General features: G+C 67.0%; 99 protein-coding genes and 2 tRNA genes (1 of these 101 running past the window's edge). 40 read left to right on the top strand and 61 right to left on the bottom strand.

The annotated features are described in order from the left end of the window. The 4 genes from SPDO_RS13185 to SPDO_RS13170 all read left to right on the top strand — a co-directional run. Nucleotides 1-404, top strand: the 3' end of a protein-coding gene (locus tag SPDO_RS13185) for a GNAT family N-acetyltransferase (protein ID WP_245829496.1). It extends 487 nt beyond the left edge of the window; only the last 404 of its 891 coding nucleotides appear in the window; the start codon falls outside the window, past its left edge; the stop codon is at nt 402-404. A 66-nt stretch (nt 405-470) separates the two neighbouring features. Further along, nucleotides 471-1202: a DNA repair protein RecO gene (recO, locus tag SPDO_RS13180; protein ID WP_088367969.1), complete on the top strand. Its 732-nt coding sequence runs from the start codon at nt 471-473 to the stop codon at nt 1200-1202. Between the two features lie 104 nt (nt 1203-1306). Then, the gene (leuB, locus tag SPDO_RS13175) at nt 1307-2359 is read left to right on the top strand and encodes a 3-isopropylmalate dehydrogenase (protein WP_088368058.1); all 1053 of its coding nucleotides are present in this window, start codon (nt 1307-1309) and stop codon (nt 2357-2359) included. Further along, nucleotides 2356-3456 (top strand): glycosyltransferase family 2 protein, encoded by a 1101-nt coding sequence (locus SPDO_RS13170; RefSeq protein ID WP_088367968.1) that lies wholly within the window; start codon nt 2356-2358, stop codon nt 3454-3456. Before leuB ends, SPDO_RS13170 begins: the two co-directional genes overlap by 4 nt. Nucleotides 3457-3463: 7 nt before the next feature. Here the strand turns inward: SPDO_RS13170 and SPDO_RS13165 are convergent, their stop codons facing one another. Beyond that, the gene (locus SPDO_RS13165; protein ID WP_245829494.1) at nt 3464-4705 is read right to left on the bottom strand and encodes a glycosyltransferase family 39 protein; all 1242 of its coding nucleotides are present in this window, start codon (nt 4703-4705) and stop codon (nt 3464-3466) included. A 95-nt stretch (nt 4706-4800) separates the two neighbouring features. On the opposite strand from SPDO_RS13165, the gene SPDO_RS13160 reads away from it, so the two are divergent. The 5 genes from SPDO_RS13160 (at nt 4801) to SPDO_RS13140 (ending at nt 9097) form a co-directional block, all read left to right on the top strand. Beyond that, the gene (locus SPDO_RS13160) at nt 4801-6009 is read left to right on the top strand and encodes a trans-sulfuration enzyme family protein (protein WP_088367966.1); all 1209 of its coding nucleotides are present in this window, start codon (nt 4801-4803) and stop codon (nt 6007-6009) included. Beyond that, nucleotides 6006-6404, top strand: a complete 399-nt coding sequence (gene apaG, locus SPDO_RS13155; protein ID WP_088367965.1) for a Co2+/Mg2+ efflux protein ApaG — start codon at nt 6006-6008, stop codon at nt 6402-6404. Before SPDO_RS13160 ends, apaG begins: the two co-directional genes overlap by 4 nt. After that, entirely contained in the window at nt 6401-7192 is a 792-nt protein-coding gene (locus tag SPDO_RS13150; protein ID WP_088367964.1) for a LysR family transcriptional regulator, read from the top strand. Before apaG ends, SPDO_RS13150 begins: the two co-directional genes overlap by 4 nt. A gap of 7 nt (nt 7193-7199) precedes the next feature. Beyond that, nucleotides 7200-7748, top strand: a complete 549-nt coding sequence (locus tag SPDO_RS13145; protein ID WP_088367963.1) for a GNAT family N-acetyltransferase — start codon at nt 7200-7202, stop codon at nt 7746-7748. Between the two features lie 98 nt (nt 7749-7846). Next, nucleotides 7847-9097 carry a chloride channel protein gene (locus tag SPDO_RS13140; protein WP_088368057.1) on the top strand — a complete coding sequence of 417 codons (1251 nt, stop codon included), beginning with the start codon at nt 7847-7849 and terminating at the stop codon, nt 9095-9097. A 3-nt stretch (nt 9098-9100) separates the two neighbouring features. Here SPDO_RS13140 and msrA read toward each other — a convergent pair whose 3' ends face one another. Further along, nucleotides 9101-9754, bottom strand: coding sequence for a peptide-methionine (S)-S-oxide reductase MsrA (gene msrA, locus SPDO_RS13135; RefSeq protein WP_088368056.1), 654 nt, complete (start codon nt 9752-9754; stop codon nt 9101-9103). Between the two features lie 187 nt (nt 9755-9941). Between msrA and SPDO_RS13130 the strand changes: the two genes are divergently transcribed. Further along, nucleotides 9942-10721: an SDR family oxidoreductase gene (locus SPDO_RS13130; RefSeq protein ID WP_088367962.1), complete on the top strand. Its 780-nt coding sequence runs from the start codon at nt 9942-9944 to the stop codon at nt 10719-10721. Nucleotides 10722-11080: 359 nt separating this feature from the next. On the opposite strand, the gene rpoC is transcribed toward SPDO_RS13130, so the two are convergent. The 3 genes from rpoC to SPDO_RS13115 form a co-directional block, all read right to left on the bottom strand. Further along, nucleotides 11081-15376, bottom strand: coding sequence for a DNA-directed RNA polymerase subunit beta' (gene rpoC / locus SPDO_RS13125; protein ID WP_088367961.1), 4296 nt, complete (start codon nt 15374-15376; stop codon nt 11081-11083). 73 nt (nt 15377-15449) lie between these two features. Continuing rightward, nucleotides 15450-19604: a DNA-directed RNA polymerase subunit beta gene (rpoB, locus tag SPDO_RS13120; protein WP_088367960.1), complete on the bottom strand. Its 4155-nt coding sequence runs from the start codon at nt 19602-19604 to the stop codon at nt 15450-15452. Nucleotides 19605-19826: 222 nt separating this feature from the next. Then, nucleotides 19827-21392, bottom strand: coding sequence for a hypothetical protein (locus tag SPDO_RS13115; protein WP_143559657.1), 1566 nt, complete (start codon nt 21390-21392; stop codon nt 19827-19829). Nucleotides 21393-21536: 144 nt separating this feature from the next. Here SPDO_RS13115 and SPDO_RS13110 point away from each other — a divergent pair, with 144 nt between their 5' ends. Both SPDO_RS13110 and SPDO_RS16735 read left to right on the top strand, forming a co-directional pair. Continuing rightward, on the top strand, nt 21537-23459 hold the full coding sequence (locus SPDO_RS13110) for a CocE/NonD family hydrolase (RefSeq protein WP_088367958.1): 1923 nt from the start codon (nt 21537-21539) through the stop codon (nt 23457-23459). A gap of 43 nt (nt 23460-23502) precedes the next feature. Further along, complete coding sequence (locus tag SPDO_RS16735; protein ID WP_143559656.1) at nt 23503-24762, top strand: LPXTG cell wall anchor domain-containing protein; 1260 nt, start codon at nt 23503-23505, stop codon at nt 24760-24762. Here SPDO_RS16735 and SPDO_RS13095 read toward each other — a convergent pair whose 3' ends face one another. The 3 genes from SPDO_RS13095 to rplJ form a co-directional block, all read right to left on the bottom strand. After that, complete coding sequence (locus SPDO_RS13095; RefSeq protein WP_088367955.1) at nt 24763-26235, bottom strand: hypothetical protein; 1473 nt, start codon at nt 26233-26235, stop codon at nt 24763-24765. 256 nt (nt 26236-26491) lie between these two features. Beyond that, the gene (gene rplL / locus SPDO_RS13090) at nt 26492-26869 is read right to left on the bottom strand and encodes a 50S ribosomal protein L7/L12 (protein ID WP_088367954.1); all 378 of its coding nucleotides are present in this window, start codon (nt 26867-26869) and stop codon (nt 26492-26494) included. Between the two features lie 48 nt (nt 26870-26917). Then, nucleotides 26918-27433, bottom strand: a complete 516-nt coding sequence (gene rplJ / locus SPDO_RS13085) for a 50S ribosomal protein L10 (protein WP_088367953.1) — start codon at nt 27431-27433, stop codon at nt 26918-26920. Between the two features lie 400 nt (nt 27434-27833). Here rplJ and SPDO_RS13080 point away from each other — a divergent pair, with 400 nt between their 5' ends. After that, on the top strand, nt 27834-30314 hold the full coding sequence (locus SPDO_RS13080; RefSeq protein ID WP_088368055.1) for a PhoX family protein: 2481 nt from the start codon (nt 27834-27836) through the stop codon (nt 30312-30314). Between the two features lie 207 nt (nt 30315-30521). Here SPDO_RS13080 and SPDO_RS13075 read toward each other — a convergent pair whose 3' ends face one another. The 6 genes from SPDO_RS13075 to putA all read right to left on the bottom strand — a co-directional run bounded on the left by SPDO_RS13075 (nt 30522) and on the right by putA (nt 39969). After that, a complete protein-coding gene (locus SPDO_RS13075; RefSeq protein WP_088368054.1) occupies nt 30522-31694 on the bottom strand; it encodes an alpha-hydroxy-acid oxidizing protein in 1173 nt (390 codons plus the stop codon). Between the two features lie 215 nt (nt 31695-31909). Then, nucleotides 31910-32917: a glycosyltransferase family 4 protein gene (locus SPDO_RS13070; protein ID WP_088367952.1), complete on the bottom strand. Its 1008-nt coding sequence runs from the start codon at nt 32915-32917 to the stop codon at nt 31910-31912. Beyond that, a complete protein-coding gene (locus tag SPDO_RS13065) occupies nt 32917-34512 on the bottom strand; it encodes an alpha-amylase family glycosyl hydrolase (protein ID WP_088368053.1) in 1596 nt (531 codons plus the stop codon). Before SPDO_RS13065 ends, SPDO_RS13070 begins: the two co-directional genes overlap by 1 nt. A 535-nt stretch (nt 34513-35047) precedes the next feature. After that, nucleotides 35048-35740: a 50S ribosomal protein L1 gene (rplA, locus tag SPDO_RS13060; protein WP_088367951.1), complete on the bottom strand. Its 693-nt coding sequence runs from the start codon at nt 35738-35740 to the stop codon at nt 35048-35050. A gap of 4 nt (nt 35741-35744) precedes the next feature. After that, on the bottom strand, nt 35745-36176 hold the full coding sequence (gene rplK / locus SPDO_RS13055; protein ID WP_088367950.1) for a 50S ribosomal protein L11: 432 nt from the start codon (nt 36174-36176) through the stop codon (nt 35745-35747). A 175-nt stretch (nt 36177-36351) separates the two neighbouring features. Beyond that, a complete protein-coding gene (gene putA / locus SPDO_RS13050; RefSeq protein WP_088367949.1) occupies nt 36352-39969 on the bottom strand; it encodes a trifunctional transcriptional regulator/proline dehydrogenase/L-glutamate gamma-semialdehyde dehydrogenase in 3618 nt (1205 codons plus the stop codon). 122 nt (nt 39970-40091) lie between these two features. Here putA and SPDO_RS13045 point away from each other — a divergent pair, with 122 nt between their 5' ends. Then, complete coding sequence (locus SPDO_RS13045; RefSeq protein ID WP_088367948.1) at nt 40092-40565, top strand: Lrp/AsnC family transcriptional regulator; 474 nt, start codon at nt 40092-40094, stop codon at nt 40563-40565. 52 nt (nt 40566-40617) lie between these two features. On the opposite strand, the gene SPDO_RS13040 is transcribed toward SPDO_RS13045, so the two are convergent. Continuing rightward, complete coding sequence (locus tag SPDO_RS13040; protein WP_088367947.1) at nt 40618-40830, bottom strand: hypothetical protein; 213 nt, start codon at nt 40828-40830, stop codon at nt 40618-40620. Between the two features lie 281 nt (nt 40831-41111). Between SPDO_RS13040 and SPDO_RS13035 the strand changes: the two genes are divergently transcribed. Further along, entirely contained in the window at nt 41112-41279 is a 168-nt protein-coding gene (locus SPDO_RS13035) for a BrnA antitoxin family protein (RefSeq protein ID WP_088367946.1), read from the top strand. A gap of 476 nt (nt 41280-41755) precedes the next feature. On the opposite strand, the gene SPDO_RS13030 is transcribed toward SPDO_RS13035, so the two are convergent. Further along, nucleotides 41756-42688 carry a ParA family protein gene (locus SPDO_RS13030; RefSeq protein WP_088367945.1) on the bottom strand — a complete coding sequence of 311 codons (933 nt, stop codon included), beginning with the start codon at nt 42686-42688 and terminating at the stop codon, nt 41756-41758. 62 nt (nt 42689-42750) lie between these two features. Next, a complete protein-coding gene (gene uvrA / locus SPDO_RS13025; protein ID WP_088367944.1) occupies nt 42751-45666 on the bottom strand; it encodes an excinuclease ABC subunit UvrA in 2916 nt (971 codons plus the stop codon). 488 nt (nt 45667-46154) lie between these two features. Here uvrA and SPDO_RS13020 point away from each other — a divergent pair, with 488 nt between their 5' ends. The 3 genes from SPDO_RS13020 to SPDO_RS17260 are packed head-to-tail and all read left to right on the top strand — an operon-like array spanning nt 46155 to nt 46878. Continuing rightward, complete coding sequence (locus SPDO_RS13020; protein ID WP_088367943.1) at nt 46155-46361, top strand: cold-shock protein; 207 nt, start codon at nt 46155-46157, stop codon at nt 46359-46361. 26 nt (nt 46362-46387) lie between these two features. After that, nucleotides 46388-46723: a hypothetical protein gene (locus SPDO_RS13015; protein ID WP_245829492.1), complete on the top strand. Its 336-nt coding sequence runs from the start codon at nt 46388-46390 to the stop codon at nt 46721-46723. 26 nt (nt 46724-46749) lie between these two features. After that, complete coding sequence (locus tag SPDO_RS17260) at nt 46750-46878, top strand: hypothetical protein (protein WP_281252590.1); 129 nt, start codon at nt 46750-46752, stop codon at nt 46876-46878. 43 nt (nt 46879-46921) lie between these two features. Here the strand turns inward: SPDO_RS17260 and SPDO_RS13010 are convergent, their stop codons facing one another. After that, nucleotides 46922-48244 (bottom strand): M20/M25/M40 family metallo-hydrolase, encoded by a 1323-nt coding sequence (locus SPDO_RS13010; protein ID WP_245829491.1) that lies wholly within the window; start codon nt 48242-48244, stop codon nt 46922-46924. 231 nt (nt 48245-48475) lie between these two features. On the opposite strand from SPDO_RS13010, the gene SPDO_RS13005 reads away from it, so the two are divergent. Further along, the gene (locus SPDO_RS13005; RefSeq protein ID WP_088367941.1) at nt 48476-49666 is read left to right on the top strand and encodes a glycosyltransferase 61 family protein; all 1191 of its coding nucleotides are present in this window, start codon (nt 48476-48478) and stop codon (nt 49664-49666) included. On the opposite strand, the gene SPDO_RS13000 is transcribed toward SPDO_RS13005, so the two are convergent. Genes SPDO_RS13000 through SPDO_RS12980 form a run of 5 tightly spaced genes read right to left on the bottom strand, consistent with a single transcriptional unit; the run spans nt 49663 to nt 54838 of the window. Next, entirely contained in the window at nt 49663-51078 is a 1416-nt protein-coding gene (locus SPDO_RS13000; protein WP_088367940.1) for a Coenzyme F420 hydrogenase/dehydrogenase, beta subunit C-terminal domain, read from the bottom strand. The genes SPDO_RS13005 and SPDO_RS13000 overlap by 4 nt on opposite strands. Beyond that, nucleotides 51065-52123, bottom strand: a complete 1059-nt coding sequence (locus tag SPDO_RS12995) for a polysaccharide pyruvyl transferase family protein (protein WP_088367939.1) — start codon at nt 52121-52123, stop codon at nt 51065-51067. Before SPDO_RS12995 ends, SPDO_RS13000 begins: the two co-directional genes overlap by 14 nt. 6 nt (nt 52124-52129) lie before the next feature. After that, complete coding sequence (locus SPDO_RS12990) at nt 52130-53104, bottom strand: Gfo/Idh/MocA family protein (RefSeq protein WP_088367938.1); 975 nt, start codon at nt 53102-53104, stop codon at nt 52130-52132. A gap of 1 nt (nt 53105) precedes the next feature. After that, nucleotides 53106-54032: a glycosyl hydrolase gene (locus SPDO_RS12985; protein WP_088367937.1), complete on the bottom strand. Its 927-nt coding sequence runs from the start codon at nt 54030-54032 to the stop codon at nt 53106-53108. Then, the gene (locus SPDO_RS12980; RefSeq protein WP_088367936.1) at nt 54029-54838 is read right to left on the bottom strand and encodes a TIGR04290 family methyltransferase; all 810 of its coding nucleotides are present in this window, start codon (nt 54836-54838) and stop codon (nt 54029-54031) included. The genes SPDO_RS12985 and SPDO_RS12980 overlap by 4 nt, the downstream gene beginning before the upstream one ends. Nucleotides 54839-55020: 182 nt before the next feature. On the opposite strand from SPDO_RS12980, the gene SPDO_RS12975 reads away from it, so the two are divergent. Next, complete coding sequence (locus tag SPDO_RS12975) at nt 55021-55950, top strand: glycosyltransferase family 9 protein (protein ID WP_245829489.1); 930 nt, start codon at nt 55021-55023, stop codon at nt 55948-55950. Next, a complete protein-coding gene (locus SPDO_RS12970; protein WP_088367935.1) occupies nt 55907-56311 on the top strand; it encodes a DUF6165 family protein in 405 nt (134 codons plus the stop codon). The genes SPDO_RS12975 and SPDO_RS12970 overlap by 44 nt, the downstream gene beginning before the upstream one ends. Nucleotides 56312-56317: 6 nt before the next feature. Here the strand turns inward: SPDO_RS12970 and SPDO_RS12965 are convergent, their stop codons facing one another. The 9 genes from SPDO_RS12965 to cyoA all read right to left on the bottom strand — a co-directional run bounded on the left by SPDO_RS12965 (nt 56318) and on the right by cyoA (nt 66213). Further along, a complete protein-coding gene (locus tag SPDO_RS12965; RefSeq protein WP_088367934.1) occupies nt 56318-57622 on the bottom strand; it encodes a cation:proton antiporter in 1305 nt (434 codons plus the stop codon). A 272-nt stretch (nt 57623-57894) separates the two neighbouring features. Further along, nucleotides 57895-59385 (bottom strand): sensor domain-containing diguanylate cyclase, encoded by a 1491-nt coding sequence (locus SPDO_RS12960; RefSeq protein ID WP_088367933.1) that lies wholly within the window; start codon nt 59383-59385, stop codon nt 57895-57897. Between the two features lie 61 nt (nt 59386-59446). Then, nucleotides 59447-59983: a response regulator transcription factor gene (locus SPDO_RS12955; protein WP_088367932.1), complete on the bottom strand. Its 537-nt coding sequence runs from the start codon at nt 59981-59983 to the stop codon at nt 59447-59449. A gap of 26 nt (nt 59984-60009) precedes the next feature. Beyond that, a complete protein-coding gene (locus SPDO_RS12950; protein WP_245829487.1) occupies nt 60010-61317 on the bottom strand; it encodes an ATP-binding protein in 1308 nt (435 codons plus the stop codon). After that, nucleotides 61314-62009, bottom strand: coding sequence for an SURF1 family protein (locus SPDO_RS12945; RefSeq protein ID WP_088367930.1), 696 nt, complete (start codon nt 62007-62009; stop codon nt 61314-61316). The genes SPDO_RS12950 and SPDO_RS12945 overlap by 4 nt, the downstream gene beginning before the upstream one ends. Next, nucleotides 62009-62401: a cytochrome o ubiquinol oxidase subunit IV gene (gene cyoD / locus SPDO_RS12940; RefSeq protein WP_088367929.1), complete on the bottom strand. Its 393-nt coding sequence runs from the start codon at nt 62399-62401 to the stop codon at nt 62009-62011. Before cyoD ends, SPDO_RS12945 begins: the two co-directional genes overlap by 1 nt. Beyond that, a complete protein-coding gene (gene cyoC / locus SPDO_RS12935) occupies nt 62398-63033 on the bottom strand; it encodes a cytochrome o ubiquinol oxidase subunit III (RefSeq protein WP_088367928.1) in 636 nt (211 codons plus the stop codon). Before cyoC ends, cyoD begins: the two co-directional genes overlap by 4 nt. Nucleotide 63034: 1 nt before the next feature. Beyond that, nucleotides 63035-65023 (bottom strand): cytochrome o ubiquinol oxidase subunit I, encoded by a 1989-nt coding sequence (gene cyoB, locus SPDO_RS12930; RefSeq protein ID WP_088367927.1) that lies wholly within the window; start codon nt 65021-65023, stop codon nt 63035-63037. A gap of 17 nt (nt 65024-65040) precedes the next feature. Next, nucleotides 65041-66213 (bottom strand): ubiquinol oxidase subunit II, encoded by a 1173-nt coding sequence (gene cyoA / locus SPDO_RS12925; protein ID WP_088367926.1) that lies wholly within the window; start codon nt 66211-66213, stop codon nt 65041-65043. A gap of 151 nt (nt 66214-66364) precedes the next feature. On the opposite strand from cyoA, the gene SPDO_RS12920 reads away from it, so the two are divergent. Then, complete coding sequence (locus SPDO_RS12920; RefSeq protein ID WP_088367925.1) at nt 66365-67696, top strand: MFS transporter; 1332 nt, start codon at nt 66365-66367, stop codon at nt 67694-67696. 35 nt (nt 67697-67731) lie between these two features. Here SPDO_RS12920 and trhO read toward each other — a convergent pair whose 3' ends face one another. The 3 genes from trhO to SPDO_RS12905 form a co-directional block, all read right to left on the bottom strand. Next, nucleotides 67732-68664 (bottom strand): oxygen-dependent tRNA uridine(34) hydroxylase TrhO, encoded by a 933-nt coding sequence (gene trhO / locus SPDO_RS12915; protein ID WP_088367924.1) that lies wholly within the window; start codon nt 68662-68664, stop codon nt 67732-67734. Between the two features lie 65 nt (nt 68665-68729). After that, a tRNA-Leu gene (locus tag SPDO_RS12910) sits at nt 68730-68816 on the bottom strand. A gap of 128 nt (nt 68817-68944) precedes the next feature. Beyond that, the gene (locus tag SPDO_RS12905) at nt 68945-69736 is read right to left on the bottom strand and encodes a zinc-ribbon domain-containing protein (protein WP_088367923.1); all 792 of its coding nucleotides are present in this window, start codon (nt 69734-69736) and stop codon (nt 68945-68947) included. A 154-nt stretch (nt 69737-69890) separates the two neighbouring features. Here SPDO_RS12905 and ftsE point away from each other — a divergent pair, with 154 nt between their 5' ends. Genes ftsE through SPDO_RS12885 form a run of 4 tightly spaced genes read left to right on the top strand, consistent with a single transcriptional unit; the run spans nt 69891 to nt 72734 of the window. Beyond that, a complete protein-coding gene (gene ftsE / locus SPDO_RS12900; protein WP_088367922.1) occupies nt 69891-70598 on the top strand; it encodes a cell division ATP-binding protein FtsE in 708 nt (235 codons plus the stop codon). Beyond that, nucleotides 70595-71491 carry a cell division protein FtsX gene (locus tag SPDO_RS12895; protein WP_088367921.1) on the top strand — a complete coding sequence of 299 codons (897 nt, stop codon included), beginning with the start codon at nt 70595-70597 and terminating at the stop codon, nt 71489-71491. Before ftsE ends, SPDO_RS12895 begins: the two co-directional genes overlap by 4 nt. Further along, entirely contained in the window at nt 71488-72021 is a 534-nt protein-coding gene (locus SPDO_RS12890) for a YdcF family protein (RefSeq protein WP_088367920.1), read from the top strand. The genes SPDO_RS12895 and SPDO_RS12890 overlap by 4 nt, the downstream gene beginning before the upstream one ends. After that, the gene (locus SPDO_RS12885) at nt 72003-72734 is read left to right on the top strand and encodes a lysophospholipid acyltransferase family protein (RefSeq protein WP_342746678.1); all 732 of its coding nucleotides are present in this window, start codon (nt 72003-72005) and stop codon (nt 72732-72734) included. Before SPDO_RS12890 ends, SPDO_RS12885 begins: the two co-directional genes overlap by 19 nt. Before the next feature lie 19 nt (nt 72735-72753). Here SPDO_RS12885 and SPDO_RS12880 read toward each other — a convergent pair whose 3' ends face one another. Together SPDO_RS12880 and hisC are read right to left on the bottom strand one after the other, a co-directional pair. After that, entirely contained in the window at nt 72754-73662 is a 909-nt protein-coding gene (locus SPDO_RS12880) for a prephenate/arogenate dehydrogenase family protein (RefSeq protein ID WP_088367919.1), read from the bottom strand. A gap of 143 nt (nt 73663-73805) precedes the next feature. After that, entirely contained in the window at nt 73806-74903 is a 1098-nt protein-coding gene (gene hisC, locus SPDO_RS12875) for a histidinol-phosphate transaminase (protein ID WP_088368050.1), read from the bottom strand. A gap of 101 nt (nt 74904-75004) precedes the next feature. Between hisC and metX the strand changes: the two genes are divergently transcribed. Genes metX through SPDO_RS12860 form a run of 3 tightly spaced genes read left to right on the top strand, consistent with a single transcriptional unit; the run spans nt 75005 to nt 77138 of the window. Beyond that, complete coding sequence (gene metX, locus SPDO_RS12870; protein ID WP_088367918.1) at nt 75005-76123, top strand: homoserine O-acetyltransferase MetX; 1119 nt, start codon at nt 75005-75007, stop codon at nt 76121-76123. Then, complete coding sequence (metW, locus tag SPDO_RS12865; RefSeq protein ID WP_088367917.1) at nt 76120-76740, top strand: methionine biosynthesis protein MetW; 621 nt, start codon at nt 76120-76122, stop codon at nt 76738-76740. The genes metX and metW overlap by 4 nt, the downstream gene beginning before the upstream one ends. 2 nt (nt 76741-76742) lie before the next feature. Next, nucleotides 76743-77138 carry a response regulator gene (locus tag SPDO_RS12860; RefSeq protein ID WP_088367916.1) on the top strand — a complete coding sequence of 132 codons (396 nt, stop codon included), beginning with the start codon at nt 76743-76745 and terminating at the stop codon, nt 77136-77138. Here SPDO_RS12860 and SPDO_RS12855 read toward each other — a convergent pair. The 6 genes from SPDO_RS12855 to SPDO_RS12830 all read right to left on the bottom strand — a co-directional run bounded on the left by SPDO_RS12855 (nt 77113) and on the right by SPDO_RS12830 (nt 83275). Further along, entirely contained in the window at nt 77113-78669 is a 1557-nt protein-coding gene (locus SPDO_RS12855) for a sensor histidine kinase (protein WP_088367915.1), read from the bottom strand. The genes SPDO_RS12860 and SPDO_RS12855 overlap by 26 nt on opposite strands. Nucleotides 78670-78866: 197 nt before the next feature. Next, entirely contained in the window at nt 78867-79412 is a 546-nt protein-coding gene (ssb, locus tag SPDO_RS12850) for a single-stranded DNA-binding protein (protein ID WP_088367914.1), read from the bottom strand. Between the two features lie 9 nt (nt 79413-79421). After that, a complete protein-coding gene (gene feoB, locus SPDO_RS12845) occupies nt 79422-81278 on the bottom strand; it encodes a ferrous iron transporter B (RefSeq protein WP_088367913.1) in 1857 nt (618 codons plus the stop codon). A gap of 1 nt (nt 81279) precedes the next feature. Then, nucleotides 81280-81537 (bottom strand): FeoA family protein, encoded by a 258-nt coding sequence (locus SPDO_RS12840; protein ID WP_088367912.1) that lies wholly within the window; start codon nt 81535-81537, stop codon nt 81280-81282. An 80-nt stretch (nt 81538-81617) separates the two neighbouring features. Next, nucleotides 81618-82277 (bottom strand): COQ9 family protein, encoded by a 660-nt coding sequence (locus SPDO_RS12835; RefSeq protein ID WP_088367911.1) that lies wholly within the window; start codon nt 82275-82277, stop codon nt 81618-81620. A gap of 83 nt (nt 82278-82360) precedes the next feature. Further along, nucleotides 82361-83275 carry a DMT family transporter gene (locus SPDO_RS12830; RefSeq protein ID WP_088367910.1) on the bottom strand — a complete coding sequence of 305 codons (915 nt, stop codon included), beginning with the start codon at nt 83273-83275 and terminating at the stop codon, nt 82361-82363. 63 nt (nt 83276-83338) lie between these two features. On the opposite strand from SPDO_RS12830, the gene SPDO_RS12825 reads away from it, so the two are divergent. After that, nucleotides 83339-84418 carry an alkene reductase gene (locus SPDO_RS12825; RefSeq protein WP_088367909.1) on the top strand — a complete coding sequence of 360 codons (1080 nt, stop codon included), beginning with the start codon at nt 83339-83341 and terminating at the stop codon, nt 84416-84418. An 82-nt stretch (nt 84419-84500) separates the two neighbouring features. Here the strand turns inward: SPDO_RS12825 and SPDO_RS16965 are convergent, their stop codons facing one another. Genes SPDO_RS16965 through SPDO_RS12790 form a run of 7 tightly spaced genes read right to left on the bottom strand, consistent with a single transcriptional unit; the run spans nt 84501 to nt 92241 of the window. After that, nucleotides 84501-84668, bottom strand: a complete 168-nt coding sequence (locus tag SPDO_RS16965; RefSeq protein ID WP_169716264.1) for a hypothetical protein — start codon at nt 84666-84668, stop codon at nt 84501-84503. Nucleotides 84669-84680: 12 nt separating this feature from the next. After that, nucleotides 84681-86765 carry a bifunctional glycosyltransferase/UDP-glucuronate decarboxylase gene (locus SPDO_RS17320; protein ID WP_342746677.1) on the bottom strand — a complete coding sequence of 695 codons (2085 nt, stop codon included), beginning with the start codon at nt 86763-86765 and terminating at the stop codon, nt 84681-84683. Continuing rightward, nucleotides 86762-87850, bottom strand: a complete 1089-nt coding sequence (locus tag SPDO_RS12810; protein ID WP_088367908.1) for a CgeB family protein — start codon at nt 87848-87850, stop codon at nt 86762-86764. Before SPDO_RS12810 ends, SPDO_RS17320 begins: the two co-directional genes overlap by 4 nt. Further along, nucleotides 87847-88959 (bottom strand): CgeB family protein, encoded by a 1113-nt coding sequence (locus SPDO_RS12805; protein ID WP_088367907.1) that lies wholly within the window; start codon nt 88957-88959, stop codon nt 87847-87849. Before SPDO_RS12805 ends, SPDO_RS12810 begins: the two co-directional genes overlap by 4 nt. Next, nucleotides 88956-90059: a glycosyltransferase family 4 protein gene (locus SPDO_RS12800; RefSeq protein WP_088367906.1), complete on the bottom strand. Its 1104-nt coding sequence runs from the start codon at nt 90057-90059 to the stop codon at nt 88956-88958. Before SPDO_RS12800 ends, SPDO_RS12805 begins: the two co-directional genes overlap by 4 nt. Further along, nucleotides 90059-91126 (bottom strand): SDR family NAD(P)-dependent oxidoreductase, encoded by a 1068-nt coding sequence (locus tag SPDO_RS12795; RefSeq protein WP_088367905.1) that lies wholly within the window; start codon nt 91124-91126, stop codon nt 90059-90061. The genes SPDO_RS12800 and SPDO_RS12795 overlap by 1 nt, the downstream gene beginning before the upstream one ends. Continuing rightward, entirely contained in the window at nt 91123-92241 is a 1119-nt protein-coding gene (locus tag SPDO_RS12790) for an NAD-dependent epimerase/dehydratase family protein (protein ID WP_088367904.1), read from the bottom strand. Before SPDO_RS12790 ends, SPDO_RS12795 begins: the two co-directional genes overlap by 4 nt. A 206-nt stretch (nt 92242-92447) precedes the next feature. Here SPDO_RS12790 and SPDO_RS12785 point away from each other — a divergent pair, with 206 nt between their 5' ends. Then, on the top strand, nt 92448-93038 hold the full coding sequence (locus tag SPDO_RS12785; RefSeq protein ID WP_088367903.1) for a histidine phosphatase family protein: 591 nt from the start codon (nt 92448-92450) through the stop codon (nt 93036-93038). 7 nt (nt 93039-93045) lie between these two features. Here the strand turns inward: SPDO_RS12785 and SPDO_RS12780 are convergent, their stop codons facing one another. After that, entirely contained in the window at nt 93046-93564 is a 519-nt protein-coding gene (locus tag SPDO_RS12780; protein WP_088367902.1) for a DUF1003 domain-containing protein, read from the bottom strand. Nucleotides 93565-93638: 74 nt separating this feature from the next. Here SPDO_RS12780 and SPDO_RS12775 point away from each other — a divergent pair, with 74 nt between their 5' ends. Next, entirely contained in the window at nt 93639-94616 is a 978-nt protein-coding gene (locus tag SPDO_RS12775) for an MDR/zinc-dependent alcohol dehydrogenase-like family protein (RefSeq protein ID WP_342746676.1), read from the top strand. Nucleotides 94617-95083: 467 nt separating this feature from the next. After that, nucleotides 95084-96460 (top strand): chromosomal replication initiator protein DnaA, encoded by a 1377-nt coding sequence (gene dnaA, locus SPDO_RS12770; protein ID WP_245829485.1) that lies wholly within the window; start codon nt 95084-95086, stop codon nt 96458-96460. A 41-nt stretch (nt 96461-96501) separates the two neighbouring features. On the opposite strand, the gene SPDO_RS12765 is transcribed toward dnaA, so the two are convergent. Continuing rightward, nucleotides 96502-99894, bottom strand: coding sequence for a glycosyltransferase family 2 protein (locus SPDO_RS12765; protein ID WP_158212197.1), 3393 nt, complete (start codon nt 99892-99894; stop codon nt 96502-96504). Between SPDO_RS12765 and SPDO_RS12760 the strand changes: the two genes are divergently transcribed. The 3 genes from SPDO_RS12760 to SPDO_RS12750 all read left to right on the top strand — a co-directional run bounded on the left by SPDO_RS12760 (nt 99823) and on the right by SPDO_RS12750 (nt 105460). Continuing rightward, nucleotides 99823-101166: a hypothetical protein gene (locus SPDO_RS12760; RefSeq protein ID WP_158212196.1), complete on the top strand. Its 1344-nt coding sequence runs from the start codon at nt 99823-99825 to the stop codon at nt 101164-101166. The two genes, SPDO_RS12765 and SPDO_RS12760, sit on opposite strands and share 72 nt — an antisense overlap. A gap of 155 nt (nt 101167-101321) precedes the next feature. Beyond that, on the top strand, nt 101322-104243 hold the full coding sequence (locus SPDO_RS12755; protein ID WP_088367897.1) for a glycosyltransferase: 2922 nt from the start codon (nt 101322-101324) through the stop codon (nt 104241-104243). A gap of 41 nt (nt 104244-104284) precedes the next feature. Beyond that, complete coding sequence (locus SPDO_RS12750; protein WP_143559655.1) at nt 104285-105460, top strand: hypothetical protein; 1176 nt, start codon at nt 104285-104287, stop codon at nt 105458-105460. Nucleotides 105461-105584: 124 nt separating this feature from the next. Here SPDO_RS12750 and ychF read toward each other — a convergent pair whose 3' ends face one another. The 4 genes from ychF to obgE all read right to left on the bottom strand — a co-directional run bounded on the left by ychF (nt 105585) and on the right by obgE (nt 108671). Beyond that, the gene (ychF, locus tag SPDO_RS12745; protein WP_088367895.1) at nt 105585-106685 is read right to left on the bottom strand and encodes a redox-regulated ATPase YchF; all 1101 of its coding nucleotides are present in this window, start codon (nt 106683-106685) and stop codon (nt 105585-105587) included. Nucleotides 106686-106748: 63 nt separating this feature from the next. Further along, nucleotides 106749-107333: a TIGR02466 family protein gene (locus SPDO_RS12740; protein ID WP_088367894.1), complete on the bottom strand. Its 585-nt coding sequence runs from the start codon at nt 107331-107333 to the stop codon at nt 106749-106751. A 55-nt stretch (nt 107334-107388) separates the two neighbouring features. Then, complete coding sequence (locus tag SPDO_RS12735; RefSeq protein WP_088367893.1) at nt 107389-107637, bottom strand: hypothetical protein; 249 nt, start codon at nt 107635-107637, stop codon at nt 107389-107391. Then, the gene (gene obgE, locus SPDO_RS12730; RefSeq protein WP_088367892.1) at nt 107622-108671 is read right to left on the bottom strand and encodes a GTPase ObgE; all 1050 of its coding nucleotides are present in this window, start codon (nt 108669-108671) and stop codon (nt 107622-107624) included. Before obgE ends, SPDO_RS12735 begins: the two co-directional genes overlap by 16 nt. 149 nt (nt 108672-108820) lie before the next feature. Between obgE and SPDO_RS12725 the strand changes: the two genes are divergently transcribed. Then, on the top strand, nt 108821-109087 hold the full coding sequence (locus SPDO_RS12725; protein ID WP_088367891.1) for a DUF1294 domain-containing protein: 267 nt from the start codon (nt 108821-108823) through the stop codon (nt 109085-109087). A 7-nt stretch (nt 109088-109094) separates the two neighbouring features. On the opposite strand, the gene SPDO_RS12720 is transcribed toward SPDO_RS12725, so the two are convergent. From SPDO_RS12720 to hspQ, 5 genes are all read right to left on the bottom strand, one after another. Continuing rightward, nucleotides 109095-109649, bottom strand: coding sequence for a TetR/AcrR family transcriptional regulator (locus tag SPDO_RS12720; protein WP_425441957.1), 555 nt, complete (start codon nt 109647-109649; stop codon nt 109095-109097). 138 nt (nt 109650-109787) lie between these two features. Continuing rightward, nucleotides 109788-110348, bottom strand: coding sequence for a GNAT family N-acetyltransferase (locus SPDO_RS12715; RefSeq protein ID WP_211280083.1), 561 nt, complete (start codon nt 110346-110348; stop codon nt 109788-109790). A 183-nt stretch (nt 110349-110531) separates the two neighbouring features. Then, complete coding sequence (gene rpmA, locus SPDO_RS12710; protein WP_088367889.1) at nt 110532-110801, bottom strand: 50S ribosomal protein L27; 270 nt, start codon at nt 110799-110801, stop codon at nt 110532-110534. Nucleotides 110802-110826: 25 nt separating this feature from the next. Continuing rightward, nucleotides 110827-111132 carry a 50S ribosomal protein L21 gene (gene rplU / locus SPDO_RS12705; RefSeq protein WP_088367888.1) on the bottom strand — a complete coding sequence of 102 codons (306 nt, stop codon included), beginning with the start codon at nt 111130-111132 and terminating at the stop codon, nt 110827-110829. A 141-nt stretch (nt 111133-111273) separates the two neighbouring features. Beyond that, nucleotides 111274-111651, bottom strand: coding sequence for a heat shock protein HspQ (gene hspQ / locus SPDO_RS12700; protein WP_088367887.1), 378 nt, complete (start codon nt 111649-111651; stop codon nt 111274-111276). Between the two features lie 121 nt (nt 111652-111772). On the opposite strand from hspQ, the gene SPDO_RS12695 reads away from it, so the two are divergent. From SPDO_RS12695 to SPDO_RS12685, 3 genes are all read left to right on the top strand, one after another. Then, nucleotides 111773-111862: transfer RNA gene (locus SPDO_RS12695), tRNA-Ser, on the top strand. 163 nt (nt 111863-112025) lie between these two features. Then, nucleotides 112026-113288, top strand: coding sequence for a tyrosine-type recombinase/integrase (locus SPDO_RS12690; protein WP_245829483.1), 1263 nt, complete (start codon nt 112026-112028; stop codon nt 113286-113288). Nucleotides 113289-113313: 25 nt separating this feature from the next. Further along, nucleotides 113314-114183: a helix-turn-helix domain-containing protein gene (locus SPDO_RS12685; RefSeq protein WP_088367886.1), complete on the top strand. Its 870-nt coding sequence runs from the start codon at nt 113314-113316 to the stop codon at nt 114181-114183. Nucleotides 114184-114533 lie beyond the last annotated feature (350 nt).

Genomic DNA, 114533 nt, shown 5'->3' with positions numbered 1-114533 from the left:
CGGCGCGCGACGCGGTGCGGGCGTGGCTGCTGTATGTCGGCGAGGCACCGGCGGCGTATCTGTGGTGCGGGGCGGATGGCGACACGTTGCGCTACGATTATGTCGGGCATGACCCGGCGTTCGCTGCGCTGTCGCCGGGCAGCGTGCTGATGGAGGCGGCGCTGGTCGACCTGTTCGACGATCGCTTCGCACGCTTCGACTTTACCGAGGGCGAGGGGCAGCACAAACGGCTGATGTCGACCGGCGGGATCGACTGCCGCGATCTGTTGCTGCTGCGCCCCACGCTGGCGAACCGCGGCGCGGTGGCGCTGGTGCGCGGGTTCGATGCGGCGCTGGCGGTGGCCAAGCGGGCGGCGGCGCTGCCGGCGTTGCAGCAGGTGGCCAAGCGGGTGCGGCGCGCCTGAGCGGCGGCGTGCGCGGGCCGCTTGCGTAGGCTGTAACAATAGCGGCCGGGGCGGTAGTGATAGCCGATGCATCTCGCCGCCCCCGCCATCATTCTGGCCGTTCGCGCGCATGGCGAACATGGCGCGGTGGTGCGCGGGCTGACCCCGGATCATGGCGTGCAGGCGGGCTATGTGCGCGGCGGGCGATCGCGCGCGCTGCGTCCCGTGTTGCAGCCGGCGAACATGGTGCTGGGCGAATGGCGGGCGCGGACGGAGGACCAGCTGCCCGCGCTGACCGTCGAGCTGGTGCATAGTCGCGCGCCGCTGCATGCCGAGCCGCTGCCGGCGGCGGCGCTGGAGTGGTTGACGGCGCTGACCGGCGCGGCCTTGCCCGAGGGGCAGCCCTATCCGCAGATCCATGCCGCGCTCGCCGCCATGCTGGACGCGGTGGAGGCGGCGCCGGCGGCGCGCGGGTGGGCAGGGGCGATGGCGCGTTATGAGCTGCTGCTGCTGGGGCAGCTTGGCTTTGGGCTGGATCTCGACCGCTGCGTGGTGACGGGATCGGGCGCGGACATCGCCTTTGTCAGCCCCAAGAGCGGCGGCGCGGTGAGCCGCGCGGCGGCGGTCGGCTATGAGGACCGGCTGTTGCCGCTGCCCGCTTTTCTGCGCAAAGGGGGCGAGCCGGACTGGGCCGACGTGTTTGCCGGACTGGCGATCACCGGGCGGTTTCTGGCGCGCAACGTGCTGGTCGATCGGCGCGCCGATGCGCTGGCGGCGCGCGAGCGGCTGGTCGATCGGCTGAAGAGAGCGGTTGCGTGACCGGCGGCGCGGCGGCAAGGCTGCACCTCGCAAAGCCGCCGTGCCGGCCCGCGACATGACGGGCAGGTGCGGCTTGTCGGTAAGCTCACAGCCTGATGGTGACCATGGCGCATTCTTCCCTCATCGCGATCCTGCCGGGCGACGGCATCGGGCCTGAAGTGACGGCGGAGGCGCGCCGGGTGCTCGAGGCGCTGGGCCTCGACCTCGCCTTCGAGGAAGCGCCGGTGGGCGGCGCGGCCTATCACCAGACGGGCAATCCGCTGCCCGAGGCGACGCTGGACCTTGCAAAGCGGGCGGATGCGATCCTGTTCGGCTCGGTCGGCGAGCCGTCGTGCGATGCGCTGGCGCGGCATCTTCGGCCCGAGCAGGCGATCCTGGGGCTGCGCAAGGAGCTGGCGCTGTTCGCCAACCTGCGCCCGGCCAAGCTGTTCGCGGGGCTGGAGGATGCCTCCGCGCTGCGGCCCGAAGTGGCGCGGGCGATCGACCTCCTCATCGTGCGCGAGCTGAACGGCGATGTGTATTTCGGTGAAAAGGGGATGCGGACCACGGACGCCGGGCTGCGCCAGGGTTATGACCTGATGAGCTATGACGAGGGCGAGGTGCGGCGCATCGCGATCGCCGGGTTCGCGGCGGCGCAGCGGCGGCGCGGCAAGCTGTGCTCGGTCGACAAGGCCAATGTGCTCGAAACCTCGCAGCTGTGGCGCGACGTGGTGATCGAGGTGGCGGCGGATTACCCGGACGTCGCGCTGAGCCACATGTATGTCGACAATGCCGCGATGCAGCTGGTGCGCGATCCGGGGCAGTTCGACGTGATCGTGACGGGCAATCTGTTCGGTGACATCTTGTCGGATCAGGCGTCGATGTGCGTGGGCTCGATCGGGCTGTTGCCGTCCGCCTCGCTCGATGAGGGCGGCAAGGGGCTGTACGAGCCGATCCATGGCTCGGCGCCCGACATTGCCGGGCAGGGGAAGGCGAACCCGTGCGCCGCGATCCTGTCGGCGGCGCTGATGCTGCGCCATTCGCTGGGACAGCCGGCGGCGGCGGACCGGATTGAGGCGGCGGTGGCGAGCGCGCTGGCGGCGGGGCACCGCACCGCTGATCTGGGCGGCACCTGCTCGACCAAGGCGATGGGGGACGCGGTGCTAGCGGCCTTGTGAGCGCGCCGCTCCAGCTTGCGATCATCATTCCGACGTTCAACGAGCGGGCGCACGTGCCGCTGTTGGTCGCGCGGCTGGCGACGGCGCTGGGCGACACGCGCTGGGAAGCGATCTTCGTCGACGACAACAGCCCGGACGGCACGGCGGAGGCGGTGCGGGCGATCGGGCGGGGTGATCCGCGCATCCGGGTGATCCAGCGGATCGGGCGGCGTGGCCTCGCGACCGCGTGCATCGAGGGGATGTGCGCCACCGCGGCGCCGCTGGTGGCGGTGATCGACGGCGACCTGCAGCATGACGAGACGATCCTGCCGGCGATGCTGGCGGCGCTGGAGGGCGACCCGGCGCTCGACATCGTGGTCGGCTCGCGCTTCGTGGAGGGGGGCGGCACGGGCGAATGGGACCGCGACCGGGTGGCGAAATCGGCGCTCGCGACGCGGCTGTCGCAGCGGGTGCTGCGCGTCGGGCTGAGCGATCCGATGAGCGGGTTCTTCATGATCCGCACCGAGGTGTTCCGCAGCCTGGTGCCGCAGCTGTCGGGGATCGGCTTCAAGATCCTGCTCGACATCATGGCGGCGGCCGAGCGCCCGCTGCGATTCGTGGAGCTGCCCTATGTGTTCCGCACTCGCGAGCTGGGCGAGTCGAAGCTCGATCATGTGGTGGCGCTGGAATATCTGATCGCGCTGTACGATCGGCGGTTCGGCCGGGTGGTGCCGGTGCGTTTCGCGATGTTTTCCGCGATCGGCATCGTCGGGGTGGTGATCCACATGGCGGTCCTGGCACTGATCCACCTGAAGCTGGGCGCGGCGTTTCTCGCGGGCCAAGTTGTCGGCACGCTGGCGGCGATGACGTTCAATTTTTTCCTGAACAATACGCTGACCTATCGCGACCGGCGGCTGCGCGGATGGCGGCAGATGCTGGACGGGTGGGTATCGTTCTGCCTGGTCTGCTCGGTGGGGGCAGTGGCCAATGTCGGGGTGGCGGCGTTCCTCTACGACTTCCGCTATGGCGCCTGGGCGGGATCGGCGCTCGCGGGCGTGCTGATCGGCGCGGTGTGGAATTATGCGCTGTCGTCGCGCTTCACCTGGGGGCGGTATTGAGCGCTGGTCAGACCCAGGTGCTGAACCACGTCCAGTAGCGGAAGGCGCCGCCGTCGGGAAGGGGCGCGGCGGAGAGGACGGGCAGGAAGTAGATCGCCAGCGCCAGGGCGGCGGCAACGAAGGCGAGGTCGATGTGGCGCCAGCGGCTGCGCCAGTGATCGAGCATGAGGGCGAGCGGCACGGCCAGGAAGACGCTCGACGGGAAGTAGTAATAATAAAAGCCAAGCGATTTGGGGATCACCGCCCAGATCGCGAGACTGCCGGTCCACAGCCAGGCGGCGGCGAACAGGCGGGGCGACCCGTTGCGCACCCAGCCGATCCAGCAGGCCGCGACGGCGACGAGCCCGCCCCACATGATCAGCGGATTGCCGATCAGCAGGATGCCGCGCTGCGTGCCGTCGACCGGCTCGTAGAGGTACCAGATCGGGCGGATCAGCAGCGGCCACGTCCACCAGTTCGACTGATAGGCGTGCGCGGGCAGCACCTGAGTCTGGCGTTCAAACATGTCGAACTGGAAGGGGATCAGCCGGGCGAGCGTCAGCGGCTCGACCTGGTAGAAGAAGGCCGGTGCAAAGGTGGCGAAATAGGCCAGCAGCGAGACGATGCCGAGCACCGCCAGCGCCAGCCAGACCGGCAGGCCGGGGAAGCGGCGCGGATCGGCGCGCTTGAACAGAATAAAGGCCGCGGCGGCGAAGGCCACGTAAGGCGCGGCGAGCCATTTGCAGCCGACCGCCAGCCCCAGGAGGACAGCGGCGGCGATCCAGCGCCACCAGCCGCCGCGCCGCAGCGTCCAGGCCATCATCGCGATCGCGCTCGACAGGAACGCGAGCATGAAGCCGTCGAGCATGGCGATGCGCGCCTGCACGTAGAGCGTGAAGCCGAGCAACGTCAGCGCGGCGGCGACGAGGCTCGGCCGGCGCCTGCAGGTGACGAGCCAGGTCGTGGCGAAGATCGCGACGCAGGTGACGCTGCCCGCCAGCGTCGACATGACGCGCCAGCCGAACGGCGTGTCGCCGAACAGGAGCATGCCGAATGCGATCAGCGACTTGCCGAGCAAGGGATGTTCGATGTTGGCCGGGCCGGTGAGCGCGATCAGCGTGCGTGCGGCGGGCACGTAATGCACCTCGTCAAAGACGAAGATCGACGGCACCGATAGGCGGAAGAGAAACAACGCCTCCGCCAGCGCGAACAGGAGAAGGGCGAGCGGCAGCGGGCGGCGCAGCATGGCTGGAGTGCTTAGCGCCGTCACGGCGCGTGGGATAGCCGCTGCGACGAGCGGGCACGCGCCGATCGGGTGGGAGGATTGCCTTGAAAGCTGGCGGGGATTGGCCGAAAGCGGGCGCCATGAAACGGCGTACCGGACAAGACCGCTCGATCACCGACACCTGGCGCCCCGCCACCCGCGCAATCCGCGGCGGCACCGCGCGCACCGAATATGGCGAAACGTCCGAAGCGATCTTCGTCACCTCCGGCTATTCCTATGATTGTGCGGGTGACGCGGCGGCGCGCTTTGCCGGCGAGCAGGAGGGGATGACCTATTCCCGGCTGCAGAACCCGACGGTGGAGATGCTGGAGCATCGCATCGCGATCCTGGAGGGAGCCGAGGCGTGCCGCACCATGGCGACCGGCATGGCGGCGATGACGTCGGTGCTGCTGAGCCAGTTGCAGGCGGGCGACCATGTGGTCGGCGGGCGCGCGGCGTTCGGATCGTGCCGCTGGCTGCTCGACAACCTGCTGCCCAAGTTCGGCATCGCGACCACGGTGGTCGATGCGCGCGACCCGCAGGCGTTTGCCGATGCGGTGCGGCCCGAAACCAAGGTGTTCTTTTTCGAAACCCCGGCCAATCCGACGATGGACGTGGTGGACCTGAAGGCAGTGTGCGGCATCGCGCGCGAGCGCGGCATCACCAGCGTGGTCGACAATGCCTTTGCCACCCCGGCGCTGCAGCGGCCGATGGAGTTCGGCGCGGACGTGACCGCCTATTCCGCGACCAAGATGATGGACGGGCAGGGCCGCGTGCTGGCGGGTGCGGTGTGCGGCACCAAGGATTTCATCGAGAACACGCTGCTGCCGTTCACCCGCAACACCGGGCCGACGCTGTCGCCGTTCAACGCCTGGGTGGTGCTGAAGGGGCTGGAGACGCTGGACCTGCGCATCCGCCGCCAGTCGGAAAACGCCGTGAAGGTCGCGAGCTTTCTCGAAGGGCGCGTGCCGACGGTGCTGTATCCCGGCCTGCCGAGCCACCCGCAGCATGATCTCGCCATGTCGCAGATGGAGGCCGCGGGGCCGATCTTCGCCATCCTGCTGGATGGGGGCCGCAGCCAGGCACACGGGCTGCTCGATGGATTGTCGCTGATCGATATTTCGAACAACATCGGCGACGCCCGGTCGCTGATGACGCATCCTGCGTCGACGACGCACAATTCGGTGGCGCCGGACAAGCGCGCGGAGATGGGCGTAACGGAAGGCATGCTGCGCCTCAACGTCGGGCTGGAAGATCCGCAGGATCTGATCGACGACCTCGATCAGGCGCTGCGCCAGGTCGGCCTGTGAAGGCGTTCTTTCCCTCGTCAGCGACGACGCGGGAGGTGACCGTGCGCGTGTCGGTGAGCTATCTCGCCGAGCAATCGGAGCCGGGGCGTGGGCGCTGGTTCTGGGCCTATCACATCCGCATCGAGAATGACGGGCCGCAGCCGGTGCAGCTGCTGACGCGGCATTGGGTGATCACCGACGGGCGCGGCGCGCGCCATTCGGTCGAGGGCGAGGGCGTGGTGGGCGAGCAGCCGCTGATCGAGCCGGGCGCGAGCTATGACTACGTCTCGGGCTGCCCGCTGGCGACGCCCAGCGGATCGATGCAGGGCAGCTATCGCATGATCGGCGCGGATGGCGCGCAGTTCGACGTCGTCATTCCGACCTTTGCGCTGGTGGCGCCGGCGGTGGCGGGATGAAGCGGACCCACCTGCCGCTCAACGGCCTGCGCGTGCTCGACGCCGCGGCGCGCCACCTGTCCTTTACCCGCGCCGCGGACGAGCTGGCGGTGACGCCGGCGGCGGTCGGCCAGCAGATCCGCGCGCTGGAGGACACGCTGGGCGTGGTGCTGTTCCGCCGCACCACCAAGGGGCTGGAGCTGACGCCGGAGGGTGAGGCTGGCCTGGCTGCGCTACGCAACGGCTTCCTGCAATTCGAGGAAGCGGTGCGCGCGATGCAGGCGGGGCAATCGTCCAAATCGCTGACCATCGCCGCGCCGCGCGACCTGACCGAAAAGTGGCTGCTGCCGCGGCTGGCCGAAATCGCGCAGGCGGACGGTGATCTGCGCTTCGTGCTGGTCGCCGCTGATACGCCGCCCGATTTCACCGAGGCGAACCTCGACCTTGCGATCACCTGGGGCGATGGCCCCGGCGTTCACGAGGGCGAGGCGCTCGAGAGCGACGGCATGGTGACGGTGGAGCGTGTCGGCGGCGGATCGGCGGCGGTGATCGCCTGGCCCGGATGCGGCAGCGAGGATGGTGCGGCGCTGATCCGCGTGGGCGATGCGGGGCTGGCGCTGGATGCCGCCGCGCAGGGGCTGGGTCGCGCGACCGTGCCCGAATTGCTGGCGGCGCGCGATCTGGCCGCCGGGCGCGTGGCGGCGCTGGGTGAGCCGGCGCCGTCCCGGCTCGGCTATTGGCTGATCGCGCCCTTGCCGCAATGGCGGCAGCAAAAGGTGCAGGCGCTGGTCGAGGCGCTGGCGGGTTGAGCCGCGCATGAAGGCTGGTCCGTTCGAGAGCGCGCGGCTGTTGATCCGCGCGCCGACGCCCGACGACGCGCCCGCCCTGTACGAGGCGTATCGCGATCCCGGCGTGATGCGCTTCTGGTCGAGCCCGCCGCATGGCTCGGTGGCGGAAACGGTCGACTATGTGACGCCGCATGCCGGGGACCAGTGGCGCCAGTGGGTGATCGTGGAGAAGGCGAGCAATGCCGCGATCGGCACGCTGGCGGCGGGCGAGCGGCGGCGCGGGGTGATGGAGATCGGCTATCTGCTGTCCGCCGCCGCGTCTGGTCGTGGCTATGCCCGCGAGGCGGTGAGCGCGCTGATCGACCTGTTGTTTGCCGAGGGCGCGCGGCGGATCTTTGCCGATACCGATCCCGACAATGTCCGCTCGATCGCGCTGCTGACCGAGCTGGGCTTTCAGCGCGAGGGGCTGCTGCGTGCCGAGTGGGAGACGCATATCGGGGTGCGCGACAGCATCATCTGGGGGTTGCTGCGCGACGAATGGCCGGCGTGCCCACAAAAAGCTGGCGAAACGGGGTGATGCGCGCGGCGCGTTCGCGGTAGACGGGCGGGGTGACTGACACGCCGACTGCCCCGCGAGCGCCCCGACCCTGGACCCCGAGACGCGTGCGCGCGCTGATGCGATCGCGCGGGCCGACCTCCATTCTGTTTCGCCGGCGCGTGGCGGTGATCACCGGCGCGGTGGTGATCGGCATCGTCGCGGTGCTGTTCGCCAAGGCATCCGACGAGATGGGCGAATTGTTCGCGCATTTCGCCGCGCGCTGGCGCTGGGTGCCGCTGGTGACGACCCCGCTTGGCTTCATGGCGCTGGTGTGGGTCACGCGGCGCTGGGTGCCGCTGGCGCGCGGATCGGGCATTCCGCAGGTGATGGCCGCGCGCGACGATCCGGCGGGCGCGGTGAAGGGGCTGATCTCGGTCCGCACCGTCGTTGCCAAGGTGCTGCTGACGATGGGCGCGGTGCTGTGCGGCGCGAGCGTCGGGCGCGAGGGGCCGACCGTGCAGCTCGCCGCGGCGGTGATGAACCTGAGCCACCGCATGACGCGCGTGGCGCTGCGCGGCACGGTGGTGATCGCGGGCGGCGCGGCGGGCGTGGCGGCGGCGTTCAACACGCCGCTGGCGGGCGTGCTGTTCGCGATCGAGGAACTGGCGGCGGCCTATGAGCAGCGCATGACGCTGATGGTGCTGTCGTCGATCGTGATCGCGGGCATGGTGGCGCAGACGCTGGCGGGCGATTACGTCTATTTCGGATCGGTCGGCGCCTATCTGCCGATCGCCAGCGCGATGATCGTGGTGCCGGTGGCGGGGATCGCCGGCGGGCTGGCGGGCGGGCTGTTCTCGCGCGGGGTGCTGGCGCTGGCCACCGGGGGCAGCGCGCTGACGCGGTGGAGCAAGGCGAACCCGGTGCTGTTCGCCGGTGGCTGCGGCGTGGTGGTCGCGGCGCTCGGCGTGGCGACGGGGCTGACCTGGGGCACCGGCTATGGCGCGGCGCAGGCGATGATCACCGGGGCGGACGCGCCCTTGTGGTTCGGACCCGCAAAGTTCCTGGCGACGCTGGCGACGGCGGTGGCGGGGCTGCCCGGCGGCATCTTCGCGCCGAGCCTCGCGGTGGGCGCGGGCGTCGGCAATCTGCTGCGCGAGCTGTTCCCCGGCGACCAGGCGCAGGCGGTGGTGATCCTGGGCATGGTGGCCTATTTCACCGGCGTCGTCCGCGCACCGCTGACCGCGGTGATCATTCTGGCCGAGACGACCGCGAGCCGCGGGCTGATGCTGCCGATGTTCGCCGCCGCCTTCCTTGCCGATGGCGCGAGCAAGATGGTGTGCCGCGAGAAGCTGTACCACGGCCTCTCGCGCACGTTCATGACGCGCTAGGCATCAGCGCGCGAGAGTGGGGAAGCCGGCCTTGAACGCCGCCACCTTTGGTTTGTCCCAGCGCACGATATAGGGGTGCGTGGGATTGCGGTTGAAGAAATCCTGGTGCTCCGCCTCGGCCGGGAAAAAGCGGCCCTGCTCGATCTTGGTCGCGATCGGGCGCGGGAAGGCGCCGGCGCGGCTGATCTGCGCGATATAGGCGCGCGCGGCGGCGGCCTGCTGCGCATTCTGCGGGAAAATCGCCGAGCGATAGCTGGGGCCTGAATCCGGGCCCTGGCGGTTCACCTGCGTCGGATCGTGGGCGACCGAGAAATAGACCCGCAGCAAGGTGGCGTAGCTGACGACGCGGGGATCGTAGGTGATGCGGATCGCCTCCGCATGGCGCGTGCGCTCGGTGCTGACCGCGCCGTAATTGGCGGTGTCGGCGGTGCCGCCGGCATAGCCCGAGATGACGTTGCGCACGCCCTTCACGTGCTCGAACACCGCCTCCATGCCCCAGAAGCAGCCGCCGGCGAGCACGGCGTGCTGGAGGCCGGGCGCGGCGGGCACGTCCTGTGCGGCGCGGGGCAGAGGCACGGCGCGCTCGGCGGTGGCCTGGCCGCAGCCGGCGAGGACAAGGAGGGCGGCGGGGGCGATCAGGGGAAGGTGCTTGATCATGCGCCAGATATGGGGATGACGCGGGCGAAGCGCCAGATCGTGCCCGGTTGCAGGCGCCGGGTCATTGCCGTAGCATGCCCGCATTCTCGGGAGTTTTGCGACGTGATCCAGGGTCACCGCTGAGGCGGCAACAGGTTGAAGCGGGCGGCAGCGGCCGACGTTTTGCGACTCTGGTTTCGAGAAGATCATGCAACGATTGAAGAACAAGACGTGCGTCGTCACCGGCGCGGCGCGTGGCATCGGCCGCGCGATTGCAGCGCGCTTTCATGAGGAGGGCGCCACCGTCATCGCGACCGATGTCGACCGCGTCGGCGGCGAAGCGTCGGCGGCGGCGATTGGCTGCCGGTTTGAGCCGCTCGACGTGCGCGAGGAGGCGGACTGGGCGCGGCTGGCGCTGGTGGTACCCACCGCCGACGTGGTGGTGAACAATGCCGGGGTCACCGGCTTCGAGGCGGGCATGGTGGCGCACGACCCGGAACATGCCAGCCTTGCCGATTGGCGCGCGGTGCACCGGGTCAATTCGGACGGCACGTTCCTCGGCTGCCGCTATGCCATCGCCGCGATGAAGGGCGCGGGGACGGGCTCGATCATCAACATGTCGTCGCGATCGGGAATGGTGGGGATACCGGGCGCGGCGGCCTATGCCGCGTCAAAGGCGGCGATCCGCAACCACAGCAAGACGGTGGCGCTGTATTGCGCGCAGCAGGGCTGGCAGATCAGGTGCAACTCGATCCATCCCGCCGCAATCCTGACCCCGATGTGGGAGGCGATGCTGGGCGACGGGCCTGATCGGGACGCGCGGATGCGGGCGCTGGTGGCGGACACGCCGTTGCAGCGCTTCGGCTTGCCCGAGGAGGTGGCGGCGGTGGCGGTGATGCTGGCGTCCGACGAGGCGCGCTATGTGACGGGCACCGAGGTGACGATCGACGGCGGGTTGCTGGCGGGGTCTGCGGCGGCGCCGGGGTGAGCGGCAGGCTGCAAGGGGGAGTTTGGCGTCGCGCCGGTCGGGTAGCGATCGGCGCTTCGCAGCGCCCGCCCGCCAATCTTCTTCCGCGACTGGCGGTGCTGCCTGCGTCTTGGGGGCGGACCAAGGCGGCTAATTTACCCCCCGGCCGTGCTGCCGTTGTTTCGCTCGTTTCAGAACGCCTATTTTGCGGACGGGTGGATGCCGGGACGCACCCGGCGTGACGGCGGGGGCTTGAGGCAACGCCCTGTGCGCCTTGCGATGTTCGTCATGTCGGGGCGCCTTTGCGGTCCGTTACGCCAAACAAAAAGCCCCGCCGGTTTGCGCCGGCGGGGCTCGTTGTTTTCAGCGAGGCCGAACGATCAATCGTTCAGGTAATCGCCCGCGGCGGCGTCGCTGCCGTCGCCCGACACCTCGACGGCGGCCAGCGGGTCGCTGCCGGTGCCGCCGGAGTCGCGCGCCGAACGGGCCAGTTCCGCCTCATGCTCTTCGGCCGCGCTGTTCGGAGCGATGATCATCGCCTCGGCCAGCTTCTTCTGCTGGGCACGCAGCGCCACGTCGCGCGAGGTAGCCGCGACGCGCAGGCGGTTCATGCCGGCGCCGGTGCCTGCCGGGATGAGCCGGCCGACGATGACGTTTTCCTTCAGGCCCATCAGCGTGTCCTGCTTGCCCTGGACCGCCGCCTCGGTGAGGACGCGGGTGGTCTCCTGGAACGACGCGGCCGAGATGAACGACCGGGTCTGCAGCGACGCCTTGGTGATGCCAAGCAGGATCGGCTTGCCCTGGGCGGGCGCCTCGTTCTTGCCGAGCTTCGCGTTGACCTCGTCCATTTCCGCACGATCCACCTGCTCGCCGGGGAGCAGGGTGGTGTCGCCGGCTTCGGTGATCTCGACCTTCTGCAGCATCTGACGAACGATCGTCTCGATGTGCTTGTCGTTGATCTTCACGCCCTGGAGTCGATAGACTTCCTGGATTTCCGACACGAGATATTCCGCCAGCGGCTCGATGCCGAGCACTTCCAGAATGTCGTGCGGATCTGGGCTGCCGCCGATCAGGTTGTCGCCACGCTTGACGTAGTCGCCTTCCTGAACGTCGATCACCTTCGACTTCGGGATGAGGTATTCCACCACCTCGCCGCCGTCCTCGGGCTGGATGCCGATCTTGCGCTTCGCCTTATAGTCCTTGCCGAACACCACGCGGCCGGAGACCTTGGCGATGATCGCATTTTCCTTCGGCTTGCGCGCTTCGAACAGCTCCGCGACGCGCGGCAGACCGCCGGTGATGTCGCGGGTCTTGGCGGACTCGCGGGCAACACGGGCGACCACGTCACCGGCATAGACGGTGGCATTGTCGTCGACCGAGAGCACCGCACCCGGCGCCAGCATGTAGCGGGCAGCCTCACCCGAGCCCTCGTCGAGCAGGGTGATGCGCGGACGCAGATCCTCCTTGGTACGCGCAGCCGCACGATATTCGGTGACGACGCGCTGGGCGATGCCCGTCGCTTCGTCGACCTGCTCAGTCAGCGTCTTGCCCTCGATGAGGTCCTGGTACTTCACGGTGCCGCCGGTTTCCGTGATCACCGGCATGGTGAACGGATCCCATTCGGCGATGCGATCGCCCGCGCTGATGATGTGCCCATCGTCGCACAGCACGTTCGCGCCGTACGGGATCTTGTGCACCGCCAGCTCGCGGCCATCCATGTCGACGATCGCGATCTCGCCCGAACGGCTGAGCACCACGCGGCGACCACGCTGGTCGACGATGATGCGCAGGTCGCGATACTCGACCGTGCCGTCGACCGGCGCCTCGAGGTTCGACTGCTCGTTGAGCTGCGCCGCGCCGCCGATGTGGAAGGTACGCATCGTCAGCTGCGTGCCCGGCTCACCGATCGACTGCGCCGCGATGACGCCGACCGCCTCGCCGATGTTCACCGGCGTACCGCGGGCGAGGTCACGCCCGTAGCACTTGCCGCAGACGCCGATCTTGCTTTCGCAGACCAGCGGCGAGCGGATCTTGACGGCCTGTACGCCGGTCGCCTCGATGCGCGCCACCATCGGCTCGTCGAGCAGGGTGCCGATCGGGATCAGCACCTCGTTCGACTTCGCATCGACGATGTCCTCCGCCGTGGTGCGGCCGAGGATACGCTCGCCGAGCGACGCGATGACCGAGCCGCCCTGAACGATCGCCTTCATCTCCAGCGCACGCTCGGTACCGCAATCGTCCTCGACGATGACGCAATCCTGCGACACGTCGACGAGACGGCGGGTGAGGTAGCCCGAGTTCGCGGTCTTCAACGCCGTATCCGCCAGGCCCTTACGCGCGCCGTGGGTGGAGTTGAAGTATTCAAGGACGGTCAGACCTTCCTTGAAGTTCGAGATGATCGGCGTTTCGATGATCTCGCCCGACGGCTTGGCCATCAGGCCGCGCATGCCGGCAAGCTGCTTGATCTGCGCCTGCGAACCACGGGCACCCGAGTGGGCCATCATGTAGATCGAGTTGATCGGCTTCTCACGGCCGGCCATCTCGCCGTCGTTCTCGTCGTAATGACGAACGGCCTTGATCTCGTTCATCATCGAGTTCGCCACCTGGTCGCCGCAGCGGCTCCAGGCGTCGATCACCTTGTTGTACTTCTCCTGCTGCGTGATCAGGCCGTCCTGATACTGCTGCTCGAAGTCCTTCACCTGCTCGCGGGTTTCGTCGACCAGCTTGTCCTTGTCCGGCGCGACAAGCATGTCGTCCTTGCCGAACGAGATGCCGGCACGGAACGCGTGGCGGAAGCCGAGCGACATGATCGCGTCGGCGAACAGCACCGTCTCCTTCTGACCGGTGTGACGATACACCTCGTCGATGACGTCGGTGACGTCCTTCTTGGTCAGCAGGCGGTTGACGGTTTCGAACGGCACGCGGTGCGACTTGGGCAGCGTCTCACCAAGGAGCATGCGGCCCGGGGTCGTCTCGTAGCGCTTCAGGTACTGATTGCCGTCCTCGTCGGTCTGCGGAACGCGGCTGACGATCTTGGTGTGCAGCGTCACCGCGCCGGCGAACAGCGCCTGGTGCACCTCCTCCATGTCGGCGAGCATCATGCCTTCGCCCGGCTCGTTCTGCTTCTCCATCGAGAGATAGTAGAGACCGAGCACCATGTCCTGCGACGGCACGATGATCGGCTTGCCGTTGGCGGGCGACAGGATGTTGTTGGTCGACATCATCAGGACGCGCGCTTCCAGCTGCGCCTCGAGGCTCAGCGGAACGTGCACGGCCATCTGGTCACCGTCGAAGTCGGCGTTGAAGGCCGAGCAGACCAGCGGGTGAAGCTGGATCGCCTTGCCCTCGATCAGCACGGGCTCGAACGCCTGGATGCCGAGACGGTGGAGCGTCGGTGCGCGGTTGAGCATCACCGGATGCTCGCGGATCACCTCGTCCAGGATGTCCCAGACTTCCTTGCGCTCCTTCTCGACCCACTTCTTGGCCTGCTTCAGGGTCATCGAGAGACCCTTGGCGTCGAGGCGGGCGTAGATGAACGGCTTGAACAGCTCGAGCGCCATCTTCTTGGGCAGGCCGCACTGGTGCAGCTTGAGCTCCGGACCGGTCACGATGACCGAACGGCCCGAATAGTCGACGCGCTTGCCGAGCAGGTTCTGACGGAAGCGGCCCTGCTTGCCCTTCAGCATGTCGGACAGCGATTTCAGCGGACGCTTGTTAGCGCCCGTGATCGTGCGGCCGCGACGGCCGTTGTCGAACAAAGCGTCGACCGCTTCCTGCAACATGCGCTTTTCGTTGCGGACGATGATGTCCGGCGCACGCAGCTCCATCAGCCGCTTCAGGCGGTTGTTGCGGTTGATCACGCGGCGGTACAGGTCGTTCAGGTCCGACGTCGCGAAGCGGCCACCGTCGAGCGGCACCAGCGGGCGCAGCTCGGGCGGGATGACCGGGACGACCTCGAGGATCATCCACTCCGGACGGTTGCCCGATTCCAGGAAGGACTCGACGACCTTCAGACGCTTGATGATCTTCTTGGGCTTCAGCTCCGACTTGGTCGTCGCCAGCTCTTCGAGCAGCGCGACCTTCTCGCCTTCGAGATCGAGGCTTTCGAGCATGATGCGCACGGCCTCGGCGCCGATGCCGGCGGAGAAGGCGTCCTCACCGTACTCGTCCTGCGCCTCGAGGAGCTCGTCCTCGGTGAGCAGCTGGAACTTTTCGAGCGGGGTCAGGCCCGGCTCGATCACGATATACGCCTCGAAGTACAGCACGCGCTCGAGCTGCTTCAGCTGCATGTCGAGCAGCAGGCCGATGCGCGACGGCAGCGACTTCAGGAACCAGATGTGCGCGACCGGGGCGGCGAGCTCGATGTGGCCCATGCGCTCGCGGCGGACCTTCGAGACGGTGACCTCGACGCCGCACTTCTCGCAGACGATGCCCTTGTACTTCATGCGCTTGTACTTGCCGCACAGGCATTCGTAGTCCTTGATCGGACCGAAGATGCGCGCGCAGAACAGGCCGTCACGCTCGGGCTTGAACGTGCGATAGTTGATCGTCTCGGGCTTCTTGATCTCGCCGAACGACCAGGACCGGATTCGGTCAGGCGAGGCGATGCCGATCTGGATCTGGTCGAAAGTCTCCGGCTTGGCGACCGGGTTCGCGAAATTGGTAAGTTCGTTCATGTTTCTACCTCTTCCCCCTCCCGCGCGGGCGGGAGGGGCTAGGGGAGGGAAGGTCGATCGTCAGCGTGGGCGCTTACTCGGCCGCCTCGGCGAGGTCGCCGTCGTCGGCTTCCTCGTGGCTCTTCAGCTCGACGTTGAGGCCCAGCGAGCGCATTTCCTTGACGAGCACGTTGAAGCTCTCCGGGATGCCGGCCTCGAACGTGTCGTCGCCCTTGACGATCGCCTCATAGACCTTGGTGCGGCCGACCACGTCGTCGGACTTCACCGTCAGCATTTCCTGCAAGGTGTACGCAGCACCATATGCCTGCAGCGCCCAGACCTCCATTTCGCCGAAGCGCTGGCCGCCGAACTGCGCCTTGCCGCCCAGCGGCTGCTGAGTGACGAGCGAGTACGGGCCGATCGAACGCGCGTGGATCTTGTCGTCCACAAGGTGGTGCAGCTTGAGCATATAGATGATGCCCACCGTCACCTTGCGGTCGAACTGATCGCCGGTGCGCCCGTCGAACAGGTCCGACTGACCCGACGGGTCGAAGCCCGCCAATGCCAGCATATCGGCCACGTCCTGCTCCACCGCACCGTCGAACACCGGGGTGCCCATCGGAATGCCGGGCTTCAGGTTGTTCGCCAGTTCGATGATGCCCTGTGCGTCGCGCGCCTCGATCTCGTCGGCATAATGCTCGCCGTAGATCGTCTTGAGGCGATCCTTAACCGCTTCGGGCATCGCACCCGCCGCAGCGTCAGGGTTGGCCTCGCGCCAGTCTTCGAGCTGCTGCGCCACCTGCTGGCCGAGGCCGCGGGCGGCCCAGCCGAGGTGCGTTTCGAAGATCTGACCGACGTTCATGCGCGACGGCACGCCCAGCGGGTTCAGCACGAGATCGACCGGCGTACCGTCGGCGAGGAACGGCATGTCCTCGACCGGCAGGATGCGGGAGATGACGCCCTTGTTGCCGTGACGGCCGGCCATCTTGTCGCCCGGCTGCAGCTTGCGCTTCACCGCAACGAAGACCTTGACCATCTTCAGCACGCCCGGCGGCAGCTCGTCGCCACGCTCCAGCTTCTCGCGACGGTCCTCGAACTTCTCCTTGATGAGCTTCGCGGCCTCGTCATACTGCGCCTTCACCGCTTCCAGATCCGACTGGACCTGATCGTCGGCGACGGCGAACTTCCACCATTCGTGGCGGTCGACGCTGTCGAGCGTGTCCTGATCGATCACAGCGCCCTTCTTCGGGCCGCCCTTCGGCACCGCCGTGGCGGTCTGGCCGACCAGCATCTCGCGCAGGCGGCTCCAGGTCGCCCGGTTGAGGATCGTGCGCTCGTCGTCCGAGTCCTTCTTCAGGCGCTCGATCTCCTCGCGCTCGATCGCCATCGCGCGCTCGTCCTTGTCGATGCCGTGACGATTGAAGACGCGCACGTCGACGATCGTACCGGCAACGCCCGGCGGCAGGCGGAGCGAGGTGTCGCGCACGTCGCTGGCCTTTTCACCGAAGATGGCGCGCAGGAGCTTTTCTTCCGGCGTCATCGGCGACTCGCCCTTCGGCGTGATCTTGCCGACGAGGATGTCGCCCGGCTCGACCTCGGCACCGACGTACACGATGCCCGCCTCGTCGAGGTTGCGCAGTGCTTCCTCGCCGACGTTCGGGATGTCGCGCGTGATGTCCTCCGGCCCGAGCTTCGTGTCGCGGGCCATCACCTCGAACTCGTCGATGTGGATCGACGTGAACACGTCGTCCTTCACGATCCGCTCGGAGATGAGGATCGAGTCCTCGTAGTTGTAGCCGTTCCAGGGCATGAACGCGACGAGCGCGTTGCGGCCCAGCGCCAGCTCGCCGAACTCGGTCGACGGGCCGTCGGCGAGGATGTCACCGGCGTTGACCACGTCGCCCACCTTCACCAGCGGACGCTGGTTGATGCAGGTCGACTGGTTGGAGCGCTGGAACTTCATCAGCGTGTAGATGTCCACGCCCGACTTGCCCGCATCGACCTGACCGGTCGCGCGGATCACGATGCGGCTGGCATCGACCTGGTCGACGATGCCGGCGCGACGTGCCGAGATCGCGGCGCCCGAATCGCGCGCCACGGTCTCTTCCATGCCGGTGCCGACGAACGGCGCTTCCGCCTTCACCAGCGGCACGGCCTGACGCTGCATGTTCGAGCCCATGAGCGCGCGGTTCGCGTCGTCGTTCTCAAGGAACGGGATCAGCGAGGCGGCGACGGACACGAGCTGCTTGGGCGACACGTCCATCAGCGTGATGTTGTCGGGCAGCGCCATCAGGAACTCGCCGGCCTGGCGGGCGGAGATCAGTTCCTCGGTGAAGCGGCCGTCGGCGTCGAGCTCGGCGTTCGCCTGCGCGACCGTGTGCTTCTGCTCTTCCATCGCGGAGAGGTACACGACCTCGCCCGTCACCTTGCGGTCGACCACGCGGCGGTATGGCGTCTCGATGAAGCCGTACTTGTTGACGCGTGCAAAGGTCGACAGCGAGTTGATCAGACCGATGTTCGGGCCTTCCGGCGTTTCGATCGGGCAGATGCGGCCATAGTGCGTCGGGTGAACGTCGCGGACTTCGAAGCCCGCACGCTCACGCGTCAGACCGCCCGGCCCGAGCGCCGAGACGCGACGCTTGTGCGTCACTTCGGAGAGCGGGTTGGTCTGGTCCATGAACTGCGACAGCTGCGACGAGCCGAAGAATTCGCGGACGGCAGCCACGGCCGGCTTCGCGTTGATCAGGTCGTTCGGCATGACGGTCGAGACGTCGACCGAACTCATGCGCTCCTTCACCGCGCGCTCCATGCGCAGCAGGCCGACGCGATACTGATTCTCGAGCAGCTCGCCCACCGAACGCACGCGGCGATTGCCGAGATTGTCGATGTCGTCGATCTCGCCCTTGCCGTCCTTCAGGTCGACCAGGGTCTTCACGACGGCAAGGATGTCCTCGGTGCGCAGCGTCGTCACCGTGTCCTCGGCGTCGAGGTCGAGGCGCATGTTGAGCTTGACGCGGCCGACGGCCGACAGGTCGTAGCGGTCCGGATCGAAGAACAGGCCGGCGAACAGCGACTCTGCGGTTTCGAGCGTCGGCGGTTCGCCGGGGCGCATGACGCGATAGATGTCGCTGAGGGCCTGCTCGCGCTCCTCGGCCTTGTCGGCCTTCAGCGTGTTGCGGATCCAGGCGCCGGTCGACACGTGATCGATGTCGAGCAGCTCGATCCGATCGATGCCGGCCTTGTCGAGCTTTTCGAGGTTTTCGGGGCCGATCTCGTCACCGGCCTCGACGTAGATCTCGCCGGTGCCCTCGTTGATGAGGTCATAGGCCGAATAGCGGCCGTAGATTTCCTCGGTCGGGATGAGGAGGTCGGTGAGGCCGTCCTTGGCCGCCTTGTTGGCAGCGCGCGGCGTTACCTTGGTGCCCGCGGGGAACACCACTTCGCCCGAGTTCGCATCGACGAGGTCGAAGGTCGGCTTCGCGCCGCGCCAGTTTTCAGCCGCGAACGGAATGCGCCAGCCACCCTCGCCGCGGACATAGGTCACGCGGTTGTAGAAGTGGTTGAGGATTTCCTCGCTGTTGAGGCCAAGCGCGTACAGCAGCGCGGTGACCGGCAGCTTGCGCTTGCGGTCGATACGGACGTTGACGATGTCCTTAGCGTCGAACTCGAAGTCGAGCCACGAGCCGCGATACGGGATCACGCGGGCGGCAAAGAGATACTTGCCCGACGCGTGGGTCTTGCCGCGGTCATGGTCGAAGAGGACGCCCGGCGAGCGGTGCATCTGGCTGACGATCACGCGCTCGGTGCCGTTGATGAAGAACGTGCCGTTCTCCGTCATCAGCGGCATGTCGCCCATGTAGACGTCCTGCTCCTTGATATCGAGCACCGAGCGGGTTTCCGTATCGGGATCCACCTCGAACACGATCAGGCGAAGCGTCACGCGCATCGGCGCGGCATAGGTGATGCCACGCTGACGGCATTCCTCGACGTCGAACTTCGGCGGTTCGAGCTCGTAATTCACGAAGTCGAGCTCCGCCGTGCCGGCGAAGTCGCGGATCGGGAACACGCTGCGCAGCGTCTTCTCGAGGCCCGAGACATAGCCGATCGACGGATCGGACCGCAGGAACTGTTCGTAGCTTTCGCGCTGCACCTCGATGAGGTTCGGCATCTGCACCACTTCGTGGATGTTGCCGAAGACCTTGCGGATGCGGCGCTTTGCGGTGCCGCCTTCGATCGCCTTGGTTGCCATATAAGCTTACCTGCCTTGGTAAAAATTCGTCCGGGCGCAGGGACAAGACACGAAAAGGCCGCGCGTCAGCTTCCCTTCGGGAACGACGGCAGCCTTTGGGCGTCTTATGAAACCGCTAGCTTCAATCCGTTCGACACGGTGCGCGACGCCATGTCTTTTCCCGAAGCTGGTGGTGGAAAGCGCGATATAGGCATAGGGGCGATCAGCGTCAACCAGCGCACCTCATGTCGTCGGCAGCCGGTAGAGCACGCTGTTGCCGTCGCGGTACACGGGCCGATGGCCGCGCCACGGATCGGTGCCGTGGGTTTGTAGAACCCACAGATATTGCCACTGCCCCGATGCGAGCGCGTCACGCCGCTGGGCTAGAGGGTCGGGCAGGCGACCGTTGCAATCGAAGCCGTCGACCATTTGCGAGGGATCGTTGGCGTATCGCGGATCGAGCGGATAGCGGACCTTCAGCATCGCGGCGCCGGGCAGCAGCCATTGCGTGTTCACCAGCGCCTGTCGCCGACCGATCGCGAGGCTGGCGAGATGGACGTAGGCGGTGGATTGCCAGGGCGTGTGGCAGCGGTCCTGCAACACCACGGCGAAGACGTGGGCGCCGCGCGGCAGGCGATCGATGGCGGTGAGGTGCGCGGCGTAATCGCGGTCGAGCCGGTGCCAGTCACGCGCGATCATCAGCGTGCGGATGCCGAACAGCGCAAGGGCGAGCGTGACGAAGGCGGCGAGGCTGCGGTGGTGCTTCGAGGCAGCGCCGCTACTGGCCGCCTGCCACCGGAGCGACAGCAGCGCCGCGATCACTGCCGCCGGGGCCAGCCGCTCATCCGCGCCCCAGCTGCCGAACAGGACGGTCGGCATGATCATCACCGCGAGGGCCAGCAGCAGGGCGCCGGCGAACAGCCGCCAGTCGATCGCCTGCCGCCGCCATGTCGCAAGGCAGGCCAGCGCGAGCAGCGCAGGGGTGGCGAGATCGATCCACTTCGCCTCGCCGCGCAGCACGACGACCCAGTTCATCGCCTTGCGCACCAGCAGATCGTCACCCCAGGCGACCAGCGCGCCGCCATCGCCGCGCCATGCCAGCGTCAGCACCACAGGGGGTGCCAGCGCAAGCCCGCGCAGCAGCGCATCGCGCAGCGTCGGCCCGAGTGCGTCCGAGCGCCGCTGCCACAAACGATCCAGTTCGAATCCGCCGACCAGCAGCACCAGCACGCCCCAGCCGACCGCGTGCGCGAGCCAGGTCAGCAGCGCGGCGAGCGCCAACGGCGGCATGACGCGCCACGCCGGCGCTTCGCGCCAGCGGACCCAGGCGGCGAAGGCGAAGAGGGCGAAGGCGAGCGACAGGCAGTAGTTGACGAAGCCGAACATCAGCGGGTTCGCCATCGCGAAGCAGGCGGCGGCGAGCGCACCGGGCTGCACGCGACCGTGCAGCGTGCGGCTGACCGTCGCCATGGCGAGAATGGTGAGCGGCGCGATGATCGCCGCGCCGAGCCACGCTGCGCGCTCCGCGCCCAACCAGCCGAAGGCGGCGACGAAAAGGTCAACGCCGAGATTGCCGATCACGCGCCAGTCGAAGGAGTAATAAGCGGCCAGCAATGGCGATCGCCCGTGGTCCAGCATCACGGCATAGCGCCCGGTGTGGCCGGGCAGGTCGGTCATGGAGGGGATGCGCGCCGCGAGGAACGGGATGATCGCGACAAGCGCCATGCCGGTAATCGCCCAGGCGAGGCGCGGTGGCGCGTGTGCCGGAGCGGCGTCTGCCAGGCGGCCAGAGGTGGAATCGTAAACCATCTGGACCGGCAGTCCACGCCTTCGCCGGGCGGGCGTCAAGCAGTTGATCGTTGGCGGACAAGGCGCCTATGCGGCGTCTTCCACCTTGTTCGTCCCGGCGCGGGACGGACGGGCACACAATCGGTCGAAGAGGGCGTCACGATCATGAAGTTCTTGCTGCTGCTTGCCGGCGCCACGCTGGCGCTGACCCCCGCCCTCGCGCAGCAGGCGCCAACGCCCGCCGGGGATGTGCCCGCAGACTTCGCCTATCCGATCACGGCGCGCGATTACGTGCGGCGCGAGGTGATGATTCCGATGCGCGACGGCACCAAGCTGTTCACCGTCATCATCATCCCCAAGGGCGCGACCAACGCGCCGATCCTGCTGACGCGCACGCCCTATAATGCCAAGGGACGCGCCAACCGCGTCGAGAACAGCCCCAACATGGCGTCGCTGCTGCCGCAGGCGGACGAGCCGTTCGTGCGCGCCGGATACATCCGTGTGTTTCAGGACATTCGCGGCAAATACGGCTCGGAAGGCGATTATGTCGTCACCCGCCCGGTGGTCGGCCCGCTGAACCCGACCAAGGTGGATCACACCACCGACGCCTATGACACGATCGACTGGCTGGTGAACAAGGCGAACCTGCCCGAAACCAACGGCCGCGTCGGCATGCTGGGCTCGTCCTACGAGGGGCTGACGGTGGTGATGGCGCTGCTGAACCCGCACTCGGCGCTGAAGGTCGCGGCGCCCGAAAGCCCGATGATCGACGGCTGGATGGGCGACGACTGGTTCCATTACGGCGCGTTTCGCCTCGCGAACATCGCCTGGCTGGGCAAGCAGACCGGCTTCAAGGGCGCCGGATCCGAGCGCGTGTCGGGGATCTACGACGATTACGAGCAGTTCCGCCGCGTTGGCTCGGCCGGCGCCTGGGCCGAGCAGTCGGGCTATGCCAACCTGCCGTACTGGCAGCGTATGGTGAAGCACCCGGCCTATGATGGTTTCTGGCAGGGTCAGGCGCTCGACAAGCTGATCGCGGCCAACCCGTCCAACGTGCCGACCATGTGGGAACAGGGGCTGTTCGACCAGGAGGACATGTATGGCGCGATCCACACCTGGGAAGCGCTGAAGGAGAAGGGGAAGGCGGGCAGCAACTTCCTGGTGATGGGGCCGTGGCGGCACAGCCAGGCGAATTACGACGGATCCTCGCTGGGCGACTTCAAGTGGAACGGCGACACCGCGACCCAGTGGCGCGAGGAATATCTGTTCCCGTTCTTCGACCAGTATCTGCGCGACGATCGCCCCGCCTTCACCCCGCCGCAGGCGCTGATCTACAACACCGGCGCCAATCACTGGGACAAACTGGGGCAATGGCCGCTGGCGTGCGAGACGGGCTGTGCCGCGCCGCTGCGACCGGTCTATCTGGCGGCGGACGGCGGGCTGGCGTTCGAGAAGGGCGCGGTCGGGGGTGACAGCTATGTCTCCGACCCGGCCAAGCCGGTGCCGCACCTGCCGCGCCCGGTGAACTTCGGCGACGGGCGCTGGGGCGCGTGGCTGGTGTCCGACCAGCGGTCGGTCGACGGCCGGACCGACGTGATGACGTACCAGACCGCGCCGCTGACGCAGGCGATGCGTGTGTCGGGTGCGCCGTTCGCCGACATCTATGCCAAGACGACCGGCACCGACGGCGATTTCGTGGTCAAGGTGATCGACGTCTATCCCGACGATTACCCCAACGAGCCGAAAAAGGGCGGTTATCAGCTGGCGATCAGCCAGGACATCTTCCGCGGCCGCTATCGCGACAGCTTCGAAAACCCTTCGCCGATCCCGGCGAACAAGGTGCAGCGCTATCGTTTCCGTCTGCCGACGGTGAACCATGTGTTCCAGCCGGGCCACCGCATGATGGTGCAGGTGCAATCCACTCAATTCCCGCTCTACGACCGCAATCCGCAGAAGTACGTGTCCAACATCTTCCTGGCGAAGCCGGAGGATTACCAGAAGGCGACGGTGACGCTGGTGCGTGGCGGCGCGCAGGCAAGCGCCGTGTGGCTGCCGGTGGTGGCGACCGATCAGCCGCAGGCGCAGTGATCCGTTGTTTCGCATTCAGGTTGGCGACGGTAGCGCGGCGGGTATGTCACGGGTGAAGATGATGCGGTGGGCGGCCGGCGGGGCGGCGCTTTGCCTGGCCGGGATGGCGAGTGCGCAGGTGCAGGCGCCGACGACGATCCCGGGGCTGGAGGATTACAGCCTGCCGGATGCGACCCCGCGCGCGCTGCCGACGCCGGCCGCCACGCCAACGCCGGTTGCGACGCCGACACCTGCCGCGAGGCCGACGCCGGCGGCGCCGCCGGTGTTGCCGTCGCGCAACGTGGCGCCGCGGCCGACGCCTACACCGACGGCCAGCCCGCGTGCTGAACCTCGCACGCCGACACCGCGGCCGACACCCGCGCCGAGCCCGACGGCCACGCCAACCCCGGCGCCGCGCAGCACGGCGGTGCCGACGGCTGCGCCAACGGGTGTGTCGCGTGAGGACGGCGCGGCTACGTCGGGCCCTGCGGCGGAAGCCGGGCCGGCGGGGGCGGTACTGGATGTAGGGGCGGCGGAAATGGCGCCTCGCTCGGCTGCCGTGGTCGATCGACCGGCTGGGGAGCGCAACTGGCTTTGGCCGGTGCTGATCGGTCTCCTCGTCCTTGCAGCGATCGGCTGGTTCCTGTGGCGGCGGCGATCGGACCGGCTGCAGGCGCTGCCGGCGCCGGTGGAGGAGATGCCTCGCTCGCCTGAGCCGATCACACCCGCGCCCGAGACGGCAGAAGCCGTGCAGGCCGCACCGCCTGCACCGGCGCCGGTGGTGACGCGGCCGAGCGCACCGGCTGACGCCCCGCAATTCCTCAACCGGGCGGCCCATGCGCCGGCGGCCAGCATCGCGCTCGACGTTCCGGTGGTGAGCCGCGCGGGGCTGAACATGGTGACCGCCACGGCGGATGTGACGGTGGTCGTGCGCAATACCTCCGACGTGGTTGCCCGCGGCGTGCTGGTGGACGTGCGGCTGACCAGCGCGCAGCCTGGCCAGGATGCGGCGATCGCTGCATTGTTTGCCGCGCAGGGGCGGCCGGCGGTGCCGGCGTTCGACCTGGCGCCTGGCGAGACGAAACGGGTGCGCGCGCTGGCCACGGTGCCGCGCGACTCGCTGACGGTTCTGCAGGCCGGGGGGCGCCCGATGTTCGTGCCGGTGGTGGCGATCCGCGCGGTTCACGCCGGCGGGCAGACAACCAGCGTTCATGCGCTGGGAATCGAGCGGCCGGGGCAGGCGAAGCTGGGGCCGATCTGGCTCGACCAGCCAAGCCGCATGTTCGACACGGTGGGCGTGAGGCCGCACAACGGGCAGTGGTGATCAGCGGCTTGGGCGCGGTTTCCACAGGGTGACGTGGCCGACGCGGGTTGCCGGGCGATAGGCGCGCATCGCCTGTGCGAGCGGCGGATGGCTGGCGATCCAGCGCACGCCGGGAGTCTCGTCGACCAGAATGATGTCCGGGCGCTGCCGGGTGATATCGGCCGCGAGCATCGCAGCGTCGGCCTGCTCGGCGGCCTCATATCGGCGTCGCGCGGCCGCGGGGAGCGCAGCGTCGGCCAGTTGCTGCCGGGCGTTGCCGGTTACCCACAAACTGCCGCGCCGACCGACCCAGCGCCCGTCGACCCAGCGGGTGAGCGGGTGGCCGAGCGCGAAATCGAACGAGATGCCGATCAGGCGTGGCTGCGGCGGGCCGACCCGCACGACCGCATCGCGCAGCGCGCCGGGCTGCGGCACACGGTCATAGGCATAGGTGCCGCCGAGCGCGAGCAGCAACGCACACAGGCTGCCAAAGGCGCGCGCGTGACCGGGACGGCCAAGCTCCAGCGTGATTGCGACCAGCGCGGCGGCAACGGCGGGATAGCCGTGATTGAGATAGCCTTTGCCCTGCACCAGCCCGGCGGCGGCGAAGCCGGCGGCGGCGAGCAGCGCGACGACCGCGGCCTCGGACGGGCGGCCGCGCGATAGCCATAGAGTCAGGATTGCGGCGACGGCGGGGATCATCACCATCGGGCCGGCAAGCAGGTTCGACCAACTGTCGCGCCCCGGCAGATACACCAGGCGCAGCAGCGGCAGCATGCGGGCGGTGTAATCGGGAAAGGCGAGCTGCACGACGAGCAGATAGGCAGTGCAGAGCAGCGCGGCCGCGACCCATTCGGGGGTTTGCACCGCGGCGAGGCTGCGCTGCCGGATGATCAGCCATAGCGCCGGCAGGATCAGCGCGAGTGCGAGATGCGGCTTGATGGCGATCATGATCCCGGCGGCGAGCCCGGCGGACCAGCTGTCGGCACGCCGCACGGTCGATCGGCGTGACCGCGCGACCAGCAGGGCGAGCATCGGCAGGCCGGCGATCAGCGCGACATGCTCGCGCTGTGCGAACAGGTCTGCCGGAAGGACGAGGAGGAAGAAGGCGCAAGCGGCGGCGATGTACGGCGTGCTGCGCGTGGGCGGCAGCGCCAGGAGCCGCGCGGCATGGTGGAGCGACAGCAGGGCGAGTCCGGTGACCAGGGCGACCGTTACAATCTCCGGTTTGAGGCCGAGAAGCGCGCCGATCGCGACCGGTGGCACGTAGAGCAGCACGGAGGCGGGCGGATTGACCTCCTCGATGTCGCGATACAGGCGCGCGCCGCCGAGCATCCGTTCCGCAGTGGTGATGAGCCAGGAGACGTCGCAATCGAGCGCGGTGAGCGCCTGCTGCAGCAAGGCGGCCACGACGATCGCCACCATGGGCCACCAGCGTTGCAGCGCGGCGGGGAGCGACAGGGGGCGAGGGGCGGGAAGGGCGCCGGTGATCACCGGCCAGGTGCTAAACGAGGACTGGTTGCGGCGGGGTTACCGGGGCGGGGGCTGGTGTGCGTGCGGGCTTGTGCGTGGGCGCAGCAGCGGGTTTGCCGGGCAAAGAAAAAGGCGGCGCCCGCAAGGGGTGCCGCCTTTTTCTTTGGCTTGGCCGTCACGGGAGCAAGTCCCGTGACGTCGATCGTGAGCAGGGGCCCACGCCGGCCGGCCTTGTGCGAGGTGCGGGTTGCGATGCAGCCCGCGCCTGCTCAGCGGCTTACTTGAGCTCGACGGTCGCGCCAGCTTCTTCCAGCTGCTTCTTGACCTTCTCGGCCTCGTCCTTCGACACGCCTTCCTTGATCGGCTTCGGCGCGCCCTCGACGAGAGCCTTCGCTTCGGTCAGGCCCAGGCCGGTGATCGCGCGGACTTCCTTGATGACGTTGATCTTCTTGCCACCGTCGCCGGTGAGGATCACGTCGAACTCGGTCTTCTCTTCAGCGGCCGGAGCGGCTGCACCGCCGCCAGCTGCCGGCGCTGCTGCAACCGCTGCTGCGGCCGAGACGCCCCACTTCTCTTCGAGCATCTTCGAGAGCTCAGCCGCCTCGAGGACGGTCAGTTCGGACAGCTGGTCAACCAGCGCGTTCAGGTCTGCCATGATAAACTTCCTTCAAATCGATCGAATGAAACCAGAGGCCGCTGAAATTCAGGCGGCTTCCTTTTCCGAGTAAGCTGCAAGCACGCGCGCGATCTGCGCGGCGGGCGCCTGGGTGATGGTCGCGATCTTGGTGGCCGGAGCCACGATGAGACCGACGATCTTCGCCCGGAGCTCGTCCAGCGACGGCATCGTCGCAAGCGCCTGAACGCCTGCCACGTCGAGCTTCGTCGCACCCATGCCGCCACCAACGATCTCGAACTTGTCGGTCGTCTTGGCGAAATCCACGGCCACCTTGGCAGCCGCGACGGGGTCGACCGAAGTCGCGAGACCGACCGGGCCGGTGAACATGTCACCCAGCTCGTGATAGTCGGTGCCGTCGAGCGCGATCTTGGCAAGCTTGTTCTTCGAGACCTTGAACACGGCGCCGGCCTCGCGCATCTTCGTCCTCAGCTGCGTCGACTGGGCGACGGTGAGGCCGAGGTTGCGGGTGACGACCACCACGCCGACCTCGGAGAAGGTCTGCTTGAGTTCGGCGACGGCTGCGGCCTTTTGAGCACGATCCATGCCATTCTCCACACTTTGACCGCATCCCGAAGGCTGCGGCCGGTTACGATCCGTCCGCACCAAGTGGCGCGAACGGTTGTCCAGCGATGGGGAATGGGAAGCGTCGCACGGCCAAGGGGATCAACCCCGGGGCGTGCGGCAGACCGGAGCACGCGGGGCGCGCTGCGGCAAAATCCTGTCCCCGTCTCGGCGGGGCATTAAGGGCACCAGGCCCACCCGCTGTCTCGGACGGCGCCGCACGCCCGAAGGTGTACGGCAAGCGCGGCTCCATAGCGGGTTCTGCGGGCCGATCAAGTGTCTTCAAACCCTCATCAAACCGCAACCGGGGTGACATCGCCTCGCAATGGGCGCGTCATTCCGGCCCGCCACACGGGGCACACACGCCAGCCCCGGGGGGATCATGACCGATTCGACTTTCCTTTACGACGACGGTGACGTCGACACGAACCGCAGCGCCAACGGTCACCTGAACGACCTGATCGCGAGCCGTTATTCGCGGCGCCAGACGCTGCGCGGCGGGCTGAGCGCGATGACCACGGCGGTGTTCGGCGGCGTGCTGCTGGCCGGCTGCGACGATGACGACCTGTTGCAGCGCGAGAGCGTGTCGGTGTCGGCCGGGCAGGCGGCGACCACCAGCGCGGGCCGGACGGTGACGTTGCAGGGCACGGCGAGCAGCACGGCGCGCACCGTCAGCTGGACGCAGGTGAGCGGCCCGACGGTGACGCTGAACAACGCGAACACCAACACCGCGACCTTCACGGCGCCGGCCGTCAGCGCATCGACGCCGCTGGTGTTCCGTTTCACCGGCACGACCGGCATCGGCGATGCCTCGACCGCGGAGACGACCGTCACCGTGACGCCGGCGACGCTCGACTTCACCGCGGTAGCCAAGAACCGCAACGACCTGGTGACCGTGCCGGCGGGCTATCTGGTGACGGTGCTGTATCGCCTGGGCGATCCGATCAGCGCCAACACCCCCGCTTATGCCAATGACGGGTCGGACGCGAACTTCGCCATGCGCGCGGGCGACCACCATGACGGGATGAGCTTCTTCGGCCTTGCCGCCAGCGGCGCGACGCCCGATGCCTCGGCCAGCACGCGCGGCGTGCTGGTGATGAACCACGAGAATATTACGGAGAATTACCTCCATCCGCGCGGCCAGACGACCACCGGCGGCGTCCGCCCCGAGGCCGAGGCGATCAAGGAGATCGAGGCGCACGGCGTATCGGTGATCGAGGTGACGCGCGGTGCCTCCGCGTGGAGCTACGTCCAGGCGTCGGCGCTGAACCGCCGCATCACGCCCAACACGCCGATGGCGTTCAGCGGCCCGGCAAAGGGCAGCGCGATGCTGCGCACCGTTTATTCCAAAGACGGGACGCAAGGGCGCGGCACGATCAACAATTGCGCCAATGGCGCGATGCCGTGGGGCACCTATGCCACCGCGGAGGAGAATTGGGCGGGCTATTTCCGGCGCAATCGCGGCGATGCGGCGGGGCGCACCGCGGCGGGGCAGGCGAAGGAGAACACCAGCCTGTCGCGCTATGGCATCAGCGAGGGCCGGACGGGCAATTACGGCTGGACGACCGTGACCCCGGCGGATTCGAGCAGCACCATCTTCAGCAAGTGGAATGCGACGGCGGCAGCCGATGCGGCGGCCGATGGCTCCGCCGATTTCCGCCACGAGCCGTTCCAATACGGCTGGATCGTCGAGATCGACCCGTACAATCCACAGTCGACGCCGCGCAAGCGCACGGCGCTCGGCCGCATGAACCATGAAGGCGTGTCGGCGGGCCGGATGATCGCGGGCGTCAAACCCGCTTTCTACATGGGCGACGATTCGCAGAACGAATATATCTACAAGTTCGTGTCCAACACCGGCTGGTCGGCGGCGGACGGCACTGCCGCCGATCGCCTGGCGGTGGGCGACAAATATCTCGACGCCGGCACGCTGTATGTGGCGAAGTTCAATGCCGACGGCAGCGGCCAGTGGCTGCCGCTGGTGTTCGGCAGCGGGCCGCTGACGAGCGGCAACGCGACCTATCCGTTCGCGGATCAGGCCGACGTGCTGATCAACGCGCGCATCGCCGGCGACCTCCTCGGCGCGACGCCGATGGACCGGCCGGAGTGGACCGCGGTGAACCCGGCGAATGGCGAGATGTATTGCACGCTCACCAACAATTCGTCGCGCTCCGTCTCGCGCACCGATGCGGCGAACCCGCGCTCGTACGTCGATCCGCGCACCGACGGACGGAGCAACAGCGTCGGCAATGTGAACGGCCACGTCATCCGCCTGCGCGAGAATGGCGACACGACCGAAGCGACGGCGTTCACCTGGGACGTTTATGCCTTTGGCGCTGGCAGCGACTTGAACAAGGACAACATCAACCTGTCGGGGTTGGACGACAGCAACGATTTCTCATCGCCCGACGGGCTGTGGTTCAGCCTGCCGTCGAACGTCGCGGGGCAGGGCGCCAACCCGGTGATGTGGCTGCAGACCGACGATGGTGCCTATACCGACGTCACCAACTGCATGATGCTGGCCGCCATTCCCGGGCGCGTCGGCGACGGCGGCACGAAGACGGTGAACAATTCGACTCCGGCGGGGACCAGCACGGCGACGACGCGGGTCGGCAAGGCGCCGGGCGCGACGCTGAAGCGCTTCCTGGTTGGGCCGAAGGAGTGCGAGATCACCGGCATCACCTCGACGCCGGACGGCAAGGCGCTGTTCGTCAACATCCAGCATCCCGGCGAGAATGGCGGGCCGGACAATATCACGTCGAGCTGGCCGGCATCGCAGACGGGCACGCCCGCATCGCCGAGCCGGCCGCGCTCGGCGACGATCGTGATTACGCGCCAGGACGGTGGCCTGGTCGGGATCTGATCGGTCCAGCTTAGCGAACGGGGGTCCCTCTCCTTGGGGAGAGGGACCCTTTTTGCTGGGCGATGCACCTGCCGGAGCGGCATCTGGGCGCCAGGGTCCATCGTGCAGCGCAGGTTGTGGCTGGTTGGCGCGCTCCGCGCTCGCGGATGGTTGGATCCCGGCTCAAGGCCGGGATGACGAAGTTGGTTGGGGTGGGTGTTTGCCCTGCTATCGGTCCGTGCGGGTCGCGCCGGCTTCGCGGACGGCGGCCAGCGTCGGCCAGCCGTTGACGGCCATCAGGAGGTCTGCCTCGGCGAGGATGCAGCGCAGGATGTGCGCGCAGCCGGCCGCGCCGCCCAGCGCCAGGCCGTAGCTGTAGGGGCGGCCGATACCGACCATGTCGGCGCCAAGCGCGATCGCCTTTACCACATCGGTGCCCGAGCGGATGCCGCTATCGAACAGCAGCGGCACGCGGCCGGCGACCGCTTCGGCCACGGCGGGCAGCATGTCGATCGCGGCGATGCCGCCGTTGGCCTGCCGTCCGCCATGGTTGGACACATAGATGCCGTCCGCGCCGGTATCGATCGCGCGGCGCGCGTCGTCGGGGTGGCAGATGCCCTTCAGCACGATCGGCAGCTTCGTGATCGACTTCAGCCACGCCATGTCGTCCCACGTCAGCACCTTGCCGAAGGTCGCGCCCCAGGTGCCGATGGCGGTGCGCAGATCCTCCTCGGGCGCCTTGCCGCCGAGCATCTGGCGGAAGCGCGGATCGCTGAAATAGTTCTGGAGCACGTGGCCGCGCAGCTGCGGGAAATTGGACGGGTTGAGATCGCGTGGGCGCCAGCCGGTGACCCAGGTGTCGAGCGTGACCACGATCGCCTTGTAGCCGGCCTTTTCCGCACGGCTGACGAGGCTTTCGGCCAGTTCCTTGTCCCGCGGCGTGTAGAGCTGGAAGAAGGCGGGCGTGTCGCCGCACGCGGCGTGTACGTCCTCGAGCGGATCGTTGGACAGGGTGGAGGCGGTCAGCGGCACGCCGGTCAGCGCGGATGCCTGCGCCGCGGCAATGTCGCCATGCTGGTCCTGCGACATCATGCCGGTGACGCCGATCGGTGCCATGAAGACGGGGGAGGGCAGGTCGAGGCCGAAGAGTTCGGTCGACAGATCACGGTGCGTCGCGTCCACCATCATCCGCGGCACCATGCCCCAGTGGCGGAAGGCACGGGCGTTTTCGTCCTGCGTCCACTCGTCGCCGCAGCCGCCCTGCACATAGGTGAGGACGTGTGGGGGCAGCGCGGACTGGGCGCGCTTTTCCAGCGTGGCGAAGTCCACCGGGTAGGTGGGGACAACGCCGGAAAGGCCGGCGCCGTAGATCTGGGTCTGGAGGTCGCCGTAATGCGGCATGGGTTCGCTCTCCTGTTTATATGCAGTGTCGCGGGAGCGCTCGTCCTTGTCCACCGCGCTCGTGAAATGGTGCTTGCCCCACCCGTGTCGTCATCTCGGCTTTATGGTGCCGCGCATGCTGTGGCTGAATTCAGAAGCGACAGCGCCTGTGGAACGTTGGATCCCGGATCAAGTCCGGGATGACGAAGGAGCGGGGGCGGGCAGTCTGCGTCGGCTCAGCCGATCAGGCGCTCGTACAGCTTGATGTAATCGTCGGCCATGCGTTCGACGCTGAACCGCTCGGCAACGCGCTGGCGGCATTTGGCGCGGTCGATCTCTTCCACGCGCGCGATCGCTTCGACCGCTTCGTCGATCGTGTCGACGAGGAAGCCGGTGACGCCGTGGTCGATCAGCTCGGGCATCGAGCCGCGGTTGAAGGCGATCACCGGGGTGCCGCACGCCATCGCCTCGACCACCGACAGCCCGAACGGCTCGTCGAAGCCGATGAGGTGGAGCAGCGCGCGCGCCTGGCCGAGCGCCTGGACCCGCGCATCGCCGCCGACCACGCCGCGGTAGATCACGCGGTCGCCATCGATGTGCGGCGCTACCTCGCGCTCGTGATAGCCATGGTCCTGCACCAGACCTGCCATCACCAGCCGGCGCCCGGCACGCTGCGCGGCGGCGATGGCGTCGGCGGGCCCCTTGTCCGGATGGATGCGGCCGAAGAACAGGAGGTCGTCGCTGCCGACCGGATCGAAGGCGAAGTCGCCCAGCGGGATACCGTGGTGGATCGTCGCGGCATAGGTGAGCGCCGCGTGGCGGTCGGCGTCGCTGATCGAGACGTAATGCGTGTTGTCGTCGTAGCGCTGGTACACCGGCACGATCCGTTCGGACGAAAAGCCGTGGATCGTCGTCAGCATCGGCGTGTCGATCAGGCGCGACCAGGCGAGCGGCATGAAATCGGCCTGATTGTGGATGAGGTCGAACTCGCCGGCGCGCTCGATGCAATGCGCGATATGCAGCGCCTCCCACACCTTGGCGTCGAGATGCGGCGGCTCGGAATAGCCGCGCGGGGCGACGCCCTCCAGCTTGCCAGCGGTGTGCGAGTTCTGTGTGGCGAAGAGCGTGACGTCGACGCCGCGCGCGACCAGCGCCTCGGTAAGGAGGCTCGTCACCAATTCCCACGGACCGTAGCCGGTCGGCGGCGTCGGCCAGGAGATGGACGAGAGCATGGCGATGCGCATCAGGGGGTCAGCTCCACGACAAATCCTTCATCGGCATTGATCGTGCCGTCGTAGCGCTCGCGTGTGCCCGTTGCGACGATGATGCGGCCCGCGTCTGTGCCGTCGGGCAGCGTCACGCGGCGCGGCTGGCTGCCGAGGTTCAGCACGACCAGCAACCGCTCCTCGCCATAGCGGCGTTCATAGGCAAGTACATCTGACGCGGCATCGTGCATCGCCAGCGTGCCGAGCGAGAGCGCAGGGCGTTTGCGTCGAGCGGCGAGCAGGCGGCGGTGGAGCGCCAGCATGGATTGCGGGTCAGCATGCTGCGCGGCGACGTTGCGGGTGCGCCAGTCGGCGTGGAGCGGCAGCCACGGCTCGCCGAACGAGAAGCCGGCGTTGGGCGAAGCGTCCCACGCCATCGGTGTGCGTGAGCGATCGCGGCCGAGGCCCATGCCGGGTTGGCGCAGATCCTGCGGGTCGCGGATGCGATCAGGCGGGATGTCGACGGTGCCGATGCCGATCTCGTCCCCCTGGTAGAGCGTCGGGGTGCCGTGCAGCGTGAGGAGCAGCATGGCGGCGACGCGGGCCTGGCGCTCGCCGACGCGCGCAGCGATGCGCGGCGCATCGTGGCTGCCGATCACCCAGTTCGGCCAGCCGTGAGCGGGAATGGCGGCGTCGTACTCCGCGATCAGGCGGGCGAGCGTGTCGCGATCCCAGGGGTTCTCGATCAGCTCGAAATTGAAGGGCAGGTGGACGCCCGGCTCGGCCGCGCTGCCGTACCAGCGCATCAGGCGGTCGCGGGGGAGGAAGATCTCGCCGACCAGCAAGGTCTCGCCGTAGCTATCGGCGAGTTGGCGCATCGCGCGGGTGAAGGCGTGCGCCTCGGGCTGGTCGGTCGAATGATGCTGGAGGACGCGCAGCTTCCCGGCCATTCCCTCGCGCCAGTCGGGATTCTCTGGATTGTCGGGCAGCCCTTCAGCTTTCACGATGTGCCACAGCACGTCGATGCGGAAGCCGTCGACGCCGCGATCGAGCCAGAAGCGCATGACATCGGTCATCGCCGCCGCGACCGCAGGATTGCGCCAGTTGAGGTCGGCTTGCTCCCTTAGGAAGGTGTGGAGATAATATTGGCCGGTCTTTGGATCGAGCTCCCATGCGGGGCCGCCCATGTCGCTGATCCAGTTGTTGGGCGGGCCGCCGCCGGGTGCCGGATCGCGCCAGATGTACCAATCGCGCCTCGGATTGTCGCGCGACGAGCGGCTCTCGACGAACCATGGGTGCTGCGTGGACGAGTGGTTGGGGACGAAATCGAGCAGCAGCTTCAGGCCTCGGGCATGGACCGCGGCGAGCAGGCGGTCGAAGGCGGCGAGATCGCCGAACATCGGCTCGACGCCTGTGTAATCGGCCACGTCATAGCCGAAGTCGGCCATCGGTGACGGGAAGATGGGGGACAGCCAGATCGCATCGACGCCGAGGCTGGCGACGTGATTGAGATACGCCTCGATCCCGGCAAGGTCGCCGATGCCGTCGCCGTCGCTGTCCGCAAAGGAGCGCGGGTAGATCTGATAGATGACGCCGCGCTTCCACCAGGGGGCGGCGAGGGTGCCCTCGCTCATGGCGGTCGTAACGCCGGGGGAACGGATGGGTTCACGCTGATCGGTTGCCAGCTTCGTCATGCCGGGCTTGTCCCGGCATCCAGCGGCCGGCGCATCCTACGCGATTGGGTGCGCGGAAGCCTGAACCCCGGCACAGGGCTGGGGTGACGCGGTGTTGGTGAGCGGCGCGTTGTCGCGCTTATGCCGGTTGTATGGCCGGCGGAGGATGACTTCCGGGACGGTGTCGTTGTGTAGTGTCAAAAGGGTATATGACGGTTCACGCAATGCGCCGTCATCCCGGCCTTGAGCCGGGATCCATCCCTCCGCGTCCGCTGTCGCTTGTTCTTCGGAACGCATCGCTCGCGGCGACATGGATCCCGGATCAAGTCCGGGATGACGGGGTGGTTGGGGCTACCTTGGATTGACTTCATTGCCGTTGGTGCTTGTTGGCGCGGGCAACGAGCGGTGGCTTGGCGGGCAGGCTCGTTTGGCAAGCGGGCAACAAAAAAGGCCGGGGTTGCCCCCGGCCTTTTTTGTTTATCGGATCGTCGTGCGATCAGGCCGAGGCGACTTCCGTCACGTCGATCTTGATGCCGGCACCCATGGTGCTGGAGATCGCGACCTTGCGGACGTACTTGCCCTTGGCGCCCGACGGCTTGGCCTTGACCACCGCATCGACCAGCGCGTCGAAGTTCGCGCGCAGGTCTTCGGCTGGGAAGCTCGCCTTGCCGATGCCGGAGTGGATGATGCCGGCCTTTTCGACGCGGTACTCGACCTGACCGCCCTTGGCGGCCTTGACCGCTTCGGCGACGTTCATCGTCACGGTGCCGAGCTTCGGGTTCGGCATCAGGCCCTTCGGACCCAGAACCTTACCGAGACGGCCGACGATGCCCATCATGTCCGGGGTCGCGATGCAGCGATCGAAGTCGATCTTGCCGCCCTGGATGGTTTCCATCAGGTCTTCCGCACCGACCACGTCGGCACCGGCCTCGCGAGCCTCGTCAGCCTTCGCGCCCTTGGCGAACACGCCGACGCGCACGGTCTTGCCGGTGCCCTTGGGCAGGGTGACGACGCCGCGGACCATCTGGTCGGCGTGACGCGGATCGACGCCGAGGTTCAGCGCGACTTCGATCGTCTCGTCGAACTTGGAGGTCGCACCCGACTTCGCAAGGTTGATCGCCTCGTCCACGCCGTGCAGCTTCTCGCCGTCGATCGTGATCGCCTTCTGCTTCTTCGTGAGCTTCGCCATGGGATTAGCCCTCCACAACCTGGAGGCCCATCGCGCGTGCGGAGCCTTCGATGATCTTCGTTGCTGCGTCGATGTCGTTCGCGTTCAGGTCCTTCATCTTGGCCTGTGCGATCTCGGCGAGCTGCGAGCGCTTGATGGTTCCCGCGCTGGTCTTGCCCGGCTCCTTCGAGCCCGACTTCAGGTTCAGCGCCTTCTTGATGAGGAAGGTCGCCGGCGGCGTCTTCGTCTCGAAGCTGAACGAGCGGTCGGCGTAGACGGTGATGATCGTGGGGAGGGGCGAACCCTTCTCCATGTCACCGGTCTGCGCGTTGAACGCCTTGCAGAATTCCATGATGTTCACGCCGCGCTGACCCAGCGCCGGGCCGATCGGCGGCGACGGGTTGGCGGCGCCGGCTGGCACCTGCAGCTTGATATAGCCTGTGATCTTCTTCGCCATGTCACTCTCTTTAAGTTTAGCGGTGATGACGGGCGCGTTGCCGCACCCTCCCGCAAGCGTTCCAGCAATGTGGTCTGGAAGCCGGCGCGCTTAGCGGATGTGGCGGGGGAAAGCTAGGGGTGTTTGTAGCCCGCTTGTCACCCCGGCGCCAGGCCAGGGTGACGGGAAGGGGTGGTCAGGTCATCGCCATGAGGCTGGCGTTGCCGCCGGCCGCGGTGGTGTTGATCGAGGTGGAGACTTCCTCGACCAGCCATTCGAGGCGATAGTCGTTGGCCTGGGTCAGCACGATCGGGCCGTCGAGCGCGGCGATGCGTTGCTGCATGTCGCGTACGCGAGCGGCATCGCCTTGGATCAGCGCGCCGGCATAAGGGCCGTCGCTCGCCCAATCCGTGCTCCAGCGGACGCGCGCCGCAGCCGATGCGGGCAGGTCCGTCCGCATAGCGGCGTCCACCACCAGGTCGTTGCCCGTCGAAAGGCCGGCGGCGAGCTGTGCCATCAGACCTTCGCGGGTTTCGGGCAGCAGCAGGATGCGACCGCGCGGGTGGAGGGCGTAGAGGTTGCGCTCGCCGACCGGGCCGTTGAGCTCCGTTTCGGTGCCGAGCGGTGAGGATGCGGCCACGTCGCGAACTTGGGCTGCGCCCGCCGCGTCGTCCTGCTGGTCGAGCCACAGCGCCAGATCGCGGGCGGCGGGGTCGGCGACGGTGGCGCCGATCGCCGGGTCGGTCGATGCGCCGCGGACCAGCCGGCCGAGATAGAGCGGGCCGCCTGCCTTCGGCCCAGTGCCGGACAGGCCGCGGCCGCCGAACGGCTGCACGCCCACCACCGCGCCGATGACGTTGCGATTGACGTAGATGTTGCCGACCTGAACCCGCGAGGTGACGTGCGCGACCGTTTCGTCCAGCCGGGTGTGGAGGCCGAAGGTCAGGCCGTAGCCGGTGGCGTTGATGCGGTCGATCAGCGCGTCGAGGCCGCCGCGCTTGTAGCGGATGACGTGGAGCACCGGGCCGAACACCTCGCGCTTCAGATCGGCGAGATCCTTCAGCTCGATGATGGTCGGCGCGACAAAGGTGCCGTGCGCGGCGGCATCGGTGAGGGGCAGCGCGTCGACCTTGGCCCCCGTGGCGCGCATGGCGGCGATGTGATGCTCGATCCCGGCCTGCGCCTCGGCCGAGATGACGGGGCCGATATCGACCGTGAGCTGATCGGTGCGGCCGACGCGCAGTTCCTGCAACGCGCCGCGCAGCATGGCGAGGATGCGGTCGGCCACCTCCTCCTGGAGGCACAGCACGCGCAGGGCCGAGCAGCGCTGGCCGGCGCTGTCGAAGGCGGAGGCGATGACGTCCGCCACCACCTGTTCGGCCAGCGCGCTCGAATCGACGATCATCGCATTCTGTCCGCCGGTTTCCGCGATCAGCGGGATCGGCGTGCCGTCTTCGGACAGGCGGGTGGCGAGTTCGCGCTGGATGAGGCGCGCGACCTCGGTGGAGCCGGTGAACATCACGCCCGCGGTTTCGGGGGCGGCGACCAGCGCGGCGCCGATGCGGCCGTCGCCGAGGATCAACTGGAGCGCGTCGGCGGGCACGCCGGCCTCGTGGAGGATCGCGACGCCCTGCGCGGCGATCAGCGGGGTCTCCTCGGCCGGCTTGGCCAGCACGGTGTTGCCGGCGACGAGCGCGGCGGCGACCTGGCCGGTGAAGATCGCGAGCGGGAAATTCCACGGGCTGATGCAGGTGACCGGCCCAAGCGGGCGGTGCGCAGAGCCGAAGCCGCGGCGCGCCTCTTCGGCGTAATAGCGCAGGAAGTCGATCGCCTCGCGCACTTCGCCGATGGCGTTGGCGGCCGACTTGCCGGCTTCGCAGATCACGAGGCCGATCAACTCGGCCATGCGTGCCTGCATCGCGTCGGCGGCGCGCTCCAGGATGGCGGCGCGATCGGCCACCGGCACGGCGGCCCAGGCGGCGCCTGCCGCGGCAGCGGTGCGGGCGGCGGCGGCGGCCTGCTGCGGCGTCATCTCCACCACCGTGCCGACGGTGTCGCGATGGTCGGCGGGATTGAGCACCGGACGCGCGGTGCCCTCCCCATCGGCGGGGGCGGCGCGCCATTGCGCGTGGGCGCCGGCCTGCATCGTTTCGCCCAGCGCGGCGAGCGTCCGCTCGTCGGCGAGGTCGAGCCCGGCCGAGTTGGTGCGGCGCGGGTAGAGATCGGCGGGCAGGTCAATCGCGGCGTGCTTCTGCCCCGGCGCGTCCGCTGCCCGCACCAGCGCGACGGGATCGGCGGTGAGATCGGCGATCGAGACCTCCGGATCGGCGATCCGGTTCACGAAGGAGGAGTTGGCGCCGTTTTCGAGCAGGCGGCGGACGAGATAGGCGAGCAACGTCTCGTGCGTGCCGACGGGCGCGTAGATGCGGCACGGGCGGCCGAGCTTATCCGGGCCGACGACCTCGTCATATAGCGGCTCGCCCATGCCGTGGAGGCACTGGAACTCGTAATCGCCGATGGTGAAGGCCGGACCGGCGAGCGCCAGGATCGTCGCGAGCGACTGCGCATTGTGCGTCGCGAATTGCGGAAACACCGCGTCGCGGTTCGCCAGCAGGCGGCGGGCGCAGGCAAGGTACGACACGTCGGTGTGGATCTTGCGGGTGTAGACGGGGAAATCCGCCTGGCCATCGACCTGCGCGCGCTTGATCTCGGCGTCCCAATAGGCGCCCTTGACTAGGCGGACCATGATGCGCCGGTCGCTGCGGCGGGCGAGATCGACGATCCAGTCGATCACGAACGGGCAGCGCTTGCCATAGGCCTGTATGACGAAGCCAAGGCCGTTCCAGCCGGCGAGCGCGGGATCGAACGACAGGCTTTCCAAGAGGTCGAGCGACAGCTCTAGGCGGTCGGCCTCTTCGGCGTCGATGTTGAAGCCGATGTCATAGCCCTTGGCGATGATCGCGAGCGCACGGACCTTGGCGAGCAGCTCGTCCATCACCCGGTCGGCCTGCGCGCGGCTGTAGCGCGGGTGGAGCGCGGACAGCTTGATCGAGATGCCGGGGCCGGCATAGACGCCGCGGCCCGCCGATGCCTTGCCGATGGCGTGCACGGCGGTCTCGTAATCGCGATAATAGCGCTCGGCATCGGCGGCGGTGGTCGCGGCCTCGCCCAGCATGTCGTAGCTGTAGCTGAAGCCGCGGGCCTCCAGCGGGCGAGCGCGCTTCAGCGCCTCGCCGATCGTCTCGCCGGTGACGAACTGTTCGCCCATCATGCGCATCGCCATGTCGACGCCGCGGCGGATCACCGGCTCGCCCGCGCGCGCGATCAGCCGGGTGAGCGCAGCGGACAGGCCGCGATCGTTGACGCTGCTGGTCAGCTTGCCCGTCACCACCAGCCCCCAGGTGGCGGCGTTGACGAACAAGGAGCGGCCGTCGCCCATGTGGCTGCGCCAGTCGCCGCCGGCGATCTTGTCGCGGATCAGCGCATCGCGGGTGGCGTCGTCGGGGATGCGCAGCAGCGCCTCCGCAAGGCACATCAGCGCCACGCCCTCCTGGCTGGAGAGGGCATATTCCTGAACCAAGCCCTCGACGCCCGACCCCTTGTGCTTGGCACGCAGCGCGGTGATGAGCTGGGTGGCGATGCGCAGCGCCTCCGCCTTCACGCCTTCCGACATCTCCGCCTCATCGAGCAGCGGGGCGAGCGCCTCTGGCTCGGGGCGGCGGGTGGCGGCGGTGATGGCAGCGCGCAGCGGCGTGGCGGGGCGGACCGGGGGAGCGAAACGGGCGAAAAGCGGCGGCATGACGGCGTCGGACATGGCAGTGTTTCCGGGGGAAGAAGCGATGCCATCTTCTTAGCATGGCGGCCGCGGTCGATCCGACTTATGATGACGGGGCGGGCAGACCGTTTGGCCTAATCACCTAAGTCGCGGGAGACGAAATGGACGGCGGTTCATTGCACGAGGAGGAGATCGACCCGTTCGACCGGCGCATCATCGCGGCGTTGCGGGCGGAGGGGCGGCTGTCGGTCACCGAACTGGCGAGCCGGGTGGGATTGTCCAAGACGCCGTGCCAGGTGCGGCTGAAGCGGCTGATCGACCGGCGCATCATTCGCGGCTTTCGCGCGGTGATCGACCCCGTGCGGCTGGGGCAGGGGCATGTCGCGTTCACCGAGGTGAAGCTGTCCGACACGCGTGAGGCGGCGCTGGAGGCATTCGGGCGCGCGGTGCTGGCGATCCCGGAGGTGGAGGAATGCCACATGATCGCCAGCAGCTTCGATTATCTGCTGAAGGTCCGGACCAGCGACATCCGCAGCTATCGCGCGGTGCTGGGCGAGCGGATCTCGGTGCTGCCGCATGTCGCCAGCACGTCCACCTTTGTCGCCATGGAGACGATCAAGGACGCCGACGACTGAGCGTCAGCGTGGCGGACGGGCTGGCTGGTTTCTTTCGGGAAGCTGCTGTGCGCTACCAGCCGCGCTGGAGCCGCTGGCGATCGCGCGCGATCTCGCGGAACAGGCGGTCGGTCGCGGCGAGATTGGCGGCGACATCGGGCGGCGTTTCGGTGCGCTTGCCGATGAGGCCGCGGTCGACCAGCGACTGCCAATGGCGCACCGCCTCGGCATGCGCATCGGTGATCGGGCCATCGGTGAAGATGGGGAGGGGGAGCGGATGCGGCATTGGTTTCGTCCTCGCAGATGGTTGCTGGACGGGGGAGTTATACCGAAACGGGGGTTGTAGGACAGCGGCGCGCGCCGCGAGGGCGTAGCGCAGCTACGCACGAGCGCACCGGCGCGCGCCCGGCCAGCGGCGCCCAAGCGCCGACTGACGACGCGGCTTTGCCGCGGCGGGGCTGGTTACGACCTCGGTGCTGCCGTCATTCCCGCGAAGGCGGGAATCCATAAACGCCAGCGCTCACGATCGCCGGGGTTCGGAGGTTATGGATCCCCGCCTGCGCGGGGATGACGAACGGGGTGGGGCGGCGGTCGCTCTGCTCCTCGCGGCCGCCCGCCGCTGCGCGGCAGGTGATGCTGCGGCTCGATCCCGACGTGATCGAAAAGTTTCGCGAGGGCGGGCCGGGGTGGCAGGCGCGGATGAACGAGGCGCTGCAGAAGGCGGTGGGTTTGTGACGGTTAGGACCGCCTAACTTTGCCACTTTCTTCTGCATTGTTCGATATCACATTCAGCGACTGTTCGTGCGCGGCAGCGGCTCTGACGGCGTCCACAACGTCGGCCGCAGGGAGACGTCTCAATCGAGACTCAGGGACCCCAAACCTTGCTCGGGCAAGCGCTATCAAGGTCGACTTTGTTGTCCTGTCGTTCGACACGATTGCCTCAACTTCATCTAAAGAAACCTTGCTGTAGCTCTCTATCTTTACAGCAGGCGTCCTTCTCTTCTTCCCATAAGTCTGCCGATGCAAACTAGAAACCGGTGTAGAGCCAAGTTTGTTCAGGAAGTCAGCCAGATGAGCAAACGCATCTGCGGTATTGTCATTACCTAGGTGTCCGGTCGAATATAGATGGGAGAGTCGACGAACAATGCGAGATAAGTCGCTCGCTGTAACAACTGAGTCCTGCGACTTCTCACTGAGGTTTAGCTCTTCGTTCATAGCGCATCAATCCTGGCCTTCACGGCCTCTGTAAGATCGCGGTAGGCGGTGTGAATGCCCCTGTTCCCGATATTCTGAGTTCCGGCCCAGTCATAAACCGGAACGCCGGCGGACAAAGTTTGTGAAACACCCGTGCCATTAGGTATGTACGGCTCAAGCAGATCGGCGCCCCAGCGTCTCTGCAGAGAGTTTAGATGCTGTGTATGATCATCAGTATAGCCAGAAAAGCCGCCCGACGATTGTATTCTCGTAACTACAACTCCAGCAAGCTTCGTTTCGGCAACGAACATGCTTCTGGCGTCACCAAATGACGCTATCGCATTCATCTTAGCGTCGATACCGGTCCTTACCATTTGTGCCAAGTGCGGCGCGCCACGTTCCATAACGGCTTCCGGGACCACCGGAATTATGTATCCGTGGCTGGCGGCAATTGCATTCTGAGAAACAATCTTGGTTGCTGGCGGGCAGTCGAAGATTATGTAATCGTAGTCCTCGTCGATTCTATTTTCCTCTAGCCAACGGCACATGAGGGTGCGCTTGTTCCATTCAGATTGAATGGCATTTCCACGATGTGTTGCTGTTAATTCAATCTCAATGTCATCCAGTTGTAAGCTTGCAGGCACGACATGTAGATTTTGGTAATGACTGCCAGCCAAGCTCGCCTGATAAATTATCTCCCGACCTGGAAGCGTCGCGCCTTCCGATACAAAGGAGCGAAATACTTTGTCTACAACATTCCGGGTTTGAACGACACGGTCCCATCCGTTGGCCTTCAAACACAGAATGGACAGACTACTCTGGTGATCCATATCAACAGCTAGAACCCGCGCAGGCTTGTGATATCGAGCTAGGCCGGCCGCTAATTCGAACGAGAAAGTAGTCTTGCCGACGCCGCCCTTGAAGTTGATAACGCTGACCCGCTTCGCCAATGGAACCTCCCGCTCACCGCCTGGTAGCCACTCCTAAACGCCGCGGTGAGAAAACGCGAGCCTCACTCCGCCGCCACAGCCTCCCGCTTCCCCAACAACGGCGCGAGATACTTTCCCGTAAAGCTCCGCGGTTCCGCCGCCACAACCTCCGGCGTGCCTTCGGCGACGATCTCGCCGCCCTTGACGCCGCCTTCGGGCCCCAGGTCCAGCACCCAGTCAGCGGTCTTGATGACGTCGAGGTTGTGCTCGATCACCACCACGGTGTTGCCCTGCTCGACGAGCGCGTGGAGCACTTCGAGCAATTTGCGGACGTCCTCGAAGTGGAGGCCGGTGGTCGGCTCGTCGAGGATGTAGAGCGTGTTGCCGGTGGCGCGGCGGGCGAGTTCCTTGGCGAGCTTCACGCGCTGCGCCTCGCCGCCCGAGAGCGTCGTCGCCTGCTGGCCGACCTTGACGTAGCCGAGGCCCACCTCGACCAGCATCGCCATCTTGTCGCGGATCGGGGGGACGGCCTTGAAGAACTCCGCGGCGTCCTCGACCGTCATGTCGAGCACGTCGGCGATCGAGTGGCCCTTGAACTTCACCTCCAGCGTTTCGCGATTGTAGCGCGCGCCGTGGCACACGTCGCAGGTCACGTAGACGTCGGGGAGGAAGTGCATCTCGATTTTGAGCAGGCCGTCGCCCTGGCACGCCTCGCACCGGCCGCCCTTGACGTTGAACGAGAAGCGGCCGGGCTTGTAGCCGCGCGCCTGCGCCTCCGGCAGGCCGGCGAACCAGTCGCGGATCTGGGTGAAGGCGCCCGTATATGTCGCCGGGTTCGAGCGCGGGGTGCGGCCGATCGGCGACTGATCGATGTCGATGACCTTGTCGAGATGCTGGAGCCCGGTGACCTTGTCGTGCTTGCCGGCGAGGATGCGCGCGCCGTTAAGGTGACGCGCGGCGGCGGCGTAGAGCGTGTCGATGGTGAAGCTGGACTTGCCCGAGCCGGAGACGCCGGTGATGCAGGTGAAGGTGCCGAGCGGGATCGAGGCGGTGACGCCGGTCAGGTTGTTGGCGGTGGCGTTGTGCACCGTCAGCTTCTTGCCCGAGCCCTTGCGACGCTTGGCGGGCACGGGGACCTCGCGGGTGCCGTTCAGGTAATCGGCGGTGACGGAGGTCTTGGACTTGAGCAGTTGCTTGAGCGTGCCCTGCGCCACGATGCTTCCGCCGTGGACGCCGGCGCCGGGGCCCATGTCGATGACATAGTCGGCGGTGCGGATCGCATCCTCGTCATGCTCCACGACGAGCACGGTGTTGCCGAGATCGCGCAGGCGGCGCAGCGTGGCGAGCAGCATGTCGTTGTCGCGCTGGTGGAGACCGATCGAGGGTTCGTCGAGCACGTAGAGGACGCCCGACAGGCCGCTGCCGATCTGGCTGGCAAGGCGGATGCGCTGGCTCTCGCCGCCTGACAGGGTGCCGGACGTGCGGTCGAGGTTCAGGTAATCGAGGCCGACGTTGTTGAGGAAGCCGAGCCGCTCGACGATCTCCTTCAGGATGCGCTCGGCGATGGCGCGCTGCTGATCGTTGAGGTGCGCCGGCAGGTCGGTGAAGAAGGCGAGCGCGTCGACCACCGAGAGGTGGGTGGCGTGGCTGATGTCCTGCATCGCGACCTTGACCGCCAGCGCCTCGGGCTTCAGCCGCGCGCCGCCGCAGACCTCGCAGGGTTGCGACGACTGGTACTTGCCGAGCTCCTCCTTCATCCAGGCGCTCTCGGTCTGGAGCATGCGGCGATTGAGGTTGCCGATGACGCCCTCGAACGGCTTCTTGACGTCGTAGCTCTTCTTGCCGTCGATGAAGGTGAGGGTGACAGGCTTGCCGCGGGTGCCGTGGAGGATGATCTGACGGATCTCCTCGGGCAGGTCGGACCAGGGGGTGTCGAGGCTGAAGCCGAATTCGCGCGCGAGGGAGCCGAGCACCTGCATGTAATAGGGTGAGGGCGGGTTGGATTTCGCCCAGGGGACGACGGCGCCCTTCTTGATCGTGAGCGCGTGATTGGGGACGACGAGGTCCTCGTCAAAGATCAGCTTTTCACCCAGGCCGTCGCAGGTCGGGCAGGCGCCCTGGGGGGCGTTGAACGAGAACAGGCGCGGTTCGATCTCCGCGATGGTGAAGCCGCTCACCGGGCAGGCGAACTTTTCGGAAAAGACGATGCGGTTGGCGGGGACGCCGGCGTTCTTCATCTGGCCGCCCGAGGCGGCCTCGTCCTCGCGGCCGGGCACGACGCCGTCGGCGAGATCGACATAGGCGAGGCCCTCGGCGAGCTTCAGCGCGGTCTCGAAACTGTCGGCGAGGCGGGTCGCAATGTCGGGGTTCACCGCGAGGCGATCGACCACGACCTCGATGTCATGCTTGTACTTCTTGTCGAGCGCGGGGGCCTCGTCGATCTCGTGGATCTCGCCGTCGATGCGCACCCGGGTGAAGCCGGCCTTCTGCCACTCGGCGAGTTCCTTGCGATATTCGCCCTTGCGGCCGCGCACCACGGGGGCGAGCAAGTACAGCCGCGTGCCCTCGGGCAGCGCCATGACGCGATCGACCATCTGGCTGACCGTCTGCGCCGCGATCGGCAGGCCGGTGACGGGCGAATAGGGCACGCCGACGCGCGCCCAGAGGAGGCGCATATAGTCGTAGATCTCGGTCACCGTCGCGACGGTCGAGCGCGGGTTGCGGCTGGTGGTCTTCTGCTCGATCGAGATGGCCGGCGACAGCCCCTCGATGTGATCGACGTCGGGCTTCTGCATCAGCTCGAGGAACTGGCGGGCGTAGGCGGACAGGCTCTCGACGTAGCGGCGTTGCCCCTCGGCATAGATGGTGTCGAAGGCGAGAGAGGACTTGCCCGAGCCGGAGAGGCCGGTGATCACCGTCAGCGTATCGCGGGGGATATCGACGCTTACGTCCTTGAGATTGTGCTCGCGCGCGCCGCGGACGGAGATGTGAGTCAGCATGCGTTTAGTTCTACTTCCGTTCCGGTCGGGAGGATAGACCGGAGATGTAGGAAGCGGGCGGCGGCGTTGCGAGTGGGTCCGCCAAGACGGGCACGCCGAACGGGTTTGCGCAAAAGTTCTCCTGCGGCGGAAGAGCGGTAATGCCACGCGGCGCGTCGCGCCCGCTCTGCCTCAACCCGCGCCTCGCGTTGGACACCGGAAAAATAAAGCGGAGTATTTTTTCGCGGATAACGGTGCAATAGTTTTGCCGAGGAGGCCGAAATTAATGATGTTTCGGTAAATACAGGGTCGTACACGCGGCTGAAAAACTTAAATTCACTAGCTCTTACAATTACCGATTGCCGCGCCTATATTGCTGGGGCTGACGTCGCGTGCGACGGATATTTTGTTCGCTCCAGGGCGACTTCCTGTCCCTTTCTAGTCGAGAAGAAGCCGGGATGCGCCGTTTCTTGGCGTATGCCCGTCACCCATGGGACGAGGAACTCACCATGATCACCGGAACCGTCAAATTCTTTAACCCTGACAAGGGCTTCGGCTTCATTGCACCGGAAACGGGCGGCGCGGACGCGTTTGTCCATATCTCTGCGGTGGAGCGGGCTGGCATGCAGACGCTCGATAAGGACCAGCGCGTGTCGTACGAGCTGGAAACCGATCGGCGCGGCAAGACGTCGGCTATCAATCTTCAGGCTGCCTGAAACCAACCGAACCGGCGGGCACCTGCATGATGCTCGCCGGTTTGGCGCCTGTTCCTGCCAATGACGCAGCGTGCGGCCCCCGGGCGCGCGCCGACCCGGAGATGCCCATGTCCACGCCGCAGCCCAACGCCCAGTCCGTGCCCCTGTCCAGGGCCATCAACATCGCCGCCGACGAGAACGATGTCATCGCCACCTGTGCGAAGCGCAACGTGCCGATCAGCGCGATCGAGACGCTGCATTCGGGCGGTACCCGCGTGGTGATGAACAACATCACCGACACCCAGATCATCGCCAAAGTATACGGGCGCAAGGTGATCACGAGCGCGGTGAAACGAACGCCTTCACGCTTGATGCGCGGATAGTCATTACTCGGTCAGGAGAAGGCGCGATGGCCAAGAGCCAGAGAAAATCGAACAAGGAAGTGCGCAAGCCGAAGGCGGAAAAGCCGCCCAAGGCGAATGCCTCCAACCCCTCGACCAAGCCCAAGCCGGTCGAGATGGTAACGCTGAACAGCTGAACAGCCGGGGGCGGCAGCGACATCGCTGCCGCCCCCGTTCGCGTTACATGCCCGCCGTCGCGAGGATTGTGGCAAGCGCGAGGCGCTTCACCTTGAGGTTGCCGGGCTTCTCGACCGAGATCCATTCGTCGAGCGAGTGGCCGCGGCCACCATCGGCGACGCGCGAGATGGTGATGGCGGGAATGCCGAGGCTGATCGGGATGTTGGCGTCGGTCGAGGCCGAGCCCAACTCGATCGGCAGCCCTTCGTTGGCATAAGCGGCGGTGGCATATTGGATGATCGCGGCATCGCGCGGCGTCTGGCCGGCAGGGCGGTCGCCGATCACCTTGGGATCTACGGTGATCTTGCCGTCTCTCGTCGAGCGCGCGGCATTCTCCGCGGCGGCGGCGCGTTGCAGGATCGCGAGCAGGTTCTTTTCCAGCGTGGCGAGCGCCTCGGGGCTTTCGGAGCGCATGTCGACCTCCATCCACACCTCGCGCGGGATGGCGTTTACGGAGGTGCCGCCGCCGACCACGCTGGCGCTGAAGGTCGTCTTGGGATCGGCGGGCACCGTGACCTTGTAGAGATCGACCACCGCCTGCGACAGTGCGGCCATCGGATTGACGATGCCGAACGCGCCGTAGCTGTGGCCGCCCGGGCCGGTGAAGGTGACGCGATACCGCTTCGACCCCGCGCCACCGACGACGATGCCGTCGGTGCCGCCGCCGTCGAGCGAGAAGAAGGCGGTGGCGCGATCCTTGTACTTGCCCTTGGTGAACAGGTGGCGGACGCCGCGCAGATCGCCCAGTCCTTCCTCGCCCACCGTGCCGACGAAGAGAATGTCGGTATCGGTGCGGATGTTGGCGGCGTTCATCGCCTCGATCAGCGACAGCTGCGTGGCGAGGCCGGCGGTGTCGTCACCAACGCCGGGGGCGAAGAGCTTGTCGCCCTCGCGGCGGACCTTCACCGGCGTGCCTTCCGGGAACACCGTGTCCATGTGCGCGGAGACGACCACCAGGCCCTTGGACTTTCCCGTCCCCTTGCGCAGGCCGAGGACGTTGCCCTCTTCGTCGATTTCGACATCGGAAAGCCCGGCGGCGGCGAACAGATCGCGGTAGGCGCTGGCGCGGGCGGCTTCCTTGAACGGGGGGGATGGGATCTCGGTCAGCGTGATGATGGTCTGCACCCAGCGATCGTGCCCGGCATCGAGCGCAGCGACGGCCTTGGCATAAGCGGGCGCGGTGGTGATGCGCTTGATCGTGGCGGTGGCGGCGGGGTTGGCAGCGGCGGGCGCGGTGCTGGCGGCGGTTTGGGCGGCAACGGCAAGCGGCGCGGTGGACACGAGCATCAGGGCAAGGCTGGCGGCACGAAGGGTGAGGCGGGGCATAGGTTCCTTTCCTGATAGGTGGCCGCGCGGCGCGGTGGGCGCGAACACGAACAGCTGCGGCTACCGTGACAGGCAGCATGTGTGCGTCAAGCGGCATGGGAGTGGGGGGCTCGCTTACCTTGTAGGGCGGGCATAGCCGTGGGCTATGCGGATGGCGCCAGCTTGCGGAGCGGCGGGATCGGCTTTAGCGCCTGACATTGCGTCGCCTGCTGCGGCGAGAGGGGAGGAACGGTGACGGCTGGCGGTCCTGTTTCGCGCACGATCCGCTGGGCGCACGTGCAGGCCGCCGAGCGACCGGGCGGCGTGTTTCATGGTGGGCCGGTGCTGGGCGACGACGCCGACAGCCTGAAGCTGCGGCACAATCGCGCTGGGCAGGTAGTGGATCATTTCGCGCCTGCGCTACGCGATCCCGTCACACTGGCGGGCTCCTATGCCTATCTCGGGCGATCGTTCGGCCATTTCGGCCACATCATGTCGGAAATGATCCACCGCATCCTGCCGACGCGCGAGGTGGCAAAGCGGCCGCAATGGCTGATCCTTCAACAACGCGGCAGCCCGACGCGCTTTGGGGCATTGGCGCCCGCTGCGCAGGCGATGCTGCGCCTGCTGGGGGTGAATGAGGACAATTGCACGGTGATCGCGGAGGATGCGATCGTCGAGGAATTGCTGATCGTCGAGGCGGGCACCGAATTGGGAAGCGCGCCCAAGGACTGGTACCTTGATCTGCTGACCCGGCGTGGGCCGGGCACCCGGCCGCTGAACGGTGACTTCCCGAAAAAGGTGTATGTTTCGCGCGGAGGACTGGAAGACAAATCCGGGCTGCTGGGCGAGAAGGTGCTGGAAGCCATGCTGTCCGAGGCGGGCTTTCATATCATGCACAGCGAGAAGCTGCCGCTGCTGCGTCAATTCGCCATGTACCGCGCCGCCGAGGTGCTGCTGTTTGCCGAAGGGTCGGCGTGTCACGGCGTGGAATTGTTCGGCCGCGACACGTTGCGCCACACGGTTCTGATGAACCGGCGACCGAAGGCGGCAACCACGTTCGATCGTGTGCTGGCGCCACGATCAGAACGGTTCGACCATTTCACCGGCAATCCGTTCTTGGGCACGGCCGTGTTCAACGGACGCGGCGATCCACGCGCCGATCGCGGTGTGTCGGCGATGGCCTTGCATGACCTGTCGGCGTTTCTCGACGAGGTGGGCGTGGCGCGCATCGCGCGGGTGCCGGCGCTTGACTATCTCACGGCGGCGCATGCGGACCTGAAGCTCTATACCGACCGCGCCACCGCCCTGACGCGGCGGGTGCAGCCCGAGCTGTTGCCACGGCAACTGGAGTTGGTCGAGCGGCTGGAAGACGTGTTCACCGCGACGGTTCAGGCTGGCGCGCGGATCGGGGCGGTGCCGCGAAGCCAGGCGGCGGCTTAGCCCTCCACACCATCGAGGCGGGCGAGCCAGCGGCCGAGGCGGCCGCGTTTGTAGGCCAGCGCCTGGTAGATGTAGAGGCTGGCGCGGGCCCAGCGGGTGTAGAGCGCGGGCCAACGCAAGCGGTTCGCGGCCCAGGCCATGCGGTGGCTCCACCAGGCGATGGCGGCGCGGGTGCGGTAGATAGCGCGGCGGCGCGGGGGGTGGCCGGTGGCGCGCGGGGCGACGCGCTTCACGGGGGTGACGCGGCGCTTTTGCCAGGTGAGGCGGTAGGCGAGGCCGTCGCGGCGCTGGCGGAAGCCGGCGGCCTGCGTGTTCGCGATGAAGTCCGCGTCGACGGCCTTCAGGTCGAGGCGGCCGTTGTCGATCGCGGCGGCGATGCTGGCGGCGATCTCGGGCGAGCGGACGACGACGACGTTGGTGCCGCGGCCGTCGGAGGAATAGGGCTCCACCCACGCGTCGCCGAACGAAACGTCGGCGCATTCGGCGACCACGTCGTCGCAGGCATCACAGGCGGAGTTCTGAAAGAAGCCGGCGCCCCAGTCGCCGTCGGCGAGGTGGAACCAGTCCTGCCAGCGCGCGGTGCCGTCGGAGAGGGTCAGGTGTGCGGTGTACCAGTTGGCGGGGCGGTCTGGGTCCTTGCGGCGGTATTCGACCGCGCGCACGTCCTGGCGCGGCACGTCCAACTGCCAGGCGAAGCTGTCGACGAATTGCGCGCTTTTCATGTGACCGCAGAACAGGCCGAGGAGGTGGGTGATGCGCTCGCGCAGGACCGGGTCCTGTTCGCGCAGCAGGCTGACCGCCTTGATGAAGCAGGGGATACCGACGATCGCGTAGCGGCCGGGGGTGGCGCGGATCTCGGCCAGCACCTCCGCCAGGTCGACCGGGTAGTAGCGCGAGCGGGCGCCTTCGAGGATCTCCCCCTCGGTGCGCGAGATGCGATAGTGGAACAGGCGGTCGCCGGTGGCGGGGATAACGTGCGCGACGCCGTCGATCTTGCCCGACGCAAGCAGGTCCGCGGCGACCCAGCTGACCATGCCGCCGCTGCTGCCGCGCTCGCGGAACGGGGCCTGTTCGGCGTGGCCGACGTAGTTCGCCTCGTAGCGGCCGAGGCGCGCGTCGTGGTGCGGCGCGTGCGGGAAGCGGGCGAGGGCGAGCTGGTCCTCGTTGCGCGCGGTGGGTGAGAAGGGGCAGGTGGCGGCGAAGGTCGTGGCGGCCTGATCCGACGGCAGCGCGTGCGGCGCGTCGGTTTCCGGCACAGGGCCGTCATGACGATAATCGGCCAGCGTCGCGTCGCTTGGCTTGCGCTGGCCGTATCTGTCCCACGCCATGCCCTTGGTCGCGCAGCCGCCGCAGCCGATGCACAGGCCGGAGGCGGCGATGTCGGCCGGGGTCAGCGCGTCAGGCGAGGGCATGGTCGAGGAAGCGGGTGGAGGCGGCGCGTTCGGTCGCGAGACGATCGGAGAGGTCGCCCGGCAGCGTGGCGAGCAGGTGCGCAAAGGCGTCGTCGCTGGTGCCCTCTTCGACCAGATGATCCTCCAGCCCGAGCGCGCGGGTGAGGTCCCGCACCTTGTTGCGGCGATAGGGGGAGGCGGCGCAGGCGAAGGGGCGTGCGTGGCGGATCGCGAAGACGCAGCCGTGGAAGAAGTTGGTCGCGACGGCATGCGCGCCGGCGATCAGCGCGGAGAAATCGGCGGGGCCGATGTCGATGCGCAGCTCGTCGGCGATGGGGCTGGGGTAGCCGATGCTGACGAGGCGGGTGCCGGTGGCGTCCGCCCAGCGGCGCAGCTGCGCGGTGTACCATTCGGGGAAGCTGTGGCCGTAGATCACGGCATAGCGGCTGCCGGCGACCGGCGCGCCGCCCGGAATCACGTCCGAGAATTGCAGGCAAGGATCGAGGACGAGCGGCGGATCGATCGCGGGGGCGAGCATCGCGCGGCTGTTCTCGTCGCGCACCGATACCGCGTGGAAGCGGCGCAGGCGGTCGAGCCAGGGCGTGTCGATGCCGTCGGTCGCGTCATGGTTGCCGAAGCTGGCGGCGTAGGAAACGAGCCGGTCGGCGTTGCAGTGATCGCCGAAGAAGACGGAGGCGCCGCCGTACCAAGGGTGGCGAAAATTCCACACCTCGTCGCTGCCGACCACGATCGTGTCGTAATGCGGCATCTGCCCCGGATCCTCCAGCGGGAAGGCGGGGGAGAGCGGCAGCGCGTCGGTGGCGGCGATCAGCGCGCGGGTCTTGCGGCCGAGCGCGGCGAAGTGGCGCAGATCGGTGCGGACGGGGAGCGTCGGCTGGAACGCGTTGCGCGCCTCCCGCCATTCCACCCGGCGCGAGCGGTGATCGAGGATTTCGGCATCGAGGCCGCGTGCGCGCAACCCCTCCACCATGCAGCGCGCCTGCCAGTAGGAGCCGAAATTGACCGAACGATGAAACGTGAGGACGCCGACCTTGCGTGAAGTCATTGCGGGTCAGCGGCCATAGATGCGGTCAAGCACCTGAGCGGAGCGGGCATAATGATCGGCAGCTTCGTCATAGCGGTAGCTGCGGGCGAGCAGGGCCGCCCAGTCGGCGGCGGCGCGGCCGCCCCAATCGTCCGCGCCCTGGGTCAGGCGGGTGGCGTGCGTGCCGGTGAAGTGATCGGCGGTGAAATCGTAGAAGCTGCCGCCAACGTTGCGCAGCGCCGCGCCGCCTTGCGTGCCGTAGAAGTCGGCGGCGATCACCGCATCCTGCCCGGCGTGAAGGCGCCACGAACAGGCGAGGCGCACGTTGGTGCCGCCGGCCTGGAAGCTGGCGGTGGCGTAATCCTCGACCGAGCCGGGGTGGAGCGGCTGACCCCCGGCATAGAGCGCGGCGTGCGCGTCCGACACCTGCGGGAAGCCAAGTGTCCAGAGCGCGAGGTCGACCAGGTGGACGCCAAGGTCCACGACGCAGCCGCCGCCCGACTGTTCGGGATCGTAGAACCACGGCTTGTCAGGACCATAAGCATTATGAAAGGTGAGATCGACGGCGAAGATGTCGCCGAGCGCGCCGTCACGGATCAGGCCGGCGATCGCCTCCATCCCCGCGGTGTGCCGATAGGACAGGTCGACACCGAGCAGCCGGTCGGCCGTACGCGCGGCGGCGATCACCGCGTCCACCTCCGCCGCGGTGCGGCCGAGCGGCTTCTGGCAGAACACCGCCTTGCCCGCCTCCAGCGCGCGGATCGACTGATCGGCGTGGAGCGCGCTGGGCGTGGCGATGACCACGCCGTCGAGATCGAGCGCGAGCATCGCGTCGAACGAATCCACCACCTGCGCGGTGGGGGCGACGACCAGCGCCTCGTCCACGCATTGCTGCGAGGGATCGCACACCGCCGCCGCGTCGATCGCGCCGGTGGCGACCATTGCGGCCATGCGGTGACGACCGATCCAGCCGGTGCCGAGAAAACCGATACGGGGCTTCATGTCAGGCCGTGGTGGCGAGCGTGCGCGGGGTGGCGGAAGCGGGGGCGTAGCGGTCGATCATCTCCGCGCAGAAATCGGCAAACATCTGCGGATCGCGTGCCGGGCTGGTGTGGTGCGGCTGCACGCCGAGATGCTCGGGCGTGAAGCAGAAGGTGACGGTGAGGTCGAAATCGGCCAGCGCCTCCATCTGGCGATCGAACCAGTCGAGCGCGTTGGGGCGGAAGCGATCGGCCCAGGAGAGCCCGGTGCGCAGCTTGCGCGTGCCGAGCCGCTTCAGCCAGCCGACCGCCTCGTCGAGGCGCGGGTCCTCGAAATGGAACCATTGCATCAGGCCCATGTCGGCGGCGTGGCGCGCATAAACGTCGAGCGATGGCTTTGGCGTCCCGTCCTCGCGGATCAGGCCCATGTAGAAATGGCGATAATAGCTGGACCCTTCCGCCTCGCGGTGGCGGGTGGTGGCGCCCCACGCCTGCGGCAGGTCGAACAGCGAATACCAGAAGATGTTGGGCACGCGGCCGACCAGCAGCTCGGCGGTCTTCTCGACGCCGAACACCTGCACCTCCTCGGCGCCGAAGGAGCCGACGCCCACTTCGGTGACCCAGATCGGCTTGTCGGGCACCACGGCCTCGATCTCGGCGATCTTGGCGGGCCAGTCATGGATCGACCACAGGTTCCAGTCGAGCGGGAAGCCGTGCACGGCGACCACGTCGACCGCATCAAGCGCGCCGTGCGAGCGCATGCGGTTCACCCACAAAGGATCGATCGGCGACATGCCGCCGAGCACGCGCGTGACGTTGGGATTGATGGCGTGGATCGAATTGCCGGCGCGGATGACGTGATCGGCATAGTTCGACCAATCGGGGTCGATTTCGGGATCCCAGTGCGATTTGTTGTTCGGCTCGTTCCAGATCATCGCCGCTTCGATCACGAATTCACCCCCTTGGACGGATAGACTGCGGCGGGACCATAGTCGCCGAACGGCACGGGCGCGACCCGGCAGAAATAAACATCGCCATCGGCGCGATCCTCGACCGAAAAGCCCGCCGCGCGCAGCATCGCCATGCTGGCGGCGGTGTTGGGCGCCCACCAATTGGTCCAGTCGCCCGAGAACTTGCGTTCGATGAAGTGCATCTTGGGATAGCCGGGCGAATCAAAATAGGCCGGCGGCTGATAGGTGCCCGGCTCGAAGAACGGGTGGTCCTCCGGCACGTCGTCCACCTCGCGCGCGCCCTGCTGCATCGTCTGGAACAGCATGGCGTCGCCCGCGACATGTTCGCGGATGAGATCAAGCGCGAGCAGCGGATGGCGCAGGTGATAGAGGACACCCATGAAGATCACGAGGTCGAACCGCTCGCCAAGCTGCGCCACGTCGTAGACCGACAGGTTGCGGAACTCGACCCCGGTGAAGCCGAGCGCCTGGGTCGCGAGGCGACCCTGTTCCAGATAGCGATCGTCGCTGTCGATGCCGACCACGCGGGACGCACCGCGGCGCAGCGCCTCCACCGAATAGAAGCCGGCGTTGCAGCCGATGTCGAGCACCGACTTGCCGGTGAGATCGGCGGGAAAGATCTGCGAAAAGCGGGCGAACTTGTCGGCGGGATAGTTGCCGAGGAAGTGATCGGGCGCGGTTGGCGTGCCGTTCAGATCGATATTGTGGAACCAGGGCGCCAATTCGGCGATCCGGGTACTTAGCTCGCGACCCGACAGGTCGATTGGTTGTGCGTCTGCCGGCATCTAGCCCCCTGATGTCGGACCGCGTGCCGCGGCGCCTTTTGATGATGGTGCGTCGCCCAGGCCGCAGCACGGGTGATTTACGGAGGCGTAACGGTCGAATGAGGAAGCGGTTCCAGACAGTTACCGGTCAAGGAGCGGATCGTTGTGGAACCGATATGGCTTCGGGTCATTGAGCTTTGTTGATGGACGACCGGCATCAGCAATGGACCCAGGCGATGCGGCGCGGGGCCTATGACGTGGCCTGGGGCATGTCGGCGGAGGATTTGGCGGCGCGCGATCCGGCGACCCGCGACGATCCGGCGCTGCCGTATCACCAGCGCTGGGTGTGGGACGGGCGTGGGTTCGACGGCGTGGACGTGCTGGTGCGCTGTTACCACGGGCTGGGCGACACGATCCAATATGCGCGCCACCTGCCGGCGCTGGCGCAGCGTGCCCGCAGCGTGACGGTGGAGGCGCAGCCGAGCCTGTGCGCGCTGCTCGCCACGATCGACGCGCCGCTCCGCGTGGTGCCGTTCGACCAGGCCGCGCCGCTGAAGCCGGCGGATTGCGACGTCGAGATCACCGAACTGCCCTTTGCGCTGCGCGCGCGGCCGGAGGAGACGCGCTTTCCCTATCTGCGCAGCACGCCCGCCGCGTTGCCGAAAGGCACGATCGGGCTGTGCCATCTGGGCGGTGACTGGGATGCGGCGCGGTCGCTTTCCCCGGAGCTGCTGGCGCCGATCGCGGCGGCGCATCGCTGCGTGACATTGGTGGCGGCGCCGAGCGCGCTGCCGGTGCTCAATGCCGGGGGGTGCCCGTTCGCGATGAACGCGACGGCGGCGCTGGTGGCGGGGTGCGACCTTGTCATTACGGTGGACACGATGATCGCGCATCTGGCGGGCGCGCTGGGACGGCCGACGTGGCTGCTGCTGAAGGCGGAGCCGGACTGGCGCTGGAACCCGGCGGCGCGCACCACGCCCTGGTATCCCGACATGCGGCTGTTCGTGCAGCGCACGCCCGGCGACTGGGCCGGCGTGGTTGCCGAGGTGGCGCGCGACCTTGCAACTCTCCCCAACGAAAGGCCTGTTCATGGCAAGCATCGCGACCCCGTCGGTTCCCGTGTCCTGGGGTGAGTTGCTCGACAAGATCACCATCCTCGAGATCAAGCGCGAGCGGATCACGCGCGCGGCGGCGCGCGACAATGTGCAGCGCGAATACCGCCTACTGCGCGGGATCGCGGCGGAGGTGCTGACCCGTAGCGGCATCGCGCCGCTGGTCGCGGCGCTGAAGCGCGTCAACGAGACACTGTGGGAGATCGAGGACGCGATCCGCGAGGAGGAGGCCAAGCGGCAGTTCGGGGCGGAGTTCGTCCGGCTGGCGCGCGCGGTGTATCAGCGCAACGACGAACGCGCGGCGTTGAAGCGGGAGATCAACGTGGCGCTGGAATCGGAGCTGGTAGAGGAAAAGAGCTACGCGAGCTGCGTCGCGGCTTGAGGGGGCTCAATGCTCTGCCGCCGGGCCTTGCAACCCGGGCGGCGCGACGCCCGCGCGATCAGGGTCGCGGCCGTGCTGCCGATCAAGGAGGCGCATTGCCGGCGTGACGGTAAGGCCATGTAGCAGGATCGAGAACAGAACGGTGATGCCGACGATGCCCCACAGGCGGTCGGCCTCGGCCAGTTCCATGCGATTGAGCGCGAAGGCGAGGTAATAGAAGGAGCCGACGCCGCGGATCCCGAAGAACGCGATGGTGAGTTTTTCGGAACGGTCCGCCGGAAAGCCGATCAGCGCGACGAGGCCGGTGAGCGGGCGCACGACCAGGATCAGGATTGCGGCGGCGAGCACGTCGACCCAGTGGAGCGCGGCGAGCAGGCCGTCCGCCAGCGCGCCACCGAACAGCAGCAGCACCACCATCATCGCGATCCGCTCTACCTGCTCGGTCAGGGCATGCATCTGATGGTTGAATTCATGGTCGCGGTGCGAGCGGCGTAGCGCGAGCGCAGTGACGAAGACCGAGAGGAAGCCATAAGCGTGGACGATCTCGGTCACGCCATAGGAGACAAAGGTGGCGGCGACCGCGATCAGGCCGTCGCCGGTGGCGGCGAGCCTCGTTTCGACGGGGACGTGGAACGTCAGCCAGCCGAACGCCTTGCCGACCAGCCAGCCGGCGGCGATGCCGACGCCGATCTCCCACAAGACGTTTTCGAGCACCCAATCCTTTGCCCAGGATCCCCCGGCGACGGCCACCGTGCCGAGTACGATGGCAAGGTGGACGAACGGAAAGGCCAGGCCGTCGTTCAGCCCCGCCTCCGACGTCAGGCCGAACCGCACCTCATCCTCATCGTTCGATTTGGGCGGGCCGACCTGCACGTCGGCGGCGAGCACGGGATCGGTGGGGGCAAGGCATGCGCCCAGTAGCAGGGCCGCGACCCAGCCGAGGCCCAGCCACCAGCCACCGAGCAGGGTGATGATGACGATCCCGAGCGGCATGGTGATCGCCAGAAGGCGCCACGTGACGCTCCAATGTCGCCACTCGAAAATGCGATCGAGCTTCAGCCCGCCACCCATGAGCGCGATGATGACGACGAACTCGGTCATCCGCTCGGTAAGGTTCGGGTAGAGCGCGGGCAGCGGCTTCCACCAGATGCCGGGCACCGAGAAAAGCGCCGCGCCGATCGCGATGCAGATGATCGGGAGCGACAGCGGCAGCTTGCGCAGCGCGAGCGGCAGCCACGCGACCAGCGCCACCAGAACGCCCGCACCCGTTAGCCAAAGGATGTACGGATCGGGTGCGGCAAAGGGAAACATCCACGATGAAACGTTTCAGACCTGAATTGTTGCGATCCCTGTCGTGACGCCGCATGCCGAGCCGGCGGAGGAGATGAGGTTGGCGTGCGGACGAAGTTGAGCACATGTTTCCGCAAGCAGCGCTTCCCCGACGAAGCGACCGCGCGGGCGGCTGCCGACCGGTCTCGCGTGGTGCTGCGTTGCTATCGCTGCGATCGGTGTCGGCACTATCACCTGACGAGCAGGACGAAGGGGAAGTGGACGCCGCGCGCAGGGTGAGCCCCAATGCGCGTTCAGGCGTGAGCGCTCGCCGTCGCCGCCTTGTGAGGAACCAGGACGGCGTCGTTACCGGCGATCGCGCCGGTGCCGCGGTTCGCGCGTTTGGCGGTGTACAGCGCCTCGTCCGCTGCCTTCATCAGCGCCGGACGATCGGCGTGACGGGCCGTGCGGGTGCACGCGCCGATCGTTGCAGAAACGGTAATACCGACGTGCGGGTCGGCGCCCTCTCCGTAGACGGTGTGGCGTAAATCGGTGAGCAATTGCGTGATGCCGTCTGCCAGCCGCTCGGTCGCATGGCTGCCGCGCAGCATCACGACGAACTCGTCACCGCCGAGCCGCGCCGCAAGATAGTCGCCGAGATGATCGGCAGCGCCCAGCTTGGCGGCCATGGCGCGCAGCACCTCGTCACCGGCGGGGTGGCCTAGCCGATCGTTGACCTCCTTGAAGCGATCAAGATCGATGATCGCGATAGCCAGGGCGGTATCCTCGGCCGAAGCGCTGGCGAGCGCCTCGTCAAGCGTCTCGTTGAACGCGCGGCGGCTGGCGAGGCCGGTGAGTTCGTCGGTCAGCGCGAATTCGCGCAGGCGTCGCTCGATCTTGTAGCGTTCGGTGATGTCCTGGATGACGCCGATGACGGCGACGATCTTGTCTGCGCGAACCTCGGCCTCGCCCATCAGCCGGACACGGCGCATGATGCCCTGTGCGTTGACGAGATCGGCCTCCAGATCCCAGGATTGGCCGGTCGCGGCGCAGGCATCGAGCGCGGTGCGGAGCATCTCGCGATCGGTGGGCGGATAGTGCAGCAACGCCTGCTCCAGATCGGGCTTGTCGCCGACCGCCAGTTGATGAATGGCATAGGTCTGCGCCGACCAATGCGTGTCATTGGTTGCGAGGTCGAGCTGCCACGAACCAATGCGCGCCATCCGCTCGGCCTGTTGCAGGATGCGCTGCGCCCGCTCGCTTTCGATCAGCGCTTCCTGCCGCGATAGTGCGAGCTTCAGGCTTTCGGTGCGGGCGCGGCGCGCATCCAGAAGGCCCTCGATCACACCCGCAAGGCCTTCCAAAAGCTCCAGTTTGTCGGGCGTGAGGTCGAGCAAGCGATCATCGGCAATACACAAGGTGCCGATGGGATAACGGGCGCCGCCCTGAGCCTGGCTGTGGCGCAACGGAACCCCGGCGTATGACCGCACAAAGGGCTCGCCTGTGACCACCGGACTCCAAGCGACACGCGGATCGGCATGCGTATCGGGGATCACGAGCATCGCATCGGCCATGATCGCGTGTTGGCAGATCGAAACCTCACGCGCGGTCTCCGGCACATCAAGCCCACAGCGTGCCTTGAACCACTGACGATCGGCATCGACGAGCGAAACGTAAGCCATGCGTGAATCGAAGATGTGGCGTGCGGCTTGGACAATCGCGTCGAACTCCGCTTCGGGCGGCGTGTCCATCACCTGCAGCGATCGCAAGGCCGCCAGGCGTTCCTCTTCGTGCAATGGGAACATGGCCTCACCATGCCCCTCAACGTGTTAGCCAGTCGTTAACGATGGTGACCCGCACGCTACGTCATCGCAGCGGCTTCTTCTCCAGCTTCCGCGCGAGCGTGCGGCGATGCATGCCGAGTCGCCGGGCTGTTTCGGAAATGTTGAAGCCCGTTTCCGCGAGCGTCTCGTTGATCCGTTCCCACTCCAGCGTCTTGATCGACGTGGTGCGCCCCTCGATCGGAACGTCGGCGTCGCCCTCGGCCGCCTTGTTGAAGGCAGCCTCGATATCGTCGGTGTTAGATGGTTTGGCGAGATAATGGCACGCACCTAGCTTGATCGCCTCCACGGCGGTGGCGATGCTGGCAAAGCCGGTCAGCACCACGATCAGCATGTCGGGATCGAAGGCGTGGAGCCGCTCGACGCACGAGAGGCCGGAGGCGTTGCCGAGCTTCAGGTCGACCACCGCATAGCCCGGGCGGGCCTCCTCCAGCATCGCTTCCATCTCCGCCGGGCCGTGCACCATCCACACACGATAGCCGCGCCGTTCGAAGGAGCGGTGCAGCGTGCGCGCAAAGGTCTGGTCATCCTCCACGATCAGGATCCGGCGGTCGTCGCTCATTTCGCTCTCCGGCACGTTGTTCTGCCCTAACGCCTGGGCTTTGCGAGCGGGAGCACCAGCCGTACGTCCGCGCCGCCGCCGGGACGGTTCATCGCCTCCAGCCGGCCGCCCAGCCGGCGCGCGACGTTGCTGGCGAGGAACAGGCCGACACCGTGCCCGGCACCCTTGCCCGAATGGTAGAGCTTGCCGACCGACGCGAGCTGGCTTTCGGTGAAGCCGCGGCCCTGATCGGTGACGGCGATGGTGAGTTCGTCGCGGTCGCAGGTGGCGGCGAGCGCGACACCGGTGGGGGAAGCCTCAGCGGCATTGTCGAGGAGATTCCACACCGCCTGGCGGAGCGACGGACCTGCCACCACCGCGGCATCGCCCAGGCCATGAAGGTCGACCGAGAGCGGGCCGCTGGCCAGGGTGGCGCGCCATTCCTCGACGATGTCGTGAAGGAAGGCATGGGCGGGGACGCTCTGCATCGCCTCGCCGCGTGGCTCGCCGGCGGAATGGAGAATGTCGGTGACGATCGCCTTGCAGCGTTCGACCTCCGCCTGCATCTCCGCGAGCTCGCCGGCGAGCTCGGGATCCTCGGCGATCTTGGGCAGGCGGCGCCAGTCGCTGAGGATGACCGCCAGCGAGGCGAGCGGGGTGCCGAGTTCGTGCGCCGCGCCGCTGGCGAACAGGCCGATGCGCACGATGCCGTCCTCCTCGGCCGCACGCTGGCGCAGATCGGCCAGAAAGGCGTCGCGCGCGCGCAGGTTTCGGCTGATACGCGTGACGAACATGGCCACCAGCGTGCCGCTGAGCAAAAAGGAGAGCCAGGCACCAAGCGCGTTGAGCTCGCCGACGAACGGCGCAATGCTGGGCGGATAGTCGAGCGGGCGGCTGTCCGCGGCAAGGCCGGCGTAGCAGACGGCCGTGAGCACCACGAGCACCCACACCGACCAGGTTTCGAGCAGGATCGCGCTCAGCACCACCTGGATGAGGAACAGCGATACGAAGGGATTGGTCGCGCCGCCGCTGAGCGACAGCTGCGCCGTGAGCGAGCCGACGTCGAACAGGAGGCCGAGCATCAGCTCCACGTTGGTGACGCGGCCGCGGGTGACGAGCAGAAAGCTGACGATGTTGGCGAACGCCTGCAGCGCGATGATCACCATCATCGGGAACAGCGGCAGGTCGATGCCGAGCGCGAACTGTACCACCAGAATGGTGATCAACTGCCCGGCGACCGCCATCCAGCGCAGCTGCAACAGCTGGCGCATGTTCTGCGCGGCGGTGGAATCGTGCGATGAGCCGGCCTGCGCGGCGGAGCGGCGGGTGAGCGCGAGCAGCGGCGAATCCATCATCGCCGTCTCTTATCATTGCGTAGCACCACCACCGCGCCGCCGAGGCTGAGCAGCGCGAGGCCGAACCAGGTAATGGCGTACATAAGGTGATTGTTGCGGAAGGCGATCACCGTCAGGCCGCCGATCGGATAGCCCCCGGGATTGGACGTGGCGTCCGCGTCGATGAAGAAGGGGGCGACGCGGCCGAGGTCGCGCGCCTTGGCGATGGCAGCGACGTCGCGGGAGAACCAGCGGTTCGCGGCCGGATCGTTGCTGCGCAGAAAGGCGCCGCCGGGTTCGCTGTTGCGGAGGAGGCCGGTGATGGTGACGGGAGCGTCGGGCAGCGACGCGCGGCGGGTTGCGCGGTTGCGGCGCTCATCGGGCACGAAGCCGCGGTTGACGAGGATGAGTGGCTGGCCGTCGCCGCGCGCCAGCGGGGTCAGCACCCACCAGCCGGGGCCGTGGATGGTGACGGCCTGTACCAGCGTTTCGCGATCGTTGAGCAAGCGCCCGGTGACGCGCACGCGGCGATATTCGAGATCGCCGTTCCAATCGGCTGGTGCAGGAAGGGGAGACGGGGCGGCGTCCACCCGCGCCTCCACCCTGGCGATCAGATCGAGTTTCCAGGCCCGGCGCTGGACCTGCCAGATGCCCAGCGCCGTGAAGAGCGCCGCCAGCGTCAGGCAGACGCCGACGAACGCGTAGCGCCGCATCACATGCCCATGCCGTCCATCGGCATCATGTTGCTGTTGAGATGGAACATGATCCACAGCGACCCCGCGATGACGATCGCGATGATGATGACGGTGAAGATAAAGGCGAGCATGGTCCAGCCGCCCTCCGCCTTCGGATTGAGGTGGAGGAAGAAATAGGTGTGGACGATGATCTGCACGAAGGCGAGCGCGACCACGATGATCGCCGTCGCCTGCACGCTGGCGATCGCGCCCGACATGACGAGCCAGAACGGGATCGCCGTCAGCACCGCCGACAGGAGAAAGCCCATCACATAGCCGCGGCGTGAGCCATGGCCGTGGCCGCCATCGGGTGGCGGCGCGCCGTCATGGCCCCCGGCATGATCGCGTGTGTGTGCGTGGGGGGCGCTCATCGCAGCACTCCGAGCAGATAGACAAAGGTGAAGACGCCGATCCAGACGACATCCAGCAAGTGCCAGAACATGCTGAGGCACATCAGGCGACGGCGGTTTTCCATGACGAGGCCGCGCTGGCCGAGCTGGACCAGCATGACGCAGATCCAGATGAGCCCGCTGAACACGTGCAGGCCGTGCGTGCCGACCAGCGTGAAGAAGCCGGACAGGAAGCCGCTGCGCATCGGCGTGGCGCCTTCGTGGATCAGCTCGGTGAACTCATAGAGCTCGATGCCGATGAACGCCGCGCCGAACAGGCCGGTGATGGCGAGCCACAATTGCGTGCTGCGGACCTGGCCCTGCTCCATCGCGATCATCGCCATGCCGCAGGTGATCGAGGAGATCAGCAGCATCGCCGTGTTCAGCGCCACCAGCTTCAGATCGAAGATCTGCGACGGGGCGGGGCCGCCGGCATAGCTGGTGCTGAGCACGCCATAGGTGGCGAACAGCGTCGCGAAGATGAGCGCGTCGCTCATCAGGTAGATCCAGAAGCCGAGCGTCGTGCCGCCGGCGCTGTGATCGTGCTCGTCCGCTTCGGTCTGGTAGAAGACCGGCGGCGCGCCGTCCTCGGCGGTGGGGGAAAGGGTGGTCATGTCAGGCTCCCGCCAGCGCGTGCTTGCGTTCCGTCTCGGCCACGTCCTCGGCCGGGATATGGTAATCGCGGTTGTAGTTGAAGGTGTGGAAGATGCCGTAGCCGATCATCGCCACGAAGCTGAGCCCGGCCAGCCACCAGATGTACCATACCATCGCGAAGCCCAGCACCGCGGCCAGCCCCGACAGGATCACGCCCGTGCCGGTGTTGCGCGGCATGTGGATCGGCAGGAAGCCGCTGTCGGGCACCTTGGAGCCGCGCTCCTTCATGTCGTGCCAGGCGTCGAGATCGTGGACCACCGGCGTGAAGGCGAAGTTGTACGCCGGCGGGGGCGAGCTGGTCGCCCATTCGAGCGTGCGGCCGTTCCACGGATCGTCGCCGACGCGCAGCTTGTCGCGATTGATGATGCTGACCACGATCTGGATGATGAAGGCAGCGATGCCGACCGCGATGATCGCGACGCCGATCGCGGCGATCACGAACAGCGGCTGGAGCGTCGCATCGTCGAGGTGGCGCAGGCGGCGCGTGACGCCCATCAAACCCGCGACGTACATCGGCGTCCACGCGACCCAGTAACCGATCACCCAGCCCCAGAAGTGGATGCGGCCCCAGAACGGATCGAGCTTGAAGCCGAAAGCCTTGGGGAACCAGTAATCGATGCCGGCGAACAGGCCGAACACCACGCCGCCGATGATGACGTTATGGAAATGGGCCACCAGGAACAGCGAGTTGTGCAGCACGAAATCGGCCGGCGGGATGGCGAGCATGACGCCCGTCATGCCGCCCACCACGAAGGTGAGGAGGAAGGCAACGACCCACTGCATCGGCAGCTCGAACCGGATCTGGCCGCGGTACATGGTGAACAGCCAGTTGAAGATCTTCGCGCCTGTCGGGATCGAGATCACCATGGTGGCGATGCCGAAGAACGAATTGACGCTGGCGCCCGAGCCCATGGTGAAGAAGTGGTGCAGCCACACCAGGAACGACAGGATGGTGATAACCACCGTGGCGTAGACCATCGACGAATAGCCGAACAGGCGCTTGCCGGTGAAGGTCGAGGTGATTTCCGAATACACGCCGAAGATCGGCAGGATCAGGACGTACACCTCCGGGTGGCCCCAGATCCACACGAGGTTCCAATACATCATCGGGTTGCCGCCGAGATCATTGGTGAAGAAGTTGAAGCCGAGATAGCGATCCAGCATCAGCATGGTGAAGGCGGCGGTGAGGATCGGAAAGATCGCGATCACCAGTACGTTGCTGCACAAGGCCGTCCAGCAGAACACCGGCAGCTTCATCATCGTCATGCCCGGCGCACGCATCTTGATGATCGTGACGACCATGTTGATGCCCGACAATGTCGTGCCGATGCCGGCGATCTGCAGCGCCCAGAGGTAGTAATCCGGCCCGGTATCGGGGCTGTTCTGGAGATTGGAAACCGGCACATAGTTCAGCCAGCCCGCGCGGCTGAACTCGCCGACGAACAAGGACACCATCACTAGCAGCGCCCCCGCCACCGTCAGCCAGAAGCTGAAGTTGTTCAGAAAGGGGAACGCCACGTCACGTGCGCCGATCTGCAGCGGCATGACGTAGTTGATGAGGCCGACCACCAACGGAATGGCGACGAAGAAGATCATGATTGTGCCGTGCGCGGTGAAGATCTGATCGTAATGGTGCGCGTTCAAATACCCCTCGTTCGCGCCGAAGGAGAGGGCCTGCTGCGTGCGCATCATTACCGCATCGGCAAAGCCGCGCAGCAGCATGATGATGCCGAGGATGATGTACATGATGCCGATCTTCTTGTGATCGACGCTGGTGAACCATTCGGTCCACAAATAGCCCCAGAGCTTGTACTTCGTGATCGCGCCGACGATGGCGAGGCCGAGCACGACCACGCCGGCGAAGGTGACGAGCAGGATCGGCTCGTGGATCGGAAAGGATTCAAAGCTGAGGCGACCGAAGATCGTCTTCAGGACGGTTTCGTTGAACATCGGATGGCTCCGGGGGCTCAGCCGTGCGCCGCGCGGGGCTGACCCGGCGTCGCTGGCTGAGAAAGGAACGTAAGGTCGCGGTTCCGGGGCGAGCCGGGGTCGGTGCTGCCCGGTGCGCCCGGCAGGCGCGGCTTGGAGTTATGCGGCACGGGCGTGATCTCGTCCGTATCCTTCATCAGCCCGCCCTCCGGCTTTCCGCGCGGGATCGATTGGCGCCCCGCGGGCATGCCTTCGCCCGCCTGCATCGGATTGGGCTCGCCACCACCGCCGGCCGCATTGTCGCGTGCCATGATCTCGCTCATGCACGGGGTGTTCGGGGTGACGCAGCGTTCGTAGATGCGCTGGAACAAGGCCGGCGCCACCGAGCCGAAGTGCATCACGGGAACCTGCTCGCTGGGCTTTTCCAACTTGAGGTAATTGGCGGTGTCGAGCGCCGCGCCGCGGCCCTTCACCTCGCCCACCCAGCGGGTGAAGGCGGCATCGTCCAGCCCGCGCAGCTTGAAGCGCATGTAGGAGAAGCCGGCGCCCGAATAATTGGCGGACATGCCCTCATAGTCGCCCTGGCGATTGAGCACGGCATGCAGCGTGCTGCGCATGCCGGGCATGGTATAGACCATGCCGGCCATGGTGGGCGCGTAGAAGGTGTTCATCATGTTGGTCGACGTCATGTCGAAGCGGACCTGCCGATCGACCGGCAGCGCCAATTCGTTGACCGTCGCGATCCCGAACTCGGGATAGATGAACAGCCACTTCCAATCGAGCGAGACGACCTGCACCAGCAGCGGCTTCTGCTTGGGATCGACCGCCTTGGTCGCCGAGATGCGGTTCAGGGGGCGGAAAGGATCAAGCAGGTGCGTGCTCGACCAAGTGAGCGCGCCCAGCGCGATGATGATAAGGAGCGGCGCCGACCAGATGATCAGCTCCAGCGAGGTGGAGTGATCGAAATGGGGATCGTAGGTCGCCTCCTTGTTGCCTGCGCGATAGCGCCAGGCGAACACCACCGTCAGGATCATCACCGGAAGGATGATGAGCAGCATCAACCCGACCGAAGCGTAGATCAGGTTGCGTTGCTGAAGCGCGATGTCACCCGCCGGGTCGAGCACGGCGCCTTGGCAACCGGCGACGCACAGCAGGAGCGGGATCAGGGCCAAACGGGCAAGCCGTGTCAGCGGGGCGGGATGGGTGGGCATATGACACGCTCCTAGGCCGAGTCCGCCCGTCGCTACATTGGACAATTTGTCCAATCCCGTCACTGGCGTACCTCCGGCAGAGGAGTGTAGTAATGAACCCCGACGCGGGCCAACCATTAATGCACGGCGGATCGCCGCGGGAGCATGACGAATGACTGCATCCACCACTGCGCCCGACTCGACGTCGCTGGAACGCGACGCGCGGCTGGTCAATGCGCGCGAGAAGGAAATCGCACCTGGTGAGATCGCGATCGGCGTGATTATCGGGCGGACAAGCGAGTTCTTCGACTTCTTCGTTTACGCGATCGCCTCCGTGCTGGTCTTTCCCAAGCTCGTCTTTCCCTATGTCGATGCGCTGACGGGCACGCTGTATTCCTTTGCGATCTTCGCGTTGGCGTTCCTCGCTCGGCCGTTCGGCACCTTGCTGTTCATGTGGGTGGACCGGGTGCACGGCCGCGGCACCAAGCTGACCATCTCGCTGTTCCTGCTGGGCGGCTCCACCATGGCGCTGGCGCTGCTGCCGAGCTACGCGCAGGTCGGCACGCTGTCGGCGGTGTTGCTGGCGCTGTTCCGCATCGGTCAGGGCGTGGCGCTGGGCGGCGCGTGGGACGGGCTGCCGTCGCTGCTGTCGCTCAACGCACCTGAGGAGAAGCGCGGCTGGTATGCGATGATCCCGCAGCTTGGCGCGCCGCTGGGGCTGCTGCTGGCATCGTGTCTGTTCGCTTATTTCCTTGCGATCCTCAGCCCGGAGGACTTCCTCAGCTGGGGCTGGCGCTACCCGTTCTTTGTGGTGCTGGCGATCAACGTCGTGGCGCTGTTCGCGCGACTGCGCCTCGTCGCGACGCCAGAGTTCGAGCGGCTGTTCGAGAGCCGCGAGCTTCAGCCGTCGCCGGCGTTCGCCACCATGTTTCGCGAGCGGCGCACCATCGTGCTGGGCGCGTTCGCGCCACTGGCGAGCTTTGCGCTGTTCCACCTCGTCACCGTGTTTCCGCTGTCGTTCGTGACGCTGTTTGCGGAGGAGGAGCCGGTGCGCTTCCTCGGTATCGAGGCGCTGGGCGCGGTGATCGGGGTGCTGGCGATCCTGGCGTCGGGCGTGATCGCCGACCGGGTGGGGCGGCGCGCGGTGCTGGGCGTCTCGGCCGTGTTGATCGCGGTCTACAGCGGCTTTGCGCCGCGCCTGCTAGGCGCAGGACAGGTGGGCGAGGCAATCTATATGCTGGGCGGCTTTGCGCTGCTGGGCCTTGCCTTTGGCCAGTCATCGGGCGCGGTGAACAGCAATTTTCCGCCGGAAAGCCGCTACACCGGCGCGGCGATCGTCGCCAATGCCGCCTGGGTGATCGGCGCTGGCTTCGCGCCGCTTGTGGCGCTGTTCCTGGCGAGCCGCTTCGGCCTGTGGTCGGTCGGATTGTACCTGCTGTCGGGCGCGATCTGCACGCTGGGCGCGCTGGCGATCAACAAGGAATTCGCGCGCCGCGCGGCATGAGGCCCGGTGATGGCTGACGCGGCGAGAGTGCTGCGTCAGTCCTTGTCCATCTTCGCGCCGACGTGGCGGGTGCCGCGCTTGCGGGCGAGCGCTTCCTGACGGTGGCGTTCGGCAAGGCGGGCGCGCTTGTCTGCATCGAGATCGGCGTGGCAGGCAGGACAGCTGACGCCTTCTTCGTACAAGGGTGACTGCCGCGCCTCCGGGCCGACCGGACGGCGGCAGGCGCGGCACAGGACGTGGGTGCCGGGCGCGAGATCGGGGGTGACGGCGACGCGCTCGTCGAACACGAAGCATTCGCCCTGCCACGTGCTGTCGGCAGCGGACGTCTTTTCCAGATAGTTCAGAATACCGCCATGGAGGTGATAGACCTCCTCGATCCCCTCGGCCTTTAGAAAGGCGGTAGACTTTTCGCAGCGGATGCCGCCGGTGCAGAACATCGCCACCTTTTTCTTGCCCGCGAGCAGCTGATCCCGGTTGGCGCGGAACCAGTCGGGGAAGTCGCGGAAGCTTTTGGTTTCGGGATCGATCGCGCCGGGGAAGGTGCCGATCGCCACTTCGTAATCGTTGCGCGTGTCGATCAGCAACGTATCGGGCCGCGCGATCAGATCGTTCCAGTCCTCGGGCGCGACATAGGTGCCGGCGTCGGCGAGCGGATCGAGATCGGGTTGGCCCATGGTCACGATCTCACGCTTCAGGCGGATCTTGAGCCGGTGGAAGGGTTCCCCGGCGGCCCAGGCGTATTTGACCTCCAGCGCCGCGCAGCCTGGCAGGGTGCGCAGGTGCGCGATCACCGCCTCGATGCCGGCGGGCGGGCCGGCGATCGTGCCGTTCAGCCCCTCATGCGCGAGCAGCAGCGTGCCCTGAACGCAGTGGGTGCGACACAATTCCTCGATCGGTGCGCGCAGAGCGGCCGGATCCTCGAAGCGGGTGAACTGATAAAGTGCCGCGGTGCGGAAAGGCTGGGTCATGAGGAGCCATCAGGGGACGGGAGGGGCGCTCTTTCGAGCGTTGGTAGCCCCCGCCGTTCATTCACTGGTGCGGTCGAGAAGACTCGAACTTCCACGTCCTTTCGGACACAACGACCTCAACGTTGCGCGTCTACCAATTCCGCCACGACCGCACGTGATGTCCGCCGGGCTGGGCCGGCGGTTGGCAGGAGCGCGCCCCTAGCAAGGGTTCCCGGGGCTGGCAATGGGCTTTGCCGGATTACGATGAAAAGATTGCATCGACCGGGGTTACGCGAAGGCCTTACTCGCCGTCCTCGCCGACGAAACTCAGCTCCAGCTTCTTGGAGCTGGCGGGCACGTCGAGCTTGGCCGAGTTGAAGTCGATCGCGCTTTTCGGCGCCAGCGTGCGCTGCTGCGGGATGATCGTCCAGGTGAAGACGATGCGATTCTGCGCGTCGCGCAGATCGGCGCGGATGTCGGGCACGCGCTGGCGATCGTTGGACGGGTTCAGCACCTTGCCGCTGACGGCGAACAATTCGCTGCCGTTGCTGATCTCGCGCCGCTCGATCGGATTGTCGATCAGCCGTAGCGGCGTTTCCTCGGGGCCGATGGCAAGGCCGAACTGGGTCGCGAGGCCGGGTGCGCTGGTCCACAGGATTGCGGCGACGGCAACCAGCATCAGCACCGCAGCGAGCACGGCGGCGAGCGTCCAGCGGCGCGCCGGATTGCTGCGGGGGCGGCGGTGGCCAGTCGTTGGCGTGCTGTCCGCGGCAGTCGTCGGGGCAGCCGCCTGAGAAGATATGGCAGGCGGAACTGCGCTTGGCACGCCGAGCGGCGGTACGATGGGTGGGGCGACGCCCAATGGCGGTGCGGCGGCCGGGGCGATCGGCGGCGCTGCCGCGTCGGGGGGTTCTGGTGTTGCCGGCGGCGGTGTCTCAGGCGGGGCGGCGGCAATCGCCTCTGCGGCGCGCGCATCGGGCTCCTGATGCCAGCTGTGGCGGCAATTGGCGCAGCGCACCGTGCGCCCCTCCGCGCCGATCGCGGTGTCGGGCACCAGATAACGGGTGCTGCATTCGGGACATTGCAGGATCATCGCGCGACGCTACCGGCGGGGAACGGGAGGGCTGAAGCCATCGCGAATCTAAACACGTGCCTTGCGCTTCATGCAAGCGGAGGTTGAAGGATTACGCCGCATCGTGCGATGGCGGCGCCAAGGCATTGGTGTGTAAAGGACGAACGGCGCCGAAATGGCGAATATCGTGCAGTTCGAGAATGTGGGGCTGCGCTACGGCAACGGGCCGGAGACGCTGTCCGACATCAGTTTCGCATTGGCGCCGGGCTCCTTTTATTTTCTCACCGGGGCGAGCGGCGCGGGCAAAACGTCGCTGCTGCGCCTCCTGTATCTCAATCAGCGACCGAGCCGGGGGATCATCCGCCTGTTCGGCGAGGATGCGGTGACGATGCCGCGCAGTCGTTTGCCCGGCTTTCGCCGGCGGATCGGCGTCGTCTTTCAGGATTTCCGGCTCGTTCCGCATTTGTCGGCAGCGGACAACGTGGCGCTGCCGCTCCGCATTGCAGGGATGCCGGAGGCCGAGATCGCCGAGCCCGTGAGCGAAATGCTTGCCTGGGTAGGGCTGGCCGAACAGGCTGATGCAAAGCCCGAAACGCTGTCGGGTGGGGAGCAGCAGCGCGTCGCGATCGCGCGGGCCGTGATCGCCCGGCCGGAAATGCTGGTGGCGGACGAGCCGACCGGCAACGTCGATCCGGAGATGGCCGAGCGATTGCTGCTGCTGTTCGATTCGCTCAACCGGCTGGGCACCACGGTGGTGGTGGCGACGCACGACATCCACCTGATGCAGCAAGTGCCGGGCGCGCAGATGATGCGGCTGGTGAAGGGTAAGTTGCAGGATCCCACCGGCACCTTGCGCCATCCGCCCGCGCGCGAGCCCGCATGAGCCGCGCCGCAAGCCCGAAAGCCGAGCGTACGAGGCGCGTGCTGGACGAGGCGCGCGGCGTGCGCGCGATGGTGTGGATCATCGCCATCATGCTGTTCCTGACGGTGCTGGGCGCGGCGCTGGGGCTGGCGACGCGCAATGCGGCGAGTGCGCTGGAGGGCGAGTTGACCGGGCGTGCCACAGTGCAGATCGTCGCGACCGATCCGGCCCGGCAGGCGGCGCAGGCGACCGAGGCACTGGCGATGCTGCGTGGCTTGCCGGAGGTTCGCGCCGTGCAGGCAGTCGATCGGGAGGAGCTGGCCGCGCTGCTGAAACCGTGGATGGGCACGGACGGCGCAGATCCCGATCTGCCGGTGCCTGCAATGATCGACCTTGATCTCGCGACGGAAAGCCCAGCTGCACTGGCGCGGGTGCGCAGCGCACTCAGGCAGGTGGCGCCCGACGCGCGGGTGGATGCGCAGGAGGCGTGGATGGCGCCGGTTGCCGACTTCCTCGATCTGGTGGTGCTGATCGCGGCGGTGCTGGTGCTGCTGCTCGCCGCGGCGACGGCGGCGGTGGTGGTGCTGGCGGCGCGCGCCGGGCTTGATGCGCATCGCCACACGATCGAAGTCATGCACATGCTCGGCTCGACCGACGTTCAAGTGGCGCGCCTGTTCCAGCGGCGCATCGCGCGCGATGCGGCGATCGGCGCGGCGATCGGCAGCCTGGCGGCAATCGGCATGTTGCTGCTGGTCAATGCGCAGGCGGCCGAGCTTGGCTCACAGCTGCTGGGGCAGGCGAGCCTGGGGCCGTCGGGCTGGGCGGCGCTGGCGATGTTGCCGATCGCATTCGTGCTGCTGGCGGCGCTGGCCGCGCGCTTCACCATCACGCGGGCGCTGGAGACGGTGCTGTGATTTCGCGCCTTCTTGGGCTGCTGCTGGTGGCCTGGAGCCTCGGCTTTGCGGCGTTCATGATGACGCTGGCGCAGCCGGCCGATCCGCAGCTGACCACCGATGCCATCGTGGTGCCGACCGGCGGGCCGGGGCGCATTCCGCGCGGGCTGAGGCTGATCGAGCAGGGACGCGCGAAGCGGATGCTGGTAACCGGCGTCGCGACGGGGCTGCGCAAGAGCGATCTGGCGGACGCGAACGGGCATGCGGCGGCGATCGAATGCTGCGTCGACCTCGGGCGTGAGGCGGTGGATACCCGCTCCAATGCCGAGGAGACGGCGCGCTGGATGGCCGACCATGGCTACCGATCGGTGCGGCTCGTTACCTCCGACTGGCATATGGCGCGGGCGCGGATGGAGCTGGGGGCGGAGCTGCCGGCGACCATCACGATCAAGCGCGACGGCGTGCCGGGCGATCAGCGGCTCGGCCGGCTGGTTAATGAATACAACAAGCTGATCCTGCGGTGGATCGCTTTGTGGGTCGGACTGGACTGATGATGAACTGGGTGCGCACGATCATCTATCAGATCGTCTTTTATACCGGGTCGGTGTTCATCGTGCTGGGCGTGGCGCTGGTGGCGCCGTTCGGCCAACGCGTCTTGATCCACCATGCGCACCGCTGGGCGCGGCTGCAACGCTGGGCGGCGAAGCACATCCTGGGCATCACCACGCGCATCGAGGGGCACTTGCCCGAAGGCCAGTATCTGTTCGTATCCAAGCACCAGGCGATGTACGAGACGACCGAATTGCAGCTGATCCTAGGCGGCCCGGCGATGGTGCTGAAAAAGGAGCTGGCCCGTATCCCCATGTGGGGCTGGGCGACGCGGCTGTACGGATCGATGGCGGTTGATCGCGAGGCATCGGCCAAGGCGCTGCGCCAGCTGATGAGTGAGGGCGCGGCATTGCGCGAACAGGGCCGGTCGGTGGTCGTCTATCCCGAGGGAACGCGCGTGCCGCCGGGCGAGACGCCGCCGCTGCGATCGGGCTTTGCCGGGCTTTACAAGGCGGTGGGGCTGCCGGTGGTGCCGATCGCGGTGGATAGCGGGCGCTTTCTGCCCAAGAAAGGGCCCAAGCGGCCCGGCGTCGTCACCTTCCGGATCGGCGAGGTGATCCCGGCGGGACTGCCGCGGCGCGAAGCGGAGCAGCGCGTGTGGGAGGCGATCAACGCGCTGGAGTTGGAGGGGCGTGTGGGGCAGGCGGCGGGCTGATCCGTGCCATCCTTCACGATCAATCGTGCTTGCGGCCGAAATCCGCCGCGGCGTCATCCTGGCCCTGATCGACGATCGATCGGCGGATCGTGCGGGTGCGCGAGAACAGGTCGTGGAGCGTGTCGCCATCGTCCCAGCGGATCGCGCGCTGAAGGTGCGACAGATCCTCGCTGAAACGTTGCAGCATCTCCAGCACCGCTTCCTTGTTGGCGAGGAAGACATCGCGCCACATCGTCGGGTCTGATGCCGCGATGCGGGTGAAGTCGCGGAAGCCACCGGCGGAGAATTTGATCACTTCGGACTGGGTGACCTCCGCCAGATCGTTAGCAGTGCCGACGATCGTATAGGCGATGAGGTGCGGCAGGTGGCTGGTCACCGCCAACACGCGATCATGGTGATCAGGCGCCATGATCTCCACCATGCTGCCAAGCCGACGCCAGAATTCGGCGACCCGCTCCGTGGCGACGGGATCGCCGTCGGGCAACGGGGTGACGATGCACCAGCGGCGGTTGAAGAGGCTGGCGAAACCCGCCTCGGGGCCGCTCTGTTCGGTGCCGGCGACGGGGTGCGCGGGGACGATCGTGGCGCCGGGCAGCGCGGCGGTGAGCGCGCGAATGACCTCCGCCTTGCAGCTGCCGACATCACTGACCACCGCCTCGATCGGCAGATCGGCGGCCATCTCGGCTGCAACCGCGCCCATTGCGCCCACGGGAACGCACAGGATCACCAGCTCCGCGTCGGTCACCGCCGCGCCGAGCGTATCGGTGACGTCATCGACGATGCCGAGCGCGTCGGCGCGGACGCGGACATCGGCGTCGGCATCATGGCCGGTGAGGCGGACGGTCGGCATTTGCTGCCGAACCGCACGCGCGACGGAGGAGCCGATCAGGCCGAGGCCGATGATGGAGACGCGAGAAAAGGGCAGCACTTGCGATCTCCGTTTCCGTGTCATCGTCATGCCGGGCTGGTCCCGACATCCACTTGGCCGCGGACCTCAAGGCCGAGGAGTGTGCGGATCCCTGGACCCTGGCACAAGGCCGGAGTGACGTTAATTGATGTTGCGTCGAGCGCTCAGTGAGCGCCCGTCAATTGCCTGAGTGCCGCGATCACGCCCTTTGTCTCATCCTCGGTGCCGATGGTGATGCGCAGGCCATGGGGCAGGCCCTGGCCGGGCAGCCAGCGGACGATATAGCCGGCATCCATCAGCCCCTTATACGCGGCCTCGGCGGTCAGATCACCTTCGAATACCACGAGCACGAAGTTGGCCTGGCTCGGAATCGCGCGCAGGCCCGCATTGCCGAGTTTGGCAATCTCGTCCCCGAACCACGCGCGCCATTTGGCATTGTGCGCGGCAGTGTGGGCGACGAACTCGGTATCGCCGAGCGCCGCAACCGCCGCCGCCGTGCCGGCGATGGTGATCGAGAAAGGCAGGCGGATGCGGTGCATCGCCTCGATGATCGCGGGCGCGCCATAGCCCCAGCCGATCCGCTCCGCAGCGAGGCCGTACATTTTCGAGAAGGTGCGCGTGACGAGGACGTTCGACGCCCTGGCCGCGAGCGCCATGCCGCCATCATCATCGCCGCCGTCGATATATTCGGCATAAGCATGATCGAGCACGAGCAGGATGTCGTCGCGCAGGCCGGCGTGCAGCCGCTCGATCTGCTCACGCGGCGCATAGGTGCCGGTGGGGTTGTTGGGATTGGCGACGAAGACGATGCGCGTGCGATCGGTAACGGCGGCGAGGATTGCGTCGACGTCGGTGGCATAATCCTTGTCAGGGGCGATCACCGGAGTGGCGCCGACGCGGCGGATGGCGATCGGGTACACCGCGAAGCCGTAATTCACGTATATCGCTTCGTCGCCCGGACCGGCAAAGGCGCCAGCGGCGAGGTGCAGCACCTCGTCCGAGCCGTTGCCGTAGATGATGCGCGCGGGATCGAGGCCGTGCTTGGCGGCGAGCGCATCGCGAAGCTCGTTCGCACTGGCATCCGGGTAGCGCTCCAGGCTGGTCGCGGCGCCGGCGAATGCTTCGCGCGCCTTGGGGCTCGTGCCGAGCGGGTTTTCGTTGGAGGACAGCTTGGCGACCTTGCGGCCGTCATCGGTCGTCGATCGCCCGGGCACATAGGGGGCGATCTGCATGATCCAGGGTTTGGGAACAGGTCCAGTCATGGCGCGGCGCATAGCGGGCGGGGGTGGGGGATGGCAACGGCGCAGCGCCGCTCGGCCCCGCGGCGCTTTCCCCGTCCGACGTACAATGCTAGCGCGCCCGCATGTCCGCCGACGACCAGCGTTTCGGTCTCCAGCGCCACGTGACCCTGCCCGGCCCGCTGCCGCTAGACGGCGGGGGGCGGCTTGCGCCGGTCGAGATCGCCTATGAAACCTATGGCACGCTTGCGCCCGATCGCGGCAATGCCGTTCTGATCTGCCACGCGCTGACGATGGATCAGCATGTCGCGGGCGCCAATCCGCGCACCGGCAAGCCGGGCTGGTGGACGCAGATGGTAGGGCCGGGGCGGCCGGTGGATACCGACCATTTCTTTGTGGTGTGCGCCAATGTGATCGGCAGCTGCATGGGATCGTCCGGCCCGGCGACGATGGATCCGGCGACCGGCAAGCCGTTTGGCATGATCTTTCCGGTGATCACGATCCGCGACATGGTGCGCGCCCAGGCGTTGCTGCTCGATCATCTGGGGGTCGATCGGCTGAAGGCAGTGATCGGCGGATCAATGGGCGGGATGCAGGCGCTGAGCTGGCCCGCGACCTTTCCCGACCGGGTGGAAGCAGTGGTGGTGATCGCGTCGGCGGCGCGCCATTCGGCGCAGAATATCGCCTTTCACGAGGTTGGACGGCAGGCGGTGATGGCCGATCCCCACTGGCGTGGCGGCGACTATTACGGGCATGAGGTGCCAGCAGCGGGCCTCGCCGTAGCGCGCATGGCGGCGCACATCACCTATCTGTCCGAAGCCGGGCTGACACAGAAGTTCGGGCGGAAGTTGCAGGCTCGAGACGCCAAGACGTTCGGCTTTGACGCCGATTTCCAGGTGGAGAGCTATCTGCGCTATCAGGGGATCGCGTTCGTCGATCGCTTCGATGCCAACAGCTACCTCTATATCACACGTGCGATGGATTATTTCGATTTGGCCGAGGAGCATGGCGGGCTGCTCGCCAGTGCCTTTCGCCAGACGCGCGCGCGGTTCGCGCTGATCAGTTTCGACACCGATTGGCTGTATCCGACCCGCGAGTCGCGCAGCATCGTGCAGGCGCTGAACGCGGCGGGCGCGCCGGTGAGCTTTGTCGAGCTGTCGAGCCCTTATGGCCATGACGCATTTTTGCTCGATTCGCCCGAGATGAACCGGGTGGTGGCCGGGTTCCTGGGAACCGCATCATGACCTTGCGGGCGGATCTGGCGATCATCGCGAACCACGTGGCGGCGGGCAGCCGGGTGCTGGACGTGGGTTGCGGTGACGGCGCGCTGATGGCGGCGCTGCGCGATGCCAAGCAGGCGGACGCGCGCGGGCTGGAGATTGATCCGCGCAACGTGGCGGCGGCGGTGGGACGCGGGCTGAGCGTCATCCAGGGCGATGCCGACATCGATCTGGCCGGTTATCCCGATGCGAGCTTCGATTACGCGATCCTCAGCCAGACGCTGCAGACCTGCCGGGCGCCCGACGCGGTGCTCGGCCAATTGCTGCGGATCGGGCGGCGCGCGTTCGTCAGCTTTCCCAATTTCGCGCACTGGCGCGTGCGGCTATCGCTGCTGTGGGGCGGGCGGATGCCGGTCACGCGGCTGCTGCCCGAGCGCTGGTATGATACGCCCAACATCCACCATCTGACGGTTGATGATTTCCGCGCGCACCTGAGATCGCGCGGTATCGCGGTGGAGGGCGCGTGGTTTCTTTCAGGCGACCAACAAACACGCTCGGCCGCTGCAAACTTCCTTGCGGAACACGCAATCTTCCTTTTGCGGGGAACCGACGCAGCATCATCTGTGTTGCATCGCGACTGACCATGACAAAGACCGCGCTCATCATTGAAGACGAGATTTTCGTCGCACTCGATCTCGAGCGGATCCTGGTGGACGGTGGCTATCAGGTCGCGGCCATCGCCGCGGACAGCGATCAGGCGCTCGCCGCCGCGCCGGGGTGCTCGTTCGCTTTCGTCGACATCAACCTGCGCGACGGCGCGACCGGGCCAAAGATCGCCGAGCGGATCGCGCGCGATTATGGCGTGAAAGTGGTGTTCGTGACCGCCAATCCGGCTCAGATCGGGGTGCCGACGGATGCGCTAGGCTATGTCCGCAAGCCGTTCAACGACCGGTCGATCCTCGCCGCCGCGGCGCTTGCCACCGGGAACGCAGAGGCCGCGGTGGACGACGATGTTATTCGGATCGGCTTGCCCGGCTGAACGACGCCGTCGGGATGTCGAGGGCAAGTTCCAGTCCTGCGGGACGCCAGTGGCGACGGATCGCGCCACCCAATTGCCGCACTGCGCTAAGCTCGATTAGCTGACTGCCGAAACCGGTCGTCTGCGCGATAGCCGGATCGATCGGCGGTCCACCATTCTCCTGCCAGATGATGTGCGACTGCTCTGCCTCGCGACCGATATGAACGGTGATGTGACCGTCGGGCGTGGACAGCGCGCCATATTTGCTCGCGTTGGTGGCCAACTCGTGAAACAGCAAGGCGAGCGGCGTGGCGGCGCGATCATCGATATGGATATCCGCCCCGGTAACCGTCACGCGCTCGCCGGGAAGCGCCTGGTACGGGGCAAGCAGCTCCTCGATCAGCCCGCGCAGGCTGTCCTGATGCGCCGACGGACGTGAACTGGGGCTGTGCGGACGCACGAAATCATGCGCACGGCCAAGCGCCGCAATGCGTGCGCGCAGATCGGCCACAAGAGGCGCCAGCGGGGGGTGAGCGCGCGCGGCGAACTGGATGAGACCGCCGATAACGGCGAATATGTTCTTGATGCGGTGCGACAGTTCCTGGCTGATGACCTCGCGTTCTTCGAGCGCCAGCTTCTGCTCGTGAATGTCCGTGCAGGTTCCGAACCAGCGGGTGATATTTCCCTCACCGTCGCGGATCGGGAGGGCGCGGCCGAGCACCCAGCGATAGGTGCCGTCGAAATGACGCAGTCGATATTCGATCTGATACGGGTCACCAGTGGCGAGGCTTTGGCGCCACACGTCCCAGGCACGTTCCTGATCCTCGGCGTGGAACATGTTGTTCCAACCCTCGCCGTCCGTGGTGCCAGCCGGCGCGCCGGTAAAATCGTACCAGCGGGCGTTGTAATAATCATGGAAGCCGTCCGGCAGCGTCGACCAGACCATCTGGGGCATCGTGTCGGCCAACGTGCGAAAGCGTAGCTCGCTTTCCGCCAGCGCCGCGCGCGTTTGCGCCGTTTTGCGGCGCTGCTCGCCCTGTTCTCGCGCAACGCGGCGGGATTCGAGCCGTGCCATGGCAGTAGTGGCGAGTATCTCCAGCCCGCGAGCCTGAAATGGCGTCAGGCCATCGCGCGGCGTGTCGTCCAGCACGCAGATGGCACCCAGCGGCACGCCTTCGCGGGTCGAGAGCGGCGCCCCCGCGTAGAAGCGGATGTGCGGCGCGCCGACGACAAGCGGATTGTCGGCGAAGCGTTGGTCCTGCGTCGCGTCGTGCACCTCCATCGGGCGCGAACCGTGCATGGCGTAAGCGCAGAAGGACTGTGAGCGCGGAGTCCTTTCGAGATCGGTACCCGTGCGCGCCAGGAATACCTGTTCTTCGGGTTCCACCACGCTTAGCAACGCGGTGGGTGCGTTGCACAGCTCGGCGGCGAAGGTGACGAGATCTTCCAGCAAGCCGTCATCGCGCGCGCCGCCGAGATCGTACAGCGCCATTACTTGCTCGCGCGCACCCTCGTCGAGAACGGGAGGAGCAAGAGACGTAAGAGCAGACATGGGCTTTGATCGCTAACTGGCTTGGTTGTTGGGCGGCTTAGGCTTGCTCCAGGTTAACCGGAGCCTCGCATCAACCACTCACTGCGCAAATCTTTCCCCCTTGCGATTTCATGGGCGAGTTTTGACAACGGCGCTGTACCGCAGGAGGCGGTCCGCACCCCACAGCTGTGGGGCGGGGCGCAGTATTTTCGCTGATCCTAGAACGGAACGTCGTCGTCCAGATCATCGGCGAAGCCGCCACGCGACTGACCGAAACCGCCGCCCTTGTTGCCACCACCGCTGCCACCCCGGCTGCCGCCGCCGAAGCTGCCACCGCCCCCGAAATCGTCACCGCCGCCGAAATCGTCACGACCGCCATCGCGGACGCCGCCGCCAGCGCCGGCGCCGCCACCCGGGCCATCAAGCATGGTCAGGACGCTGTTGAAGCCTTGCAGCACGACCTCGGTCGAGTAGCGATCCTGGCCGTTCTGATCCTGCCATTTGCGGGTCTGCAGCTGGCCCTCGATATAGACCTTCGACCCCTTACGCAGGAACCGCTCGGCCACGTTCGCCAAGCCTTCGTTGAAGATCGCCACCGAATGCCATTCGGTCTTTTCCTTGCGCTCGCCCGAATTGCGATCCTTCCAGCTTTCGCTGGTTGCGATGCGCAGGTTCACCACCTTGCCGCCGTTCTGGAACGAGCGCGATTCGGGATCGCGCCCGAGATTGCCGACGAGAATAACCTTGTTAACGCTGCCTGCCATTGGGGCCCCTTAGAGGCCCGCGGCGACCGCGAGCCAGTATGTGATTCCAGCCATGATGTAAGCGGCGGCGAACAGATAGCCAACCATGAACAGCGGCCATTTCCACCCGTTCGTCTCGCGCCGGGTAACCGCAATGGTGGAGATGCATTGCGGCGCGAAGACGAACCACATGAGGAAGGCGAGCGCCGTCGGCAGCGACCAGCGGCGCTGAAGATTTTCCACTATGGTACGTGCACCGGCGGCATCCTCGGCATCGTCGACGGCATAAACGGTGCCGATCGCCGAGACGGCCACCTCGCGCGCCGCCATGGCGGGGAGCAGCGCCAGCGCGATATCGTGGTTGAAGCCGATCGGCTTGACGACCACCTCGATTCCGCTGGCGATCCGGCCGGCGATCGAATGATCGACCTGGCTTTGCCCATCCGGCGCGCGCGGGAAGCTGAGCAATGCCCAAAGGATGACGGTGGTGAGCGCGATGATCGTGCCGGCACGCTTCACGAAGATCCAGGCGCGGCTCCACAGGCCGATGGCAATGTCGGCGAGCCGCGGCATCTGGTAACGCGGCATCTCCATCATGAAACCGGACGAATGGCCCTTGGTCACCGTCTGCCGCAGCACCAGTGCCGCGACAAAGGCGCCAACGATGCCAGCAAGGTACAGGCCGAGCAGCACCAACCCTTGCAGGCCGACACCGGGCGCGACAGCGCGATCAGGAATAAAGGCGCCGATGATGATGGTGTACACCGGGAGGCGCGCCGAACAGGTCATGAGCGGCGCGATGAGGATAGTGGTGAGGCGATCCTTTTCGTCGCTGATCGTGCGCGTCGCCATGATGCCGGGCACCGCACAGGCGAAGCTGGACAGTAAAGGAATGAAGGCGCGGCCCGATAGGCCGACGCCGGCCATCATCCGGTCCATCAGAAAGGCGGCGCGGACCATATAGCCCGACGCTTCGAGCACGAGGATGAAGGCAAACAGGATCAGGATCTGCGGCAAGAACACGAGCACGGCGCCGACACCGGCGATCAAGCCGTCGGTGATCATGGAGCGCAGCAGGGTGTCCGGCATCATGGCCCGTACGCCCTCGTCGAGCGCGGCAAAGCCGCCCTCGATCCAGCCGATCGGCGCTTCCGACCAGCTAAAGACCGCCTGGAACATCACGAACATCAGCGCGACCAGCAGGATCGGGCCAGCCAACGGATGGAGCGCGACGGCATCGAGTGCGTTGTTCCAGCGGCGGGACGGCGTTTCGGTGACGATCGCCGCATGGGAGATTTCGCGCGCGCGGCGCTGAAGCTGGCCGAGCGGTGCCTCGACCGGCGGTTCGGCGCGCGGCGTGGCTGTGCCGCTTGTCTCCACGGCGGTGGTGAGGGCAGCGCGCAGCACGGCCAGACCGCGCTTGCGCACGGCAACCGTCGGAACCACAGGCACGCCCAGTTCACGCGACAGCGCCTCGGCCGAAAGGGTGAGGCCGTCACGCTCGGCCAGATCGACCATGTTGAGCGCGACAACCACCGGCAGCCCGAGCGCGATCAACTGAAGCGCGAAGCGGAGATGAAGATCGAGATTGGCGGCGTCCACCACCACGATGAGGGCATCGGGTCGACGCTCGCCAAGCTGGCGGCCGAACAGAACGTCGCGCGTCACCTGCTCATCGGGCGACGAGGGATCGAGGCTGTACGTACCGGGCAGATCGACCAGCTCTACCGGGCGACCGTCGTCCAGCGCCAGGCGACCGGAGTGCCGCTCCACGGTGACGCCGGGATAATTGCCGACCTTTTGGCGCGCGCCGGTGAGCGCGTTGAACAAGGCCGATTTGCCGGCATTCGGATTGCCGACCAGCGCTACCAGCGGGAGGACGCTCATGTCAGTCCGTCGTGACCGTAATCGCGGCGGCGACGTTACGCCGCAGCGCCACCGTCATACGACCGATGCGACAGGCGACGGGACCGCGGAACAAGGTGGCGCGATGCAGCAGTTCGACGTGCATCCCCTCCTCAAAGCCGAATTCTCGCAGCCGCCGCGCTTCGGGCGGGGCCAACAGCTCCCAGGCGATGGTCGCAATCGTTGCGCGCCGACGCAGCGGGAGCGATTCGAGCGGGAGAGGGGCGGGAGCAAGCACAATTGCCTAGTAACGGCATTGCGAACGATTATCAATTCCAGACGCGCACCAGCGATCGGTTCGCACGCGATCCCGCCTGTTGGTCAGATGACGGGGTAGCGCAGCCGTCCGACGAAGCGCGACAGGCTGGGGCGGCGCAGACTGCGGCGCGAGATGTTTGCCTTCGCCTTTTCGATCCGCATGATGCCGTCGATCCGGCGCGAGAGAAAGGCGCTGGTGTCGCCATGGCCCTCGCTTTCGTCGTCAAGGAAGACGGTGATGGTGGAGCCATAGACGGCGAACAACATCGCCCGCTTCGTGTAGTGATTATAGTCGGTCGCGGTATCGCCCGCCGCTCGCCACATCGCGTCCACGCTCCGCCAGCCGAGCCGCGCGGCAGTGGCGATGTTCTGCGGCAAGGCGAGGATGGCAAGCGCCCGGCGCAGCGCCTCGCGGTGCGGTGCGGTGGCGTCGAGGCGCGCCTCGACAAGGGCGGTGATGCGTTGGCGGATCTTCATGGCCGCAAGCGCGTCGTCCGGGAGCATCGCCACCATCGCCGCGTCCACGCTGGCGAACCAGGCATCGATCATGTCGACCGCTCCGCCGGGAAAGGCGAGCGCCGCGACGTCCTTGTCGACGCCGTTCATGTCCGCCGCCATGTCGCGGGCGGCGGCACTCCAGCCGTCAAAGGCGGCATTCTCTGCGATGGCAGGCGCCAGAAGAACGCGAATCTCGTCGAGCGTGAGGTCTGCGGTGTCGGTCATGCCTTTCATATAGGCGCGATCGGGATGGGATTGCCACCACGCGCGGCCTTCCTGCGTCGATGCAGCGCGCCGGGGCGGCCCGGTCAGGCGGGGGCAATCACGCGGCGTTCGGGCGCGATGCGCACGAGCACGAGTGCCGCCGCGACGAGCGCGGCGCCGACGAGATCGGCGGTGCCCAGCATCTCGCCATAGGCCAGCCAGCCGACCGTTGCGGCGACCACCGGCTGGGTCAGCAGCGCCAGCCCGATGAGGAGCGGCGTGAAGCGCCCCAGCGCGTAGATCATCAATCCCTGGCCGATCACCTGGCTGCACAAGGCGAGGCCGAGCAGCGGCGTCCAATGTGCGGGCCAGATCCGCTCGCCGAGCAGCGCGGCGGCGAACAGAAGCGGCAATATGGAAGCCGCGGACGAGAGGCTGAGAGCGGGCAGCGGCGCCATGCGGGCGCGGGCGCGCGCCATCATGATGAAATAGCCGGCGTACAGGATGCCGGCGAGAAGGCAGAGCAGGTCGCCGACGAGGTTTTGCGGGTCGAGCTGATAGGAGCGCCCCATCAGCAGCGCGGCACCGGCTGCTGCGAGCGCCAGCGCCAGCCCCTGCAGCCGAGTCGGCCAGGCGCGCGCGACGAGAAAGCCGTAGAGCGGGAAAACGAAGCTGGCGGCATTGCCGAACAAGGTCGCGTTCGCGAGCTTCGTATGGAGGATGCCGACGTGCCAGCTGGCGAGATCACCGGCGAACAGGAGCCCGGATGCCGCCAGCACCCAGCCCAGCCCGCGCGCACTGGTGATAGGGCGTCCGCCCGTTATCGCGGCAAGGGCAAGCAATAGCGGCGTGGCAAGCGCGATGCGCCAGAAGCCTGCAGCAACCGGCCCCACATCGGCCAACCGGACGAACACCGGCCCGAAGGCAAGCGCCACGTTGCCGCCAAGCAAGGCGGCAAAGGCCAGGACGCCGCCGCTTGGGCGCGCCGTAGCTTTTCTTGGGGGCGGTGCCTCGTGCATGCTGCCCCGTAACCGCCTATTTCGGGCCTGTCCCGTTACAAATAAACGGAAGGGGAGATTGAAATGCCAAGCCTGTTCGACCCGATTGAATTGGGGGCCATTCGCGCTGCCAACCGCGTGTTCATGGCACCGCTAACCCGCATGCGCGCCGATGGCGATCACGTGCCGACCGCAATGATGGTCGATTATTATCGCCAGCGCGCGAGCGCCGGCCTGATCATATCGGAAGCGACCGGCATCAGCCGGCAGGGGCTTGGCTGGCCGTTTACGCCGGGCCTCTACACCGATGCGCAGGTCGAGGCGTGGAAGCCGGTGACGGAGGCGGTGCACGAGGCGGGCGGCAAGATCATGGCGCAGCTTTGGCATCAGGGGCGTCTGGCGCGGCCCGATGTGAACAAGCTTCAGCCGCTTTCGGCCTCCGCCACGCGGGCTAGCTATCACGACCCCGACAAGAACCCTTATGGCGAGGCGCGCGCCGCCACCGTGGCCGAGATCAAGGAAGCGGTGGAGCAATATGCGCAGGCGGCACGCAACGCGCTGGCAGCCGGGTTCGACGGGGTGCAACTGCACGGTGCGAATGGCTATCTGATCGACCAGTTCCTGCGCGACAAGACTAACCTGCGCGACGACGATTACGGCGGCTCGCCGGAGAACCGCATCCGCTTCATGAAGGAAGCGGTAGAAGCGGTGATCGCGGTGGCGGGTGCCGAGCGGACCTCGATCCGCCTGTCGCCGAACGGTGAGACGCAGGGCGCGGATGACAGCAATCCCGAAGCGGTGTTCGTGCCCGCCGCGAAGCTGCTGGACGAGCTTGGCATCGCCTTCCTCGAGCTGCGCGAACTGTCGCCGGACGGCACCTATGGCGCGACGGACGTGCCCAAGCTGAGTCCCAAGATCCGCAAGGTCTTCTCACGGCCGCTGGTGCTCAATCAGGACTACACGCTGGAAAAGGCGCAAGCCGATCTTGATTCTGGTGTTGCCGACGCCATCGCTTTTGGTCGCCCGTATATCGGCAATCCCGACCTCATGGAGCGACTTCGCGACGGTGTGCCGCTGTCGCAGGACAATCCAAAGACGTGGTATTCAAAGGGTCCGGAGGGCTACACCGACTATCCGCCGCATCAGAAGCAGGTGGCGGCCTGAGTCATGCGCGCCGCCCTGCTGACGCGCGGGGCGGCGACTTCGGCTACCATATTGGGCTTCGTGCGACTGGGCCGGTCAGTGCTCAGTCGTTGTGAGTCAGCGAGGTCTTGCGTTCGACAGCTTGTTCGTTCGGCTGCCCCTTGTCCAGCGTGTCTGACGGGCGGCGAGCGTCACCTTCCTTCTGATGCTCGGTCGAGATGTTCGAGCGCGTAGTATCGGTGGTGCCGTTCTTGTCCGCGTCATTGACCATGGCCGCTCTCCTTTATTCAGCGGCAACCGACAGGAGCGGCATTCGATCCATCTGGCGCAGCTCCTCGGCGAACCAGGTGCACGTGCGCGAAAGGCCATCTTCCAGCGGGACCAGCGGCGCCCAGCCGAGCACCTGCTGCGCGCGCGTGATGTCAGGCTTGCGGCGGCGGGGATCGTCGACGGGAAGCGGCTGATAATCGACCAGGCATTTGGCGCCGGTCATCTCCACGATTCGGGTGGCGAGATCGCCGACGGTCAGCTCGTTGGGATTGCCGAGGTTCACCGGCGACGCGCCGACCGTGTCGCTGTCCATCAAACCGATCAAGCCGGCGACCAGATCGCTGACGTAGCAGAAGCTGCGCGTCTGGCTGCCGTCGCCGTACACCGTCATCGTGTCGCCCGAGAGCGCCTGGCAGATGAGGTTCGACACGACGCGGCCGTCGTCGGGGTGCATCCGGGGCCCGTAAGTGTTGAAGATGCGCGCGATGCGCACGTCCGCACGGTTCAGCCGGGCGAAATCGAGCGCCATCGCCTCGGCGGCGCGCTTGCCCTCGTCGTAGCAGGCGCGCGGGCCGGTGCAGCTGACCGCGCCGCGATAATCCTCGCGCTGCGGGTGTACTTCGGGATCGCCGTACACTTCGCTGGTGGAGGTGAGCAGAAAGCGCGCGCCGGCCCGTTCGGCGAGGCGCAGCAGGTGCGTCGTGCCGAGCACGCAGGTGAGCATCGTATGCTCGGGATCGGCCTGGTAATGCGGCGGCGAGGCGGCGCAGGCGAGATTGTAGACGCGGGTGATGCGGCTGGTGAGATCGGTAACCTCGGCCGGCAGCGCGTCGATGACGTCGGCCTTCACGAAGCTGAAGCGCGGATGGTCGATCAGATCATCGAGGTTGGTCGCGCGCGCGGTCTGCAGATTGTCGAGGCACAGCACCGTCTCGCCACGATCGAGCAGCGCCTGGCAGAGGTGCGAGCCGATGAAGCCGGCCCCGCCGGCGACCAGCGTTACGGGAGCGTCGTTGTTGTCCATGCGGGGCTTGCTCCGGCTGGGGTGGGGCCTTGCGGCTTCGATGAGGTAAGATTCGAGCTGCGCGGCGCGGTGCTGCGCGGTGTGGCCGGCAAGGACGCGCGTGCGGGCCGCCTGGCCGAGCGCAGCGGCGTCGCGGTCGAGCGCGGCGAGCGCCTGTTCGGTCGTGTCGGCGAGCATGATCTCGCTGCCCGGCGCGAACAGGTCGTCGATGCCGTCCCAGCGGTCGGACAGGATAGGCGTGCCACAGGCGCCGGCCTCGAACAGGCGGACCGAGGGCGACCAGCCGGCGGCGATCATGTCGGCGCGGGTGACGTTCAGCGTCATGCGCGATTCGCTGTAGAACGCCGGGTGATCGGCGGGCGGCAGGTGATCGATGCGCGTCACGTTCGCCGGCCAGTCGATCGTGTCCGGGTATTGCGGGCCAGCGACCGCGAACTGGAGATCGGGGCGACGGCGCGCGGGCTCGATCAGCAGGCGTTCCAGCGTCGGCTGGCGATCGTCGCTGTAGGTACCGAGATAGGAGAGCGCCCAGCGCTTGGGCGTGTCCTGCGGCTGATAGCGATCGGCGTCGACGGTGCAGTAGAGCGCGCGGGCGGCTTTGGCGCCATATTGCTGCTCGATCCGCTCCAGCGTGGGGCCGCCGGTGAAGGACAGGTACAGGTCGAAGCCGTGGATCACCTCCGGCGAGAGATATTCGTAATCGCCGCGGTCGAGCTTCGCGAGGGTGACCGGGGTGTCGATGTCGTAGAAGCCGGTGACGCCCTTCGCGGTCGCCTGCACGAACTTCGCGACCGCGACGCCCTCGGGCACATACGAGCCGACGATGACGGCATCCGCCTCGGCGACGGCGTCGCGCCAGTTTTCGAGATCGGCGAGATCGGCATAATAATCGAGTCGGCAGAAATCGGGATCGACCAGATCGCGGCGGTCGCCGGCGTACCAGGGAACGGTACGCTCGAGGAATTGAATCTCGTGGCCGCGCGCGGCGAAGCCCGAGAGGAGCGCGCGCCAGGTGGTGGCGTGGCCGTTGCCCCAGGAGGAGCCGAGGCTTAGGCCGAGGACGAGAAGCTTCATGCGGCCACCTGCGTGGCATCGGCGTGCGCGCGGAACAGCTCGTCCACCTGCTTCGCGCGAAGCTTATAGGTGTGTTCGGCCAGGACGCGGCGGCGGGCGGCGTCGCCGATCGCGCGGGCGCGGTCGGTGGTGAGGTCCGCCAGGAGGTCCGCGACATCCTGACCGGTGTGCGCGACCAGCACTTCCTCACCCGGGACGAGGAACTGTTCGATCCCCTCCCAATAATCGGTGATGAGGCAGGCGCCGGCTCCGGCGGCCTCGAACACGCGGGTGGCGGGGGAGAAGCCGACCGCCGCCATGGAATCGCGCGCGATGTTCAGGACGGCGCGCGGGGTGCAGTTGAAGGCGTTGTGGTCCGCGGTGCCGACGTGGCCAAGGTGGCGGACGTTGGGGGGCATGTTCTTGTCGTGCCAGCCGCTGCCGCCGATCAGGAAGCTTTGCTCCGGCAGCGCAGCGGCGGCGGCGAGGAAGAACTGCTCCACGCGTGCCTCGCGGTCGGGCAGGCGGTTACCGAGAAACGCGAGGTCGCAGGCGAAGCGATCGTCGGGGGCGACCGGGTGGTGCGTATCGGGATCGACCGCATTGTAGACGGGGATGCAGCGCGCGGCGCCGAGCGCCTCATACGCCTCCACAACGGGCGGGCCGCCACCATAGGTCAGCACCATGTCGAGGTGCGGCAGCGCATCGCGCACCGGATGCGCGGGATCGGCGCGGATCTCGTCCAGCGTCGCGGCGGCGTCGACGTCCCAGAAGATCTTGAGCGCGTCGGGCCGGGCGTGCTCGACGATGCCGGCGATCAGTTCGGCATCGAACACGCCGACGCCGCTCGCCTTCACCACCACATCCGCCTTGTGCGCCTCAGCCAGGACCGAACGCAGGCCCTCTTCGGTCGCCGGATAGACGACGGAAGTGGCATATTCGGGCGGTTCGATGTCGCGGTTCTGCTGACGGTCGAAGGCGTCGGGTTCGTAGAAGATGATCTGGTGACCGTGCGCGGCGAGCGCCTTCAAGATGCCGCGGTAATAAGTGGCGGCGCCGTTCCAGTAGGAGGACAGCAGGCTCGACCCGTAGAAGGCGATCTTCATGCGGCTTCTTTCGTTGCGGTGTCGGTGCGCAGGCCGGCGACGATGGCCAGCAGCTGGTCGACACGATGCGCGCAGGTGTGGCGCGCCTTGATGGTGGCGAGGCCGTGCGCGGCAAGCGAGCGGCGCAGGTCCGCATCGTCGCGCAGGGCGGTGAGGTGGCGGGTCATTTCCGCGCCGTCGCGGGCGACGAGATAGTCCTGCCACGGGGAGAACAGCCCCTCCGCATCGTCCCAGGGGGCGGACACGAGCGGGATGCCGCAGGCCAGCGCCTCGAACACGCGGATTGTGGGGATGCCGGGCAGGATGGTGGAATAATAGCGCCGCGGCACGTGCACGGTGGCGAGGTGGCGTGCGAAAATGTCGGGCGCGGCGGCATTGGGCGCCCAGCCGTGATAGCGCACGCCGTAGCGATCGAGCGTCGCCAGCGCCTCTTCCGGATAGCGCACGCCGTAGATGTCGAGCGGCAGCGCTGCATCCTGCGCGGGTGCGAAGAGAAAGCGTTCGAGCTCCTCCGTCCGCTCGCCATCGCCCCAATTACCGATCCAGACGAGGCCCTGGCGCTCGCCCTCCTCGACCGGCGGGTGGAAGCGGCGCAGGTCGGCGGCCTCGTGCCAGGTCCAGACGCGGTTGTTCCAGCCCCAGCCGCGATAGATCTCGCTCAGCGTCTCGCCGAACGCGAGGACGCCGTCGTAGCCGGACAGGTCGTATGCCTTCATCGATTCCGGCTCGCTGACTGCGCGGTGGTGCGTGTCGTGGAACAGGAGGGTGAAGCCGGCGCCATGCTTGCGCAGATCGCCGACGGCGGCGACCAGATCGTGGTCGTTCCATTCGTGAACGATCACCAAGTCGGCGCCGTCGGTCAGTTCCTCGACCGGCGTGCCGGGGGCGTAGGTGCGCGAGGTGAGTTCGGGATAGCGCGCGCGCCACAGCGCCAGCCCTTCATCGCCATGGTCGGCGAGCAGGTTGGCGAGGCTCCACGCGCCTTCGGGTTCATAGGCGACGACGTCGTGGCCGCGCGCGACCAGCTCGCTCAGCACGCCCCGCAGGAAATGCGCGTTGCCGTGGTTCCAGCAGGAGGCGAGGCTGTGGGTGAAATAGACGATTCTCATGCCGCAGCCCTCTGGTCGGCGCCGGCGTCGGCATAGAGCGACAGCATGGCGGTGGCGGTGGCGGCGAGCGTGAAATGCGCGCCGCGTTCGGCCGCGGCGGCGCCAAGCGCCACGCGGGTCGGGTCGTCGGCGAGCAGGTGCGCGATCGCATCGGCCCAGGCGGCGGGATCGTCCCCGGCGACGAACAGCGCGGCGCCGTTCCACAGCTCGCGAAAGGTGTCGATGTCCGACAGGACCAATGCGCAGCCGGCCTGCGCGGCCTCAAGCACCGCAAGCCCGAACGGTTCGAACGAGGCGGCGGAGACGAACACTGGCTGGGTCGCGAACATCGCGGCCATGCCGGCAGGCGAACGTTCGCCGAGGAGGTGAAGGTGCTCGACCGGCACCGAGGCGCCATGCGGCGCGCGGGTTGCGCCGGCGGCGTAGAGCGGGGCGGCAAGGCGCGCGGCGGCGGCGTCGAGCAGCGGCGTGCGCTTCACCTCGTCCCACAGCCGGCCGGCGGTGAAGGCAATATGGCGCGGGCGCACCGGGGCGACCGGCGTCGGGGTGCGGCCATTGTGGATCGCGACGGGCAGGTCGCGCAGGCCATAGGTGCGTGCGACCGCGTGCGCATAGCTTTCGCTGGGCGCGACCACGCGGGTGGCGCGGCGCAGGCCCTGTGCGGCGAGCGCGCGATGCCATTCGAACTTGGGATCGAGCGGCGTGCCCGGCCGCGCGGCGTTCCACCAGGTAGCGATGCAGCCGTGCGCGACGACGATCATCGGCAGGTCGCCGGCCAGGGTGGCGGCGAGCGCGGGCTGGTTCACGTGGATGAGGTCCGCGCGATGCGCCGTCGCCAGCATCGCCAACGTCGCTGCCGCATGCTGCACCGATACCGCATCGTCGGTCAGCCAGTCGAGCGGCTCACCGGTTTCCACCAAAGTCACGCGCGGCAGCGCGGCAACCTCCGCGCGCTGCGCGTCGGACGGGGCGGGCCCGAGCAGCGCGAGGACGGTCGACACCCCGGCTTCACTCAGCGCGGCGGCGAGGTCGACCGAATAGCGCCACACCCCGCCCACCGCATCAACCGTCATCAGGATGCGCTGCGGCGCTCCACGCATCAAATCGCCACCTTTATGGCGGGCTGGGTGCCGAGCGGGAGGCTGCGTTCCTCGGACAGCCAGGTGGCGAGGCGGCGCAGGCCGGTGCGCCAGTCGGCCGGCTTGGCGAGCCCGAGCGCTTCCTCGGCGGCGCGGCGGTCGGCGACGAAATAGCGCTGGTCGCCCGCGCGCCAGTCACCGAAGCGCAGGTCGATCGGGCGGCCGACCACCGTCTCGATCTCGGCCAGTACGCTGCGCAGGCTGACGGCATTGTCGGGACCGCCGCCCAGGTTGAAGACGCGGCCCGAATGGCGATCGAGCTGGCGCCAGAGCGCGAGATAGGTGTCGACCGCGTCGCTCACCTCGAGGATGTCGCGGACCTGGTGGCCGTCGCCGTAGATGTCGATGGTGCGGCCTTCGAGCGCGCGGATCAGGAAATGGGCGACCCATCCCTGATCTTCGGTGCCCATCTGACGCTCGCCATAGATGCAGCTCATGCGCAGCACGGCGCTGGGCACGTTATAGCTGCGCGCATAGTCGAGGACGTACTGGTCCGCGGCGCCCTTGGAGCAGCCATAGGGCGTGTGGAAATCGAGCGGGCGCGTCTCGCCGATCCCATAAGCGTTCACCAGCGGATCGACCGGCTGATAGCCGTTCTCCGTTTCGTCGAACGCGAGGTCGATCAGGTCGCCATAGACCTTGTTGGTGGAGGCGAAGATCACCGCGGGCGGCTCGGCGGCGGTACGCGCGGCCTCCAGCACGTTCAGCGTGCCGGTGATGTTGATCGCATAATCGGCGCGCGGGTCGACCAGGCTGGTGGTGACGGCGACCTGCGCCGCCATGTGGAACACCGCCTGCGATTCCTGGACCGCGGCGGTCATCCCCGCTTCGTCGCGGATGTCGGCGACGCGCACGTCGATCTTGTCGCCGTGGTTCGCCTTCAGCCAGTCGAGATTGCGCTTCACGCCCTCGCGGACCAGCGCGTCATAGACGATGACGCGGTGGCCCTCCCCGGCGAGGCGATGCGCGAGATTGCTGCCGATGAAGCCCGCGCCGCCGGTGACGAGGATGGGCTTATCGCCGCTCATGCGACCAGGCCGCGCTTCTCGAGTTCGGCGCGCGCCTGGCTGACGCGATCGTCGGCGGTCTGCTGCGCCACCCAGTCGGCAAGAACGGCAAGCTCCGTCTCGAAATCGGCGGTGGCGCGGAAGCCGAGCCGCTCGGCCGCGAGCGATGTGTCGCAGAAGCAGTGGCGGATGTCGCCGACGCGGGCCTTGCCGACGATCTCGGGCGAGGCGTCGTTCTGCCCCATCGCGCGGCCGAGCGCCTCGGCTACTTCGGTCACCGAGCGGTCGTTGCCCGAGCCGACGTTGAAGGTGCCGCCGACCGCCTCGGGTAGGACTAGAGCATCGGCGAAGGCGCGTGCCACGTCGCCGACATGAACGAAGTCGCGGCGCTGCTCGCCGTCCTCGAACACCATCGGGCGCTGCTTGTTGAGAAGGCGCGAGGCGAAGATCGCGAGCACGCCGGTGTACGGGTTGGAAAGTGCCTGGCCGGGGCCGTAGACGTTGAACAGGCGCAGGCAGACGCTTTCGATGCCGTAGGGGGCGCCCATGATGTGGGTGGTGCGCTCCTGCACGTACTTGTTGAGCGCGTAGATCGAGGACAGCGCCGGGCGCTTCGTCTCGGGCGTGGCGACCGGTGTGAGCGGGCGGCCCTGCGCGTCGGTGGGGTCCCACTGGCGCATGCCGTCGCGGATCATGCCGCGTGCGGCGTCCTCGACCAGATTGCCGTCCGCGTCGCGGTACAGCCCCTCGCCATAGATGCTCATGGACGACGCGGTGACGACGCGGCGCACCGGCTTGTCGATCAGCTTCTCGAATAGCACCGCGGTGCCGACGTCGTTGACCGAGGTGTAGCGTTCGACCTCGTACATCGACTGGCCGACGCCGACTTCGGCGGCGAGGTGGACCACGCTGTCGACGCCGTCGAGCGCCTTGGCCACCGCAGCGCCGTCGCGCACGTCGGCGACGACCAGTTCGGCCTCTGGCGATAGGTTCGCGGGCCGCTGACCACTGTCGCCGTGCACTTGCGGCAGGAGATTGTCGAGGATACGCACGCGGTTGCCGCGGCGGAGCAATTCGTCGGTGACGAAGCGGCCGATGAATCCGGCGCCGCCCGTGATCAGAACTTGTTCGGTCATCAATCCCCGCTTCGTGTTTGTTCTGGTTTTCCGCCCGCTTACGCCGGGCAACCCCACAAGCAGGAACATCTTCATCTACCCTTGGTTCCCGGTGATTTCGGCAACGATACGAGTTCCTGATCCAAGTTAAGACGTTTGTTCGGAACGCGACCCCGTGCGATCCGTTCGTGCGGCATCTTCAACGTAGCTGAATCAGGCGGGGGTCGTTGACGGCAGTTATCCATCTCGTGCGGCACGGCGCACATGCCGAGGCCGGGCGGGTGCTGACCGGGCGTGGCGGCGACCATCCGCTGGCGCCGATCGGCGCGGCGCAGGCGCGCTGGGCCGCCGAACGGCTGCGCGACGTCACCTTGGTACACACCAGTCCGCAGCGACGCACGCGCGAAACCGCGGCGGTGATCGGCGCGGCGTTCGGGCAGGAACCAGGGGTGGTGGACGCGCTGAACGAGGTGGACTTCGGCGACTGGACCGGCCGGGTCATCGCCGATCTGGACGGCGACCCGGTGTGGGACCACTGGAACGCGTCACGCAGCAGCGCGCAGGCGCCGAACGGCGAGCGGATGACCGATGCGGTTGCGCGCGCGGTTGTGCACCTCGAGGCGCTGGGCCGGTCGGACCGGACGGGCGCGATCGTGTGCGTCTCGCATTCGGACATCATCCGCGGCGTGGTGGCGCATTACCTTGGCCTGCCGCTCGACCGCATGCTGTCGTTCGACGTCGATCCGGGGTCGATCACGTCGCTGGTGGTGGGCGACTGGGGCGGGCGGCTGCTGGCGCTGAACGTCCACGCAGCGTGACGCGGCGTCAGGTCTGCGAGGGCGGGGGGCCGGGTTCCTCCAGGGCATCGAGCACCTGTTCGGGCGAGACATCCTGCTTGATCTCTTCGATCTCCGGATCGCTGCCGGCACCCACGCGATCCGCGATCCGCTCGATCATGCCGGCAAGGCGGGTGAGCTCATGCTCGGTCAGCAGCGAGATGTGCAGGTCCAGATCGCCGCGGCGGTCGGCGGCGGCGGCCATGCGGTTCTGCGAGATGAGGACAAAGGTGGAGAGGAAAATCGCCTCCACCGATGCCTCCATGGCGAGCATCACGAAGCTGGGGTCGAACGGTTCGAGGCCGGGAATCCAGCCGAGATTCCACACGATCCAGCCGCCGAACAGCACGGCGTGCAGCGCCACAAAGGCCATGGAGCCGGCAAAGCGCGTGATCGCCGCCGCCAGCCGATCGCCCAGTGGCGCGTCGCGCGCGGCGCGATCGGCGCGCTGTTTCAGCCGGTCGATGTTCTCGCGCAGCGTGCGGGCCATATAAGGGTCGTTCGACATGGCAGGCGCAACGCCCCGCCGGGGGCGGCGGGTGCAGCAATCCAGACAATATCAATGAAGCGAAAGGCGGCAACGTGACGGGAACCATGCAGGCGGCGGTACTCCAGGGGCCAAGCGAGATCAGGATCGACGAGGTGCCCGTGCCGCAGCCCGCCCCAGGCGAGGTGCGCGTGAAGGTGGAAGGGTGCGGCGTGTGCGCGTCCAACGTCGAGCCGTGGGAAGGCCAGCCCTGGTCGAGCTGGCCCGGCGCGCCGGGCGGGCTGGGGCATGAGGCATGGGGTGTGGTGGACGCGGTGGGGCAGGGCGTCGAGATGGCGCTCGGCACGCGGGTCGCGATGCTCTCCGAACGCGCGTTCGCGGGCTATGACGTGGCGCCGGTGGAAAAGGTCGTGCCGCTACCGCCAGAACTTGCCGGGCAGCCGTTTCCCGGCGAGCCCATCGCCTGCGCGGTGAACATCTTCCGCCGGGCGCAGGTGGAGGCAGGGCAGTGGGTGGCGATCATCGGGATCGGCTTCCTGGGCGCGATCCTGACGCGGCTGGCGAGCGAGGCAGGCGCGCGGGTGATCGCGATCTCGCGCCGCGACGAATCGCTCGACCTCGCAAAGCATTATGGGGCCGAGGTGACGATCCCGATGATCGACCATTACAAGATCATCGGCGAGGTCGGGCAGCTGACCGGCGGCAGCTTCTGCCCACGGGTGATTGAGGCGGTGGGCAAGCAATGGCCGCTCGATCTTGCCGGCGAGCTGATCGGTTTCGGCGGGCGGCTGGTGATCGCGGGCTATCACCAGGACGGCCCGCGCCAGGTGAACGTGCAGAACTGGAACTGGAAGGGCATCGACGTGGTCAACGCGCACGAGCGCGACCCTGCGGTGCAGATGCGCGGCCTTCGCGAAGCGATCGACCTGGTGGCGAGCGGGCGGCTGGATCCGACCCGGCTGTACACCGGGCGCTACCCGCTGGAGCGGCTGGGCGAGGCGCTGGCCGCCACGCGCGACAAGCCGGGCGGATTCGTGAAGGCGCTGGTCACGATGGGCGACAAAGAGGGGTAAATATCACGTTGCATTGTTCGCCAATGGCTTAGCCCCGAACGGATGGTTTTCATTCGTCCGGGGCAAGCGGGTGGAACAAAACGAGGGCATCCAAAAAGCTTAGGATTGCCCGCGATTCGCAAAAGGAAGCGTTTCGGCCCGTTCCTGTTTTTTCGAGCAATCAGAGTAACTTGTCAGTTTTTCGACGGATTACCGCGGGCCGGATCGAGTCAAGGCGGTATATTTCGGAAATGTGGCAAGCACCGGACTTGATCGACTCACGAGCCTGTTCCTAAACCATCCTCAGTCGCCACGGCACCTTCTGCCTGAGGCGCTCAAACGAACCATCGTCGTAGCCGACCGTGGCGGGGGCCACATCGGGGGACAGTTTTGCTCTGTTGATTTCAGGCTGCGACCTTCGTGTCGCGGCCACAGGAAAGGTGTGCGTGCCGTTGTCACAGTTTGTTGTGCCAGAAGAATCAGGGGATGTGGCACGGGCATGGGCACGGGTGCGGACCAATTTGCGCGAGTCCGCCGGTGCACGGTTGTTCGACCAATGGCTGAAGCCGATGCAGCTGGAGGACAGCGGCGACGCTGACCGTGTTCGCCTGACGCTGCCGTCAGCCTTTATGACCAACTGGGTGCGCAGCCATTATGCGGACCGGCTGTATCACGAATTCCGGGCGGTGCTGCCGTCGGTGCGCGCGGTCGCAATCGAAACCGCGGCGGTGCGCGACATGGGGGGCGTGACTGCTCTCGCCGCCCCAGTGGCCAGCGTGCCTGCTGTCGCCCCGGTTGCGGCGGAGACCGCGGCGGAGCCGGTGATCGCTGACGCTATCGAGCGCCCTGCGCTGGAGCCGCGCTATACCTTTGACCGCTTCGTGGTGGATGCGTCGAACCGCGTCGCGTTCAACGCCGCCAAGGCGCTGGCCGAGCCCGGCCCCGTTCGCTTCAGCCCGTTGTTCCTCCATTCGGGCACTGGCCAGGGCAAGACGCACCTGATGCACGCCATCGGCCACTCCTTCATGGCGGCGATGCCGGGCGCGCGCGTGATCGCCATGTCGGCCGAACGCTTCATGTTCGATTTCGTGGCGGCGCTGCGGGCGCGTGACACCTTCGCGTTCAAGGCGCGGTTGCGGTCGGCCGACCTGCTGCTGATCGACGATCTTCAGTTCATCGCCGGCAAGGATGCGACGCAGGAAGAGTTCTTCCACACGGTCAACGAGATCATGGCGGCAGGCAAGCGGCTGGTGATCTCGGCGGATCGCTGCCCGCAGGCGCTCGACGGCATCGAGCAGCGCATCATCGGGCGGATGGCGATCGGCCTGGTCGCCGACATCAAGGCGCCCTCGCTGGACCTGCGCCGGACCATCCTAGACCGCAAAGCGGCCGAACTGCCCGATACCAAGGTGCCGGCCGACGTGCTTGACCTGCTCGCAGGGCGGATCACCGGCAATATCCGTGAGCTGGAAGGTGCACTCAATCGCGTGGTTGCCTATGCGCAGCTGACCGGTGAGACGATCAACCTGGACTTCGCCGTGGCGACACTGGGCGACGTGCTGCGCGGCAGCGTGCGCCGGGTGACGATAGACGAGATCCAGAAGCTGGTTTCGACGCATTTCGACCTGAAGCCGGTGGATCTGGTTTCCGCGCGCCGGGCACGGGCGGTGGCACGGCCACGGCAGATCGCGATGTATCTCGCCAAGCGGCTGACGACGCGATCGCTGCCCGAGATCGGTCGCAAGTTCGGCGGTCGCGACCATTCCACGGTGATCCACGCGGTGCGCCGGATCGAGGAGCTGCGCGACACCGATCGAGAGGTCGACGGCGCCGTGCGCGCGCTGATGCGCGAATTGGAAGGTTGAGCGAGGCGCGATGGCTTGTGAAGCCATCGCAGACTTCACCCTTACTTGATGAACAGTCCGCCGGGACGCGCCGCGATGGCGTCGTAAAGCTGCTGGTCGAGCGCGTTATACGTGTCGATCGCTGCGAGATCTTCCTCGCTCAACACGCGGTCGGCGGCGCGCGCGGTATTGATGTGCGGCACGGCGCCGATATCCGGCACATCGATGATGCCGCCGAATAGCCGCAGATGCTCGTCAAGCCGCTCCTGCAAGCCCACGAACACGAAGTCTCGCTCGATCACCGCCAAGGCTGCCTGCACCTTTGCTTCGTCACGGTCAGGGGCGATATCGGGCAGTGCGGCAAGCGCCCCCATGTCGCCGTGCCAGAGCGCGGCGGGTAGGCCGAACCCGGCATAGCGCGGAAAGCGGCCGTCAATCGCGGACCAGCCAACCTGCTCGGGCGGTGCACCAAGAATCTTGGCGAGCATCAGGTTGCCCGGAATGATCCCCTTGCGCAGCAGGCGTGCGATCGACCAATCGGCCAGCGGCGTGTCGCGCAACGGTGCGTTGGGTGGTGCGATAAGGAAGCCTGCATGCGAGCGGACCCGCTCACGCGGCGCTCGCAAGACGGTGGCGTAGCGGCAGGGCCAACCGACCGCTTTGCCGAAACCGTGGCCGACGTGCGAAATCAGGATCTCCGCCTGGCGCAGCATCGGCGCGAGGCGCGAAATCGTGCCGGGATCGCCCTGGTGACCCTCCACGACGGCACGCGCCCCGATGCTGAGCACTGCGCGGTCGGGCAGCGTACGCTCCAGCACCCGGCGGATCGCCGTGCCGGCGGTTTTTGGGATATGGATAAAGGTGATGCGCGGTGCGGCCATGCGGCGATAGCGACGGGCAGCCGCACGCGCGCCCGGTGCTGTGCGGGTGACCATCGTTAGCGGGGCGCTGCGCCGCGCATCATGAGCCACGGTGCTGGCCCACCGATCGGCCAGTGCGGCCTCAAGGTGCCGGCCCTCGAACAAGGCGAGATCGTGGAGGAAGCGGGCGTGATCGCTATCGCTCCGCAGCCGCCCGCGGGAGGCGCTTTCCTTGTGAAGCAGCTCGGCGGCGGGCGTGCAGACGGACGGGAGGTCAAGCGCCTCCTTCACCCGCATGCAGAAATCGACGTCGTTGAAGCCCAGCGGGAAACATTCGGCAAAGCCGCCGACCGACTCGAACACAGCCCGGCGCACCACCAGGCAGGCACCCGTCACGGCGGGCTGCGTGCGCAGCGAGCGCAGGTAAAAGGGTGCCGTGCCGCGCGGTGCGGCGCGAAACGGATGTAGCGGACTGCCGCGAGCGGAGAAGACCACGCCGACATGCTGCATGGTACCATTGGGGAACCACAAGGTCGGCCCGGCGACACCCACTTCAGGCTGGCAGGCTAGCGCGACGAGTTCACGTAGCCAGCGCTCCGACGTGACTTCGGTGTCGTTGTTCATGAAACACAGCAGTTCGCCGTCGGTGAGCGCGGCAGCACGATTGTTCAGGCGCGACCAATTGAATGGGCCGTCATCGCGCATGATGCGCGCGATGCCCTCCACTTCCAGCCAGCGGAGGTAGGCTGCAGTTTCCGGCTCTTCCGAGCCGTTGTCGATCACGACAATATCGAAGTTGGGATAGTCGGTCCGCCCCAGGATCGACCCGATGCACGCGGCCAGCAGGTCCAGCCGATCGCGGGTGGGGACAACCAGGGTGACGCGCGGCAAGGGAGCGGGCGCGATCGCGTGAACGGCATAGCCGGGGGCGTCGTGCATCTTCATGCAGCGCCACGTGCCATCATCAATGATTCGAGGGCTGGAAACGCCCGGTGGCGAGGCTACGGCGTGGAACAGCACCTGCGGCACGTGGGTGATCGCGCTTACCGGCAGGCTGAGGAGCAACTGTCCTGCGCCCGCGGGATCATCGGGCGAGATCCCTGCGGCCAGCAACGCGCTTGTCCGCGCCGCGGCGATCGTCGCGACCTGCGGCTGGGCGCGCGCGAAAAACGGGTCGGGTGCCGGCAGGAACACGCGGCTATGCCGCCCGTTCTCATCGTGCTGGTCGTGATCGGCATATACCAGGGCGCATCCAGGATCATGGACGAACGCACCTGCCAGGAAGACGAGCGCATGCTGGGCGAGTTGCCCGGCGCGCGGGTCCCAGTGGAGCACGATGTCGGCAGCGTCGGTGACGGGCTTGCCGGAGAGTCGCAGCTGCCACGCATGGTAGGCCTGCCCGCGCAGCCAGACGCGTGCTTGGTCCGCGATGGCTTGCGGGATGTCGTGCGGCAGGATGACGTCGATGCTGGGGTGAGCGGGCCACGACGCCAGCCCTGTTGCCGAGGCGCAATCGGCTGCGTCGATGAAGGTGTCGCAATGCTTCACCCAATCCTGGTAGGCGACGCGCGCGGCGTGCGTGTCGGCATGCGTTGCAGATTGGCGCATCGCGCGCTCGGCGGCTTTTTCCAGCGTTAGCGGATCGGCTACCGTCACGGTCGCTGGCGGACTGTCACATTGCTCTTCCGTCAGTCGTGCACCGGCGCCGATCCGCTCCGCGATGACATCGACATGATAGTCACCCGGCGCACCCGGCACAGTGGCGTCGAGCGCGATGGTGCAGGTCGTGGCCGGCTCCAGCGGATAGGGGAGCAGAACGGTGACGGGATCGCGGATCGGCCCCTCGGTGCGCGGAAGACGACGCCAGCGGGCGCGCAGGCGGATGCCGCCCGGATCTGCGGCCTCGATGCGGATTGCGCCGAGATTGGTGACCTGCACCTGAAGGACGATCGGCTCGCCCGGCAGATAGGGCGTGGGTGGCGGCACGATGCTGATCCGGCAGTGCGGATCGGATGATCGTTCAAGATCGCGGTCGTCGGTCGCGACGCGCAGGCGGGCTCGCGCAGGCTTGAAGGCTCGCCCCCGTGCAAAGGGCAGCGTGGGGGCGAGGACCAGCGAGCATAGCAACTGGCAGTCGCCCGGCGTTTCGGGCACCGGCAGGGCGATGGCAATCGTGGCCTCGCTGCCGGGCTCGATAGCTGCAGGTAAAGGTGTCACCAACACCTCGCCGGCGAGATCGACCCGGACTGCCACGCCCGTCGGCCCCGCTTGCCAGCGATATGCGGAGTCGTTGCGGATGGTCAGCCGGAGCTGTGTCGTCTCGCCGGGGGCGACCCGCTCTGGAAGATCGCTTACCGCGATGGTCCCGCGGGCAAAATCGGCGAGGTCAGGAGAAGCAGCCGGCAAGTCAATGGCTTGCCCCTCTGGCTCGTCTTGTAGGGTCAGCCGCAGGAAGGACACCCCAGGCGGCGCGGCAAGTCGCTTGCGCAGCCGATCGAGCGGTCCCTTGCGCGGATCGAAGTCATGGGTCGCTGCGGTGATCTGCTCGCCGCTCTCGGTTACGTAAGCGATCAGCAGCGTGGAACGCTGCGTCATGGACGCAAGCCGAGCACGCAATGGCGGTGGCAGGGGGAGGTCGATGACCCGCTCCTGATTGCGCGGCACGATGATCGGCCCGTCCATTCCGCTGCCCTTCGCTCCACCGTTGCCGCATCTGTCGCGATCGATTGCGTGCTACGGCCTTGGTGCGCGCGCGTCCATCGTCACCGCCCTGCCGCCTCATTCGCGGGGCAGCCGTTTGAATTGCAAAGCCCTGACAACCGGCGCTATTCGTGTGTGCTCCGCTCGCGCATGGTGCGCAGCCTCTGCTCCAGGGAGCCGCGACGCCACCTCATGCGCAAAACAATCATCCTGCATATCGGCGCGTCGAAGGCGGGCTCGTCGTCGATCCAGTCGTTCATCCGCCGAAATCGGCCGCTGTTGAACAGCCTCGGCTATGTGGTGCCCGATATCTCGCTTGGCACAGGTGAGAATGTCTCGGGGGAGCATGTGTTCGCGCTGGAGGCGCTGGCCAAGGCGCGGGATGCGGCGGGGTTTCGGGCGCGGATGGACGCGGTGTTCGCCCAGTCGGGCGACGCCGCGCGGGCGGTGCTGTTGTCGGCGGAAAACCTGTCGAATCTGGGCAATAGCGCGATCATCGAGGGGCTGTCGGCGCAGTACGACCTGCGTATCGTGATGTACCTGCGGCGGCAGGACGAACTGCTAACTTCGGCGTGGCAGCAATGGGCGTCCAAGATCGAAACAGACTTTTACGCCTGGCTGATCATGGCGTTGAAGCAATTCGGGCATTGGAACAAAGTACTGGCCGAATGGGAGCAAAGGGCCGGGGCCGATGCGATCGTGGCGCGGGTGTTCGATCGCAATAGCTTTGTCGATGGGGACCTGTTGCACGACTTCATCGATGCGCTCGGGCTGGCCGAACATATCGACGCGTTCGACTATAAGCAGGGCGAATCCAATCCTTCCGTAACTGACGCGATAACCATGATGGTGTCGGGTAATCGAAAGATATTCAGCGATGTGCATGACAACAGATTCTACGGCGCGCTCAACGAGCTGACTGGAAACAATTTGGTTGATGGAAAGAAGGTTTCGCTGCTGTCGCGCAAGCAGCGCGACAAGGTTATCGAATACTACCGGCCGGTGAACGAGGCGGTCTGTCGCAAGTATTTCAAGGGGCGCCCGCGGTTGTTTCCGGTGGTCGATCATGAAAAGTACCGGTATCTTTCCAGCGATCAGCTAGTCGACGAGAAGTTTCGCGCGATCATGACGATCATTGCCGCACTGGTGCAGGAACGGGCGGGGTAAAGGCGGATCCGTTTGGCCGCGCGTGGCGTGGGCGCGGCCCGTTTCCGGCTACGTTTCGGCCAGCAAACGATGGGTGTCGGCCAGTGCCGGGTTGACGTTTCGAAGGGGGGCGGGGATGAGCGGTTCGCGCCGGTCCTGGGGGGAGATGCGTATTCGTGGTCGAGCATGCGCCTAACCAGATCGGCAAGTCGGACGCACGCCAGTGGATCATCGAACAATTCGATCCGGCCTTTTATCGTCGACAATTGCGCGAGGCGGGGGTCGAGCCGCTGCCGCAGCGGGCGCTGCGCCATTATCTGGAGGAAGGGTGGGTTGCCGGCTTCGATCCGAGCCCGCATTTCTCGACCGAATTGTACCTGGCGCTGCACGAGGATGCGCGCGCCGCCGGTTGTGCGCCGCTAGAATATCATGCGTCGATCGGCCGCTTTCGCGGCGCCGAGGTGCCGCGGTCCGACCGAAGCGTGGGGCCGGGCATCGCGTCGATCGAGACGATGATGGCCGAGCTGCGCGCGTTGTTCGATGAGGCGCATTACCGCGATCAATTGCCCGAGCCGGTCGATGGCGACCTGCTGGAACATTATCTGCAGGACGGGTGGCGGCGCGGGCTGAATCCCTCGGCAGCATTCGACACCGATCAGTATCTCGGCGCCAACCCCGATGTGGCGGAAAGCGGCCTCAATCCGCTGTTGCACTTTGTCCGGCATGGCCGCGCCGAGGGGCGCCCGACCGCCGTGCCGCCAGCAAGCGAGCAGACGGCGGCGGTGCCCGACCAAGCTGCCGTGACGGGGCGCGTGATGGCAGAGGCGCTGCCGGAGGGCGACCCGGCGGCCGCGCTGTTCGACCCTGCTTATTATGCGGCGCAGCTTGGCGCGTTGCCGGACGGCATATCGCTGTTCGAGCATTACATGGACAGCGGCTGGCGGCAGCGGCTGGACCCATCGCCAGCCTTCAACACGGCCTATTACCTCGACACCAATCCCGAGGTCGCGGCGGCGGGGATCAACCCGTTCCTGCATTGGGTGAATTACGGCCGGCACGAGAAGCGGCCGGCGGTTCCCTATCACTATCAGCCGGACTTCGCGCCGCTCGTGTCGGTGATCGTGCCGAACTACAATCACGCGCGCTATCTGGAGCAGCGGCTACAATCGATCTTCGACCAGACGTATCGCCACGTCGAGCTGATCGTGCTGGATGATGCCTCGACCGACGACAGTCGCGCGGTGATCGAGCGGCTGGTCGCGCAAAGCCCTTTTCCGGTGCGCACGGCGTTCAACGACACGGGCACCGGCAATCCGTTTCGCCAGTGGCAGCGGGGGCTGTCGATGGCGCAGGGGGCGCTGATCTGGATCTGCGAGAGCGACGATTTCGCTGATCCGCGGTTCCTTGAATATCTGGTGCCCAACTTCGCCGATCTGGCGGTGAAGATGGCGCTGGGCCGGATCGAATTCAGCCGCGGCGATGGATCGCCGATGCCCGGCATGGCCGGATTTCGCGAAGGGGCGGAGCCGGGGATCTGGGACCAGCCGGTCTGCCGGCCGGCGGCGCAATGGTTTCGATCGGCCTTCGCCAAGCGCAACATCGTCACCAACGTCGGCGGCTGCGTGTTCCGCAACCAGCAGATCGACGACGCGATCTTCGACCGTGCCGCGCAATATCGCATCGCGGGCGACTGGTTTCTTTACATCCACCTGCTCGGCAGCGGGAAGCTCGCCTTTTCGCCCGAGGCGGTAAGCTATTTTCGCCAGCATGACGCGAACACATCGGCGCGCAATTTCGACAAGATCTATTATTACGACGAATGCTGGGCGGTGCAGCAGGAGATCCGCCGGCACTGGCCGGTCGATGATGACGCCGGTGCGCGCTTCGTCGAGGATCTGGCGCATCAATATCGCCATTTCGACGTCGAGGCGACGCACGGGCCGTTCGAGGCGCGTTATCCCGCCGCGTCGCTGACGCCCGAGGGCGCGCGCAAGGCACATATCGCGATCGGCTTTCTCGGCTTCGAGACGGGCGGCGGGGAGCTGTTTCCGCTGCTGCTCGCCAACGAATATGCGCGGCAGGGGCAGATGGTGTCGCTGCTCGCCGCCAATCTGACCGAGCGCAACGAGGACATGGTGGCGCGGCTCGATCCGCGTGTGCCGGTCTATTCGCGCGACGACATATTTCCGGGCGGCTCGACCGCTTTTCTCGATCGGGCCGGCATCGACGTGGTGCATTCGCACAGCGTGCTGATCGAGAATCTGTTCTTCGAGCGCGGCGGCAGCGTCGGCCGGCCTTATGTCGTTTCGATGCACGGGTCGCACAATCTGCCGGGCGGGGCGCTCGACCGACTGCTGTTCCGATCACTGCGCAACGTCGACTATTGGGTCTATACCGCCGAGAAGAATCTGGACGTCTTTGCCGGGCTGCCGCTCGATCGATCGCGGTTCATCAAGATGGCGAACGGGATGCCGCGGGACGATCGCGAGGCGCCGTTCACGCGCGAAAGCCTCGGCATCGGCGCGGATGCGACGGTGTTCACCTTCATCGCGCGCGGCATCCAGCGCAAAGGGTGGCGCGCATCGGTATCGGCGTTCAAGCTGCTGAAGATGCGCCATCCCGAGCAGGAGATGCACCTGCTGATGATCGGCGAGGGGCGCTTTGCCGACAATTCGCGCGAGATCGCGGGTGACGATCCGTGCATCCATTACCTGGGCTATCAATCGTGCATCAACGGCATCTATCGCCTGAGCGATTGCGCGCTGGTGCCGACACGGTTCGAGGGCGAGTCCTTCCCGCTGTGCGTCATCCAGGCGTTGCAGGAGGGGTGCCCGGTGCTGGGCAATGACGTGGGCGAGATCCGCGACATGCTCACCTCCGACAAAGGCGTGGCGGGCATGGTGACGGCCAATTTGCGCGATACCACCGCCTTTATCTACTCGGTTGCGGACGCGATGGAGCAATTCCTCGATCCGGCGTTCCGTGCGGCCGCCAGCGCGTTGACGGCCGAAGTAGCCGATCGATTCAGCATGGAGGCATGCGCGACCGCGTATCGCGCGCTGTACGATCAGGCGATTGCGACCCGCGCGCGAGCATGATGCAGCATATGACATCTCCGGCAGATGACGAGGGCGTGTTCATGAGAGCCAAACGGCAGGCGATCGTCCATATCGGCCACAAGAAGACGGGCACGACCTTTATCCAGAACCAGTTCTTTGCGGCGCGGCACGACCTGCGCGACGCGGGCGTAATCTATCCCTTTGCCGAGCCGAACCATTCCTTTGCATTGTCGGGATTGTTCCGCAGCGCCCTGATGGATCGGGCGCCGACGCCGCGCGATGCCTATGCGGCGGACCGGGAGGGAGCGCGCGCGGCAGTCGATGCCGATCTTCGAAGTGTCGATTGGCATACGATGGTGCTGTCGGCCGAAGCGCTGACCCAGTTTTCGCGAAACGAGCTGGAGGCGCTGCAGGCGTGGCTGCTGGATCATGTCGAGACGATCCGCATCGTCTTCGTGGTGCGCGATCCGGTGGAATGGGCGGCGAGCGTCGCGCAGCAGCATCTGAAGACCAATGGCGAGGTCGAAGCGCTGCTCCATAAACCGGAGACGCCGCGTTGGGCGAATATCATCACCCGCTGCCGCGACGTGTTCGGCGCGCAGGCGGTGACGGTGCTGGAATATGAGCGGCTGGCGGCGGAGCGCGAGCAGTTTTCCGCGCGCTTCGCGCTGGCGGTCGACCTGCCGGCGAGCGTCGCCGATCTGGTGCAGGGGCGCGAGGGCGGCGCAAACGAATCGCTGTCGATGGAAGCGGCGCTGATGCTGGGGCGGTTCAACGCGCGCGTGCCCGAGCGGGTGGGCGGACGGCGCAATCCGGCGCGCAGTGGCATGGAAACGCGCGCCTTCGCCGGGCTGCCGGGAGAGAAATTCGATCTGCCGCAGGATGCGCGATTGCTGGCGCATGCGCAGAGCCGCGACGACGTGGCGTTCGTCGCCCGCGAGTTCGGCATCACGCGTTATTCCTATCCCGCCGCGGACGTGGCGCCGAGCCGCTACACCGAGGCGGTGTCGCCCGCGTTCCTATCGGCGGTGGCGAACCGATTGGTTGCTTTGCAGGGCGAGGCGATGACGGGTCGGCTGCTTGTGGATGCCGAGCGGATGCGCGGCGACGGCGACGAGGCGGGGGCGGCGGCGGCGCTGAATACGGCGGCGGCGCGCTTCCCCAATGACGAGCGGGTGAAGCGGGCGGTGGCCATGCAGCGCAGTGGCAAGGGGCAGGGCGGCGAGCCGGCGCAGGAGAAGCCGAAGGACGCCTGAGTTGGGCTGGTGGCGCGGCGGTCGATGATGGCGAGAAGGAGGGCGGGGCGCTTGTGATTGCCCCTCTCCCGATCTCGCCGCGCTCGGCCACCCTCTCCCCGCAAGCGGGGAGAGGGAAATTTGCTTAGACGTTGAAGCGGAAGAGCATCACGTCGCCGTCGTGGACGACATATTCCTTGCCCTCCTGGCGTAGCTTGCCGGCGTCGCGCGCGCCCGATTCGCCGCCGCATGCCACGTAATCGTCGAAGGCGATCGTTTCGGCGCGGATGAAGCCGCGCTCGAAATCGGTGTGGATCTCGCCCGCGGCCTGCGGCGCCTTGGCACCGGCGAACACCGTCCAGGCGCGTGCCTCCTTGGGGCCGACGGTGAAGAAGGTGAGGAGATTGAGCAGCTTGTAGCCGGCGCGGATGACGCGGGCGAGGCCGGTTTCCTCCAGCCCCAGCTCGGCCAGGAACTCGCCCCGATCCTCGGCCGGCATGGTGGCGATCTCGGCCTCGATCGCGGCGGAGACGACGACGGCCTCGGCGCCCTCGGCCGCGGCCTTTTCGAACACGCGGGCGGACAAGGCATTGCCGTTCGCGGCATCACCCTCGTCGACGTTGCAGACGTAGAGCACGGGCTTGGCGGTGATGAGCTGCGCCTGCGCGAAGACGCGCGCTTCCTCGGCATCTTTGGGCTGGGTGAGGCGCGCGGGCTTGCCCTCGCGCAGCAGGTCGAGCGCCTGGCCCAGAACGCTGGCGCCGATCTTGGCCTCCTTGTCGCCCTGCTGCCCCTTCTTGACGAGGTTGGGGACGCGCTTTTCCAGGCTTTCGAGGTCGGAGAGCATCAGCTCGGTCTCGACCGTCTCGGCGTCGGCGATCGGATCGACCTTGCCCTCGACGTGGGTGACGTCGCCGTCCTCGAAGCAGCGCAGCACGTGGACGATCGCATCGACCTCGCGGATGTTGCCGAGAAACTGGTTGCCGAGCCCTTCGCCCTTGGACGCGCCGCGCACCAGCCCGGCGATGTCGACGAAGGCGAGCTGCGTTTCGATGATCTTGGCCGACTTGGCGATCTCCGCCAGCTTCTGGAGCCGGGGATCGGGCACGCCGACGTTACCGACGTTCGGCTCGATGGTGCAGAAGGGATAGTTGGCAGCTTGCGCCGCGGCCGTTTCTGTCAGCGCGTTGAAGAGGGTGGACTTGCCAACGTTGGGCAGGCCCACGATGCCGCAGCGGAAACCCATGATCGATCCTTGAGAAAAACGTGTGGCGGCGGCTTTAGTCCGCGGCGGCGATGCGCGCCACCCTTACCACTTGTAGTTGAAGCTGATGCTGATCCGCTCGCTCTTGGCGGTGTTGGGCATCACCTCGTGCCGCAGCCAGCTTTCCCACAGGAAGATCGCGCCGGGGGTCGGCTCGGCATGGACGAACGTGTCGGCGCGCGGCGGCGCCGCCATCATCAGGCCGAGGCGCGGGTCTTCCAACCGCAGCGCGCCCGAGCCCGGGGGGACGGTGACGTAGATGGTGCCCGACACCACGCTGTGCGGGTGGATGTGGCCCGAGTGCGTGCCGCCCGGCTTCAGCAGGTTCACCCACAGGCTGTCGAGCTTCAGCTTGCGGCCGCCGAGCTGGAACCCGCAATCGGCAGCGAAGCGTGCGACGTGGCGATCGAGGTGGCGCTTCAGATCGGCGAAGGCGGGATCGCGCTGCGGCAGATCGTCGAGCGAGGCGTAGGAGGTGTAGCCGCGATAGCCGTGGTCCTTGGACCAGCGCTTGCCGGCGGTATCGTCCTGCGCGAGCGCGTGGACGGACGCTTCGAGCTCCTCGACCAGCGCATCGTCGCCGATCCGGCCTTCGTAGAAATGGGTGGGGAACAGCGCGCGGGTGGTCATGGCGGCGGCGGTAGGCAGGTCAGGCACGCTTGCCAAGCGACAGCCTGCGGCGGCGCTATCCGCCGAGCAGCTGGTGAACCAGTGCGAGCCCCGCCACGAGCATGGTCAATATGCCAAGGATGATGAGAAAGACGACGTAGAACACGCCCCAGGTGCCGGCATCATCGTCGCGCCGCATGACCCACCAGATCGAGAGCGCCAGCGCAGCCAGCAACGCGGCGCGCGGCGCCCAGCACGCGAGGGCCGCGAGCGCCGCGGCTGCGCCGATCCGGCGCGCCCAGGGTGCGTTCAGACGGGCGACCACTCCACCGGCTCTTCGCCCTCATCGTCGGGATCGACCGCCGCGTGGTCGGGGCCGATCTTTTCCAGCAGCTTGTCGAGCACCCAGTCGACGCCGGTGCCGCTGGCGCCCGACAGCGGGATCACCTCGGCGCCGCTCGCTTCCTCCAGTTCGGCGGAGAGCGCGGCGATGAGTTCGTCGTCGAGCGTGTCGATCTTGTTGAGCGCGACGACGACCGGCTTGTCCTCGAGCCCGCCACCGTAAGCGGCAAGCTCGTCACGCACGATGCGGTAGCTTTCCGCGACGTCAGTGTCGTTGGCGTCGATGAGGTGGAGCAGCACGCGGCACCGCTCGATATGGCCGAGGAAGCGATCGCCGATGCCGGCGCCCTCGGCCGCACCCGCGATCAGGCCGGGAATGTCGGCGACGACGAATTCCTGCGCCTTGTGTCGCACCACGCCGAGCTGCGGGCGCGTGGTGGTGAAGGCATAGGCGCCGACCTTCGCCTGCGCGTTGGTGACGGCGTTGATGAAGGTCGACTTGCCCGCATTGGGCAGGCCGACGAGGCCGGCGTCCGCGAGCAGCTTCAGCCGCAGCCAGACCCACGCTTCCTCGTTGGGCCAGCCGGTGCCGTGCTGGCGCGGCGCGCGGTTGGTGGAGGTCTTGTAGCTGGCGTTGCCGCGACCGCCGTCGCCGCCGCGCAGGAACACCACGCGCTGCCCGACTTCCGTGAGGTCGAGGAGCAGCGTGCGGTCGTCGTCGTCGGCCAGGATCTGCGTGCCGACGGGCACCTTGATGACGAGGTCCTCGCCGCCCGCACCGGTGCGGTTCGATCCCGACCCGCCATGGCCGCGCTCGGCCCGGAAATGCTGGGTGTAGCGAAAGTCGATCAGCGTGTTCAGCCCGGCCACCGCCTCGAATACGATGTCGCCGCCCTTGCCGCCGTTACCGCCGTCCGGGCCGCCATATTCGATGAACTTTTCACGCCGGAAGCTGACCGCGCCGGGGCCGCCGGCGCCCGAGCGGACGAAGATCTTTGCTTGATCGAGGAAATGCATGGCGCGCTCCTAGCGCTTTAGCGACGCTAAAGCGACTGGCGAGCGCGCCCGGCCAGCGCGGCCTCTGCCGCGACCGACGACGCGGCTTTGCCGCGGCGGGCCGCCGCTCGTAAAGTCAACGTCAACCAGCGCCATGCCAGCATCCGCCGATGCTCGTTCCGACCCTGTGCTGGCTGCTCGTCATCAATGCCGTCGCCGCGACCAGCTTCTGGCTGGACAAGCGCTACGCGATCGAGGGGCGGCGGCGCATTCGCGAGGCGACGTTGCTGCAAATGGCCTTTCTCGGCGGGTCACCCGGTGCGCTCGTCGCGCGCCGTGCCTTTCGGCACAAGACGCGCAAGGAGCCGTTTTCCACCTATCTGCTGCTGATCGTGATGGTTCAGGCGGGCGCGGTGATCGGCCTGTTCCTGATCTGACCGACAGCTATTTGCCGCGATCGGCGAGCAGCATGCCGCGGGCGAGTTGCCGGGCGGTTTCGCGCGGAAGGCCGAGCGCCTTGGCCATGGGCGCGCCGAGCAGGGCGTCGCCGAGCGCCATCAGGACGAGCTGCAGCGTTTCCTCGCGAATCGGCGCGGCGCCGTGCTTGTGATCCTGCGCGAGATCTTCGACCAGATCGTGGATCGCGGTGAGAATCGGGTCGAGCGCATTCTCGTTGCCCGACAGGATCATCCAGCTGGCGAGTGCGCCGGCGCCGTTGCGGCCAAAGGCATCAAAGGTGAGGTCGACCACCTCGGCCGGATCCTCCGCCTCGCGCGAGCGGATCACTGCGGCCTTGATGGTGCCGACGATCCGCGCGGCGAGATCGGCGATCAGCGCGGTCTGAAGCCCCTCGGCCGAGCCGAAATGGTGCAGGAGATTGGCGTGGGTGCGGCCGATTCGCGCGCCCACCGCCTTCAGCGTCACCGCCTGCGGGCCGACCTCGACCAGCAGCGCGCGCGCGGCATCGAGCGCGGCGGTGCGCGATTCTTCGGGACTCATGCGGCGGCGCAAGGGAGCAACGGACATTGCGCCGGGTGTCGGCGCTCCGCGCGCGATTTGCAATGGCGGGAGCGGGGAGGGGGAAACGCTTCGTCATGTCGGAGGGTGCGGCATGACGAAGCGGGAACGGGGGGCGGTTCAGGCGGCGATCGGCATTCGGTCGGTCGCCGCGTCCGCGTCCTCGCCCATGGCGAGATCGAGCGCCAGCACCGCGCTGCCGACGTGATGGCCGCGCGCGAGCGAGAAGCTAGGCTCGCGCCGGATCTCGCGAAAGCCGAGCTTGCGCAGGACGCGGCCCGATGCGGGATTGTCGAGATGATGCCGCGCCTCGATCCGGCGCAGCGGCAGCGCGTGGCGCGCCATGTCGAGCACCGCGCGGCCCGCCTCGGTCGCATAGCCGCGACCCCAGGCAGCGGGCGTGAGCCAATAGCCGAGCTGCGCGATGCCGCCGGCCGCACCGTCGAGGCCGATGCCGCCGATCAGGCGCGGACAGGCGCCGTCATGCGCCATAATGAGGAAACGCGCATCGGTGGCGCCGCGCGGCACGGCCAGAAACGCCGACGCGTCCTCGATTGTATACGGCCAGGGCACACGGGCGAGATTGGTCGCCACCGCCTCGTGCGCGATCGTCTCGGCCAGCAGGCTCGCATCTTCCGGCCAGCCGGGCCGCAGCGTCAGTCTCTTTGTCCGCGCGAACATCGTCGCTCTCCTCCGCAAGCGCGCCGCTAGCCGAACCCGATGACGGGCCGGCGACAGCGCGATGATGAGGGAGCAATAAAAAAGGGAGCCTGGGCGGACCCGGCTCCCTTTTTTGTGGTGGCTGGCCTCCCTCAGGGGAGGCACCGGGTCGCCCAGTGGGCAACCCGACTGGTCACCCGATGTTTATTCCGCCGCCTCGGCAATCATGTCGACCGAGCAGAACTTGCGGCCGAGTTTGCCGTCGTGGAACACCACGCGGCCATCAATGAGTGCAAAGAGGGTGTGGTCCTTGCCGATGCCGACGTTGCGGCCCGGGTAGAACTTCGTCCCGCGCTGACGCACCAGGATGTTGCCCGCGATCGCTTCCTGACCGCCGAACTTCTTCACGCCAAGACGACGACCGGCCGAATCACGACCGTTACGCGACGAGCCGCCTGCTTTCTTATGTGCCATTGTGCTTGCTCCTTACGCTGCGCGATTACGCCGACGCGCCGATCGACACGATCTTCAGGATCGTGTGGTTCTGACGGTGGCCGTTGCGACGGCGATAGTTGTGACGGCGGCGCTTCTTGAAGACGATGACCTTCTCGCCCTTCGCCTGCGCGACGATCTCGGCGGCGACGGTGAGCCCGTCGGTCGGCTTCAGCTCCGAACCTTCGCCGGCCAGCAGGACGTCGCCCAGCGTAATGGAGGCGCCGGCATCGCCCTCCAGCTTCTCAACGACGATCTTGTCTCCGGCGGCAACGCGGTACTGCTTGCCGCCCGTGCGCACGATTGCGAACATGGCCTGACTCTATCCAAATGCTTGTGCCCGGTCCGGATCACCGGGCCAGGAGGAACGGCGCAGCTAGGAGAGTCGGGCAGTTTTGTCAACGCCGCACGCGCGGCCGGTGCTCACCTAATTGTGGGCACCTGATGTCGGCGCTTAATGCCGATGCTCGCGGCGCAGCAGGTAGCGCCCGTCGCTAAACCCGGTGAACAGCCCGTCGATCGCGGGATGGTCGACCGGCTCGTCGCTTTCGTCGTGCACCAGGTTCTGCTGGCTCACGTAGGCGACATAGGTCGATTCGGCGTTTTCGGCGAGCAGGTGGTAGAAGGGCTGGTCCTTGGACGGGCGCACGCCTTCGGGGATCGACTGGTACCATTCCTCAGTGTTGGCGAACACGGGATCGACGTCGAACACCACGCCGCGAAAATCGAGCATGCGGTGACGCACCACGTCGCCAATGGTGAAGCGCGCGTGGGTAATGGCGGGCGCGACCGGCGCGCCGTCGATCAGGGAATGGCCGGGAACAGCTGACATGCCGCCAATCTAGTGCTTGTTGCGCGCCGCACAAGCTGGCGCTTGCGCATCCCGAACAACCGCGTTAGAGGCGCCGCCTTCGATCAGCCGGTTCGCTTTCGCAGCGCACCGGAACCTCTGCGGAGAGGTGCCAGAGTGGTCGATTGGGACGGTCTCGAAAACCGTTGTGCCTTTACGGGTACCGTGGGTTCGAATCCCACCCTCTCCGCCAGACCTTCTTCTCCGAACGTCTCATAACAGCGCAAAAGACCTAGCTTTCTTGCGGGGTTGTGGGTTGTCTGTTGTCTCACAGCATCTCACAAAAGCTCCATGCAGCTTAGCGATTCTGGGGGTAAAGCCGGGGTACCGGAACGATCGGGTGGGGGTACCGGAAAGTGCCCCTGACAGATCGAGCCTGCAAACAGGCGAAGGGCGAGGCCAAGCCCTACAAGCTTGCGGACGGCTCCGGTCTGCACCTCTACGTGACACCGAACGGCTATCGCAGCTGGCGTTGGAAGTATCGATTCGGCGGGAAGGAGAAGCTGCTCACGTTCGGACCGTATCCGGACGTCAGTTTGGCCGAAGCTCGGGAACTTCGCGAGCAGGTGGCGCGGCAGCTACGATCGGGGATCGACCCCGCCGTGGAGAAGAAGCGACAAAGCGCCGCGAGGGCGCTGCAGGCCGAAGCCACCTTCAAGACAATCGCGGAAGACTGGCGGGCGAGCCAAGCGTCCGTGTGGTCGAAGCGGCACGCGGCCCTGGTGAAAGCGAGCATGGAGCGGGACGTCTATCCCAAGATCGGCAGCCTGCCGATCGAGGCCATCACGACGCCGATTGTGATGGAGGTGCTGCGGCCGATCGAGCAGCGCGGCGCGATCGAAACGGCGCATCGCACCCGCCAGCGGATCTCGGAAGTCTTTGCTCGTGCGATCGGCAGCGGGTTGGCGCAGGTAGATCCCGCTGCGGTTGCGGCACGCGCGCTGGCACCGGTGAAGAAGGGCAAGTTCCCGGCCGTGCGAACCGTCCAGGCTGCCCGGGCGCTGCTCACGAAGGTGGAGGAGCAGCCCGCTCATCCGATCACGAAGCTGGCGTCACGCTTGCTGGCGCTGACGGCGGTTCGTTCCGGCGTCCTGCGGCTGGCGGAGCCCGGCGAATTCGAGGGGCTGGACAGCTCGGCACCCATCTGGCGCGTGCCGGCGTCGAAGATGAAGCTGGTGGTGGAGCGCAAGGAGGATGCGGCCTTCGAATTCATCGTGCCGCTGTCACGCCAGGCCGTGGAGACGATCGAGGTGGCGATGCAGCTGGCGGGCGATGCCCCGCTGCTCTTCCGCAGCGTTCGGCATCCGCGCAGGCCGATCTCGGACAACACGCTCAGCAAGTCGTATCGGGATGCCGGCTATTCCGGGATCCACGTGCCGCATGGCTGGCGATCGACCTTCAGCACGGTCATGAACGAACTAGCCGGCGAGGAAAACCGCGTCGGCGATCGCGCGATCATCGACCTCATGCTGGCGCACGTACCGAGCGGCGTGGAGGCAAGCTACAACCGAGCGGGATACATGCAGCGCCGGCGCGAGCTGGCGCAGGAATGGGCCGATCTGCTGACCCTCGGCCTTCCGCACCCCAGCGCGCTGCTCGAGGGCCCGCGACGAGTCTGACGCTCCCGAACGGGAGCGCAGCGGTATGAGCGGCGGGGCATCGATCTCGCGCGATGTGCAGCGCCTGCTGAAGGGCGCAACGGCGCAGCTCGCCGGCCGGGCACGTCGCGGCCCCGATAGCGGGGAAGGGCGCCGCGTTCCTCGGCGACACAGCTACGACGAGGCGGATCCGCGGGCGAAGCCTTGGGCGAGGATCCAGGACGGTTCAGTGGCCGCTGGCCTCGCGCATCGCGAGGCGATGATCGCCACGGCCGAGCAGCTCTATGTGGAGCAGTGGCGCAAATTCCCGCTGTCCGAGGTGCGCCAGGCGCGCGCTGAGCGCGCGGCCGCTGCAGCTGAACTGGACGATCTTGCGTCCAGGTCGCCGGCGGAGATTCCAGTCGGTCGGCCGGCTACGCTACGCCAGCTGATAGCGAAGCTCGATCAGGAACTGGATGACGCTGATAGGCGCCTGCACCGCATCGATGTGACGGTGCTGAAGGCGCTGCTGTCGTTCCTGGACTTCAGCACCGGCAAGCTATTTCCGGCTATCGAACGGATTGCCGAGAAGGCGGGTTGCCACCGTAATAGCGTCATCTCTGCCCTGCGTAGGTTGAAGGCCAACGGCTTCATTGAGTGGGTTCGCCGAACGACAATGACAGGCAACGAGGGGGAGTTCGCGCCGCAGCGTGAGCAGACGAGCAACGCCTACTATTTCGACAACCGTCGGCGGATGGCCAAGGCGACGTGGCTGCGATTCACGCAGATCCTTACAGCCAAGCTAAGTCGGCTCGGGCGCATACCCCCAGGGCAATCCTCCGCGCCTGTGGCGGATCCTGCAGCGCCACCGGCGCCGGGAAGCATGGCCGCAGCGCTCGCCAGCCTTGGCGCAGCTCTTTCACGCGCGAGCACATAGAATATGCTCTATCCGACCTTCAGACATGAAGAGGAAAAGGCAGGTCATCCCTGAACGGGATGACGCGCTATTTGTGGTCCCCCCTCGATCAGCCGATGCGGCAAAAACAAACCAACAGCCAAGAGCCGGCTGTCGGAACGCGGCGGCTTGCGCCGCCACGATGCTGCCGGGGACGTCAGGGTTTGGGATAGGGCACCCGGAGAGCCGCCACCGGTGCTCGCGTTGCGAGGAAGGTAAGGGGCAACTTTTTGGTCCGGAGCACCTCGTATTGCGCACGGACCCACTGCGCGGTGTCCGGCCCCCCTCGGCCCTGACTTTCGACCCCCGCCCCCCTATCTCGATCCCATCGC

The sequence above is a fragment of the Sphingomonas dokdonensis genome (assembly GCF_002197685.1).
In the GTDB taxonomy this organism is placed as follows: Bacteria; Pseudomonadota; Alphaproteobacteria; order Sphingomonadales; family Sphingomonadaceae; genus Sphingomonas; species Sphingomonas dokdonensis.
This window is presented reverse-complemented; position numbering and strand designations above follow the sequence as displayed.

Bases quoted from the DNA above. Each gene is read 5' to 3' on its own strand.
- SPDO_RS13000 (WP_088367940.1), bottom strand. From the start codon at position 51,078: ATGCCCTCGCCTGACGCGCTGACCCCGGCCGACATCGCCGCCTCCGGC.
- rplA (WP_088367951.1), bottom strand. From the start codon at position 35,740: ATGGCGAAGCTCACGAAGAAGCAGAAGGCGATCACGATCGACGGCGAG.
- SPDO_RS17260 (WP_281252590.1), top strand. From the start codon at position 46,750: ATGGCCAAGAGCCAGAGAAAATCGAACAAGGAAGTGCGCAAGCCGAAG.
- SPDO_RS12975 (WP_245829489.1), top strand. From the start codon at position 55,021: ATGGACGACCGGCATCAGCAATGGACCCAGGCGATGCGGCGCGGGGCC.
- SPDO_RS12895 (WP_088367921.1), top strand. From the start codon at position 70,595: ATGAGCCGCGCCGCAAGCCCGAAAGCCGAGCGTACGAGGCGCGTGCTG.
- SPDO_RS13150 (WP_088367964.1), top strand. From the start codon at position 6,401: ATGAAGCGGACCCACCTGCCGCTCAACGGCCTGCGCGTGCTCGACGCC.
- SPDO_RS12685 (WP_088367886.1), top strand. From the start codon at position 113,314: ATGAGCGGCGGGGCATCGATCTCGCGCGATGTGCAGCGCCTGCTGAAG.
- SPDO_RS12825 (WP_088367909.1), top strand. From the start codon at position 83,339: ATGCCAAGCCTGTTCGACCCGATTGAATTGGGGGCCATTCGCGCTGCC.
- SPDO_RS13070 (WP_088367952.1), bottom strand. From the start codon at position 32,917: ATGCGCATCGCCATGCTCTCGTCCATCTCCTGGCCGACGCCGCCGACC.
- hisC (WP_088368050.1), bottom strand. From the start codon at position 74,903: ATGACTGGACCTGTTCCCAAACCCTGGATCATGCAGATCGCCCCCTAT.
- SPDO_RS12795 (WP_088367905.1), bottom strand. From the start codon at position 91,126: ATGAGCGGCGATAAGCCCATCCTCGTCACCGGCGGCGCGGGCTTCATC.
- SPDO_RS12920 (WP_088367925.1), top strand. From the start codon at position 66,365: ATGACTGCATCCACCACTGCGCCCGACTCGACGTCGCTGGAACGCGAC.
- hspQ (WP_088367887.1), bottom strand. From the start codon at position 111,651: ATGTCAGCTGTTCCCGGCCATTCCCTGATCGACGGCGCGCCGGTCGCG.
- SPDO_RS13035 (WP_088367946.1), top strand. From the start codon at position 41,112: ATGACGAACGGGGTGGGGCGGCGGTCGCTCTGCTCCTCGCGGCCGCCC.
- SPDO_RS13015 (WP_245829492.1), top strand. From the start codon at position 46,388: ATGATGCTCGCCGGTTTGGCGCCTGTTCCTGCCAATGACGCAGCGTGC.
- rplL (WP_088367954.1), bottom strand. From the start codon at position 26,869: ATGGCAGACCTGAACGCGCTGGTTGACCAGCTGTCCGAACTGACCGTC.
- SPDO_RS12855 (WP_088367915.1), bottom strand. From the start codon at position 78,669: ATGTCTGCTCTTACGTCTCTTGCTCCTCCCGTTCTCGACGAGGGTGCG.
- ftsE (WP_088367922.1), top strand. From the start codon at position 69,891: ATGGCGAATATCGTGCAGTTCGAGAATGTGGGGCTGCGCTACGGCAAC.
- SPDO_RS16735 (WP_143559656.1), top strand. From the start codon at position 23,503: ATGTCACGGGTGAAGATGATGCGGTGGGCGGCCGGCGGGGCGGCGCTT.
- SPDO_RS12790 (WP_088367904.1), bottom strand. From the start codon at position 92,241: ATGACCGAACAAGTTCTGATCACGGGCGGCGCCGGATTCATCGGCCGC.
- SPDO_RS12720 (WP_425441957.1), bottom strand. From the start codon at position 109,649: ATGAGTCCCGAAGAATCGCGCACCGCCGCGCTCGATGCCGCGCGCGCG.
- obgE (WP_088367892.1), bottom strand. From the start codon at position 108,671: ATGCATTTCCTCGATCAAGCAAAGATCTTCGTCCGCTCGGGCGCCGGC.
- SPDO_RS13145 (WP_088367963.1), top strand. From the start codon at position 7,200: ATGAAGGCTGGTCCGTTCGAGAGCGCGCGGCTGTTGATCCGCGCGCCG.
- cyoB (WP_088367927.1), bottom strand. From the start codon at position 65,023: ATGTTCAACGAAACCGTCCTGAAGACGATCTTCGGTCGCCTCAGCTTT.
- SPDO_RS12830 (WP_088367910.1), bottom strand. From the start codon at position 83,275: ATGCACGAGGCACCGCCCCCAAGAAAAGCTACGGCGCGCCCAAGCGGC.
- SPDO_RS12955 (WP_088367932.1), bottom strand. From the start codon at position 59,983: ATGAGCGACGACCGCCGGATCCTGATCGTGGAGGATGACCAGACCTTT.
- SPDO_RS12760 (WP_158212196.1), top strand. From the start codon at position 99,823: ATGGGTCGCTGCGGTGATCTGCTCGCCGCTCTCGGTTACGTAAGCGAT.
- SPDO_RS13045 (WP_088367948.1), top strand. From the start codon at position 40,092: ATGGACGGCGGTTCATTGCACGAGGAGGAGATCGACCCGTTCGACCGG.
- SPDO_RS12950 (WP_245829487.1), bottom strand. From the start codon at position 61,317: ATGATGGATTCGCCGCTGCTCGCGCTCACCCGCCGCTCCGCCGCGCAG.
- rplU (WP_088367888.1), bottom strand. From the start codon at position 111,132: ATGTTCGCAATCGTGCGCACGGGCGGCAAGCAGTACCGCGTTGCCGCC.
- rplJ (WP_088367953.1), bottom strand. From the start codon at position 27,433: ATGGATCGTGCTCAAAAGGCCGCAGCCGTCGCCGAACTCAAGCAGACC.
- SPDO_RS12750 (WP_143559655.1), top strand. From the start codon at position 104,285: ATGAGAGCCAAACGGCAGGCGATCGTCCATATCGGCCACAAGAAGACG.
- ssb (WP_088367914.1), bottom strand. From the start codon at position 79,412: ATGGCAGGCAGCGTTAACAAGGTTATTCTCGTCGGCAATCTCGGGCGC.
- metX (WP_088367918.1), top strand. From the start codon at position 75,005: ATGTCCGCCGACGACCAGCGTTTCGGTCTCCAGCGCCACGTGACCCTG.
- rplK (WP_088367950.1), bottom strand. From the start codon at position 36,176: ATGGCGAAGAAGATCACAGGCTATATCAAGCTGCAGGTGCCAGCCGGC.
- SPDO_RS13075 (WP_088368054.1), bottom strand. From the start codon at position 31,694: ATGCCGCATTACGGCGACCTCCAGACCCAGATCTACGGCGCCGGCCTT.
- uvrA (WP_088367944.1), bottom strand. From the start codon at position 45,666: ATGCTGACTCACATCTCCGTCCGCGGCGCGCGCGAGCACAATCTCAAG.
- SPDO_RS12990 (WP_088367938.1), bottom strand. From the start codon at position 53,104: ATGAAGCCCCGTATCGGTTTTCTCGGCACCGGCTGGATCGGTCGTCAC.
- SPDO_RS13080 (WP_088368055.1), top strand. From the start codon at position 27,834: ATGACCGATTCGACTTTCCTTTACGACGACGGTGACGTCGACACGAAC.
- SPDO_RS12970 (WP_088367935.1), top strand. From the start codon at position 55,907: ATGGCAAGCATCGCGACCCCGTCGGTTCCCGTGTCCTGGGGTGAGTTG.
- SPDO_RS12765 (WP_158212197.1), bottom strand. From the start codon at position 99,894: ATGACGCAGCGTTCCACGCTGCTGATCGCTTACGTAACCGAGAGCGGC.
- ychF (WP_088367895.1), bottom strand. From the start codon at position 106,685: ATGGGTTTCCGCTGCGGCATCGTGGGCCTGCCCAACGTTGGCAAGTCC.
- SPDO_RS12960 (WP_088367933.1), bottom strand. From the start codon at position 59,385: ATGTTCCCATTGCACGAAGAGGAACGCCTGGCGGCCTTGCGATCGCTG.
- SPDO_RS12965 (WP_088367934.1), bottom strand. From the start codon at position 57,622: ATGTTTCCCTTTGCCGCACCCGATCCGTACATCCTTTGGCTAACGGGT.
- SPDO_RS13040 (WP_088367947.1), bottom strand. From the start codon at position 40,830: ATGCCGCATCCGCTCCCCCTCCCCATCTTCACCGATGGCCCGATCACC.
- SPDO_RS13065 (WP_088368053.1), bottom strand. From the start codon at position 34,512: ATGAGCGAGGGCACCCTCGCCGCCCCCTGGTGGAAGCGCGGCGTCATC.
- msrA (WP_088368056.1), bottom strand. From the start codon at position 9,754: ATGATCAAGCACCTTCCCCTGATCGCCCCCGCCGCCCTCCTTGTCCTC.
- SPDO_RS13140 (WP_088368057.1), top strand. From the start codon at position 7,847: ATGCGATCGCGCGGGCCGACCTCCATTCTGTTTCGCCGGCGCGTGGCG.
- SPDO_RS12725 (WP_088367891.1), top strand. From the start codon at position 108,821: ATGCTCGTTCCGACCCTGTGCTGGCTGCTCGTCATCAATGCCGTCGCC.
- SPDO_RS12945 (WP_088367930.1), bottom strand. From the start codon at position 62,009: ATGCGGCGCTACGCGTTCGTCGGCGTCTGCCTGACGCTGGCGGCGCTC.
- SPDO_RS17320 (WP_342746677.1), bottom strand. From the start codon at position 86,765: ATGAAGCTTCTCGTCCTCGGCCTAAGCCTCGGCTCCTCCTGGGGCAAC.
- SPDO_RS12810 (WP_088367908.1), bottom strand. From the start codon at position 87,850: ATGAAGATCGCCTTCTACGGGTCGAGCCTGCTGTCCTCCTACTGGAAC.
- cyoA (WP_088367926.1), bottom strand. From the start codon at position 66,213: ATGCCCACCCATCCCGCCCCGCTGACACGGCTTGCCCGTTTGGCCCTG.
- SPDO_RS12835 (WP_088367911.1), bottom strand. From the start codon at position 82,277: ATGACCGACACCGCAGACCTCACGCTCGACGAGATTCGCGTTCTTCTG.
- SPDO_RS12800 (WP_088367906.1), bottom strand. From the start codon at position 90,059: ATGCGTGGAGCGCCGCAGCGCATCCTGATGACGGTTGATGCGGTGGGC.
- rpmA (WP_088367889.1), bottom strand. From the start codon at position 110,801: ATGGCACATAAGAAAGCAGGCGGCTCGTCGCGTAACGGTCGTGATTCG.
- SPDO_RS12995 (WP_088367939.1), bottom strand. From the start codon at position 52,123: ATGACTTCACGCAAGGTCGGCGTCCTCACGTTTCATCGTTCGGTCAAT.
- putA (WP_088367949.1), bottom strand. From the start codon at position 39,969: ATGTCCGACGCCGTCATGCCGCCGCTTTTCGCCCGTTTCGCTCCCCCG.
- SPDO_RS12715 (WP_211280083.1), bottom strand. From the start codon at position 110,348: ATGTTCGCGCGGACAAAGAGACTGACGCTGCGGCCCGGCTGGCCGGAA.
- metW (WP_088367917.1), top strand. From the start codon at position 76,120: ATGACCTTGCGGGCGGATCTGGCGATCATCGCGAACCACGTGGCGGCG.
- leuB (WP_088368058.1), top strand. From the start codon at position 1,307: ATGGCGCATTCTTCCCTCATCGCGATCCTGCCGGGCGACGGCATCGGG.
- cyoD (WP_088367929.1), bottom strand. From the start codon at position 62,401: ATGAGCGCCCCCCACGCACACACACGCGATCATGCCGGGGGCCATGAC.
- SPDO_RS13010 (WP_245829491.1), bottom strand. From the start codon at position 48,244: ATGCCCCGCCTCACCCTTCGTGCCGCCAGCCTTGCCCTGATGCTCGTG.
- SPDO_RS12860 (WP_088367916.1), top strand. From the start codon at position 76,743: ATGACAAAGACCGCGCTCATCATTGAAGACGAGATTTTCGTCGCACTC.
- rpoB (WP_088367960.1), bottom strand. From the start codon at position 19,604: ATGGCAACCAAGGCGATCGAAGGCGGCACCGCAAAGCGCCGCATCCGC.
- recO (WP_088367969.1), top strand. From the start codon at position 471: ATGCATCTCGCCGCCCCCGCCATCATTCTGGCCGTTCGCGCGCATGGC.
- SPDO_RS12740 (WP_088367894.1), bottom strand. From the start codon at position 107,333: ATGACCACCCGCGCGCTGTTCCCCACCCATTTCTACGAAGGCCGGATC.
- trhO (WP_088367924.1), bottom strand. From the start codon at position 68,664: ATGACCCAGCCTTTCCGCACCGCGGCACTTTATCAGTTCACCCGCTTC.
- SPDO_RS12780 (WP_088367902.1), bottom strand. From the start codon at position 93,564: ATGTCGAACGACCCTTATATGGCCCGCACGCTGCGCGAGAACATCGAC.
- cyoC (WP_088367928.1), bottom strand. From the start codon at position 63,033: ATGACCACCCTTTCCCCCACCGCCGAGGACGGCGCGCCGCCGGTCTTC.
- SPDO_RS12905 (WP_088367923.1), bottom strand. From the start codon at position 69,736: ATGATCCTGCAATGTCCCGAATGCAGCACCCGTTATCTGGTGCCCGAC.
- rpoC (WP_088367961.1), bottom strand. From the start codon at position 15,376: ATGAACGAACTTACCAATTTCGCGAACCCGGTCGCCAAGCCGGAGACT.
- SPDO_RS12980 (WP_088367936.1), bottom strand. From the start codon at position 54,838: ATGCCGGCAGACGCACAACCAATCGACCTGTCGGGTCGCGAGCTAAGT.
- feoB (WP_088367913.1), bottom strand. From the start codon at position 81,278: ATGAGCGTCCTCCCGCTGGTAGCGCTGGTCGGCAATCCGAATGCCGGC.
- SPDO_RS13115 (WP_143559657.1), bottom strand. From the start codon at position 21,392: ATGGTTTACGATTCCACCTCTGGCCGCCTGGCAGACGCCGCTCCGGCA.
- SPDO_RS13020 (WP_088367943.1), top strand. From the start codon at position 46,155: ATGATCACCGGAACCGTCAAATTCTTTAACCCTGACAAGGGCTTCGGC.
- SPDO_RS13160 (WP_088367966.1), top strand. From the start codon at position 4,801: ATGAAACGGCGTACCGGACAAGACCGCTCGATCACCGACACCTGGCGC.
- SPDO_RS12805 (WP_088367907.1), bottom strand. From the start codon at position 88,959: ATGAGAATCGTCTATTTCACCCACAGCCTCGCCTCCTGCTGGAACCAC.
- SPDO_RS13110 (WP_088367958.1), top strand. From the start codon at position 21,537: ATGAAGTTCTTGCTGCTGCTTGCCGGCGCCACGCTGGCGCTGACCCCC.
- SPDO_RS13130 (WP_088367962.1), top strand. From the start codon at position 9,942: ATGCAACGATTGAAGAACAAGACGTGCGTCGTCACCGGCGCGGCGCGT.
- SPDO_RS16965 (WP_169716264.1), bottom strand. From the start codon at position 84,668: ATGGTCAATGACGCGGACAAGAACGGCACCACCGATACTACGCGCTCG.